81 protein-coding genes, 1 tRNA gene and 6 pseudogenes (1 of these 88 only partly in view) are annotated in these 115,343 nt (G+C 37.7%); 42 read left to right on the top strand and 46 right to left on the bottom strand.

Going from position 1 to position 115,343, the window contains the following annotated elements:
• The first annotated feature begins 824 nt into the window (after positions 1 to 824).
• Positions 825 to 1,385 carry an SH3 domain-containing protein gene (locus FNZ60_RS03120; RefSeq protein ID WP_142416257.1) on the top strand — a complete coding sequence of 187 codons (561 nt, stop codon included), beginning with the start codon at positions 825 to 827 and terminating at the stop codon, positions 1,383 to 1,385.
• A gap of 19 nt (positions 1,386 to 1,404) precedes the next feature.
• On the opposite strand, the gene irrA is transcribed toward FNZ60_RS03120, so the two are convergent.
• Positions 1,405 to 1,944, bottom strand: a complete 540-nt coding sequence (gene irrA / locus FNZ60_RS03115; protein ID WP_142416256.1) for an iron response transcriptional regulator IrrA — start codon at positions 1,942 to 1,944, stop codon at positions 1,405 to 1,407.
• A gap of 233 nt (positions 1,945 to 2,177) precedes the next feature.
• Here irrA and fabA point away from each other — a divergent pair, with 233 nt between their 5' ends.
• Genes fabA through fabI form a run of 3 tightly spaced genes read left to right on the top strand, consistent with a single transcriptional unit; the run spans position 2,178 to position 4,832 of the window.
• Positions 2,178 to 2,687: a 3-hydroxyacyl-[acyl-carrier-protein] dehydratase FabA gene (fabA, locus tag FNZ60_RS03110; RefSeq protein ID WP_142416255.1), complete on the top strand. Its 510-nt coding sequence runs from the start codon at positions 2,178 to 2,180 to the stop codon at positions 2,685 to 2,687.
• A gap of 57 nt (positions 2,688 to 2,744) precedes the next feature.
• Positions 2,745 to 3,965, top strand: a complete 1,221-nt coding sequence (gene fabB, locus FNZ60_RS03105) for a beta-ketoacyl-ACP synthase I (RefSeq protein ID WP_142416254.1) — start codon at positions 2,745 to 2,747, stop codon at positions 3,963 to 3,965.
• A gap of 48 nt (positions 3,966 to 4,013) precedes the next feature.
• Positions 4,014 to 4,832, top strand: coding sequence for an enoyl-ACP reductase FabI (gene fabI, locus FNZ60_RS03100; RefSeq protein WP_142416253.1), 819 nt, complete (start codon positions 4,014 to 4,016; stop codon positions 4,830 to 4,832).
• A gap of 472 nt (positions 4,833 to 5,304) precedes the next feature.
• Here the strand turns inward: fabI and FNZ60_RS10425 are convergent, their stop codons facing one another.
• From FNZ60_RS10425 to acnA, 12 genes are all read right to left on the bottom strand, one after another.
• Positions 5,305 to 5,430 carry a hypothetical protein gene (locus tag FNZ60_RS10425; protein WP_281280240.1) on the bottom strand — a complete coding sequence of 42 codons (126 nt, stop codon included), beginning with the start codon at positions 5,428 to 5,430 and terminating at the stop codon, positions 5,305 to 5,307.
• Positions 5,431 to 6,198: 768 nt separating this feature from the next.
• Positions 6,199 to 7,203: an NAD(P)H-dependent glycerol-3-phosphate dehydrogenase gene (gpsA, locus tag FNZ60_RS03090; RefSeq protein ID WP_142416252.1), complete on the bottom strand. Its 1,005-nt coding sequence runs from the start codon at positions 7,201 to 7,203 to the stop codon at positions 6,199 to 6,201.
• 399 nt (positions 7,204 to 7,602) lie between these two features.
• Positions 7,603 to 8,271, bottom strand: a complete 669-nt coding sequence (gene cyoD / locus FNZ60_RS03085; protein ID WP_142416251.1) for a cytochrome o ubiquinol oxidase subunit IV — start codon at positions 8,269 to 8,271, stop codon at positions 7,603 to 7,605.
• Positions 8,271 to 8,939, bottom strand: coding sequence for a cytochrome (ubi)quinol oxidase subunit III (locus FNZ60_RS03080; protein WP_142416250.1), 669 nt, complete (start codon positions 8,937 to 8,939; stop codon positions 8,271 to 8,273). Before FNZ60_RS03080 ends, cyoD begins: the two co-directional genes overlap by 1 nt.
• Positions 8,936 to 10,954, bottom strand: coding sequence for a cytochrome o ubiquinol oxidase subunit I (cyoB, locus tag FNZ60_RS03075; RefSeq protein WP_142416249.1), 2,019 nt, complete (start codon positions 10,952 to 10,954; stop codon positions 8,936 to 8,938). Before cyoB ends, FNZ60_RS03080 begins: the two co-directional genes overlap by 4 nt.
• 75 nt (positions 10,955 to 11,029) lie before the next feature.
• Positions 11,030 to 12,004 (bottom strand): ubiquinol oxidase subunit II, encoded by a 975-nt coding sequence (gene cyoA, locus FNZ60_RS03070; protein WP_142416248.1) that lies wholly within the window; start codon positions 12,002 to 12,004, stop codon positions 11,030 to 11,032.
• A 141-nt stretch (positions 12,005 to 12,145) separates the two neighbouring features.
• Entirely contained in the window at positions 12,146 to 12,586 is a 441-nt protein-coding gene (gene aroQ / locus FNZ60_RS03065; RefSeq protein WP_142416247.1) for a type II 3-dehydroquinate dehydratase, read from the bottom strand.
• Positions 12,587 to 12,639: 53 nt separating this feature from the next.
• Positions 12,640 to 13,773, bottom strand: coding sequence for a DNA replication/repair protein RecF (recF, locus tag FNZ60_RS03060; RefSeq protein WP_142416246.1), 1,134 nt, complete (start codon positions 13,771 to 13,773; stop codon positions 12,640 to 12,642).
• Between the two features lie 20 nt (positions 13,774 to 13,793).
• The gene (dnaN, locus tag FNZ60_RS03055) at positions 13,794 to 14,915 is read right to left on the bottom strand and encodes a DNA polymerase III subunit beta (protein ID WP_142416245.1); all 1,122 of its coding nucleotides are present in this window, start codon (positions 14,913 to 14,915) and stop codon (positions 13,794 to 13,796) included.
• Between the two features lie 188 nt (positions 14,916 to 15,103).
• Complete coding sequence (dnaA, locus tag FNZ60_RS03050) at positions 15,104 to 16,675, bottom strand: chromosomal replication initiator protein DnaA (protein ID WP_142416244.1); 1,572 nt, start codon at positions 16,673 to 16,675, stop codon at positions 15,104 to 15,106.
• A gap of 697 nt (positions 16,676 to 17,372) precedes the next feature.
• On the bottom strand, positions 17,373 to 17,639 hold the full coding sequence (rpsT, locus tag FNZ60_RS03045) for a 30S ribosomal protein S20 (protein ID WP_142416243.1): 267 nt from the start codon (positions 17,637 to 17,639) through the stop codon (positions 17,373 to 17,375).
• Positions 17,640 to 17,880: 241 nt separating this feature from the next.
• Complete coding sequence (gene acnA / locus FNZ60_RS03040; protein ID WP_142416242.1) at positions 17,881 to 20,565, bottom strand: aconitate hydratase AcnA; 2,685 nt, start codon at positions 20,563 to 20,565, stop codon at positions 17,881 to 17,883.
• Positions 20,566 to 20,863: 298 nt separating this feature from the next.
• On the opposite strand from acnA, the gene ccmA reads away from it, so the two are divergent.
• The 5 genes from ccmA to FNZ60_RS03015 are packed head-to-tail and all read left to right on the top strand — an operon-like array spanning position 20,864 to position 23,785.
• Positions 20,864 to 21,475, top strand: coding sequence for a heme ABC exporter ATP-binding protein CcmA (gene ccmA, locus FNZ60_RS03035; RefSeq protein WP_142416241.1), 612 nt, complete (start codon positions 20,864 to 20,866; stop codon positions 21,473 to 21,475).
• Between the two features lie 11 nt (positions 21,476 to 21,486).
• Positions 21,487 to 22,152 carry a heme exporter protein CcmB gene (gene ccmB / locus FNZ60_RS03030; RefSeq protein ID WP_142416240.1) on the top strand — a complete coding sequence of 222 codons (666 nt, stop codon included), beginning with the start codon at positions 21,487 to 21,489 and terminating at the stop codon, positions 22,150 to 22,152.
• 46 nt (positions 22,153 to 22,198) lie between these two features.
• The gene (locus FNZ60_RS03025) at positions 22,199 to 22,978 is read left to right on the top strand and encodes a heme ABC transporter permease (protein ID WP_142416239.1); all 780 of its coding nucleotides are present in this window, start codon (positions 22,199 to 22,201) and stop codon (positions 22,976 to 22,978) included.
• Positions 22,966 to 23,217, top strand: coding sequence for a hypothetical protein (locus FNZ60_RS10045; protein WP_142416238.1), 252 nt, complete (start codon positions 22,966 to 22,968; stop codon positions 23,215 to 23,217). The genes FNZ60_RS03025 and FNZ60_RS10045 overlap by 13 nt, the downstream gene beginning before the upstream one ends.
• Entirely contained in the window at positions 23,192 to 23,785 is a 594-nt protein-coding gene (locus FNZ60_RS03015) for a DsbE family thiol:disulfide interchange protein (protein WP_142416237.1), read from the top strand. The genes FNZ60_RS10045 and FNZ60_RS03015 overlap by 26 nt, the downstream gene beginning before the upstream one ends.
• Positions 23,786 to 24,092: 307 nt before the next feature.
• Here the strand turns inward: FNZ60_RS03015 and FNZ60_RS03010 are convergent, their stop codons facing one another.
• The 3 genes and pseudogenes from FNZ60_RS03010 to FNZ60_RS03000 form a co-directional block, all read right to left on the bottom strand.
• Positions 24,093 to 25,094: an Hsp33 family molecular chaperone gene (locus FNZ60_RS03010; RefSeq protein ID WP_142416236.1), complete on the bottom strand. Its 1,002-nt coding sequence runs from the start codon at positions 25,092 to 25,094 to the stop codon at positions 24,093 to 24,095.
• A gap of 35 nt (positions 25,095 to 25,129) precedes the next feature.
• Positions 25,130 to 26,064: pseudogene (gene argF / locus FNZ60_RS03005) on the bottom strand (ornithine carbamoyltransferase).
• Positions 26,061 to 27,272 carry an aspartate aminotransferase family protein gene (locus FNZ60_RS03000; protein ID WP_142416291.1) on the bottom strand — a complete coding sequence of 404 codons (1,212 nt, stop codon included), beginning with the start codon at positions 27,270 to 27,272 and terminating at the stop codon, positions 26,061 to 26,063. Before FNZ60_RS03000 ends, argF begins: the two are co-directional and overlap by 4 nt.
• Positions 27,273 to 27,756: 484 nt before the next feature.
• Between FNZ60_RS03000 and FNZ60_RS02995 the strand changes: the two genes are divergently transcribed.
• Entirely contained in the window at positions 27,757 to 28,290 is a 534-nt protein-coding gene (locus FNZ60_RS02995) for a GcrA family cell cycle regulator (protein WP_142416235.1), read from the top strand.
• 1,416 nt (positions 28,291 to 29,706) lie between these two features.
• Here FNZ60_RS02995 and FNZ60_RS02985 read toward each other — a convergent pair.
• Complete coding sequence (locus FNZ60_RS02985) at positions 29,707 to 30,309, bottom strand: Smr/MutS family protein (RefSeq protein ID WP_142416234.1); 603 nt, start codon at positions 30,307 to 30,309, stop codon at positions 29,707 to 29,709.
• 47 nt (positions 30,310 to 30,356) lie between these two features.
• A complete protein-coding gene (locus tag FNZ60_RS02980) occupies positions 30,357 to 31,049 on the bottom strand; it encodes a Tim44/TimA family putative adaptor protein (protein WP_142416233.1) in 693 nt (230 codons plus the stop codon).
• Between the two features lie 166 nt (positions 31,050 to 31,215).
• Between FNZ60_RS02980 and FNZ60_RS02975 the strand changes: the two genes are divergently transcribed.
• A complete protein-coding gene (locus FNZ60_RS02975) occupies positions 31,216 to 31,710 on the top strand; it encodes an FxsA family protein (RefSeq protein ID WP_142416232.1) in 495 nt (164 codons plus the stop codon).
• Positions 31,711 to 31,855: 145 nt separating this feature from the next.
• Positions 31,856 to 32,332, top strand: coding sequence for a protein-export chaperone SecB (secB, locus tag FNZ60_RS02970; protein WP_142416231.1), 477 nt, complete (start codon positions 31,856 to 31,858; stop codon positions 32,330 to 32,332).
• 57 nt (positions 32,333 to 32,389) lie between these two features.
• Here secB and FNZ60_RS02965 read toward each other — a convergent pair whose 3' ends face one another.
• Positions 32,390 to 34,690 (bottom strand): NADP-dependent malic enzyme, encoded by a 2,301-nt coding sequence (locus FNZ60_RS02965; RefSeq protein ID WP_142416230.1) that lies wholly within the window; start codon positions 34,688 to 34,690, stop codon positions 32,390 to 32,392.
• Between the two features lie 204 nt (positions 34,691 to 34,894).
• On the opposite strand from FNZ60_RS02965, the gene mutS reads away from it, so the two are divergent.
• A complete protein-coding gene (gene mutS / locus FNZ60_RS02960; RefSeq protein WP_142416229.1) occupies positions 34,895 to 37,639 on the top strand; it encodes a DNA mismatch repair protein MutS in 2,745 nt (914 codons plus the stop codon).
• A gap of 289 nt (positions 37,640 to 37,928) precedes the next feature.
• Positions 37,929 to 38,181 (top strand): annotated as a pseudogene (locus tag FNZ60_RS09660) (Arm DNA-binding domain-containing protein); the annotation flags it as partial.
• A gap of 1,149 nt (positions 38,182 to 39,330) precedes the next feature.
• Here the strand turns inward: FNZ60_RS09660 and ilvD are convergent.
• Complete coding sequence (ilvD, locus tag FNZ60_RS02950) at positions 39,331 to 41,169, bottom strand: dihydroxy-acid dehydratase (protein WP_142416227.1); 1,839 nt, start codon at positions 41,167 to 41,169, stop codon at positions 39,331 to 39,333.
• A gap of 524 nt (positions 41,170 to 41,693) precedes the next feature.
• Between ilvD and FNZ60_RS02945 the strand changes: the two are divergent.
• Positions 41,694 to 42,017: pseudogene (locus FNZ60_RS02945) on the top strand (integrase arm-type DNA-binding domain-containing protein); the annotation flags it as partial.
• Positions 42,018 to 42,588: 571 nt separating this feature from the next.
• On the opposite strand, the gene FNZ60_RS02940 reads toward FNZ60_RS02945, so the two are convergent.
• Both FNZ60_RS02940 and FNZ60_RS02935 read right to left on the bottom strand, forming a co-directional pair.
• Positions 42,589 to 42,840, bottom strand: coding sequence for a BQ00720 family protein (locus tag FNZ60_RS02940; protein ID WP_142416226.1), 252 nt, complete (start codon positions 42,838 to 42,840; stop codon positions 42,589 to 42,591).
• Between the two features lie 26 nt (positions 42,841 to 42,866).
• Complete coding sequence (locus FNZ60_RS02935) at positions 42,867 to 43,298, bottom strand: Hsp20 family protein (protein WP_142416225.1); 432 nt, start codon at positions 43,296 to 43,298, stop codon at positions 42,867 to 42,869.
• 121 nt (positions 43,299 to 43,419) lie between these two features.
• On the opposite strand from FNZ60_RS02935, the gene nth reads away from it, so the two are divergent.
• From nth to FNZ60_RS02885, 10 genes are all read left to right on the top strand, one after another.
• Entirely contained in the window at positions 43,420 to 44,160 is a 741-nt protein-coding gene (gene nth, locus FNZ60_RS02930) for an endonuclease III (RefSeq protein WP_142416224.1), read from the top strand.
• A gap of 156 nt (positions 44,161 to 44,316) precedes the next feature.
• Positions 44,317 to 44,520, top strand: a complete 204-nt coding sequence (gene rpmI / locus FNZ60_RS02925) for a 50S ribosomal protein L35 (RefSeq protein WP_142416223.1) — start codon at positions 44,317 to 44,319, stop codon at positions 44,518 to 44,520.
• Between the two features lie 33 nt (positions 44,521 to 44,553).
• Entirely contained in the window at positions 44,554 to 44,955 is a 402-nt protein-coding gene (gene rplT, locus FNZ60_RS02920; RefSeq protein WP_142416222.1) for a 50S ribosomal protein L20, read from the top strand.
• Positions 44,956 to 45,049: 94 nt separating this feature from the next.
• The gene (gene pheS / locus FNZ60_RS02915) at positions 45,050 to 46,132 is read left to right on the top strand and encodes a phenylalanine--tRNA ligase subunit alpha (protein WP_142416221.1); all 1,083 of its coding nucleotides are present in this window, start codon (positions 45,050 to 45,052) and stop codon (positions 46,130 to 46,132) included.
• 32 nt (positions 46,133 to 46,164) lie between these two features.
• Positions 46,165 to 48,579 carry a phenylalanine--tRNA ligase subunit beta gene (gene pheT, locus FNZ60_RS02910; RefSeq protein WP_142416220.1) on the top strand — a complete coding sequence of 805 codons (2,415 nt, stop codon included), beginning with the start codon at positions 46,165 to 46,167 and terminating at the stop codon, positions 48,577 to 48,579.
• Between the two features lie 1,579 nt (positions 48,580 to 50,158).
• The gene (locus FNZ60_RS02905) at positions 50,159 to 51,067 is read left to right on the top strand and encodes a metal ABC transporter substrate-binding protein (protein ID WP_142416219.1); all 909 of its coding nucleotides are present in this window, start codon (positions 50,159 to 50,161) and stop codon (positions 51,065 to 51,067) included.
• Positions 51,064 to 51,894, top strand: coding sequence for a manganese/iron ABC transporter ATP-binding protein (locus FNZ60_RS02900; RefSeq protein WP_142416218.1), 831 nt, complete (start codon positions 51,064 to 51,066; stop codon positions 51,892 to 51,894). Before FNZ60_RS02905 ends, FNZ60_RS02900 begins: the two co-directional genes overlap by 4 nt.
• Positions 51,891 to 52,757, top strand: a complete 867-nt coding sequence (locus tag FNZ60_RS02895) for a metal ABC transporter permease (protein WP_142416217.1) — start codon at positions 51,891 to 51,893, stop codon at positions 52,755 to 52,757. The genes FNZ60_RS02900 and FNZ60_RS02895 overlap by 4 nt, the downstream gene beginning before the upstream one ends.
• Entirely contained in the window at positions 52,754 to 53,659 is a 906-nt protein-coding gene (locus FNZ60_RS02890; RefSeq protein WP_142416216.1) for a metal ABC transporter permease, read from the top strand. Before FNZ60_RS02895 ends, FNZ60_RS02890 begins: the two co-directional genes overlap by 4 nt.
• A 389-nt stretch (positions 53,660 to 54,048) precedes the next feature.
• Positions 54,049 to 54,435: a YbaN family protein gene (locus FNZ60_RS02885; RefSeq protein ID WP_142416215.1), complete on the top strand. Its 387-nt coding sequence runs from the start codon at positions 54,049 to 54,051 to the stop codon at positions 54,433 to 54,435.
• 370 nt (positions 54,436 to 54,805) lie between these two features.
• Here the strand turns inward: FNZ60_RS02885 and FNZ60_RS02880 are convergent.
• The 6 genes and pseudogenes from FNZ60_RS02880 to aroA form a co-directional block, all read right to left on the bottom strand.
• Positions 54,806 to 55,084, bottom strand: a pseudogene (locus tag FNZ60_RS02880) (integrase arm-type DNA-binding domain-containing protein); the annotation flags it as partial.
• 1,586 nt (positions 55,085 to 56,670) lie between these two features.
• A complete protein-coding gene (pncB, locus tag FNZ60_RS02870; protein WP_142416214.1) occupies positions 56,671 to 57,975 on the bottom strand; it encodes a nicotinate phosphoribosyltransferase in 1,305 nt (434 codons plus the stop codon).
• 129 nt (positions 57,976 to 58,104) lie between these two features.
• On the bottom strand, positions 58,105 to 66,675 hold the full coding sequence (locus FNZ60_RS02865; protein ID WP_142416213.1) for a glycoside hydrolase family 94 protein: 8,571 nt from the start codon (positions 66,673 to 66,675) through the stop codon (positions 58,105 to 58,107).
• 227 nt (positions 66,676 to 66,902) lie between these two features.
• Positions 66,903 to 68,603 carry a 30S ribosomal protein S1 gene (gene rpsA / locus FNZ60_RS02860; RefSeq protein WP_142416212.1) on the bottom strand — a complete coding sequence of 567 codons (1,701 nt, stop codon included), beginning with the start codon at positions 68,601 to 68,603 and terminating at the stop codon, positions 66,903 to 66,905.
• Between the two features lie 135 nt (positions 68,604 to 68,738).
• Positions 68,739 to 69,386, bottom strand: a complete 648-nt coding sequence (gene cmk / locus FNZ60_RS02855) for a (d)CMP kinase (RefSeq protein WP_142416211.1) — start codon at positions 69,384 to 69,386, stop codon at positions 68,739 to 68,741.
• Positions 69,383 to 70,711: a 3-phosphoshikimate 1-carboxyvinyltransferase gene (gene aroA, locus FNZ60_RS02850; RefSeq protein ID WP_142416210.1), complete on the bottom strand. Its 1,329-nt coding sequence runs from the start codon at positions 70,709 to 70,711 to the stop codon at positions 69,383 to 69,385. Before aroA ends, cmk begins: the two co-directional genes overlap by 4 nt.
• Positions 70,712 to 70,897: 186 nt before the next feature.
• On the opposite strand from aroA, the gene FNZ60_RS02845 reads away from it, so the two are divergent.
• Complete coding sequence (locus FNZ60_RS02845) at positions 70,898 to 71,278, top strand: TIGR02300 family protein (RefSeq protein WP_142416209.1); 381 nt, start codon at positions 70,898 to 70,900, stop codon at positions 71,276 to 71,278.
• 114 nt (positions 71,279 to 71,392) lie between these two features.
• Positions 71,393 to 71,468, top strand: a tRNA-Ala gene (locus tag FNZ60_RS02840).
• Positions 71,469 to 71,529: 61 nt separating this feature from the next.
• Here the strand turns inward: FNZ60_RS02840 and FNZ60_RS02835 are convergent.
• The 3 genes and pseudogenes from FNZ60_RS02835 to FNZ60_RS02825 form a co-directional block, all read right to left on the bottom strand.
• A pseudogene (locus FNZ60_RS02835) lies at positions 71,530 to 72,123 on the bottom strand (phage integrase central domain-containing protein); the annotation flags it as partial.
• Between the two features lie 1,797 nt (positions 72,124 to 73,920).
• Complete coding sequence (locus tag FNZ60_RS02830; protein WP_142416208.1) at positions 73,921 to 74,508, bottom strand: transglycosylase SLT domain-containing protein; 588 nt, start codon at positions 74,506 to 74,508, stop codon at positions 73,921 to 73,923.
• 113 nt (positions 74,509 to 74,621) lie between these two features.
• Positions 74,622 to 75,812: a DNA recombination protein RmuC gene (locus tag FNZ60_RS02825; RefSeq protein WP_142416207.1), complete on the bottom strand. Its 1,191-nt coding sequence runs from the start codon at positions 75,810 to 75,812 to the stop codon at positions 74,622 to 74,624.
• Between the two features lie 91 nt (positions 75,813 to 75,903).
• Between FNZ60_RS02825 and def the strand changes: the two genes are divergently transcribed.
• Genes def through truA form a run of 3 tightly spaced genes read left to right on the top strand, consistent with a single transcriptional unit; the run spans position 75,904 to position 78,108 of the window.
• Positions 75,904 to 76,434: a peptide deformylase gene (gene def / locus FNZ60_RS02820; protein WP_142416290.1), complete on the top strand. Its 531-nt coding sequence runs from the start codon at positions 75,904 to 75,906 to the stop codon at positions 76,432 to 76,434.
• Entirely contained in the window at positions 76,434 to 77,363 is a 930-nt protein-coding gene (gene fmt / locus FNZ60_RS02815) for a methionyl-tRNA formyltransferase (RefSeq protein WP_142416206.1), read from the top strand. The genes def and fmt overlap by 1 nt, the downstream gene beginning before the upstream one ends.
• A 1-nt stretch (position 77,364) precedes the next feature.
• Positions 77,365 to 78,108, top strand: coding sequence for a tRNA pseudouridine(38-40) synthase TruA (gene truA / locus FNZ60_RS02810; protein WP_142416205.1), 744 nt, complete (start codon positions 77,365 to 77,367; stop codon positions 78,106 to 78,108).
• 34 nt (positions 78,109 to 78,142) lie between these two features.
• Here truA and FNZ60_RS02805 read toward each other — a convergent pair whose 3' ends face one another.
• Positions 78,143 to 79,006 carry an LOG family protein gene (locus FNZ60_RS02805; RefSeq protein ID WP_142416204.1) on the bottom strand — a complete coding sequence of 288 codons (864 nt, stop codon included), beginning with the start codon at positions 79,004 to 79,006 and terminating at the stop codon, positions 78,143 to 78,145.
• Positions 79,007 to 79,113: 107 nt separating this feature from the next.
• Here FNZ60_RS02805 and dapD point away from each other — a divergent pair, with 107 nt between their 5' ends.
• On the top strand, positions 79,114 to 79,962 hold the full coding sequence (gene dapD, locus FNZ60_RS02800; protein WP_142416203.1) for a 2,3,4,5-tetrahydropyridine-2,6-dicarboxylate N-succinyltransferase: 849 nt from the start codon (positions 79,114 to 79,116) through the stop codon (positions 79,960 to 79,962).
• A gap of 561 nt (positions 79,963 to 80,523) precedes the next feature.
• On the opposite strand, the gene lepA is transcribed toward dapD, so the two are convergent.
• The 5 genes from lepA to dnaK form a co-directional block, all read right to left on the bottom strand.
• The gene (gene lepA / locus FNZ60_RS02795; RefSeq protein ID WP_142416289.1) at positions 80,524 to 82,329 is read right to left on the bottom strand and encodes a translation elongation factor 4; all 1,806 of its coding nucleotides are present in this window, start codon (positions 82,327 to 82,329) and stop codon (positions 80,524 to 80,526) included.
• A gap of 1,446 nt (positions 82,330 to 83,775) precedes the next feature.
• Positions 83,776 to 84,690 (bottom strand): DMT family transporter, encoded by a 915-nt coding sequence (locus FNZ60_RS02790; RefSeq protein ID WP_142416202.1) that lies wholly within the window; start codon positions 84,688 to 84,690, stop codon positions 83,776 to 83,778.
• Positions 84,691 to 84,722: 32 nt separating this feature from the next.
• On the bottom strand, positions 84,723 to 85,628 hold the full coding sequence (gene argB / locus FNZ60_RS02785) for an acetylglutamate kinase (RefSeq protein ID WP_142416201.1): 906 nt from the start codon (positions 85,626 to 85,628) through the stop codon (positions 84,723 to 84,725).
• Positions 85,629 to 87,362: 1,734 nt separating this feature from the next.
• Entirely contained in the window at positions 87,363 to 88,505 is a 1,143-nt protein-coding gene (gene dnaJ, locus FNZ60_RS02780) for a molecular chaperone DnaJ (RefSeq protein ID WP_142416200.1), read from the bottom strand.
• 158 nt (positions 88,506 to 88,663) lie between these two features.
• Positions 88,664 to 90,556, bottom strand: coding sequence for a molecular chaperone DnaK (gene dnaK, locus FNZ60_RS02775; protein WP_142416199.1), 1,893 nt, complete (start codon positions 90,554 to 90,556; stop codon positions 88,664 to 88,666).
• A 1,018-nt stretch (positions 90,557 to 91,574) separates the two neighbouring features.
• Between dnaK and FNZ60_RS02770 the strand changes: the two genes are divergently transcribed.
• The gene (locus tag FNZ60_RS02770) at positions 91,575 to 92,126 is read left to right on the top strand and encodes a copper chaperone PCu(A)C (protein WP_142416198.1); all 552 of its coding nucleotides are present in this window, start codon (positions 91,575 to 91,577) and stop codon (positions 92,124 to 92,126) included.
• Between the two features lie 111 nt (positions 92,127 to 92,237).
• On the opposite strand, the gene lysM is transcribed toward FNZ60_RS02770, so the two are convergent.
• A complete protein-coding gene (lysM, locus tag FNZ60_RS02765; RefSeq protein WP_142416197.1) occupies positions 92,238 to 92,693 on the bottom strand; it encodes a peptidoglycan-binding protein LysM in 456 nt (151 codons plus the stop codon).
• 385 nt (positions 92,694 to 93,078) lie between these two features.
• Between lysM and FNZ60_RS02760 the strand changes: the two genes are divergently transcribed.
• The 6 genes from FNZ60_RS02760 to thpR all read left to right on the top strand — a co-directional run bounded on the left by FNZ60_RS02760 (position 93,079) and on the right by thpR (position 98,121).
• Positions 93,079 to 93,801 carry a response regulator transcription factor gene (locus FNZ60_RS02760; protein ID WP_142416196.1) on the top strand — a complete coding sequence of 241 codons (723 nt, stop codon included), beginning with the start codon at positions 93,079 to 93,081 and terminating at the stop codon, positions 93,799 to 93,801.
• Positions 93,802 to 93,840: 39 nt separating this feature from the next.
• On the top strand, positions 93,841 to 95,625 hold the full coding sequence (locus FNZ60_RS02755) for a sensor histidine kinase (protein ID WP_142416195.1): 1,785 nt from the start codon (positions 93,841 to 93,843) through the stop codon (positions 95,623 to 95,625).
• Positions 95,626 to 95,648: 23 nt separating this feature from the next.
• Positions 95,649 to 96,113 (top strand): HPr kinase/phosphatase C-terminal domain-containing protein, encoded by a 465-nt coding sequence (locus FNZ60_RS02750; protein WP_142416194.1) that lies wholly within the window; start codon positions 95,649 to 95,651, stop codon positions 96,111 to 96,113.
• A 135-nt stretch (positions 96,114 to 96,248) separates the two neighbouring features.
• On the top strand, positions 96,249 to 96,647 hold the full coding sequence (locus FNZ60_RS02745) for a PTS sugar transporter subunit IIA (protein ID WP_142416193.1): 399 nt from the start codon (positions 96,249 to 96,251) through the stop codon (positions 96,645 to 96,647).
• Positions 96,648 to 96,664: 17 nt separating this feature from the next.
• The gene (locus FNZ60_RS02740) at positions 96,665 to 96,958 is read left to right on the top strand and encodes an HPr family phosphocarrier protein (protein ID WP_142416192.1); all 294 of its coding nucleotides are present in this window, start codon (positions 96,665 to 96,667) and stop codon (positions 96,956 to 96,958) included.
• 623 nt (positions 96,959 to 97,581) lie between these two features.
• Positions 97,582 to 98,121, top strand: coding sequence for an RNA 2',3'-cyclic phosphodiesterase (gene thpR, locus FNZ60_RS02735; protein ID WP_142416191.1), 540 nt, complete (start codon positions 97,582 to 97,584; stop codon positions 98,119 to 98,121).
• 74 nt (positions 98,122 to 98,195) lie between these two features.
• Here thpR and grpE read toward each other — a convergent pair whose 3' ends face one another.
• Together grpE and hrcA are read right to left on the bottom strand one after the other, a co-directional pair.
• Complete coding sequence (grpE, locus tag FNZ60_RS02730; RefSeq protein WP_142416190.1) at positions 98,196 to 98,879, bottom strand: nucleotide exchange factor GrpE; 684 nt, start codon at positions 98,877 to 98,879, stop codon at positions 98,196 to 98,198.
• Between the two features lie 125 nt (positions 98,880 to 99,004).
• Entirely contained in the window at positions 99,005 to 100,075 is a 1,071-nt protein-coding gene (hrcA, locus tag FNZ60_RS02725; protein ID WP_142416189.1) for a heat-inducible transcriptional repressor HrcA, read from the bottom strand.
• Positions 100,076 to 100,555: 480 nt separating this feature from the next.
• On the opposite strand from hrcA, the gene rdgB reads away from it, so the two are divergent.
• Both rdgB and hemW read left to right on the top strand, forming a co-directional pair.
• Positions 100,556 to 101,203 (top strand): RdgB/HAM1 family non-canonical purine NTP pyrophosphatase, encoded by a 648-nt coding sequence (rdgB, locus tag FNZ60_RS02720; RefSeq protein WP_142416188.1) that lies wholly within the window; start codon positions 100,556 to 100,558, stop codon positions 101,201 to 101,203.
• Positions 101,200 to 102,399, top strand: a complete 1,200-nt coding sequence (gene hemW / locus FNZ60_RS02715; protein WP_142416187.1) for a radical SAM family heme chaperone HemW — start codon at positions 101,200 to 101,202, stop codon at positions 102,397 to 102,399. The genes rdgB and hemW overlap by 4 nt, the downstream gene beginning before the upstream one ends.
• Positions 102,400 to 102,545: 146 nt before the next feature.
• Here the strand turns inward: hemW and FNZ60_RS10040 are convergent.
• From FNZ60_RS10040 to FNZ60_RS02695, 4 genes and pseudogenes are all read right to left on the bottom strand, one after another.
• Positions 102,546 to 102,933 (bottom strand): annotated as a pseudogene (locus FNZ60_RS10040) (Arm DNA-binding domain-containing protein); the annotation flags it as partial.
• Between the two features lie 1,630 nt (positions 102,934 to 104,563).
• Positions 104,564 to 105,736 carry a succinyl-diaminopimelate desuccinylase gene (gene dapE, locus FNZ60_RS02705; RefSeq protein WP_142416186.1) on the bottom strand — a complete coding sequence of 391 codons (1,173 nt, stop codon included), beginning with the start codon at positions 105,734 to 105,736 and terminating at the stop codon, positions 104,564 to 104,566.
• A 223-nt stretch (positions 105,737 to 105,959) separates the two neighbouring features.
• Entirely contained in the window at positions 105,960 to 106,706 is a 747-nt protein-coding gene (locus tag FNZ60_RS02700) for a M48 family metallopeptidase (protein WP_142416185.1), read from the bottom strand.
• Positions 106,707 to 106,738: 32 nt separating this feature from the next.
• A complete protein-coding gene (locus FNZ60_RS02695; protein ID WP_142416184.1) occupies positions 106,739 to 107,518 on the bottom strand; it encodes an alpha/beta hydrolase in 780 nt (259 codons plus the stop codon).
• Between the two features lie 194 nt (positions 107,519 to 107,712).
• Between FNZ60_RS02695 and infC the strand changes: the two genes are divergently transcribed.
• Entirely contained in the window at positions 107,713 to 108,231 is a 519-nt protein-coding gene (infC, locus tag FNZ60_RS02690) for a translation initiation factor IF-3 (protein ID WP_142416183.1), read from the top strand.
• A 344-nt stretch (positions 108,232 to 108,575) separates the two neighbouring features.
• Here the strand turns inward: infC and FNZ60_RS02685 are convergent, their stop codons facing one another.
• Entirely contained in the window at positions 108,576 to 108,806 is a 231-nt protein-coding gene (locus FNZ60_RS02685) for a hypothetical protein (protein ID WP_142416182.1), read from the bottom strand.
• A 1,323-nt stretch (positions 108,807 to 110,129) separates the two neighbouring features.
• Here FNZ60_RS02685 and FNZ60_RS02680 point away from each other — a divergent pair.
• Positions 110,130 to 111,896: an ABC transporter ATP-binding protein gene (locus tag FNZ60_RS02680; RefSeq protein ID WP_142416181.1), complete on the top strand. Its 1,767-nt coding sequence runs from the start codon at positions 110,130 to 110,132 to the stop codon at positions 111,894 to 111,896.
• 2,523 nt (positions 111,897 to 114,419) lie between these two features.
• On the opposite strand, the gene FNZ60_RS02675 is transcribed toward FNZ60_RS02680, so the two are convergent.
• On the bottom strand, positions 114,420 to 115,343 hold the 3' end of the coding sequence (locus tag FNZ60_RS02675) for a translocation/assembly module TamB domain-containing protein (RefSeq protein ID WP_142416180.1). Its footprint extends 3,729 nt past the window's final position; only the last 924 of its 4,653 coding nucleotides appear in the window; the start codon falls outside the window, past its right edge — the gene reads right to left on this strand; it ends in the stop codon at positions 114,420 to 114,422.

Below are 115,343 nucleotides of genomic sequence, written 5' to 3'. Positions count from 1 at the left end.
GTTTCAAATACACCATTTATTTAATTCAACTTTTTATACTGAGTTCAAAAAAATAAAATGTAAAATAAACAGAGAAAACACTGTATTTCAATATGGGTGTAGGCGTTTTATATGACCATTTTTGATGAAAATGTTTTTCTTGTACATTATAAGCGGAGTTTGTATGCAAATAAAATAAAAATGCTTCTTATGAACGCTCTAAATAATAGGAATAGCATAACATAGAGAGCTGTGAAATAGAATGACTGTACTCGTTTATCTAACATACGGATAAGCATTATCATTGCATAAGATCATATGGGTAGCAAATTTTATGTAATAGAAACTATTCTGTTAAAATTATCCCTTCATACATCAATCTACTCTACAATGTTGTTCAATTTTTATGCTTGAATGCTTCATGCATTATATTATTTTGTCCCTTTAAAACTGTCTTCTCCAGCCACACACCATAATCTCTTTACCGAACAGTTTTCGTATGCATAATGGTGTTTTTATTTCGAGAATTACTCTTGGGAAAAAAGATACAATATTTTAGTTCTGATCCCCTATACAAAAACCACCTCAGCCGCAATATACTTTGCTATTTTAATATCTTTCTCACACATATAGCTTACTAAAAATTCAATATTTATTTATAACTATTCCCGCATAAACATTGAGAAATTCAAAATTTTGTTTTCTTTATTTTGCTCTTTTCGTAACAATTTTTTCATTGTTTAGATCTCTTTAACGAGAAATATGTCATAATTTTTTATTAGTCTCCAATCTTATCTTCCAGATTTTAAATGACCTAATATATGACGCAATATAAGGAGTTCAGTGTGCAAAATTCTCGTTGGTTTCGCGTTTTAATGCTCGCATCATGTATCTTAATCGTAAAAGTTATTGTATTGGGTTCACCGCGTTTGTTGCATGCACAAACATTTAATCAAAACATAGGCCCCAGTGGTTTACCACTTCCGCGATTTGCTTCGATTAAACCTAACCGTGTTAATGTACGTGTTGGGCCAGGAAGCAACTATTCTATCATTTTTACCTATAAAAAGAAGGGATTACCTATTGAAATCATCCAAGAATATGACCAATGGCGAAAAATTCGTGATGCAGAAGGCGATGAAGGGTGGGTGTATCAATCGCTTTTATCAGGAAAGCGAACTGCTATAACTATTCCATGGCAAAAAGATAAAACAAAAAGGCTGATACTACGAAAAAAACCCACTGACAATGCAGAACTTGTGGCAGAAGTAGAGCCTAATGTCATTGGCAATATCCACCAATGCGATGGACAATGGTGTAAAATCACTCTTAATAATGTTCATGGATGGCTTCATCAATCTCAATTATGGGGAATCTATCCTGATGAAAAAATAAAAGGTTGGTGAATGCTTAAGCGCATCAAGTTTAGCTTTTATTCCTCATTGAATATCCTTGCTCCCTATCACAAGATTGATTTTTCGGTTTTAATCGTACAATCAAATCAACATGTGAAATTTCCATACCTTCTGGTGGTTTAGGCAAATTCCCAATAATGGGAGATGCTTCCAAGTTGCAAGGAATATCAAGAATACGATTTTTACCTTCTATATAAAAATGATAGTGATCAGAGGTATTTGTATCAAACCAAGTCTTCGAACCTTCTACGGCAATAATCCGTAACAATCCCGCTTCCGTAAATTGGTGAAGTGTATTGTAAACCGTTGCTAAGGATACAGTTACATCCGCCCTCACCGCTTCCTCATAGAGCTCTTCCGCAGTAATATGACGATTTCCCTGAGAAAAAATCATATGCGCAAGCTTTAACCGCTGACGTGTTGGACGCAAACCATTTTCACGCAAACGTTTTTCTAACATAGAAGTGGAATAATATTGCACACCTTCTCCCCACTCTTTTGTGAACTGTTGCTCTTCCTTCATATCTAAATCATCTGAACTTCCTGACATGTTACAAACTAAAATATCTTCTTGCTTCAATAAGATAAAAATATAAAAAAATGGGAATAGTATGGTGCAATCTTGTATTCCATTTTTAAATAATTACCTATGTAGGATACATAAAAAAGAGCTTTTGTCATTAAAAATGATATAAAATCATTTCCCTCTCTTTAAAATTTGCTCTAAAAGTAGGTTGGAGAAAAGCGCAGAAATAAAGATATATGCAAATAAACGGAGTAACCATGGCTGAACAAAAGTCTTGCTACACTTATGAAGAGCTTCTGAGCTGCGCTCGCGGCGAAATGTTTGGTAAGGGTAATGCGCAATTGCCGGCACCACCAATGTTGATGATTCATCGAATCACTCAAATCAGTGAAACTGGTGGTAAATACGATAAAGGGATGGTTCGCGCCGAATTTGACATGACACCAGACATGTGGTTCTTTAATTGTCACTTTATAGGCGATCCCGTTATGCCAGGATGTCTTGGATTGGATGGTATGTGGCAATTAACAGGTTTTTTTCTTGGTTGGTTGGGCGAACCAGGGAAAGGTAGGGCTATATCAACAGGTGAAGTAAAATTGTCAGGTATGGTAACCCCACAAACCAAACTTCTTGAATATGAAATAGATTTTAAGCGTATTCGACGTGGAAATTTAGTCTTAGGAATAGCTGATGGATGGCTAAAAGCAGATGGAGAAACTATTTATAAGGCGAATGATTTACGCGTTGCTTTATTCAAAGAAGATTGAACATTATTTTCATCAGAAAAAATCTTTTACTATTCTGTATGGAACAAGGAGGTATGGATGCGTCGAGTTGTTGTAACTGGAATGGGAATTGTCTCCGCGATTGGGAATAATCCAGAGGCCGTTTTAACCAGTTTATATGAAGCAAAATCCGGGATTTCTTACGCACCTCAGTATGCCGAATTGGGCTTCCGTAGTAGAGTTTACGGTAAACCCGATATTAATATAGAAGAACTCGTAGATCGACGTGCTCTCCGTTTTCATGGACGTGGAACAGCATGGAATCATATTGCTATGGATCAAGCGATTGCTGATGCTGGCCTAGAGCCTCATGAAGTATCAAACGAACACACTGGTATTATTATGGGTTCTGGAGGTGCTTCAACGCAATCAATCGTAGAAGCAGCTGATATTACACGCCAAAAGGGTCCAAAACGTGTTGGGCCTTTTGTTGTGCCTAAAGCAATGAGTTCTACAGCATCCGCAACACTTGCAACTTTTTTTAAAATAAAAGGAGTTAATTATTCAATCTCTTCAGCTTGTGCTACCTCCAATCATTGTATTGGGAATGCTTATGAAATGATACAATATGGCAAGCAAGATCGTGTCTTTGCCGGTGGCTGCGAAGATTTGGATTGGACACTTTCTGTTTTATTTGATGCTATGGGTGCTATGTCTAGTAGATATAATGACATCCCTCACAAAGCTTCACGTGCCTATGATGTCAATCGTGATGGATTTGTTATTTCTGGAGGAGCTGGTGTTTTGGTTCTTGAAGAACTAGAATGTGCTAAAGCACGTGGTGCAAAAATCTACGGAGAAATCATTGGATATGGTGCAACATCCGATGGATATGATATGGTTGCTCCATCAGGAGAGGGAGCAGAACGATGCATGCGCATGGCCCTTGCAACAGTCAATAATAAAATTGATTATATCAATCCCCATGCAACAGCAACGCCTGTTGGTGATCCTCCTGAAATAGAGGCTATCCGCCGTATTTTTGGAGCGGGTGATCAATGTCCCCCCATTTCTGCCACCAAATCTCTAACAGGGCATTCCTTAGGAGCTGCAGGTGTTCACGAAGCAATCTATACATTGTTAATGATGAATCATAATTTTATTTGTGAAAGTGCCCATATTGAAGAACTTGATCCAGCTTTTGCTGATATGCCAATCGTCCGTGAACGGCGTGATCATCAACAACTGAATACCGTATTGTCAAACACTTTTGGCTTTGGCGGTACCAATGCAACGCTTGTTTTTCAACGCTATATATAAAAGAAAGTTCTTAGTAATTGAAAAAAGTACGGTCTTACGGAGAATAATATGAAAGGTTTGATGGAGGGCAAACGTGGCCTTATTATGGGAATTGCAAATGACCATTCAATTGCTTGGGGCATTGCCTGTCAACTCGCACAAGCAGGAGCTGAATTAGCATTAACTTATCAAGGAGATGCTTTTGGAAAACGTGTTCAGCCCCTAGCAGATAAGCTTGGCTGCAAATTAGTTCTAGAGTGTGATGTTGAAAAAATTGAAAATGTTGACGACGTTTTTGAGAAACTTGAAAAAGAATGGAAAACGATTGATTTTATTGTCCATGCCATTGGTTTTTCAGATAAAAATCAGCTAAAAGGGCGTTACGTTGATGTTACAACACGTGAAAACTTTCAACGTACAATGGTGATTTCAGCTTATTCCTTTACTGAAATTGCTCAGCGCGCAGGCAAGCTTATGCCTAATGGAGGAGCACTTTTAACCCTTACTTATGGTGCTTCACAACAAGTTGTACCTAATTATAATATCATGGGGGTTGCTAAGGCTGCTTTAGAAGCTATGGTCCGTTATTTAGCAGCGGACTTTGGCCCACAAAATATCCGCGTCAATGCGATTTCAGCGGGTCCCATTAGAACCTTAGCGGGTAATGGTATTGCAGCTGCACGTGCAATATTTTCACATCAACGCCGTAATGCTCCATTACGTCGTACCGTGAATATTCATGAAATTGGAAAGTCTGCCCTTTATTTACTCTCTGACTTATCATCAGGCGTTACAGGTGAAATCCATTATGTTGATTCAGGCTATAACATCATGTCTATGCCAATACTTGAAGAACTGAAAAAAACTGAAGATTCTCAAGAAGGATAAAAAACATCCGACTTAAAAAAGAAAATCAATCATCTGTAAAGTACTTTAATCGCGTATTGAGTTGCTGTCTCTACTAGACTGAATCTCATGGGAAAGTTTAAAATCCAATCTTTTGCGTATATGATGATATACAATTCTTACCAAGAGAATCACAATCTGTCGCAGAATACAGAAATCATTACGAGATAGCAAACGTGCTTGTTTCTAAAATTTTTAATCCCTCTGATGACAAGGAAAAATGAAATTCTGTGGTAGAATTACGCTTTCCTTTCAACTTTTCGATCCAAGGATAATCCATATATTTTCTCAATCTGATTTTTATAAATATAACGCAAAGGACGTGTAAGAATTCCTGTAGGGATAAGCAAACACAAAGCCAATTGTGTCATTGTTATTGTTTTGCGGAGTGTTTTATAAAAAGCTACCATACCTCTACAATCGATTTTTCTAAAAAGTTTTGTGTTTTATGGCGTTATTTTCCTAACAAGTTCCATGCCTTTTCTGCTACTTGTTGTAAATCAACATCTAATTCTAAAGCCGTAACATATTTAGAATAAAACATTAAGATGAGAAGCATAATAAATTTTGTGTATTTCACAGAGAGTTCAATTATACTATTTATAGTACCATTTTGGAATGGAGTTGCCTGTATTGAGAGATGCCTTGTTAAAAAGTACATAAATGAGCAACAGCGATAGTGTTTTTGTTTTGGACGCTCTATCTTATCTAATACATCAGGAGATGTGCTTTCATTAAAAAACGAGAAAAATAAATGTGAGGTAAGACAGTATATCCATTATTTAAAAGCTATTGCTTTAGATGCCTTTGCAAGTCGTAAGGCTAAATTAAAAATAATGGTAGAAATGAAAACTGTACCTTTAAAACTTTATATTCTTATCAAATTAGGTTGCCATTTTTTTCAGAGATCACACAAACAGAGATACGTAATACCCTCCCCTTATCTAGCTATTACACGCAGCAAATAATATTGGAAATTGGGTAATAGCAAATGATATTTTTAGCTTATACCTTACATAAATGAAATGTCGCTCCCCAATAAATCTTCTATTATTCTGTTTACAAATAGTATTGTGAGATGTGTTTTAAAAAAACAAAATATTCCTTCCATTGCAGTACAAAACATGTTTAAGTGGAAACGATAATTTATTTTAAAACAATAGCTTAACAAAAGACAAAGATTTTATATTTCAGCCATTTTTCATAAAAAAAAATCAAACGACATGAAACTGTAATTTTTTGAGTTATAACTATCTTATAAAATCATCAACAAAATCTATTTTATATTTTTTCATAGAATGTTTCTATTTTTTTTAAGATTGGAAATATTTAAAAACACAGGCTCGTATTATATTTCGTCCTTGAGCGTGCGGCTTAGTAATGTGTTAGCAGCTTCAGTTACGTTTTTACCACAATAGAGAATTTGATAAATTTGTTCTACAATAGGCATTTCTACCCTCATGCGTTGCGCTAATATATGTACTTCCTTGGTATTTAAGTATCCTTCCACAACCTGACCAATTTGTTTTTCTGCCTCTTTTATATCTATTCCTTTACCAAGAAGTATTCCAAAACGACGATTACGCGACTGATCGTCAGTACATGTCAAAACAAGGTCACCTAAGCCTGTCATTCCCATAAATGTGGAAAGCTCAGCCCCCATAGCGCTCCCTAAACGACTAATTTCAGCTAATCCTCGTGTGATGAGAGCTATTCGTGCATTTGCTCCAAATCCCATGCCATCTGATATTCCTGCACCAATAGCAATAACATTTTTAACGGCTCCCCCTAATTGCACACCAATCATATCTGAGCTTTTATAAACTCTAAAACTTTTGTCACAATGAAAAAGTCGCTGCAATTCTTTACCAAACTCAACATCAGAAGTTGCTATCGTCATCGCAGTAGGCCAACCAATAGCGAGTTCTTTAGCAAAAGTTGGTCCAGAAAAAACAGCTAAAGGGATTTTTTCACCTAAAATCTCACGAGCAACTTCTTGTAAGAAACGTCCAGTACCATGTTCTAAACCTTTCGCTGCCCAAATAACGCGTGAATGTTCATCCAAATAAGGCTGGATATTATACAACACTTGACGAAATACGTGGCTTGGAACAGCGATTAATATATTATCACTTGCTGTTATTGCAGTTTCAAGCGAAGCTTCAAGTAATAAATTTTCAGGAAATCGAATATCAGGTAAATATATTTGATTACAACGTTGTTCCTGTAATTTTTTGATATGTTGAGAATTATATCCCCAAAGTAAAACATTATGGCCATTACGAGCAAGAGCAATGGCTAATGCAGTACCAAAAGAACCCGCACCAATAACTGTCATTGCAATGTTTTTCATTAAGTTTTCTGATTATTCTCTAAATTTTCGATTTCAACTGCTCATTATGATTATAAATAACTTCAATGCTCTCTTTAATATAAATCCTATAAAACTAAAATGTTATTTCTTTGTAGCTTTATCGCACACAACATAAAAACTTGTTTTTTACGCTCTCTTTCTTTGTATTGAATTTTATAAAAACCATTCTTTGTATATTCTACAATAGCTATTTGTTTTAAAGCTTGACTAAACGCTCAATGAACCGTCTTGTTAAAAATAAAAGCACAGTCAAAATCATGATATGCATTCCACTGATATCTTATACTGAGCCCCCTCTTTCATATCCTACGAGTTCCAGCAGTAGCACCTTGTAAGAACTGATACAGTCCGCATCAGCTCTACAAGCATTTCTCACAGCTATTCTACAGGAGAGTGCATACTTGGCGTTTGCTCCATGGGAATTTCTGAACCAGGAATTTGATCCACAGGAGTTTGCAAACCTGGCGTTTGTTCCATAGGAGTTTCTGAACCAGGAACTTGATCTACAGGTGTTTGCACACCTGGCGTTTGATCCATAGGAGTTTCTGAACCAGGGACTTGATCCACAGGAGTTTGCACACCTGGCGTTTGATCCATAGGCATTTCTAACTCCAGCATCTTTTCTGGCTGTTTTCTTACGGATATATCTTTGTTTGATAACTGCTCAGATACTGAAGCACCCTCTACACCCGATATTTCCGGTTCAATAACACGTCCTGAACCGCCCATCATATTATAGTTCAAGTGGGAAATAGCCCACCACGTACCACCAATAATAAGAAAAACGCAAATGGCTGCAAACCATAAAGCGCTTAAATTCCACTTGGCATCTGGACCAGAGTTCAAGTGCAAAAAGAAAACAATTTGTACGATAATTTGAATAAGTGCCATCCCAATAAGATATGCAACCTTTGTACTAATCGCCCAACTTTCCATCATTCCATACATCACAGGAATAAAAGAACCCAAAGTGAAAAATACAGCCAGAATAAAACCGATTAAATAGGAACCAGTACTGGGACCATGTGCTTCATTTTGCATACTCATCACAACGCTCCTAATAAATAAACCATGGTGAAAACACCAACCCACACAATATCAAGTAAATGCCAGAAAATTGAAAGGCATGTTAGACGCGTTTTATTATCCTGATCTAAACCACTCCGACGTAGATGAAAAAACATCACCACCATCCAAAGAAGACCAACACTTACGTGAAGCCCGTGAGTGCCAACCAAAGCAAAAAATGCTGACCAATAAGCAGATAAAACCTCTTTTCCAAAAAGCTGTAAACCTGTTGCTGGATCAATACCCACATAAGCACGAGGCTCGTAATAAAAGACCTCACCCAATAGTTCATGGAATTCATAAAGCTCCATAGCAATGAAGCAACCTCCAAGTATAAAGGTAATGGCCATCCATAAACGCACACTACTGATACTGTTCTTATGTGCCTGTACCATCACAAACCCATAAGTAATTGATGACAACAATAAAAAAGCCGTCTCAACCAACACAAACTTTAAATCTATAAATTCATTGCCCGCTTTACCACCACCATAAGAAGCAGAAAAAACAGCAAAACTTGAAAAAAGTGTCGAAAACAGAATCAAGTCTGAAAGAATATAGACCCAAAATCCAAACGTCATTATCGAGCTATTGTCGTGATGATGCTCATCCACTGTCTTCGCATTATTCATTGTTACTGCGCTCATACTGTTACTCCTTGTTCTTTAAGAACAGCTGTAAAAGCATCTTCTGTCTTTTGCACTTCCTCAGCTGGAATATAATAACCATGGTGATCGCCTATTAATGAATGACATACAAGCGTTGCAACAAAACCAATCAGTCCAATCGCAACAAGCCACCAAATGTGCCAAACAAGCGCAAAACCAACCACTAATGAGAAGAATCCTGCAATAATTCCAGCTGAAGTATTTGATGGCATATGAATTTTTGTAAATCCACTTGTCGGACGTTGATAACCATTCTTCTTCATATTCCAATAAGCATCATCCGTCTCTACTTCTGGAAGTATTGCAAAATTATATGCAGGAGGCGGGGAAGAGGTTAACCATTCAAGAGTCCGCGCATCACCCCAAGAATCATTTATTGTTACCGGTAAATGACCTTTATGTTTAATACCATACCAAATTGCCAAAACAATCTGTAACACAAAACAGAGAATACCAAGTAAGATAATAAGAGCCCCTAGCGCAGCAATAATAAACATCGGTTGCCAACTAGGTTCCATGTAATGCTGAAGACGACGCGTCGCTCCCATTAAACCAAGAGCATAAACTGGGAAAAAGGCAAGATAAAAACCAATAAACCAACACCAGAACGATGCAATACCTAGCATGCGATTTGGTTTATACCCAAAAACTTTTGGAAACCAAAAAGCAAGTCCAGCCAAATAAGCAAAAACCACACCTCCAATAATTGTATGGTGAAAATGCGCTATCAAAAATAGCGAATTATGAAATTGCCAATCAGCAGGGACAATCGATAATAAAACACCCGTTAATCCACCACCAACGAACGTAAAGATCATTCCCATGCACCAAAGCATTGGAGGCTCAAAGCGTATCCTTCCTTTATACATCGTGAGCAACCAATTAAAGACTTTTACACCCGTTGGAACGGCGATGATCATCGTCGCAATACTAAAGAAGGTATTTACAGTTTCACCGCCACCCATTGTGAAGAAATGATGTCCCCAAACAAGAAGCGAAAGAATCAAAATTACCAACATGGCCCATATCATGGAAACATAACCAAAGAGGCGTTTTGAAGAAAAAGTTGATACAACCTCAGAAACAATCCCAAACGCCGGAACAACCAAAACATAAACTTCAGGATGACCAAAAACCCAAACATAGTTAATCCATACCATTGGATTGCCGCCACCAACATTGGTAAAGAAATTCATGCTCAGATAACGATCACAGGCCAAAAGTGCAAAGGCGATAGCTAAAACAGGATAAATAACCAAAATAAGGACATTACTGACAAAAGCGCTCCAACAAAAAATAGGCATTTTCATCATTGTCATTCCAGGAGCACGCATCTTAATCATTGTTGCAATGAAATTGATTGCTCCCATTGTTGTCGCGATACCAGAAAGCTGAAGCGACCATAAATAATAGTCCACCCCTGTATCTGGACTTGTTTGCAACTCTGTAAAAGGTGGATACATAAGCCAACCACCACGACCAAAATTACCAATACCTAGTGATATATTAATCAAGATTGCCCCTGCAGCCGTAATCCAAAAACCTAGATTATTTGCAAAGGGAAAAGCAACATCACGTGCACCAATTTGAAGTGGTATAAGATAGTTAAACAGACCAAATAAAATAGGCGTAGCCATGAAAAAAATCATGATCGTACCATGCGCCGAAAAAATTTGATCAAAATGCTCAGGGGGCAAATAGCCCGCTGTTTCACTCCCAAGAGCTAAAGCTTGATGCGTTCGCATCATAAGTGCATCCGCAAAACCGCGAACAAGCATAATAATTCCAAGAATTATATACATAATACCTATGCGTTTATGGTCAACAGTCGTAATCCAATTTCGCCACAAGACCCCCCACCACCCAAGCGCTGTTAAAGCAACAACAGCAATTAAACCAACCACAACAATCGCGATACATGTATATAAAACGATCGGTTCATGTGCAAGCGCATGAAAAGCACCTGCCGTAGGATCTGTAAGTCTTCCAAACATTTCTCAACCCATTTCAAATGAAATTCAAGTTTAAAAGAAACCTTATGTTAAAAGGGCTCTTTCTCTATTGATCCCTTAAATAACCTCGGGATCAAATACTGAACATAGTGCACCCCATAGCGTCTGAGCAGCAGCGCGTTTCATTAAATCTTCGTTACATACCGTATTTTCATCGACACAGCGATTAACAATGCGATAGTAAAGCCGCTTCTCAACAGGTGCAAAATAACGAACTTCAGCATCTTTTTCCTTCGCAGCAATATCACCCATACGAGGCGCAATAGAAAGTTGACGATAAGACTTACGATCAAGTTCTCGCCCATTGGCCCGAGCTTTTACAATCCAATCATCAAAATCCTGCGAAGACACAGAATGCCAATTAAACCGCATACCCGCAAAACCATCGCCGCTGTAATTTGCGGAGGTCCCTTTGAAGACGCCATGTTCTTCAGCGATCAAATGCAACTTAGCATTCATCTGCGGCATAGCGTAAAGAACTGTACCCAATTTAGGAACCCAAAAAGCATTGACAGAATTTTCTGACGTCAATTGCAACAAAACTTGACGTCCTTTAGGTGCGTAAATTTCATTGATCGATGCAATACCATACTGGGGATAAATAAAAACCCATTTCCAATCAAGAGCGACAGCATCAATCTGCAATGGCTCCCCTTCACCCACAACCTCCACCGGAAGAGGCTTTGCAGGCTCAAGTTTATAAGTATAATAAGCTGCGAATACACCCAAAACCATTACGATTAAAATTGGAATACCCCACATCACTGCTTCAATTTTATTTGAATGTGCCCAATCAGGAGAATATTCCGCTTTCACATTTGATGCCCGATATTTTATTGCTAAAAATACTACACTCACCATGACTGGAATGACGACGCAAAGCATAACAAACACACAAGCAGCGATCAAAATGAGCTGTTGACGTGCAACATAACCTGATGGCTGTAGAACATCAATCTTACAACCAAACAAAAGTAGTGCTATTCCCCCTAAAATCATCAGCATTTTTGTCCGTCTAACAAAACTTTCCATCTTTATTTGCCCCCATCATACGCACTAAAAATTGTCATAAATATCATACCTCATATTGTACAAATTTGAAAATAATTATCAAGTGAATTCAAAGCCTATATCACTCTTTCATCCAATGATCCAACACTTGCTTTTTAATGATTATAATTTAATTTTTTTTGCAATATACTCGAGTGCAAATCGATATCCATCACTTCCACATCCAGTTATAATAGCATCGACACCTAAAGAGGTATAAGAATGGTGACGGAAAGCTTCGCGTTGATAAATATGGGATAAATGAACTTCTACTTTCGGCCCTGAGAACATTTTTAGAGCATCAAGAAGAGCAACAGATGTATGACTGTAAGCCGCTGGATTGATGATCAATCCAGAACTTAGCCCTATTGCCTCTTGTATCCATTCTACGAGCTGCCCTTCATAGTTACTTTGATAAAAATTTATGATAAAATCGGCTTTCTTTGCCCATTCTCTGCAATTTTTTTCAATATCTTCTAGAGTTTCAGTTCCATAAATTTCTGGCTCGCGTTGACCCAGGAAGTTTAAATTAGGACCGTTTAAAATCGTTATCATTACGGACATAGCAAGCCTTTTCTTCTCGATCATCCCTTATTAAAAAATATTTAGAATGTTTTTTACAGCAATAAAGCACCATCCTTAATCTCAAAAAATTCTGCACGTCCTTTTAAGTCATCAAATAAAAGACGATCTGTTCCTGTCATAAATGTTTGTACAGATAAATCATCAAGAATATCAAATAAAGCAGCACGTCGATGCGAATCAAGATGAGCTGCCATTTCATCAAGAAGAAGAATAGGAGCCCTTTCCGACATCATACCTGTTAAACGTGCATGACACAAAACCAAACCTGTTAACAGCGCTTTTTGTTCACCTGTTGAACAAGATGTTGCTGCTCGATTCTTATCCGCATAAAAAACCTGCAAATCTGCGCGATGTGGTCCTTCTAATGTTCGCCCAGCAGCACGATCTATTGCACGATTGCGCTGCAACCGATCACAAAATTGTTCTTCAACTTCAGTCGCTGATAATCTACTTAGAGCAGTTTCCAAAAAACCATCAATTTGCAAAAAAGCCCGTGGAAAAGATATCTGAGATGGCATTTTTGTAAACATGTCGTTTAAAAGCCGAATAATATCAATACGCGCCGCAGAAATAGCGATCGCCAATTCTGCCATCTGTTTTTCTAAAGCGTCAAACCAAGCATAATCTTCATTTCCATCCAAAAACAAACGATTACGTGCGCGCATCGCTCTATCATAATCGGCTATGCGGTGACTATGTAAAGGATCGATCGCCAAAACCATACGGTCTAAAAAACGTCGGCGCTCAAGCGAAGAACCCGTAAAAAGACCATCCATAGAAGGCGTCAAGATACTTATATGACAGTAATCTGTTAAGCAATCACTTGGCTCATTCACACCATTAATATGAACCTTTCGACTGTTATCGCTCATCTCTAAAGCTGTACCAATCTTTACTTCACCATAAAGCGCACATTCAAGACGCGCAAAGACAACAAATCCTTCACCGCTACCATCTGAAAAACTAATATCAGAATAAGCCGCTCGCCTTAAACCACGCCCCGGAGAAAGAAAAGATAATGCCTCTAAAAGATTTGTCTTACCAGCACCATTGTGACCAGTAAAAACCACATGTTGACCCGAAAAATGAATCTCCAAAGAAGCATAATTACGATAACGCAAAAGCCTCAGCTGTCTCACTGCCACTTTGTGCACATGACCAGCCATGCATTGCAAAACAACGGCCCCTAAACGCGAATGGGCATCAGTACATAAAGCACATCTGCATCATTATTATCACGAATGAGAGCTGGTGCTACAGCATCTGATAGCATAAAAACCATCTCATCACTTGAAAGTTGCCCAGCAATATCTAAAAGATAACGTGAATTAAATCCTATCTCAAGCGGATCGGCTGTATAAGTTACAGCTAACTGATCTTCTGCACTGCCAGAATCAGGGCTATTAACCACAAGCTTCAGCTGCCCATGCTCAATCGTTAACTTAACCGCGCGCCCTCGATCACTTGAAATTGTTGAAACGCGATCAACTGCAGAAGAAAAGTCCTGCCTATTAACAATTAATTCTTTATCATTTCCAAGAGGAATAACACGTTGATAGTCTGGAAATGTTCCATCAATTAACTTCGAGGTAAAAATCACAGACCCCACAGAAAAACGAATCTTTGTCTCTGAAAGCTCTATACATACATCGCTATCATTTTCTTCTGAAAGAAGTTTCTGTAGCTCTCCTACAGCTTTACGGGGAACAATAACACCAGGCATTCCCTCAACGCCTGAAGGAGCTTCCATTTCAACTTGTGCCAAACGATGACCATCTGTTGCAACCAAACGCAATTTCAAGATATCATCATTAATAACATGGAAGTAAATACCATTAAGATAATAGCGGGTTTCTTCAGTAGAAATAGCAAATTGCGTACAATCAAGTAAATGCTTTAACCCTGATGCCGATAGAGAAAAGCTATAACTAAACTGTCCAGGAAGTGATTCTGGAAAATCCGCCTTCGGAAGACATTGAAGCTGAAAATGCGCACGACCCGAAACAATCGACATTGCACTTGCTTGATTCTCATCGACAGATAATACAACCTCATTGCCATCAGGAAGTTTTCGAATGATATCATAGAGCAAATATGCCGGAACAGTCGTTGCTCCAGCTTGTTCAACATTAACTGTAAAAGATTCTGTAACCTCTAAATCAAGATCTGTTGCTTTTAACTGCACACGGCCATTTTCGGCATCAATCAATACATTCGATAAAATAGGAACAGTATTACGGCGCTCTACCACACGATGAACACGACCTAGAGATTTGAGAAATTGACTGCGATCAACTGTAATACGCATAAAAGCCCTATATGATTTACTAAAAACGATAAAAATTCCTTAGAATTAAAATAATAGATCCTCTTTAAAGAATCGCCTGCTGGATTTTATTAAAGCTCTCTTAAAATGGCAAGTCACTCCTGCATAAGAAAAAATAAATCTTTCCATTAAATCCTTTAAAGTTTCTTCAAAGAAAGAAATGATAAACACTATACAGCCTGCTCTCCAATCAATCGTTTAAGCAACTCAAGTTCCTTGGCCAAGGTCTGATCACCACAAACCAAATCTTCAATTTTACGCACAGCGTGTAAAACTGTTGTATGATCACGCCCACCAAAACGACGTCCAATTTCTGGCAATGAGCGTGGTGTTAATACTTTCGCTAAATACATTGCAACTTGCCGTGGCTTTACAACTGTCCGTGTTCGACGATTAGACAACAAGTCCTGTTTAGAAACATTATAATGGCGCGCCACCGTGCGCTGAATTTCTTCAATCCGAATGCGTCTAGGTTCACCGGGACGTGTCAAGTGACCTAATAACTCATCAATCCGTTCTAAAGATAAATCAGACTCAAAAGATTGACGAAACAAGAGCTGATTAAATGCTCCTTCAATATCACGCCCCGACCCTAAAACCGTTTTTGCAATATATTCCAAGATATCATCAGAAATTGATACCATGCCATCATCTTGCTGTGCAACCTTCAACCGCTGACGTAACATTTGCAAACGCATTTCATAATCGGGTGCTTCAATTTCAAGGGCTACCCCTCCTTGAAGACGAGAACGAACGCGAAGATCAAGCGATTCTAATTCTGCTGGTGGACGATCTGCAGCAACAACAACCTGTTTTGCACTATCAAGCAACATATTAAGCAAATGGCAAAATTCATGTTGTATAGACTTACCCTGCAAAAACTGCATATCATCAATAATCAAAAGGTCAATATCGCGGAGCTGTTCTTTAAAAGAAAGAGCATCATTATCACGAATAGCTGTTGCAAAACGCCACATAAAATATTCAGCAGTTAAATAAATAACACGCGCAGACGTTAAACGCTTTAATGCAGAAGCCGCAATTGCTTGAAGTAAATGTGTTTTTCCTAAACCAACAGAGGCGTGAATAAAAAGAGGATTAAAACGCAAAGCACTTTTATGTCCCTCCGCAATTGAACGCGCAGCCGCTAAAGCAACGCGATTAGAAGCCCCCTCAACAAAAGTCTCAAAACTATAGCGAGAATCAAGTGGAGACCCCAAAACTCCCGTCTGAGAATTCTTGATTGCATGCTCTGAACAACTTTCAACAAAAGGTGAAGTCACCTGCTCCTCCAGAACAACAGAAGGCGAACTTGTTTTACAAACAACATCTCTTGAAACGCGTTCCATACCGCGAACAATAACTTCAACACGAAGAATAGATGAATTCTCCTGTTTCCATAAATTTGTTAAAAGAGAACCATAGTGATTATTAATCCATGAACGTAAAAAAGCAGTAGGAACAGAAAGCTTTACAAGCGTATGACTATACTCAGCAAGCTTCACACGACCAAACCAACTGGTATAAGCCTCAACACCAACTTGTGCCTTTAATTGTGCCATCACGCGTATAAAAGCCGCCGCACTTTCATCCTCTGAAACAATAGAATATCCTACAGAAGAACTTCTACAAACGGCCCCATCACTCTCTGTCATTCTATCCTTTATTATATTCTCTGTTGATAGGATATTTACCGAAACCCTTTTAAAGGAATTAGCTTTAGAGTTCAATTTATCCACCATCTTCCATCCTGATAAAAATAAAATTCTGTCCTGCCAAACAGCTAAATAAACCTACCGAAGGCAACACGCCCTATCCCAAATAAGATTACTCTCCCTCCCCTAGGATAGCCTCATCACAACCCCACTAACAAAGATGACCAATAAGATTTACTTGCACTCATGATATGACCCAACCTTCTAAAATGGTAAACATACCAATTAAGAAAACTAAAAAAACGTCAGAATACCTCTTCAACACAAAAGCTTAAAAAGTCTAAACCAAAGCATCTTGTATCCAACAAAATACAGAATAACGCGCTGATGTAACCCCTTCATGCTTTTCAATCTTCACAAGAAACATACAAAACAGCAGAGGTAAAATGCAAGAGGTCAAAATAAAATCAAAAGATCCCCCAAAAATGCTTATATCAATAAAGAACGAGAAAAATTATTGATTCAATTCATTTTTTTTCTCTAAATTTACCAATCATTAAAGAATCTCTTCAGATTTAAAAAAAAAATAAAATACTTGACAAAAAAGACTCTGTAAAAATCCACAAAGCTTGTGGATAACCATGCTCCCCTATAAACGTCCTCTCATTTTTCAAGAGAAGAATCATTGTCGATTCTTATTTTCAATAGAAACTTTTTAAAACAATAAATAAAAAGCCAGCATCCTGATGGATACTAGCTTTGTTCTCAATAAAAAAGAGAAAACTTAAACGCTGAGAGCTTTCAAACGCTTCGCTAAACGCGATACTTTTCTTGCTGCAGCATTTTTGTGAAAAACCCCTTTAGAAACCGCACGCATAATTTCAGGCTCAAAATTCTTAAATGCAATTTCCGCTGCCACCTTATCACCCCCAGCTAAAGCATCATCAAACTTACGTATAAAAGTACGAACGCGTGAACGGCGGGCCCTATTAACCTGTGTGCGTGCTGCAACCTTGCGCACCGCTTTTCGAGCAGAAGGTGTATTCGCCATAAATATAATCTCTCTTTCAACACTTTGGTAAAATGAGTCTACAGAACAACTCTACCAATATAAACAAACCTAACCTAAGCAAAACTATAAAGCTGCTTATAATTCATGTGACTTATAGCGCAATGTCAAAGCTAACGTCAATTGAATTTTCAAAGACAGACATAAAAAACGAAGTCAAACTCTTTGATCCGCAACTTTATAGCTTAATCGTTTAAAGACATTTCTCAACAAACAAAAGCATTTAAACAGCTAACTTACGTAAGACATATTGCAGAATTCCACCATGATGCAAATAATCTAGTTCATCTTCAGTATCAACACGGCATAATAATGGAACAGTCTTTACCCTACCATCAGAAAAAGTAATTGTTGCTACAGTCTTTTGACGAGGTTTCAAGTTATGAATCCCTTCAATTGTTACCTTTTCATCTCCCTTTAAGCCTAAAGATTTCCAACTTACACCTTCTTCAAAAACAAAAGGAACAATACCCATACCAACAAGATTAGAGCGATGAATCCTTTCAAAAGACTGCACAATCACCGCTTTTATACCAAGAAGATTGGTCCCCTTGGCTGCCCAATCGCGTGATGATCCATTGCCATATTCAATACCCGCAAAAACAACAAGTGGAATACCTTCTTGTTTATACGCCATTGCTGCATCATAAATGGCTTGTTCTACCGCTGAGGGATAATGAACCGTATAGCCCCCTTCTCGACCATTTTCTCCTAACATGAAATTACGAATGCGAATATTGGCAAAGGTCCCACGCACCATAACTTCATGATTCCCACGGCGCGTTCCATACTGATTAAAATCAGCGACTTTAACACCATGATCCATTAAATATTTGCCAGCAGGAGAAGCAGCCTTAATAGAACCAGCAGGCGAAATATGGTCTGTCGTGATTTTATCACCAAACAAACCTAAAATCCGTGCATCCTTGATGTCTGATAAGACATCCGGCGTTTTCTTCATATCATCAAAATAAGGGGGATTACGAACATAGGTAGATTGCTCATCCCAAGAATAAGTAGAGCCCGTAGGGATTTGAACTTTTTGCCAATTTTCATCTCCCTTAAAGACATCTGCATATTTTTCGGCAAAAACCTTACGTGTAACATTTTTTTCGATAAACGACTGTATTTCTTGAGAAGTTGGCCAAATATCTCTTAAGTAAACCGGTTGACCATCTGAATCTTCACCAAGAGGTTCCTTGGTTAAATCTTTACACACCGTCCCAACAAGCGCATGTGCGACAACTAATGGAGGAGAAGCTAAATAATTCGCTTGCACATCAGGAGAAACACGCCCTTCAAAATTACGATTTCCTGAAAGAACTGCAGCAGCAATAACCTCATTGTCATTAATGGTTTTGGAAATAGCTGGATGCAAAGGACCAGAATTTCCAATACATGTCGTGCACCCAAACCCTACTAAGTTAAATCCTAATGCATCTAAATCTTTTTGTAGACCCGAACTTTGAAGGTAAGCTTCAACGACCTTTGAACCAGGTGCAAGAGAGGTTTTTACCCACGGTTTGCTCTTGAGCCCTTTTGCCACAGCATTTCGTGCCAGAAGACCTGCAGCAATAAGAACGCTTGGATTTGATGTATTCGTACATGACGTAATCGCAGCGATCACCACATCTCCGTGACCAAGCGTATATTCTTCACCCTCAACCGGATAACGCTCATCTTGTCCAGTCTTCTTATAATCTTCGACCAATGCCTTCTCAAAGCCTTGCCCAACATTTTCCAATGCAATACGTCCTTCAGGACGTTTAGGACCAGCCATAGAAGGAACAACGGTTCCCATATCTAATTCAATTGTATCACTAAAAATGGGACTAGCCACCATTCCATCATGCCACATCCCCTGTGCTTTAGAATAAGCCTCTACTAAGGCAATCCGATTTTCATCACGCCCTGTCATATTGAGATAACGCACTGTCTCATTATCAATTGGGAAAAAGCCACACGTCGCTCCATATTCAGGTGCCATATTTCCAATCGTTGCCCGATCAGCAAGCGTCATATGTTCCAAACCAGGACCAAAAAACTCAACAAATTTACCGACAACACCTTTCTGGCGGAGCATTTGAGTCACCGTCAACACGAGATCGGTGGCTGTTACACCTTCTTTAAGTTTCCCTGTTAGATGAAAACCAATCACTTCAGGTAACAACATAGAAACGGGTTGGCCTAACATTGCCGCTTCAGCTTCAATACCCCCAACACCCCAACCTAAGACACCCAAACCATTAACCATCGTTGTATGCGAATCAGTTCCCACACAGGTGTCTGGATAAACCGTCTCACTCCCCTCTTCATTCTTCATCCATACGCATTGCGCTAAATATTCGAGGTTAACCTGATGACAAATCCCTGTTCCTGGAGGAACAACCCGAAAATTTTGAAAGGCTTGCTGCCCCCATTTAAGGAAACGATAGCGTTCACCATTGCGTTCATATTCATGCTCAACATTTTCCTTAAAAGCCATGGGAGTGCCAAAATCGTCAACAATAACTGAGTGATCAATGATAAGATCAACAGGAATGAGAGGATTAATTTGTTCAGCGTTACCGCCAAATTTAACCATAGCATCGCGCATTGCAGAAAGGTCAACAACAGCAGGAACACCGGTAAAATCTTGCATAAGAACACGTGCAGGACGGTAGGCGATTTCTGCCCCCGCACTTCCTTTGTCGTTTAACCACTTAGCAACATTAAGGATATCTTCTTTTTTAACCGTGCGACCATCTTCAAATCGCAATAAATTTTCAAGAACAACTTTCATCGAAAATGGCAAACGAGAAATACCTTCAAGTCCATTCTTCTCTGCTTCGATCAAGCTATAATAAGTATATTCTTTGCCACCAACATTTAATGTTCTGCGACAATTAAAACTATCAATGTGAGTCATGACTGTCCATCCTTATACTAAAAACCACCCAATTTCCAGGAATGAACAACACAAACTACGAGTCAAGGTCGCAGCTTGAGCGCAGACGCAACCACCTCCGCTATCCATTTCCCCCTCCACCTTTTATAGGTAAATGCGGAAATCAGCGCCAAAAACCATTTTACACCAGATATTGATGTAATACATCTCTTATAGAACTATTTCTAGAACTATTCTAGGGACAATTGCATAAAAAACGTGTTTTTTATGCTCTAATGCAATAAAGAATAGGAAAATTAAAGCAAAATAGGCTATCCACATGGTGTTATTAGGCAAAAATTTAGCAGCTTATAGAAACGAGGAGATTCTGTTCAAAAACCTTTCTTTTTGTTTATTTCCACAGCAACTGATGACAATCACCGGTCCTAATGGTATCGGAAAATCGACCTTACTGCGAATCATTGTTGGTCTTCTTGAAGCTGCTGAAGGTCAAATAATCTTTAAAGACCATGAACAAAGATACCCTGTTGCAACAGCGTGTCATTATCTCGGGTCTCAAAATGCCATGAAACCTTTCTTATCTGTCATAAACAATTTGCAATTTTGGGCAGAATTTTATGGTCAACATTTACGTTTTGTACATGAAACCCTTGCCGATATTGGTCTTTCTGATCTTGAACATTTACCCTTTAACGCTCTGTCCACTGGACAACAAAGACGTGTCGCTATTGCCCGGCTTTTGCTCTCTTATCGTCCTCTTTGGATTTTAGATGAACCAATATCGGGGCTTGATAGCCATGCTCAAAAACTTCTTTCTCGTATTTTCCAACGTCATCTCAATCAAGGTGGTATGATTATCGCCGCAACCCATTATTCCCTAGGTATTCCAGAAAACCATACAATTGCTCTGGAAAAATTTTTACCTCTCTAGGAGAAAATAAAATGAAAGCACTTCTCTGGCGTGATCTTAAACTATTATTAGTACCACAAACTTCTTCACTCACAGGACTACTATTTTTCATTGCTGTTGTTGTCATAACCCCCTTTGCCATTGGACCAGATCCCAAAACTCTTGCCCAAATAGGACCAGGGATATTGTGGTTTGGAGCCCTTCTCGCAGGACTTCTTAATCTAAACAAACTTTTTCAAATCGATTATGATGATGGCAATCTCGATCAATTTATCCTTTCAGGACAACGACAAAGCTTTACACTAATTGTCTTTACCAAATGCATTGCCCATTGGGTAGGAACAATGCTTCCTCTCATTTTTGTGACTCCTATTTTAGCCCTCATGCTCCACTTAGATGTCACGATAACTTTTACAACAATCCTCACCCTTTTATGCGGAACACCAGCTATTGTTTTTATTGGCGCTATAGGAGCAGCACTTGCAGCCTCATTGTTACACAGCACTCTTCTTATTTTCATCATTATCTTACCGTGGATCATTCCCATTATGATTTTTGGCGTTTCAACTGCGACTGCCCCAACAAATCCAAATGCCTCTTTTCTTACATCCTTGGCTCTTCTTAGCGCTTTTTCACTGCTTTTGAGTCTTTTTAGCTCTTTTGTTGCCGCTTTAACACTCAAGCTTTTATCAGAATAATAAAAGATGATTGCCGCATAGCAAAACTCTGCCTATTATGAGCTTCATGAATGAACTATCTCGCACCCATAAAATCAGGTCATCCCCTGCAAGTTTTGCCCGCTTCATGAAAATAAGCAGTATCGTTCTGCCTTGGTTCGCCGGTATAACGTTATGTCTTCTTATCTTAGGGCTTATTCTAGTGATGCACTCACCAGACGACTATCAACAGGGGATCACTGTTAGGATTATGTATCTTCATGTCCCCTTTGCATGGTTATCTACATTCTGTTATATATTGATAAGTGTCGCAGCATTAAGCAATTTGATTTGGAGATATCATCTTGCTGATGTGACTCTTAAATGTGGTGCAAACATTGGAGCAATTTTTACCGCCTTGGCCCTCATGACAGGAGCACTTTGGGGGCGCCCTACATGGGGAACATGGTGGGTCTGGGATGCACGGTTAACATCGGTTTTAATTCTACTTTTTATCTATCTTTCCATTATCCTGCTGGGGCGTGCTTTTGATAACCAAGCAAAAGCTGCTCGTGCTACTGCAATTCTTACCCTTGTTGGATTTGTTAATATCCCTATTATTAAATTTTCCGTTAATTGGTGGAATACATTGCATCAACCAGCCTCCCTATTACGTGCAGGAGGGCCAACAATCGACAATGCTATGTTATGGCCCCTTATAACCATGTTATTTTGTTTCATCTTTATGTTTGTTACGCTCTATTTAATGGCGATGCGAAATGAAATTAATAATCGTTATATCCAAACACTTCAGATTAAAAAATCCCGCCGTATACAACAACAGGACTCTTCATCATGCTCGACCTAAATGGCATTCACAGCGGACTTTTAGGAAACCTATCTCAAAAAATTGACGTTTTCCTTGGAACCCTAGAACACGAGCAAATTGTTATTTTAAGCTATGGGCTTTCTGCAATATCCCTCTTATCTCTCCTTGGCTATATTCTTTGCAAAGCTCTATACCAAAAAAAAATCCTCCAACAGCTAAACAAAAAAAAGCTGTCACAAAAAGAAAAATACAATGAAGAACACCTCTCCAAAACTTAAAAAAAATATATCTTTAACTGTTTTGTTTGTTCTTTTTGGACCATTCGTGCTTTTTCTTCTTCTCATGGTGTTTTTTTTCAACTTTATGGATAAAAAATACCCTCAAGACCCTTCTCTTCTTCCAAATGCATTGGCTGGAAAAGCTGCCCCCAATACACACCTTCCTCTTCTTGATAAGGAAAGTTATCTCAATTCAAAACAGTTTAAAGGACGTGTCACATTGGTCAACTTTTGGGGGGCTTGGTGTTTACCCTGTCGCCAAGAGCATCCTCTTCTTATGAAGATTGCACAAGATAAACGTTTTGATCTGATCGGTATTAATTATAAGGATAACAAAGCAAACGCCCTGCGCTTTTTAAATAATTTTGGTAATCCTTTTAAATTGATTGGCTTTGATGTTTCAGGCTATACAGCCATTGATTGGGGGGTATATGGACCACCAGAAACTTTTCTCTTGAATAAAGAAAGTATCATTATTGCCAAACATGTTGGTCCTTTAACATGGCAAATTTATCAAAAAAAAATTCTCCCCAAAATTGAACAAGCGATTATGACAGAAGAAAAGTAAAATATCACCATATTGATTTATAAATATATTAATGAATTTAAAAGGATTCATTGTAAGAAATAAACTTTTGAGATGTAAAAAGTAAATAAAGAATCCCTTTCGAGAGAAGAAAGTATCTTTTACAGGGCACTCTTTTTTAAAAAACATGTCGAGTGAATAGTGATTTCAATAGAAAAATCATGAGCATACATCTAAAAAAGCTAAGGAAAGAAATATTCTAGAGTTTCATATAAGCTTGTGCTTTAAATTTTTATAACGCAAACTAAAATGAGCTTTTATTGCAATCATCATTTTTCTATGAAATTGATTATATTTTTTCTTCCAAAAATTCTTGCGGTGTAAAACGATAGATTTTCGAGCAAAATTCACATGTGACTGAAATATATTTATCTTTAACCATTTTATTGCGTTCATCAATCGGGAAACCTTCTAGGATTCCTTTAATTTTTTCGCGTGAACAAGAACACTGATCAACAAGAGAAAAAGGATTAAAAACTCTCACACCTTGTTCATGAAAAAGACGGAACAAGAGCTGTTTACTCCCAACTTGAGGATCTGTTAATTCTGAACTTTCAATCGTTGCCATGAGTATTTTAGCTTCTTGCCATTGGTTATCCAATTGGGTTTTGGTTTTCGTTTCTTCTCGCTTTTGATGAGGAGCATCTATTTTATGATGGGACGATGCTTGGGGCAAAAGTTGCGTTAAAATACCTCCAGCTCGCCAACTTTTCTGCGGTTTTCCTTGTTGATCACGGTTGATTAATATCGCAACAGCCAAACGAATATCGGTGGGAATTTGCTCTGATTGATCAAAATAAGTACGTGCAGCTTCTTGTAAATTTGATCCATCTAATGCCACTATCCCTTGATAGGGTTGCATGTAGGGCCCTTGGTCAATCGTGAAAGCTAAAGTGCCTTTTCCTAAAAGTGTTTCTGAAGACGTTTGATCATTGTCTATAGCTTGGTTAAGCTGTTCTTTATCAAAACGGGCGTATCCACGTAAACGAGAAGGAGGAGAAAAATCACACACTAACATATTAACCGGCCCATCGGAATGGGTTTGTAAAATAAATTTTCCCGTAAGCTTGAGAGAGGTTCCAAGCAAAACAGTTATAAGTAAAGCCTCTGCCAGAAGATATGAAACTGGTTCAGGATATTGATGTCTGTTAAGAATAGAATTCAAAGTCTCCCCAAGTTGTACGGCACGTCCACGGATATCAAGTTCTTCGACTTGAAAAGGAATCACACTATCATCTTCATGCAAAGAGATATGGTTGAAAGAGGCTTCATCTTTAGCTTGCTCACTCATGGCTTTGCCTTTTATTATAATCTATTATAGGGAAACTATTGTGGAGAGAAAAACGCATCTTGTAAACACCAAGAAAGAATTGCTTTTTGAGCATGAAGACGATTTTCAGCCTCATCAAAAACAACGGAGTGCGGCCCATCAATCACAGTATCGACAACTTCTTCCCCACGATGAGCAGGAAGACAATGCATAAAAAGAGCATCAGGTTTTGCTAATTTCATGAGCGCTTCATTGACTTGATAAGGCTGAAAAATAGAACGGCTGCGAGCACGAAATTCTTGTCCCATGGAAACCCATGTATCGGTCATAATACAATCAGCACCTTGAGCCGCTTTTTGGGGATTATGAGTTAGCGTAAGATGTGCTCCCCGTTCACGTGCCCAATCTATAAATTTTTCTTGTGGTTCACTACCCTTTGGAGTGGCAATACGCAAATGAAAATCAAAAAGAGCCGCCGCCTCAATCAAAGAATGAAGCACATTATTCCCATCCCCCATCCAAGTAAATATTTTGCCCGTAATTGACCCTCGATGTTCTTCATAGGTTAAAATATCTGCTAGAACTTGGCAAGGATGTGTATCATCTGTAAGGGCATTAATGACAGGAATTTGTGCATATTGCGCTAATTCAAGCATGCGTTGATGTTTTGTTGTTCGCAATATTACGATATCCACAAAACGCGATAAAACGCGTGCCGTGTCAGCTATGGTTTCGCTATGACCAAGTTGCATTTCTGAACCCATAAGCATAATTGTATCTCCCCCAAGCTGGCGCATACTAATATCGAATGAAATACGGGTTCGTGTAGATGGTTTTTCAAAAATCATCGCAAGTGTTTTGCCCTTAAAAGGTTTTGAACCTTCCCCTCCTTTAAAAGATGCTTTAAGTTTTTTGCATACTCGATCAGTGCGCGTGCTATTTCTGGCGTTAAAACAGATAAGTCCGTGAAATGACGAAGAACATTTGTCATGTGTGTGATATTAGTCTTTCTTTGTTTACAGAAAGATGAGCAACTGCTTTTTCAATACGATGCAAACTTTCATCTATTTCTTCTTCCCTAATGATAAGAGGAGGCAATAAGCGCACAACGTTGTTGTTGGCTGCAACACTTAAGAGATATTCTTTTTCCAAAGCATTAACGACAAGATTTGAAGGAACAACACATTGAATACCCACCATAAGCCCCATCCCCCGAACTGCGCAGATAATATCAGGATAGATATTGAGAATATGCAAAAGTCCACTTTTTAGTTTATTCCCCATGTTTTGCACATGACTAAGAAAACTTGGCTCTAACAGAATATCAAGAATACTATTTCCTATAGCCATTCCAAGAAGATTTCCTCCAAAGGTTGAACCATGGGTTCCGGGTGTCATACTTTTTGCAACTTTATCCGTTGCAAGGCAAGCACCTAATGGAAATCCACCTCCTAGTCCTTTTGCGAGGGTAAGAATATCAGGTGTGACATCACTCCATTCATAAGCAAAAAGCTTTCCGGTTCGTCCCATGCCCGTTTGAACTTCATCAAAAATCAACAATAGACCATTATCATCGCATATTTTGCGCAAAAATCTTAAATATTCATGAGAAACCGTTCGTATCCCTCCTTCTCCTTGAATGGGTTCAATAAGAATAGCGGCGGTATTTTTATGAACAGCGTTACGCAAAGCGATTTCATCACAAAAAGGAACTTGAATAAATCCACCAGCTTTAGGCCCAAAGCCTTCCAGATATTTTTCATGCCCCGTCGCAGCAAGTGCTGCAAGTGTTCGTCCATGAAATGCCCCTTCAAAAGTAATGATTTCAATGCGTTCTGGATGACCCGCAGCATAGTAATAATGACGTGCCGTTTTGAAAGCGCATTCCAATGCTTCAGTACCTGAATTGCAGAAAAAAACCTTATCAGAAAAACTATTGGCACAAAGCCGCGTGGCAAGAGCTGTTTGTTCAGGAGACTGAAAAAGATTAGAAATATGCCAAAGTTTTTCAGCTTGCCTTTTGAGCGTATCAACCAATTTAGGATGGGCATACCCTAATGCATTAACAGCAATGCCAGATGTGAAATCAAGATAATGCTCTCCTTTATCGGAAATAAGCCAGACACCATGTCCCTGTTTAAAATGCAAGTTGCGTCGTGCAAAACATTCGTAAAGTGGTTGGATAGAGAGGACATCCATCATAATTTCCTTTATATTTTAACCTTTTTAATATATACAAAGCAACACTACAAATAAGACAACATGATACATTTCGTTAACAGTGTTTTCAACGTTTCATGACGATGAATAATTATACTTACGGAATAGATCATTACACCAATTGAAAAAAGTCAACGAAAGTTCTACGAATAAGCATTTTGGGGAAAAGCCTTAAATAAAAGTGAACGTTTAACCTATGATTGGTTTGCAAGTTGGGGAAAACATTCTAAATAAATTCTTCAAGAGGCAAAGACTCTTGTCATAGAGTGAGTGCATATTGTAATTTACACTATCGTTAAGCAAGATGATGTGTTTTGATTTGTAAGTTCCACAAGTTGGATGATTTTCTTATGTTCGTTTAGAGCGTAAAATTCTTTCATTCAGCGCATTGGAGATATTATTGAAACATTTGAAGATGTGAAGGGGGAGCATCTCAGTGATGTGATCGGAATGGAGTGCTGGTATGGGTTGGACATGTGAACGCGTTGAGCTTCTTAAGAAGCTTTGGAGTGAAGGGTTAAGTGCGAGTCAAATTGCTGCTCAATTAGGTGGGGTCAGCAGAAATGCAGTCATCGGTAAAGTGCATCGATTAAAACTGCCAGGACGTGGCAAAACAGCACCAGGAAGCGCCCGTGCGCAAAAATCTCCTGCAGGAAGCAGCCCATCATCTCCACGTGTGCGTCGCAGCACATCCACCGCATCACCAATAAACACACCACCTGCCGATGTTGAAGAAAAAACTTTGAAGCCAGAGTTTGTAGCAGAAGCTGTAAAAGAAATTGATATGTCTGCAAAATCCAATGTCGTTGTACCTATATCACGTCAACTTAACCTGCTACAATTGAGTGAAAATACATGTAGATGGCCGATTGGGGATCCATTATCAGCCGATTTTCATTTTTGTGGTGCTGATTCTGATGAAAATAGTCCCTATTGTGCTTTTCATGCTAAGCTAGCATTTCAACCAATATCTGAAAGACGGCGAATAAGAGTATAATCCCCGTGATATAATCTCATATTCTGTGCTTTCTATGCTTCATTATTAGATTTCAATGATAGAGTTATTATGAGATAAAAAATTTTATGAAACTTTTAGTCAATGAGAACATCTTTTCATGAAAGTATTTAATGAAATTATATTTTTTGGTGCTGTTGCATAGTTAGATATAACAACTTATTGGTTTATAAAGATCGTTTAGCGTCATTCATATTATATTAGAATTCCGAATATCGTAAGATTCTCTCATTTCAAATCTGTTTATTTTGAATCAATCAAAACTATTTGCTTGCACACCACAAGCGGGTGGACCATGTGGATAAAAACTGTATAAGCAAAGACTAAAAATGCCTCTTATCCCCCTTTTTAAGTGCCAAGAACTTCAAGGATTGTCGCAACATTTCGAGTAAGTAGATAGTACCCATCCTGCTCTTTAAACTTAAAGAACGAGGTTCTTAAAGATTTATCGTTAGCCCCTTCATGAAAGCCGTCACAAAACAGGTGTGACGAATATTGAGAGATATTAAAAAATAAGCCCGTGAATTAGTAAACCAATGGCATTTTATTTTAGATGAAGGTCGTGGTCCCCAAAAAAAACACGCGATAAATAAAAGCGTGAAGCAATGCGTAATCTCTATTATTTAAAAGATAGTGCTGTAGATACTTTTGAAAACCGTAAAGTCAAATTGAAAGGAAATGACCAAACTGGAGAACACCTTTAAAACTTTATATTCTTCTCCAATGAGGCTGTTTTCCTATTTCAGAGATTACCCAAAAAAATACGCTTACCCTATTTTGCATACAAAAGATGATACAGATTGTAGAGCAATGAACCACCTTAATATTTGTTTCAAACATGCGGCTGCATTAGGTTTAAATGTTGATTTATAAGAACCGACAAAAGCAAAAACTCTCTTAAGAAAACAACGTCATAAAGTATAAAATTTACCAACGATAAATCGGAAAAAAGGGATCGCTTTTTATAAAAAACTTTGCGACATACCAACATGACATATCGGACTTTACATTTACTTATTCTGACAAGCGTTCGTAAAAATCCTATACGTCATATTCCTAAAAATCAGATTGATGGAAATATATAAACAATCCCCAACTCTAGAATATGAAAGAGCGCCATGATACTACAAAAAAATTTTGCATGCCTTTCTCATCAAAAGCAATGAATGTAATTGAACACCCCACCCTCTTTCAAAAGTATTCGACTTGAAACTTTCTATTTTTCATGGGCGGTGCAACGTCTTTAAACCGTAAAAAATAAAAAAATAAGGAAATATTTATTTAAGGCTTTTACGCAAGAGATAAGAATAAATTATAATTACAAATCAATAGGTTAGCGTATCTCTTCTATCGTCTATAATAGACAAAATCTTTTGAAATCAATATTAAACTTGATAATTACAATAACGTCACATTCCTTTTCCCGCCATGAAAACGGCGCAACCAAACATAAAGCGCGCCTTCACCGCCATGATGACGTGCAGCTTGCTCAAATGCATGAACATAATATCGAAAAGCTGGTGTTGATAACCAATATGGAACAAATCTATACAAAGCTCCTTCACTCCCAACGGAACGGCCCTTTCCTGTAATCACAAGGACATAGCGCAATCCATTCTGCTGAGAGGATTGTAAAAAATTTTTTAAGAAAAAATAAGCTTCTTCCTGCATATAACCGTGAAGATCAAGATGCGCTTCAAGAGGATAACGACCTTGAGAAATTTTACGATGTGCAACATGATCAAAAAAATGAATCTTATGCGCTTGTGTAACGGCTCTCTTTTGTTTTTTAATAATTGTTGAACCTTGTTGATTTTCCTGAAAAGTTAAAGGGTTTTGAATTGTGCAATGTTTTTTATCATTAGTCTTTACAATATCTTCTGAAATAGAAGGAGATATCTTACCATGAAGAGGTTTTGTCGTACGACAAACCATCTCCCATAAAAGGCGATCTTGTGAAGTCAATAAATCCCTTTTTTGTCTCCATTCACTTGAGGACATTTCAATTTCTCATAAATCATTGCGTACTTATGGAAGAAAAAAGTACTTTAATTTTCATCTTCTGTGGCAAAAAGCTTCCAGTTTGGATCCAGCGACTGGCTATCGCGGACAAACGTCCAAATATCCCTAATTTCTACAATAGCATCGGGATCACCGTCTATACGCTCACCCTGTTCATTATAAGTAACAGAAATCATCTCACTAACAATACGTATCGTTAAAAGTTCGTTCTTTTCTTGCATTGCCGCCGCAACAAACTCGATTTTATTAACCCCAACAAAAGTAAACTCTATTGTTTCTTTATTTTTTTCTCGTTGCTCAATAGCAGTACAAAAGCTCTCAAAAACATCTTGACAAAGTAAGCTTTTAAGTTGATTGCGATCACCTTTAGCAAAAGCTGTTACAATCATTTCATAAGCAATTTGTGCACCTTTTATAAAAGATTGAGGAGAAAAATGAGGATCAATTTTACATAGCGCCCGCAAATCTCCATTCAAAACACTTCCCTCCGGTGCAATTTTATCAATTTCACTAAAATCACCTTTTTGTGAATTTTTCTGATGAGGGAACGAAACAATATTATCAGCCGTTTCTGCCGCAGCTTGTTTTTTAGAACGACGTGAATAAGGATCAAAGGGAGGCTTTTCAAACCCAATTCGTTTCCCTAATACACTACGGAGTTGCACAAAAATAACAACCATAACAACAAGAGCGATGACAAGTATAACGTCAAATTCCATGGGCGCTGTCAATCTCCAAGCTTTAAGTCTGTAATAAACATTGCAGTCAATACCATTTATCAATAAATATGTAAAATAAGGAATCCTACCATTCAAATATTTTTATAGATTTTAAAGGAGTTCTTTTAAGAGTTTCTTCCCACCTCATCCAGAAGGAAATTTTCATGTGATAAAACTTTATTCTATAAAACCTCGTTTTTTTGTCGTTGTTTTTCTCTGTAGCCTTTTAATTGAGATCGCTGGTTTTATCCTTGTTGGTCAAGAAATTGGTGTTTTGGCAACTTTGAGTTTGGTTATTCTCACAACCATAGTTGGGGTTGTTTTATTGCGAATTCAAGGGATTAGCCTTTTAAAAAACATACAAAATGAAATTATCCAAGGCCGGACATTAGAAAATAATATTATTCATGATGCTTTCATCATGTTTAGTGCGATTTTGCTTATACTTCCTGGATTTGTAAGTGATCTCTTGGGAATATTACTTCTTATTAAACCAATTCGATCAATTGCTTGGCATTTCTTTTCATCACTAAAAAACAAAATGAATCCCAACATGAAAAGAACAAATGACTCTGAAAAAATAATTGATCTTAACGCAGAAGATTACAAAATTCATGATACAACAGAATCCCCATGGCGCAAAAATGATGATAATCATTAAAATGCTTAAAAAGCTGTCATGGACTAAAAAAATATTCAAGATAAAAAGAGGGCATTCCTTGCAACCTTTTGTAAGGCGTGGTAACCAATCCGATCTTTAGAGCTAAAATAAAAACATATATACTATAATGAGAGAGGTTCGTCGTATGGCTGAAGGTGAAATGAACAACAATAGTGTAGAGCCGGTTTTTGCTGTATTAACTCAATATTTAAAAGATTTCTCATTCGAGAACCCAGGTGCTCCTCATTCATTGCGTGCACGTGAAAAATCCCCACAAATTGATATCAATATTAATGTCAATGCTAACCCCATTGGTGATGATAATTATGATGTTGTTTTGTCTCTCTCCGTCAAAGCCAATGATGACGCTGAAACCTTATTTCATGTAGAGCTGATTTACGGTGGTGTTTTCCACCTTAAAAACATTCCACAAGAACATGTTATGCCACTGGTCTTTATTGAATGTCCCCGTCTTTTATTCCCATTTGCTCGCCAAATTATATCGAATGCTACTCAAAATGGTGGTTTTCCACCTTTATGGATTGATCCTATTGATTTTGCAGCCCTCTTTCAAAAGCGTCTTGCTGAAGAACAAAAAGACAGTCAAATACAGCCCTCTTAAAAATTTATTCTTTTTCTATCATAAAGCCCCTTAATATATTGTTTTATGGGGCTTTTTTTATATGACTTTTGCCGCATGATAAGCTGCAAGCATTGCAATATTGACAACATCGGTATCGTTTCCACTAAACGGTACAATTTGGACAGATTTTTCCAATCCAATTAAAATAGGACCAATGATGGTTGCGTCACCAAGTTCTTGTAACATTTTGCTTGCAATAGAAGATGCGTGATATCCAGGCATGACCAAAATATTAGCGGGCTCTGTTAATCCCATAAATGGATATTGCTGCATCAATTTGGAATTAAGTGCCACATCAGCACTTATTTCTCCATCAAACTCAAAATCAACTTTACGTTTATGCAAAATATTAATCGCATCCTGAATTTGCTGTGTAACTTTCCCTTTCAGATAACCAAAGGTAGAAAATGCTAGAAATGCAACCCTTGGCTGATATCCAAATCCACGCACAAACGAAGCGGTTTGTTCCGCTATATCCGCAAGTTCTTCCGAATTAGGATTTTCATAAACAGCAGTATCTGCAATAAACACAGTTCGGCCACGGCAAATAGCCATTGAAATACCAATCAATCGTTCTTTTGGTTTTTCATCAATTGCCCGACGTATATCAACTAGTGCTGTTTCATAATTGCGTGTCACCCCTGTAACCATTGCATCCGCATCTCCTAGTGCAACCATACACGCAGCAAAATAATTTCGATCATTATTGATACGACGATGACAATCACGCAACAACCAGCCTTGACGCTGCATCTTTTTATAAAGATAATTCGCATAAGCATCTGTACGACAAGAAAGCTTAGCATTCATGATAGAAATACCTTCACGCTCCAGATCAATACCAGCAACAGCAGCCGTTTCTCTTACTTGCTCTTCACGACCAACCAAAATCACTTGTCCCAATTTTTGATGAACATAGGAAACAGCAGCCCGCATGACTTGCTCTTCTTCACCTTCTGCAAAGACAATTTGTTTTGGCGCTTGACGAACATGGTTATAAACCCCTCGCATCATCGAAGAAATAGGATCACGTCTCGCATTCAAATCGCGCTCATAAGCCTCTAAATCATCTATGTTCTTTTGCGCGACACCACTTTCCATTGCAGCTTTTGCTACCGCTATTGAAACAACCGTAAATAAACGCGGATCAAAAGGAACAGGGATAATATAATTAGGACCAAATTTTAATCGCTTTCCGCGATAAGCTTCTGCAACGCTGTCAGGAACTTCCTCATGCGCTAAATTGGCAATGGCCCTTGCCGCAGCAATTTTCATGTCTTCATTAATAACCGTTGCACGCGCATCAAGCGCACCACGAAATATATAAGGAAAACAGAGAACATTATTAATCTGATTTGGATAATCGGAACGACCTGTTGCGACAATGGCATCCTGACGCACTTGCATAACCTCTTCCGGCGTAATTTCTGGATCGGGGTTGGCCATAGCAAAAATAATTGGCTGCGGAGCCATGGATTTTACCATTTCAGGAGTTAATGCCCCTTTAGCAGAAACCCCGAAAAATATATCTGCCCCTTCCATTGCTTCCAGAAGCGTACGTTTATCCGTTCGAACAGCATGCGCAGACTTCCACTGATTCATTCCCTCTTTGCGACCTTCATAGACCACACCTTTTGTGTCACATAATATGATATTTTCAGAACGAAAGCCCATCGCTTTAATCAGTTCAATACAAGCAATCCCTGCAGAACCAGCACCATTACAGACTAACCGCGTATTTTGCATATCGCGTCCTGTTAACGTCAAAGCATTGAGAACACCAGCTGCCACAATGATAGCTGTACCGTGTTGATCATCGTGAAAAACAGGAATATTCATCACCTCCCGCAGGCGACTTTCAATCATAAAACATTCAGGCGCCTTAATGTCTTCAAGATTGATTCCACCAAAAGAAGGTTCTAAATGACGCACCAAATTGATAAAACTCTCTGTATCTTTTATATCAATTTCTAAATCAATCGAATCAATATCCGCAAAACGCTTAAACAGCACTGCTTTGCCTTCCATAACTGGCTTAGAGGCAAGTGCACCTAAATTTCCTAACCCTAAGATAGCTGTACCATTTGAAATGACAGCAACAAGATTGCCTTTTGCTGTATAATCATAAGCCAGCGCTGGATTTTGAGCAATTGCCTTCACTGGAACCGCGACACCTGGTGAGTAAGCCAAGGCTAAATCATGCTGTGTTGCCATAGACTTTGTTGCAACAATTTCAAGCTTTCCTGGTCGACCACGACTATGAAAATCAAGAGCCTCTCGTTCGCTCGCACTGTAAACGGTTTGAGACATTTTATGATCCTGCTCGCTCTTTTTCATCTCACTTTATTTTCTCCAAAAACAGTGTAAATTTTGCTTGATAATGCGTATAATCACTCAATTTTTAAATTTGATTCATATATTAGAAATCGTTATTCTTTGCCTTAGCAAATCTAATGATGCGTTTCAATTTAGAGATAAATAAATATTGAAGTAAACAAAAAATAGTAAAAGCTTCACTGCAAGGAAACAGGCCACGTAAAAATGGATAAAAAAAACAACCATAAAAATAATTTAATTCCACAGCCTGCTTCCCTCTCTACTTCCTCTCAAGAACGTCTTACACCTATGATGGAGCAATACATAGAAATCAAAGCCGTCCATCATGATTCTCTTCTTTTTTACCGAATGGGGGATTTTTACGAATTATTTTTTAATGATGCCATTGAAGCTGCTCAGGCCTTGGGAATCACACTCACAGCACGCGGAAAACATTTAGGACAAGATATTCCCATGTGCGGTGTTCCCGTTCACGCTGCTGATGATTATTTACAAAAACTGATTTCTTGTGGTTATCGCGTTGCTGTTTGTGAACAAACAGAAGATCCTGCGGAAGCAAAAAAACGGGGCTCAAAATCTGTTGTTCGGCGTGATGTTGTCCGCCTAGTAACCCCTGGAACAATAACAGAAGAAAAACTCCTTGATCCAACACGCGCAAATTATTTGATGACACTTTCCCGTATAAAAACCAGCGATGGAGAAGAGTTCGCTCTTTCTTGGATTGATATCTCAACAGGCATATTTCGTGTAACAGAAAGTCGCCAAGAGAAACTTTTAGCAGATATTATGCGTGTGGATCCACAGGAAATTATTGTTGCTGATTCCTTTTTTCATGATAAATCGCACAAACCGCTTTTTAATGTTCTTGATCGTATCGTTTCGCCTCAACCGGCTTGTCTTTTTGATACCCTCACCGCTGAGCGCGATATTTGCTCTTATTTTAAACTTTCAACGCTTGAAGGTGTTGCCGATTATTCACGCTGTGAACTCTCTGCAATTGTAGCAGCTATTCGTTATATCGAAAAAACACAAATCACACATCGTCCTCCCCTCATGCAACCGGAGCGCCAAAATGAAAGTGCTACCCTTTTTATTGATGCGGCAACCAGACTAAGCCTTGAGCTTATTCGAACGACATCAGGACAACGGGATGGAAGTTTACTAAAAGCTATTGATCGCACTGTAACAGGAGGAGGATCACGCCTTCTCATCGATCGCCTTATTGCCCCTCTTACCACCCCTTCAGCAATTGATACGCGTTTGGATTCTATCGATTTTTTTCTCCGTAACCCTTCTCTTTCAGAAGCGATAAAGCTCACTTTAAAAGGGGGACCAGATATGCCCCGCGCCGTTTCACGTTTGGCTCTTGGACGAGGAGGTCCCCGTGATATGGCAACAATCCAGCGCGGCTTTGACATCATTCGTGAAATTCATCAGCTCCTTAATAATGAGCTCCTGCCTCAAGAAATAAGTGATGTACAACAAGTGTTTTCAAATCTACCCGTTGCTTTACATCACCATTTAGAACAAGCACTAGCCGATGATCTTCCACTGCTTAAACGTGATGGTGGCTTTATTCGCTCTCAATATCATCAAGAGCTTGATGAAATGCGTGCTTTACGAGATGAATCACGCCGTGTCATTGCTGAACTTCAAGCGCAATATGCCCAAGAAACAGATATTAAAACGCTTAAAATAAAGCATAATAATATTCTAGGCTATTTCATTGAAGTCACCAGTACACAAGCATCTGCCCTTACAAATGATCCACAAGTGAAAGCACGCTTTATTCATCGGCAAACAATGGCAAACGCTATGCGTTTTACGACAACAGAGCTTGCTGACCTTGAAAGTCGTATTGCCCATGCTGCCAACCATGCATTGACGCTTGAACTGGAGATCTTTGATACGCTTGTTCAAGAAATTATCGAACAAGTTGATTTTATTCGTAAAGCCGCTGAAGCACTTGCTATTTTAGATGTTTCTGTCGCTTTAGCATATCTTGCTGAAGAACAAGGATATTGCCGCCCTAAAATTGATCATTCCTTGACCTTTCATATCACCGCAGGACGCCATCCTGTTGTTGAACAAGCGCTCCACAAACAAGCAGCAGAACCCTTTGTTGCCAATAATTGCGATCTCTCTGTGCAAGAAAATCAGCAATATGCCGCAATCTGGCTTTTGACAGGACCTAATATGGGAGGAAAATCAACTTTTTTGCGGCAAAATGCGCTCATTGCTATTATGGCGCAAATGGGATCCTTTGTTCCAGCAACTTCAGCACATATTGGCGTTGTTGATCGGCTGTTTAGTCGTGTCGGGGCTTCTGATGACCTAGCACGGGGGCGCTCAACCTTTATGATGGAAATGGTTGAAACAGCAACGATTCTCAATCATGCAAGTAAACATTCTCTCGTTATTCTCGATGAAATAGGGCGTGGAACATCAACCTTTGATGGACTTTCTATTGCTTGGGCTGCCGTTGAATATCTCCATGAAGTTAACCATTGTCGTGCTATTCTCGCTACCCATTTTCATGAAATGACAGCACTGACTGAAAAACTTGACAGACTGCATAATGTAACCATGAAAGTTAAAAACTGGGATGGCGATGTGGTTTTTCTTCATGAAGTCACACCCGGAGCCGCAGACCGGTCCTATGGTGTACAAGTTGCAAAGCTTGCTGGACTTCCTCCAGCTGTTATTACACGAGCAACAGATGTTCTTCATCAATTAGAACAAGGTGAAATGGCTGGAAAAGGGCATAAACTCATTGATGATTTACCGCTCTTTTCGCTTAAAGCAACCTCTCCTCTCAACGAAGAAAAAAACAAACATGATATCCTTTACGAAGCTTTAAAAAATATTCATCCCGATGAACTCTCCCCTAAGCAAGCTTTAGAAGCAATTTATCATCTCAAACAGCTTGAAAAGAACACCCCCCTATAAAAAAGAGATGTTCTTTTTTATTAAAAAGCTTTCTTCATAAGAACTCATATACTCTTTTTTTTGGTAGATCTCGAAAATTGGTATCATCATTCTATTTGTCAACCCCTAATATTACGGCAAAGCATTGATTTATAATGATAAATCATGATTTTAACTTGAATCATAACTCCGAATATAGTAAGATTTTCTCATCACAAACCATCTCATATTGAATCAATTAATGTCACTTGCTTGCACGTCAAAAGCAGGGCTAGTGTGTGGGTAAAAATGAGGAAAGAAAGGAGTAAAAATGCCTCTTATGAATCGTCTTAATGCAAGGTCTGTCGCAACATTGCGGGCTGGCAAATAGTGCGATGGTACCGGCTTGTTACTCCACAAACGTAAAGATGGTGGTGCTCAATGGATTTTATATTATTCCAAGGAAGCTTTACCGTTATACCATTCATGGGCGCCATCGTGAAATGGACTTGGCTGCTTTAAGAGATGTCTCTTTAAAACAAACCCGTGAATTAGCAAATCAATGGCGTTCTGTTTTACGACAACCCTTAGTGCTTGAGACGAATCATAAGAGGTGTTTTTATTCCTTTCTTATACAAATTTATCCACACGCTAATCCCGCTTGTGACGTGCAAACGAGTGGTTTTGATTGATTCAAGATCAACAGCTTTAAAATGAGAAAATCCTACGGTATTCAGGTCTTTAATTCGATATGAATAATGCTAGATCATCATTATAAATAAAAATTTTATATAATTCAGGTCTCTTACCGTATTTTATGACTTTTCTATAAAATTTTCGATTAAGCTAAAGTTCATGTAAAAACTCCACACCATATTTATTTGTGATAACTTATTGTTTTTTATGTAAAAATTTATCAATATCTTCCGTTTTACAAAACAACTGCCTTTTGCAAACTTTTCATGTCCCCTTCATCCTACCAATAAATATGTTTAGTGGAGTATATTTCTTTACGATCAAGACTATCTATAGCAACAGATTTAGCTCAAAGCTATCTTGTATTGAAATCTTGTCGGTTTCTGCAAAATAAACTCGCGACATATTGATTCATACATTTAGTTTATCTCAACGATAAAAAGCTCTTTTACTGTTTTCACATAAAACATAGAGGCAAGCATAATACTACAGTTGCATTCTATTTTCCTAAACAGCCTTTAAAATCCTTCTCGCCCTCACCGAACAAAGATTTCCGCTTGTAAAGCGTCCAGATTCGAGTGGCTTCTGTCTTAACTTTCCACTCTTGGTATTCACTTAACACAAAGCTTGAAAAACAAGTCTAAGAATATTCACCACACACATTAAAAACACTTAAATATTTGAAGGCTATTTTATATCATAACCCTCAATAATGGTGTTTTATGGCACAATAAAATAATATCACCGGTACCATAAATATCTTTCACAAATACGCGTAATAAGAGATCACAATCTCGTATAAAATTAGAATATGATGTGAAAAGTGATCAACGCCATATCCATCGTATCTGTCTTTCATAGCTACTCAAAAATTCGCAACAGCTTTTAAATTGTATTTATAGCTTTTTAATCATACTCACGATGGCTTGAAATATTCTGACAAACTTACAAATGCATAGAATAATTTGCGTAGGATATCATGCAAAAGATATAAAAAAACAGAGTACTCTCTCTTATAAGATGCGTCCTTTATCTCATTAAATATTGCGAATCGCACCCTTTGCGGCAGATGTCGTCATTGCAGCATAGGCTTTGAGAGCCTTTGAAACTTTGCGCTGACGTTTCTCAACCGGTTGCCAAGCCTCTTTTCCTTTTGCTTCCATCCTAAGACGACGCTGCTTCATCTCACCGTCATCAACCAACATATGAATACTACGGTTTGGAATATCAATTTCTATGATATCCCCTTCTTCCACCAACGCAATTTCTCCTCCTTCAGCAGCTTCTGGCGAAATATGTCCTATCGAGAGCCCTGAGCTTCCCCCTGAAAAACGTCCATCTGTCACAAGTGCACAAACTTTACCTAATCCTTTAGATTTGAGATAACTTGTTGGATAAAGCATTTCTTGCATTCCAGGTCCTCCACGTGGACCTTCATAACGGATTAAAACGATTTCACCTGTTTTAATCTTATCTGTTAATATAGCCGAAACCGCTGAATCTTGGCTTTCAAAAATTCTTGCCGGACCTTTAAAGGTCAAAATTGATTGATCAACACCTGCTGTTTTTACAATACAGCCATCTTTGGCAAGATTTCCATAAAGAACTGCCAATCCTCCATCTTGTGAGTAGGCATGCTCCCTGTTGCGAATCACACCTTTTTCACGATCAAGATCAAGAGTCTCATAGCGACAAGATTGACTAAAAGCTATCTGTGTTGGAATACCACCTGGAGCAGCACGATAAAATGCATGGACTGCTGGTTCATTGGTTTGTTTTACATCCCAATGATCAAGAGCTTCTTTCATTGTTTTTGCATGGACCGTATAGGTTGATGTATCGATAAGTTCCGCCGCAGCCAATTCGCCTAAAAGCCCCATAATCCCACCAGCGCGATGAACATCTTCCATATGGATATTCGCAACAGCAGGAGCAACCTTGCATAAAACAGGAACACGACGTGAAAGATGATCAATATCTGTCATGGTAAAATCCACCTCACCTTCTTGCGCCGCTGCTAAAAGGTGCAGTACTGTATTGGTTGATCCTCCCATGGCAATATCAACGGTCATGGCATTTTCAAAAGCCTTGCGTGAAGCAATAGAGCGTGGCAAAACTGTTTCATCATCTTTTTCATAATAACGCTTGACCAATGCAACAATCTGCTTTCCAGCTTCTTCAAAAAGCATCCGTCGATCTGCATGTGTTGCTAGCACTGATCCATTTCCCGGAAGCGAAAGCCCCAAGGCTTCTGTTAAGCAATTCATGGAATTAGCCGTAAACATCCCTGAACAAGAACCACATGTAGGACAAGCAGTGCGCTCCATTTCAGCAACTTCTTCTTCAGAATTCTGTTCTGAAGCAGCTGCAACCATGGCATCAACCAAATCAACCCTTAAATCTTGGTCTTTCCATTTAATCTTACCGGCTTCCATAGGACCGCCTGAAACAAAGATTGTTGGAATATTCAATCGTAAAGCCGCCATTAACATTCCTGGTGTAATTTTGTCACAATTAGAAATACAGACAAGGGCATCCGCACAATGGGCATTGACCATATACTCCACAGAATCAGCAATAATTTCACGTGAAGGCAAAGAATAAAGCATTCCATCGTGCCCCATCGCAATACCATCATCGACAGCAATGGTGTTAAACTCTTTTGCAACACCACCAGCAATGGCTATCTGTTGTGCAACCAATTGTCCAAGATCTTTTAAATGGACATGCCCTGGTACAAATTGTGTAAAAGAATTTGCAATCGCAATAATGGGTTTACCAAAATCTGTATCTTTCATCCCAGTTGCACGCCAAAGACCGCGAGCTCCTGCCATATTACGACCGTGTGTCGATATTCTTGAACGGTAAGAAGGCATTATTTTTTCCCCTCAAATAATTCCATTTTGCTTGTTGTGCTGTAACTTGACTATAAAAACAAGAGCTTTAATCTTCAAAAGAGAAAAATACCTTGTACTGAAGCATTTGAAGCACGAAATTAAAAGTTTTGCATAAGTTTCATCATAAAGTCATAAAGCTTTTATTTTTCTATTACTTGTTAATCAACATCTCATCCCAGCGCAACTAAACGCTTGAGATAAATATCAAAACGATTCAGTGCAACACGAACTGTTCCAGATTTTCATATGAAAGATACAACTTATTGATTTATAATGATAATATAGCGTTATTCAACTTGAATTAAAGACTCGAATAACGTAAAATTTTCCCATTTTAAATCTTTTCTTATGTTGAATCAATCAAAATCACTTGCTTGCACGTCAAAAGCGTGGCTGGCGTATGGATAAAAACTGTTAAAGAAAGGACTAAAAATAGCTTTTCATGAACCGTCTTACAAGCTCAAGGGTTGGTCCGCAACACTTAAAGGTTGGCACAAGTGTGTAATGGTGCTGGCTTGCTCCTGATCACGCGTAAAGATGGAAAGCTCATTGGATTTTATATTATTCTAGGGGACTTTACCGTTATACTATTCATGAGCGCCGCCCGCGAAATGAAGGTGGTATGCGCTTTGAGAGATGTCTCTTTAAAACAAGCCCATGAATGTGCAAATCAATGGCGTTCTGTTCTTCGTGAAGGGCGTAACTTCATTGAAGAATATGAAAAAAAGCATGCGGCAATGCGCAATCTTCATTATTTAAAAGACATTGCTCTAAACACTTTTGAAAGTCGTAAAGCTGAATTAAAGAATGATGCTAAGGCTTGTAATTGATTTTTACATTTACGCCTTCATATTCTTCCCCAATTAGACTGGAACCCATTTCATCACCAAGCCTGTAAGGGATATGATCCTATAAATAAAAAAACTTATAGAGCACCACCAACTTTATACTTATGTAAAAAAATTGGCAAAATCATACACTTTACTCATCCCCAATGTTGCGAAAGCCCTCGGCACCTAAGACAAATTATAAAAGGTATTTTTATTCCTTGTCTTCTCTTCAAGTACTTTTTACCTGCACGTTATAACGAACAAATCATTTTAATTAATCCATACGAGAGCACCTTAAATGAAAGAATCTCACGATTTTTGAGACTCTTAATTTCAGTTGCAAAAAATTAATTATGAATAGTCATCAATATGTTATTTGAGCGATAACGCCACATTACAACAGAATGCCAATCCTTTTAAGCCCCCTACACAATACCAAGACACCGCATGTGTCCTCACCAACAAAAGGAAGCAAAAATCCAAGAATACCGCTAAACGGCTCAATACCCTTTAATTGAGAAAAAACGGATAGAATTGACAAAAGCCCCGTTTTTTCTCGTCAAGTAATCTAGTGCAGAGTTACAATTTGGAGTTCATGCTCATTGGCTCCAGCAAGAGCAATAGAGCGCTCATCAGATAAAATGATAGGATAACCTGTTTCACCGAAAAGAGCCCATATGGTAATGCCTGGGGTCATGGGTGGAAGATCTGGAAAGTTCTTAGCCAGATCATCTGTACAGACCTTTTTTAAATAAGCAATCTGTCCCGCATCAGAGTAGGACGTGTTCTGAAACGATAAGCCTTGTTTATGTTCTCCCATTTCTCTGTTCCTTTACGCCTTAACTTTTATGACTCACCACGACTGACTTTAATTGGAATCTGTTTTATTTCTTTTTTTAACTTTGGTTGATATAGATTAATTGATAAAAGACCATTTTTCAACTCGGCATTTGTAACATTCATTCCTTCCGCGAGAACAAAGGTCCGCTGGAATTGTCGCGCAGCTATACCGCGATATAAATATTGATGATTTTGATTGTCAGTTTGTTTACCATGAATAACCAATTGATTATCATCGAGTAAAATATTAAGGTGATTAGCCTTAAATCCAGCAACAGCCAAAGTTACCCGGATATGATTTGCATCATCGTTCTTGTGTAAACGTTCAATATTATAGGCTGGGTAAGCCTCATCAGCTTTACCGATGCGTTGCAATGTTTTTTCTACGGTTTCAAATCCTAAAAGAAAAGGATTGGAGAAAGATGTCACATGTATCATTCATGAGTATCCTCTTTAAAGCGGCTGTACTTAACCAAACTCTATATTAAAGTGTTCGCTGCATTCTTATCATATGGCGAGCGTGAATGATAACTTCAAGAGAGAAGATTAAGAGAGTTCAATGCCTCAAAGTAACATAAATTCGTCAAAAGTGCGAAATATATCTGGTTGTTTATATAACAAGGATGAAATTGCAGAAATATTTCGTCGTTTTTCTGTACAACGCCCGACACCTAAGAGTGATCTTATCTATACAAATGTTTTTACGCTTTTGGTTGCTGTTGTTCTTTCAGCTCAAGCGACAGATGTAAGCGTTAATAAAGCAACAAAAGAACTCTTTTATCTTGCTGATCAACCGGAAAAAATGGTTGCATTGGGAGAAGAAGAAATAGCATACCATATCCGCTCAATTGGTCTTTGGCGTGCAAAAGCACGCAATATTTACGCGCTTTGCAGCTGTTTAATTGACCAACATAGCGGTCAAGTCCCTAATACGCGTGAAGCACTTATGGCCCTTCCAGGCGTGGGGCGCAAAACCGCTAATGTTGTTTTGAATGTTGCTTTTGGTCAGCCTACATTAGCCGTCGATACGCATATTTTTCGCTTAAGCAATCGTCTTGGTTTAGCGCCTGGCAAAACACCAGAAATTGTCGAGAAAAAATTATTAAAGATTATACCGCCCCATTATCTTCGTCATGCGCATCATTGGCTGATTTTACATGGACGTTATATTTGTCAAGCACGTAAAGCACAATGTAGGCAATGCATTATTGCCGATTTATGTAAAGCCACAAGCAAAACAAATGCTATTCCGGCCCCTTTGTTTGAAGTTCAAGACAATGGAGCACCCATTTTTTTGTAATACGGTCTTGCTATTTTGTGTATACTAGCTTATGAAAGCATCCTTGAAGAACCGCCCGGCAGGGCATGCCGTGGCTGTTTAAATGCTTATTCAAGCGTTGGTCCGCTTGAATAAATAAAATATTTGATTAGATCAATTGATGTATGGAGTAGCAAAATGCCCAAGATGAAGACCAAATCATCCGCTAAAAAGCGGTTTAAAATCACTGCGTCAGGCAAAGTTAAAGTAGCAGCTGCCGGTAAGCGCCACGGTATGATTAAGCGTTCGAATAAATTTATTCGCGATGCACGTGGAACAATGGTTTTGTGTGAACAAGATGCTAAAAAAGTCATTCAGCATTATTTGCCGAATGGTATGTAAACCTTACGCTTTTGATTTTGAGGAGATTATAATATGGCACGTGTGAAAAGAGGTGTGACAGCACACGCTAAGCACAAAAAAGTTTTAAAACAAGCTGAAGGTTTTTACGGTCGTCGTAAAAATACCATTCGTGCAGCTAAGGCAGCAGTTGATCGTTCAAAGCAGTATGCTTATCGTGATCGCAAAAATAGAAAACGGACTTTTCGTGCTTTGTGGATTCAAAGAATTAATGCAGCTGTTCGTGCAGAAGGTCTCACTTATGGACGCTTTATTGATGGCTTATCAAAAGCCGGTATTGAGGTTGATCGTAAGGTTCTTTCAGATATAGCCATTCACGAAGCAGAAGCATTTTCTGCTTTAATTGCTTCAGCAAAAAAAGCTTTAGAATATTTAAAAGATACAACACCTAATGCTTTTGAAGGCGCTGTCAAGTAAGCCAGTCGTGTTCTCTTAAAGCATTTATTTATTCGAGGTCCCGTGCTGGCTATTGCGAGTGCGGGTTTTCTTTTATTAAAAAATAGGCAAAAATATGAACGATATTGAGCGTCTGGAACAAGAAATTTGTTTAGCTTTAGAAGCAGCGGAGAATGAACAGGCACTTGAAACAGTGCGTATTGCGGCATTAGGTAAAAAAGGTAGCATCTCTGAAAAGTTAAAATCATTAGGAAAGATGGAGGCTGATGAACGCCAAAAAGTTGGCCCCATTCTTAATGGATTAAAAAATCGCATTTTAGAATTATGGGCACAAAAGCGTGATCTTCTAAAAAAACAAGAAATAGATGCCCGTCTTTCTCGTGAAATGGTTGATATTACCTTGCCTGTTCGCTCTTCTCCTATGGAACGGGGACGTATTCATCCTATTTCACAAGTGATTGAGGAAATTATCGCCATTTATACGAAGTTGGGTTTTTCTCTCGCAGAAGGACCTGATATTGAAACAGATTATTATAATTTTACGGCCTTAAATTTTCCTGCAGGGCATCCAGCACGTGAAATGCATGATACCTTCTTTTTTGATGTTGATAAAATAGGAGAACGCAAATTATTGCGCACCCATACATCACCTGTACAAATTCGTACACTGGAAAAACAAAAAGCACCAATACGGATTATTATTCCTGGAAAAACTTACCGCATGGATTCGGATGCAACGCATTCCCCCATGTTTCATCAAGTCGAAGGTCTTGTCATTGATAAAACCTCCACCATTGCGCATATGATGTGGCTGCATGAAACCTTTTGTAAAGAATTTTTTGAAGTCGCTTCTGTAAACATGCGTTTTCGCCCCTCTTTTTTCCCTTTTACCGAACCATCTATGGAAGTGGATATTCAATGTGATCGTTCTGGTTCAGAAGTAAAGTTTGGAGAAGGAAAGGATTGGTTGGAAATTTTAGGATGCGGAATGGTACATCCTAATGTATTAAAAAATGTTGGGTTAGATCCCGATGAATATCAAGGTTTTGCATGGGGAATGGGCATTGATCGTATTGCTATGTTAAAATACGGTATGCCTGATTTACGAGCTTTTTTTGATGCTGATCTGCGTTGGTTAAACCATTATGGCTTTCGTTGCTTTGATATGCCTGCTTTTTTCTCTAATAAAAATGTGTGATTTTAGTCATCGCTTTCATGTGAGGTTTTAAAATGAAATTTACATTGTCGTGGTTAAAAGATCACCTAGAGACAAATGCATCCTTGGATGAAATTTGTGAGAAACTAACAGCTATCGGTCTTGAGGTTGAGCACGTTGATGATCGCTCTTCTTTAAAAGGTTTTGTGATTGCAAAAGTTTTAACAGCAATAAAACATCCTGATGCAGATAAACTCCAAATTTTATCAGTCGATATAGGAACTGCTAAACCTCTACAAATTGTCTGTGGAGCACCAAATGCGCGTGCAGGTCTTGTGGGTGTTCTTGCATTACCAGGGACCTATGTTCCAGGACTCGATGTGACATTATCTATAGGAAAAATCCGCGGCGTTGAAAGTTTTGGGATGATGTGCTCGCAAGCAGAGCTTGAATTATCAAATGAACACGATGGGATTATTGAACTTCCAGAAGATACACCTATTGGGGATTCATTTGCCGCTTACGCTGGTCTAGATGATCCGATCATTGATATTGGTTTGACCCCCAATCGTGCTGATTGCACAGGCGTTCGTGGTATTGCACGGGATCTTGCTGCCACGGGAATCGGACAATTAAAAGAATTGTCTTTACCAAAATTTGAAACTTCCTTTGATACCCCCCTCGATGTTTCATTCGATTTTTCGCAAGATTCATCGTTATGTTTAGGCTTTGCTTGGCGTGAGGTATGCAATGTTCAAAATGGCCCATCACCACAGTGGATGCAACAACGTTTGAATGCAATTGGTTTAAGACCGATTAATGCGTTGGTTGATATGACAAATTATATAAGTTTTGACCTTGGTCGTCCGCTTCATGTTTTTGATGCCGATAAAATTAAAGGCAATTTCTCTGTTCGTTGTGCGCGTGAAGGGGAACAACTTCAAGCATTGAACGGAAAAATTTATCGTTTGAACATTCAAGATTGTGTCATTGCCGACGAAGAGGGTGTGGTTTCGATTGCCGGTATCATGGGCGGTGAAAGGACAAGCTGTGATGAAACAACACGGCGCGTTATCATTGAATCGGCGCTTTGGGATGCAAAAAGCATTGCACAAACAGGGAGAGCATTAGGGCTTATCAGTGATGCACGTTATCGGTTTGAACGGGGTGTTGATCCGGCTTTTATGGAACCAGGGCTTGAGATTGCAACAGAATTGGTCTTACGTCTTTGTGGCGGTGAAGTATCCAAGGCAAAAATTGTTGGCTATCAACAAAAAGAAACTAAACAGATCGCTTTTCCTTTTTCTGAAATTAAACGTTTGACACATTTGCAAATAGAGCGCGAACAAGTCATTGCTATTTTAGAAAAGCTTGGCTTTTGTGTTGAAGGAAAGGGAGAGATCGTTACAGTCAAAGTACCATCATGGCGTCCTGATATTATGGGTAAAGCCGATCTGGTGGAAGAGGTCATAAGGATTTATGGGTTAGATAAAATTAAACCTATTCCTTTGGAAAGCTTCGTCGAAAGAAAAGAGCAAGTTTTAACATGCGCGCAAATTCGTTCACGCGCTGCGCGTTTGGCTTTAGCACATCGCGGTATGAAAGAAGCGATAACGTGGTCTTTTATTTCTGAAAATCAAGCTCTTTCTTTTGGGGGAGGTCAAGCAGAGCTTAAATTGGTCAATCCTATTGCCGCTGATATGTCCGTGATGCGTCCTTCTCTTTTACCTGGATTGCTTATGGCAGCGCAGAGAAATGCTGATCGTGGTTTTGCTGATCTTGCTTTATTTGAAGTGTCCAGCATTTATGAAGGTAATACCCCTGATAAACAACGACGTGTTGTGAGTGGGATTCGTCGTGGTACAGAGAAATTTGAAGGGGCTGGGCGTTTTTGGAATGGAAATGCAACCACCGTTGATGTTTTTGATGCCAAAGCAGATGCTTTAGCCGTTTTAGAATCGTGTGATATAAATGTTGGGAAAATGCAGATTGAAGTTGGAGCGCCCGATTGGTATCATCCAGGTCGTTCAGGAGTCATAAAACTTGGATCAAAAATTATTCTTGGTTTTTTTGGTGTTCTGCACCCAGCGACCTTGGAAAAATTAGATATCAGTGGTCCTTTATGCGGCTTTGAAATTTTTATAGATCAAATTCCAGAGCCAAAGAAAAAAACAACGAAAAGCCGTCCTCCTTTGAAAGTATCGCCTTTTCAAATGGTACGGCGTGATTTTGCATTTATCGTTGATAAGACAATTGCTTCTTCTCTTATTGTTCGTGCCGCTCAGGGGGCCGATAAAAAACTTATTCATTCCGTACAGATTTTTGATCTTTTTGAAGATCAAAGCCTTGGTGAAAATAAAAAATCTATTGCCATTGAAATTGCTATTCAACCAATTGAACGCACTTTGACAGATAAAGATCTAGAAGAAATTGCTGCAAAAGTGATAGAAAATGTCACTAAAATGACAGGCGCTTATCTTCGTCGTTAATGTTAAGTCTTTTCGAATGACGTTTTATAAAGACAGGAGCACTTTTGAGTGCTCCTTTATTTTTTAAAGGCTTGAAGTCTATGGAATTCTTTTAAAAGAAAGTTTTACGACAATCCATTCATTTATAACGATAATTTTTTATCTTAAATAAGAATCCCCAATATTATGAGACTTATTTTTCAAATCCTCTTTAAATGAATCACAATCATTTATTTTTGTACCTTAAAGTGGCGCAGTTGTTTAAAAACCATAAAAAAGGAGACAAAATGCTTCTTATAAAGGCTTTCAAATGCCAAAGCCTATCGCAATATGAGGAATTGATCATGCAACATTGGGATTAAAAAAGTAAAACAACGGTACCGCATTTTGTAAAGTCAATGATAATGCCCAATAAATATCATCTCCTTTGAAGTATGTGCCTTATAGATCACACTCATGAAATGAATATAAGATGTTGTGTTAAAAAAGTTGCGTGCATGACATGATAAATCTCTATCTTTGAGTATTCTGTTTTTTGTGAAGAATGTGATTTCATTGGAAAATGAAAGTAAAAATATGGAGAAATATGCATTCCATGAATTAAAAATACAGCTCGAGATACTATAGAAAATCGCACAAATCGCATAATAACTGTAAATCACTTAACTGATCAATTAGTTTCACTAGTCCACCCTAAAACCCTTTGGGCTTTCAAAATTCGTTTTACGTAAAGCTAAATTAAAAAGGACGGATAATCAGAAGATAGCTTTTACTGTGCATACTTATTTTTTCTCCCAAAAACTGTGTTTGCAGTTCAAAGTACAACCCCAAACAAGACTGTAATATTTTTGCTTCACTCTAGAAAATAAAAGCGAGAATTGCTTATAAGGCTTTTAAATATAATATTTTTCCAAATGTGCGCTTGTTTTAAGAAACATATTTTAATGCTTCTAAGTTTATTTCACCACAGCATCCCATGAAATAGTATGATTAAAGTTTATTGTGCATCATCTTCTTTATGCTGAATAAAAGAGCAAGTTGACTCCACTATATTCTCTCTTCTCTGTCTTTCATGTAGCTACAAGCCCTTGTATTTGCGAGAAGCCATAAGAAGGATTTTTATTCTCTTTTATCGTTTTTGTGTACAGGCTCACTCTGCTTGTAATAGACCAGTAAAAGAGAATCATTGCATAACTAAGAGGATAAAAATGAGAAAACTCTATGATATTCAGGTCCTTAAGTTAATAAAACGACACGTTTCCTTATAAATTTATATGTTATCATCGGGCTTAGATGTTGATTAATCAGCAAAAAAAAGACACAGGCTTTATGAGACAAAAAGTGCCATAAAACATAAGCTTACCAGCAACAAATGAAAAAGATATCTCTGTTTTTATAAAATGTTTTGCGAAATAACAAAGCAATTTTTCTTTAAAATTATACACTTTTTTTCAAGGTGAATTTTCAAGGCGAGAAAGAATTGTTTTTAAAAAACTTGAAAAGTTAATTTTTGTAAAAATCCTTCATTGCAAATGCAAAAGATAACTGTTATTGCTACATGATAATGCAAATCATTCGCAATAAAATAAAGAGAAAATTAATGAATATGAAAAAGATTTTTACTCTAATTCTGGGCAGTTTTATTTTTTTTACTCCCAATTTAGCAGTATGTGCTGGTAAATTTAAGGCTGTTACAACATTCACCATCATTGCTGATATGGCGCGAAATGTAGCCGGTGATGCTGCTGATGTTGAATCGATCACAAAACCAGGTGCTGAGATTCATGAATATCAACCTACCCCTCGCGATCTTATGCGTGCGCAAGGAGCTAACCTTGTGTTGTGGAATGGATTAGAGTTAGAGCTTTGGTTTGAAAAGTTTTTTCAAAACATCAAGGATGTTCCAAGTGTTGTTGTTTCAAAAGGCATTGTACCCATTACAATTGGTGAAGGCCCATTTAGCGGTAAGCCAAATCCTCATGCTTGGATGTCACCAACTGCCGCTTTAATTTATGTTGATAATATACGCGATGCTTTTGTAAAATATGATCCTGAGCATGCTGCTATTTATAAAGAAAATGCTGAAATTTATAAAAAGAAGATTCGTGCAACGATTGATCCAATTAGGTCGGAATTGGCAGCAGTACCTCAAGATAAGCGTTGGCTTGTGACCAGTGAAGGTGCCTTCAGCTATTTAGCACATGATTTTGATCTGAAAGAACTCTATTTATGGCCCATTAATGCTGACCAGCAAGGAACACCACAGCAGGTTAAGCATGTTATTGATATGATTCGCAAACATAATATTCAAGTTATTTTTTCTGAAAGCACAATTTCTCCCGCACCTGCAAAACAAGTCGCAAGAGAAACAGGAGCCAAATACGGTGGTGTTCTCTATGTTGATTCTCTCAGTGAGAAAAATGGTGAGGTTCCCACTTATATTGATTTATTACGTGTCACAAGTGGACGTATTAGCAAAGCCTTATTAGAGGGAGTAAAAAGCCAATGACGAAATCTGGAATATTTGCCGAAGGAGTAACAGTAACTTATCGTAATGGACATACAGCTTTACGCGAAGTAAATTTTGAAAGCCCAAAAGGTTCTATTACGGCATTGGTTGGTGTGAATGGATCTGGTAAATCAACATTGTTTAAAACGATTATGGGGTTTGTACGCCCCTCAAAAGGAAAAATTCGCATATTTGATTTGCCTGTTGATATGGCTTTGAAAAAAAACCTTATTGCTTATGTTCCTCAAAGTGAAGATGTGGATTGGAATTTTCCTGTTCTGGTTGAAGATGTTGTCTTGATGGGACGGTACGGTCATATGAATTTCTTTCGCTATGCCCGTACACAAGATTATGAAGCTGTCCGTATTGCCTTAGAGCGTGTTGATATGTTGCCTTTTGCAAAGCGCCAGATTGGAGAACTTTCTGGTGGACAAAAAAAACGTGTTTTTCTAGCGCGTGCTCTAGCACAAAAAGCAAAAGCTATTTTATTAGATGAGCCGTTTACAGGGGTTGATGTTACCACAGAAGATAAAATCATTGCTTTGTTACAAGATCTTCGTAAAGAAGGAGCAGTAATCTTGGTCTCTACTCACAATTTAGGCTCTGTTCCAGAATTTTGTGACCACACGGTTTTAATAAAAGGAACCGTTTTAGCTTCTGGGTTAACAGAAAAAATCTTTACAAAGGAAAATCTGGAGAAAACTTTTGGAGGATCTTTGCATCACCATCTTTTTAATCTTCAAAGCACAAAAAAAAGTGATGCTTTCATGGGAAGAAAACAATCTACAGTTTGTGATAATGTTGAAAGAGTGGAGCATGTTGCATGATTTCTTGGTTGCTTGAACCACTGAGCTATCAATATATGGTGAATGCAATGTGGGTTTCTGGATTAGTTGGGTGTGTTTGTGCCTTTCTTTCGGCTTTTTTAATGTTAAAAGGTTGGTCATTGATTGGTGATGCGCTGTCTCATTCGATTGTTCCTGGTGTGGCAGGAGCTTACCTTTTAGGGTTACCTTTTTCACTTGGCGCTTTTTTTTCTGGCGGTCTCGCAGCAGCAGCAATGCTGTTTTTTAATCAGCGGACAAAACTGAAAGAAGATACCATTATTGGTCTCATTTTTTCTTCCTTTTTTGCTTTTGGATTATTTCTTAAATCATTAAAACCGATGGCTGTTAATATTGATACGATTGTTTTAGGAAATATTTTAGCGGTTAGTTCATCAGATATTATACAATTAGCTTTCATTGGTTTTTTGTCTTTATTTATACTGCTTTTGAAATGGAAAGATCTCCTCGTTTCTTTATTTGATGAAACACATGCCCATGCCATTGGATTGAACGTAAACTTTTTAAAGATTCTCTTTTTCACATTGCTTGCTGCTTGTACTGTTGCTGCAATGCAAACGGTTGGAGCATTTTTGGTCATTTGTTTGGTTGTGACACCTGGTGCAACAGCTTATCTTTTAAGTGATCGTTTTGTAAATGTTTTGGTTATTGCGGTTATAATTGGAACGTTCACAAGCGTATTAGGTGTTTATGTGAGTTATTTTTTAAATGCGCAAACAGGTGGTGTTGTCGTGCTTTTTCAAGCATTTCTATTTATATTAGCTTTTATTTTTGCTCCTAAACACGGATATATTGCTGCGCGTTTACGTATAAATGCAGCCAAAAAAGGTGTGATGTTATCATGATTGATCAATTACTACTTCCTTTTCAGTTTTCTTTTATGCTGAAAGGCATGCTTATTGTTACAATCCTTTCTATTCCAATGGCAATGCTTTCCTGTTTTCTTATTTTAAAAGGATGGGCGCTGTTAGGCGATGCCATTTCCCATGCTGTTTTTCCAGGTGTTGTTGTTGGTTATATGACAACACCGTGGGTGATAGCATTTTTAACTTCTTTGCCATTTGCTTGGTTCCAGCATATGCGTCCAGAGAATATTACAATGACTTTAATTACTTGCGGCGCTTTTGTTGCCGGTATGGTTTGTGCACTAACAACAGGTTTTTTGGGAAGCAATAGTCGTATCAAACAAGATACAGTAATGGGTGTTGTTTTTTCATCGATGTTTGGTTTGGGACTTGTTTTGGCAACATCTATCTATAGTAGCCTAGATTTAAATCATATTCTATTCGGTAATCTATTGGGCGTTAATTGGCTTGATATTACGCAGACAGCGATCATTTCTGTCATTGTTACTTTTATTCTAGGAGCAAAATGGCGTGATTTTATGCTGTATATTTTTGATTCAGTTCAAGGCCGTGCCATGGGACTGCGAATATCACTGCTCCACTATACTCTTTTAACCATGATTTCTCTCACGATTGTTGCAGCTTTAAAAGCGGTTGGTATTGTTCTCGTTATTTCTTTATTAATAGCACCAGGAGCAATTGCCTATCTTGTCACAAAACGGTTTTCTTTCATGTTGATGATCGCTATATTTGTTGCAGCTTTTTCTGGTTTTTTAGGGATTTATCTCAGCTTATTTATCGGTTCTGATTCTGCTTCCACAATTGTGTTGATCTTGACGTTAATTTTTATCGCTATCTTCATGGCAATTTTCTTTCGTCGAAACACAGTTCAAGAAACTTGAAGGTTTAAAATTCATGCATATCAGCCATGCATTTTTATATATTGTTTCTCATACTTATTTTAATTAGATTCGTGAGTGCTAGGTTATTTTTCCTCCTAATGTCTAGCAAATGAATGCAGTGCATATTCTCCCCCCCTAATGCTGCATTCTTAATTAAGAGGCTGCATCGATTTATTCTGCAGCCTTTTTATTTTTTTAATTTTCCAGAATCTTTTTTTATTTCTTGAAGTCATAAAATAATTATCATATTGCGAAGCTATTTAATATCTTTAAGGAACTTATAACAGCAAAGACGCTTACACATGAAGACGTAGAGAATGTTTGTGCGCCAAACACATCAACAAAAAATAGATGTAACATTTTTGTGTGGAAGAAAATAATACAAGAGAATGAAGAAATATTCCAAAATATCACATCCTTTGCGCATCTGCTACTCTATAGCAGGTTGGATCATGGTTATATTAGGTATTATCGGCGTCGTATTACCTATTATGCCAACTGTGCCTTTTTTATTGGTTGCCTCATGGTGTTTTACGCGTTCTTCCCCACGTTTTCATCAGTGGTTGAATAATCATCATATTTTTGGTCCCCCTCTTAAACGATGGGAAGAAAAAAGAGCTATCTCCCCATTTATTAAAGTTTTTGCAGTAATGAGTATGACGGGGGGATTTTTATCCTTTTTTGTGATGGTGACCCCTCCTTTGTGGATTTCTTTACTCGTTGCTGTTATATTACTGTTAATTGCTATTTACATGGTAACACGTCCATCTTCATAATGACAAAAAAACTTTATAAGATGCTCTTTTTAGCTTTGACTTATTTGTGAGAACTATTTTTCAAGTTTTAGATATAACCTCTCGAGATCTAAGACGCATATGAAATAACAAGCTTTTTAAGAGTAATTGATTAATTGTATGTTTGTGCAATAACTCTTATGAGCCAAGAAAATTATGCACTCCCTCCCTTAAAACTCATAAAAAGTTGCTTTGTAAAAAATGATAAATTACATTTACGAAAAGACTTCATTTTTTTGTAAAGCATATTCATACAAATCTCTATAAACATTTCTATTGAAAACGCATTGATATCGTATTTTGTAACAAGGCATTCCGTTTATTTTCATATCTCTTGATGAGAACATCATACAAAAGCATCTACAGCAATATCTTTTAAATAATAGAGATTGCTTATTGCTTCGCGCTTTTGTTTCTCACGTTCCTTAATGGGATCACGACCCTCACGTAAAATAGAACGACATTGATTTGCACACTCACGGACTTGTTTTAAAGAAACATCTCTCAAAGCGCACCACACCCATTTCATGGCGGCACTCGTGAATGGTATAACGGTAAAGCCCTCTGGAATAATATAAAATCCATTGAGCCCCCCATCTTTACGCGTGATTAGGAGCAAGCCGGCATCATCACACTTGTGCCAGCCTTTAAGTATTGCGGAGCAACCTTTGGGTTTGTAAGACGGTTCATGAAAAGCCATTTTTATTGTACAGTTTCACTCCACACATTCATCCCGCTTTTAACGTGCAAGCGAGTGGTTTTGATTGATCCAACATGAGAGAGATTTGAAATGAGAGAATCTTACAATATTCGGGACTCTCATTCAACATACAAAACAATGAATTATCATTATAAATCAATTCATTTCCTAGATTAAGAAATCCGTCTATTATAGCAATCTTTAATGTTCCCCCTAATTTCTAGCTTAAGGATAAACCATAAAAAACAATAGAGTTTTATTCACATGACTTTATACATCTACATATTCTTATGATGATATACACGTAAATAAATTTTTTAACTTTGCATAAAACTTATTAAAAATAAAATAGGTTGTATTCTCTGTTTTTATGAAACACGTCTTTCATATAAAATAAAAAAAACCTCATGCCTATCGTGTTATTTACGCGCTTATTTTACACAAAACATTTCTCAATGCTTTATACTCATTTCATGAGAGTCCCATACAAAGCGTAGCAGTAGATATCCTGTAGAGTGAAATCTATTTGGTCACCACCATCCTTCCTTTGTAAGATGTGAACCGATTGTCACTATGCTATTTGTCATCCTCAAAGGTTGCCTTGCCAACTGCGAATATTGCAATAGCCTTTTACATTCATAAGAGCTGTTTTATAGTTTTTATCCACACGAAACCATTCCACTTATCGTAACATGCAAAGAGATGATTGTGCTTAATCCAAAAATAGATTAAAAATGAGAAAACTTATAGTTTTTGGCCATCATCACTCAACATGCAAAATAATAGTATCCTGTCCATGCCGTAACAACGTTACTTATAACAATGATATAAAGTATGTAAGTTTCTTTCGCTAAACTTCCTTGACACGGTAAGTTTTTTTTAAGTGCATCATGCATATTTTTAAGTTTTTCTTATCGAACTTTATTTTAAGGATAATATATTGATTTATAATGCTAATTTGGCGTTGTTCATATTGAGTTATAACCCCGAATATCGTAAGATTCTCTCATTTCAAATCTGTTTATCTTTAATCAATCAAAACCATTCGTTTGCACATCATAAACGGGGTGAGTGTATGGAGTGAAACTGTTAAAAAAAGGATTAAAAATGGCTTTTCATGAACCGTCTTACAAGCCCAAGGGTTGCTCCGCAACACTCAAAGGCTGACACAAGTATGTGATGATGCCGGCTTGCTCTTAATCACGTGTAAAGATGGGGGCTCAATGGATTTTATATTATTCCAGGGGGCTTTACCGTTATACTATTCACGAGTGCCGCCATGAAATGGGTGTGGTGCGCTTTGAGAGATACCTCTTTAAAACAAGCCCGTGAGTGTGCAAATCAATGGCGTTCTGTTTTACGCGAAGAAAATCGCATGTGTGGCAAGCCAAAAAAATCCACTCAATAAGAAGCCAAACTATTTACGAAAGCTGCAAGGGTTAAAGAATCCTCGTCCTCAGGAAAATAAACCTTATAAAAAATATGATAAGGCGATAACCCGTTTTAAAGGTCCGCAACTACATTTTTATAGGTCTAGCAACGCGCTTTTTATTACCAAAAAAATTCAAATAACGTTGTACTTCTTTTGAATCGCCGATCGTCTTTTCAGGATTATCTGAAAGTTTTACGGCTGGTCGTCCATTGGCATGGGTCACCTTACAAACAAGAGAAAGAGCATCAATGGTTGCAATTTCTTGAGGAGCACAGCCTGTAAAGTCATTGGTAAGATCCGTGCCCCATCCAAAACCCATGCGCACTTTCCCATGGAAATGATGATAGGTTTTTTCAATTGTATCAACATCAAGTGCGTCAGAAAAAATTAAGAGTTTTTCGCGTGGATCTTTCCCTTTTTCTTTCCACCACTGAATAAGTCGTTCACCACCTTCAATAGGAGGTGCACTATCCGGTCTAAAGCCCGTCCAATCTGCGACCCAATCTGGAGCATCACATAAAAATGCTTCTGTACCAAAGGTATCAGGTAAAACAATCAGAAGATTTCCACCATAATAACGATTCCAATCTTGCAAAACTTGATACGGAGCTCTGCGTAATTCATCATCGTTGTTGCTAAGAGCAGCAATAACCATAGGTAATTCGTGTGCATTGGTTCCAAGAGCTTCTAAATCTGTATCCATGGCAAGAAGGACATTCGACGTTCCCGTAAAAAAAGGACCAATACCTTCTTTTAATGCTTCCACACACCAGCGCTGCCATAAAAAAGAATGGCGGCGTCGTGTACCAAAGTCGGATATTTTAATATCAGACAATTTTCTAAGACGTTCAACTTTACTCCACATTTTTGCTTTAGCCCGCGCATAAAGTACATCAAGAGCAAAACGATCTAATTTTTTCATAGCAGCACGTGAACGTAACTCACTGATAATAGCAAGAGCTGGAATTTCCCACATAGAGCTATAAGCCCACGGACCATGAAAATGAAGAATATATTGGCCATCTTTACGGATTAGTTCATATTCTGGAAGTTGAAAATTCTCAAGCCACTGAAGAAAATCCGGTTCAAAAATTTGTTTGCGTCCATAAAATGTATTACCAGCGAGCCAGATCATTTCTTTTTTTGTAAAGCGCAAACTAAGGGCGTGGTCAAGTTGGGCACGTAATTCACTCTCATCAATATCATCAGCAAGACGTATTGTTTTAGAGCGATTTATAAGAGAAAAAGTAACGTTGACAGTGGGATAAAGCCCCCAAATCATCTGTACCATAAGAAGCTTATAAAAATCCGTATCAAGAAGTGAACGAATAATGGGATCAAGTTTCCAAGTATGATCGTAAACACGTCTAGCAATATCCGGATGATTCATAATCTTTTTCTTTCAATCTCATAAAATCTAAAACATTATGCACCAACACGATCAATATATGCGGTGCAAGGACTATAACAACTCTGCAATTTTTGGCAAGAATAAAAAAACGACACTCTTTTTTCGTCTTTAAGATTTAACAATACGTATAATGTCATGCTGACCTGTTTTTTGTAACTTTATCCCTGTATGAACTTCGGTATATTTTTTGCCATTAACGTGAAGCATATTTTCAGATCCCCATTTGACTTTAATGGAATAAACGGCATCATAAAACTTCATTTCTGCTTCATATTTTGGCCAAACAGAGGGTAAATGTGGCTGTAAAAACAACAGATCTCCCTGACGCTGCATGCCAAGAATGGCTTGTGTTGCCGCACGATAAAACCACCCAGCTGAGCCTGTATACCATGTCCAGCCGCCTTGACCACGGTGTGGTTCAACGGCATAAATATCTGCAACCATCACATAAGGTTCAACACGATAGGTTTCAGGATTTTGTCCGTGGATAATTGGATTAATCATAGAAAATAAAGCATAAGCTTTATCGCTTTCACCCATTTGTGCAAGTGCTAAAATACTCCAAATAGCACCATGGGTATATTGACCACCATTTTCTCGAATACCTGGAGGATAACCTTTTATATAACCAGGTTCGAGCGTTGTTTTATCGAAAGGAGGCCAGAAAAGACGTAGCAGTTTCCCTTTTTCATCATAAAGACGTTCAAACATTGAGGCCATAGCCTGTTTTTGACGCTCCAGTGGTGCCATTTGAGAAATAACAGCCCAAGATTGAGCAATGGTATCAATTTGGCATTCATCATTGATTTGAGAGCCTAGGGGCGTCCCATCATCAAAATAACCACGTCGATACCAAGCACCATCCCAAGCATTTTTTTCTAGGGATTTTTTTAAACGTTCAAAATAGGCACTCCATATTTCAACACGGGTGTTATCACTCCGTTTTTGAGCTAAAGGAATGAATGCTTGTAGTGTGCTCCCAAGAAACCATCCCAACCACGTGCTTTCGCCTTTTCCTTGGCTCCCGATCAAATTCATGCCATCATTCCAATCACCACCTAAAATGAGCGGAAGTCCATGGGGTCCGCAGCGTTTAATGGCAAGATCTAAAGCTAAAGCACAATGTTCATAAACTGTTGCAACCTTTGAAGATTGGGTGGGTTGAAAATAAGCATCCTGTTGTCCACTTTTGAGCATATCTCCTTCAATAAAAGGAATAAGCGTATCAAGAAAGGCATCATCGCCCGTGGTATTGACATAAAGAGCTGTTGCATATGCTAGCCAAACGATATCATCAGAAATGTGCGTGCGGATGCCAGCCTGTGTATCAGGCAACCACCAATGTTGTACATCGCCTTCAAGAAATTGATGTGCAGTGGCATTTAACAACTGTTCACGTGTTAGTTGTGGTTCCAGTAATAATAAAGATAAACTATCTTGTAACTGATCACGGAAGCCAAACGCACCACTGGCTTGGTAAAATCCTGCACGTGCCATGATGCGGCATGCATAAACCTGATAAGGAAGCCAATGATTGACCATAATATCAAAAGAGGGATCAGGTGTTTTTACTTGGAATGGGGAAACAAAATTACGCCAATATTGTTCTTGTTGTGTAAGCAAAGTTTCAAAATCACTTACACGTACTTGATTGAGTAGTTTTTCAGCTTCTTGCCTATTTTCAGCGCTACCAAGATAGAAGATAATTTCTTTTGTTTGCCCTGGTTGAAGATCAATATCATAGGCGAATGCGGAACAAGGATCACATCCTGCTTCAACTGTATTTGAAAGAGCACCAGCTTTACGAATCGCATTTGGGTGCATTACAGTTCCCGTTGCACCAATAAATTCAGCGCGATTGGTTGTGGTGCTTGTAGGCATTTCGGACGCTGATAAGAATGTGACTTGTTGAGACTTTTCAATGTGATAGGGATTTTGAATAAAATGCGCCCCCCATCTGGCTTCATAAGAGGAAACAATAAAGGGGGCATATTTTGTTTGGGTCTTACCCAAAACCCATTCAACATAATTATAAAGGCGTAAACTGCGTGGTTTTTCCCCTTCATTTTTAAGGATAAGACGTGAAAAACGAACAGGTTTCTCTAGGTCAAGTGTATGAGTGAATTCTAATGCAAGTTCTGAATGTGTCGATTTAAAAGTTGAAAATCCAAAACCATGACAAACCTCATAGATCACATTTTCATCACATTCTACAGCAGAAACGGGTGAGAAACGTTTTAAAGACTGACGGTCAACCAGATAAAGAGCTTCACCTGGCCGGTTAGATGTTGGATCATTAGACCAAGGCGTTAATTGATAATCGCGGCTATTGTGAGCCCAAGTAAAGAGTGCACCTTCAGCAGCAACATGAAAACCAAAGTTTTTGTTAGCAATGACGTTAATCCACGGATGCGGTGTGGTGGTGCGTCCATGAAGACGTATGACATAATGATTATGCTGATTAAAACCACCGTAACCATTCCAATATTTTAGATCTTCCCCATTTGTGTGGAAAGAGGATGGTTTTTGGTAGCTAACAAGACCAATGGAAGCAAAAAGATTTTGTTCAGTTTGTGTTGTAACCTGTCTTTCTTCGTTATATTTTGGCGAAGCTAATTGATCATAAGATTCTTGATAATTTTTACGGATTGTGAGATCAAAATCACTCTCATTAAGTCGTTTAAGCTGTTCAGACAAAGAGCCATTTTGTGCATCAAGAACGATGCGCGCTGATGCAAGAAGCGTTTTAAAACTCTGTTCACTTATTTGATCACGTCGAAGCGTAAAAATATGTTGGCGTTCATCTGTTTCTTGCATATGATGTCGATAAGATTCACAGACCCATTCAAGAGCGCGTTGTGTATTTTGTATGTAAGAAAATGTTTGTTCATTGAGAATGACCAAATCAACGATGAGTCCCCGCATACGCCAATATTCGTGTGCTTTAAGAAGCTCACGCAGTACAGTTATATTTCCTTCGTTATTTAACCTAAGAAGACAGATTGGATTGTCTCCTGAAATGGACATAGGCCAAAGATCAGACTGTTTTCCAAGCGTTTTGGCTAATATTTCAGAAGGAAGACGCCATGTTCGATCAAGATAGATAAGTGGTGTTGCATATTTTTGATAGACAATAGCTTCTTTAAGCTGCGTTCCGCTCTGATACAATGCGACTTGTGAACGTGTCCATGCCATTGAAAGTTCTTTTTGAAACATTTCAGATTGCCGATAATGTTTCATATGATTATGCAGCGCTTCTTGTGTATGCGCAGCAAAAGTCCAAAAAACAAGTTCAGCTTTTCCATGGGCTGGAACTTTTATACGGCATCGCAATGACATGATAGGATCAAGAACACAACCTTGACTGTTACTGAAACGAGCGTTTTTATCAAATGCAGCAGGCCGATGAATGGAGCGCCCCCGGCCAATAAATAACGAGCGATCCGTTTCAGCTTCTGTTTCTTGGAGGGTACCTGTTGTACTGGAGACAAAATGAGCAATATAAATTTCGGGATCGTTCGGTGAGCGTTTGCGCCTTTTGGCAAAAATTGTTTTGCCTTCCTCAGCAATTTCCGTCTCTATAAACATCCGTGAAAAAACAGGATGAGCACTATCCATATCCATTGTTGCAAGTGCTAGTTCACCATACGAGGTCACTTCAATGAGACAGTCTTTGTTTGTTGTATTCATCAGTTGAATACGTCTACCTTCACCGCACCCTTCAGATGTAATAAGACATTCAAGTGTTGATTTTATGCCATCAACCATTTTCGTATATTCAGCCTTTTCATCCGTAAAAATGCTGACAGCTTCTTCTTCAATAACGCGTGTTGGTTCACTGGTCACAGACCACCACCGTCCACTATGCGTATCGCGTAGGAAGAATAAAGTGCCTTGTTGATCTTCTGTTACATCAGGAATAAAGCGCGTAATCGCATAATCATGCCAACGGCTATAGCCAGAACCATTCGCTGTTAACATGATAGAATAAAAGCCATGAGATAAAAGCAACGTTGCCCGTGGTTTTAGCAGTGGGTTTGTAATAATGCGTAAAGGGGCAGCATCTAATGCTTGAGACTTATTACGCATGCGATTAATCGCTTTGGTGTGAATCATAGGAATGAGATGAGGTGCTTTTTCCTGTAAAAGCAATTGCGTTGCTTCAACAACAGGATCACGGTGAAAACGATCACGCATTCGCCCTTGAAAAATAACATTGTTAAGGGCAAGGATAGACATACCATGATGGTGCGCATAATAATTGCGTACAACAGCGTATTTTTCCTCTGTCTTCAAGCGTGAAGGGGTAAAGTCGACAGAGTCATAATAGCCATAGGTTCCTAAAGCCCCAAGATTACGGAGGCGTTTTAAATTGATTACAGCGCAAGCAGGTGCATATTGTGCTGCTAGAAGACTGGCATAAGGAGCAATAACAGCATTGCGTGAGAGACCACGTTGAAGTCCGAGGCTTGGAACACCAAAATGAGCGTATTGGTAATTCATTAAATGATCACGCGTGTTAAATGCAGCCTCTGAAATGCCCCATGGCAATTCCCGTGTATGGGCATATTGCATTTGACAACGAATAATCAATCGATTTGTTTGATCTAAAAGAGATCCTAAAGGTTCATGCATCACAAGAGATGGCATAAGATACTCAAACATAGAGCCAGACCATGATAGGAGTGCACCTTTCCAACCTATGGGGACAAGAAGCCGACCAAGATGAAACCAATGTTTAAGTTTTATATCTCCTTTTGCGATGGCAAAAAAGCTTGCAAGCCGTGCTTCTGAAGCGAGTAGATCATAACAATTTTCATCGAGTTTGTTTTCTTGCACACGATATCCAATAGATAAAAGGTGCCGTTTAGGCTGTTCTAAGAAATCAAATTTCATATCAAAGGCTATTTTTCGTGCTGCTATAGCCAATTCATTTAATTTTTTGCATAATTTTTCAGTATCACAATGAGCAGTCATATCGCGATAATGAGCGTTGCAGGTCTCGATAAGGCATTTGGCCCAAGAAAGCGCACGAGCAGATTCTCTTGTTTGAATTTTTTGATTAAGTTCATCGACTAAGTGTTCAATATCATGGGCTGCACGTAAAAGATCCGCGATATAGGAAGAGGAAATATTTTCTTGTTCTATAAAATTACGAACAGAATGATGAAAGTGAGTGATATTTTCTTCGATTCTTTGGCGTAAAGGGTGTAAATTGGGTTGATCATTTGCAATCTCTTGAAAAGTTTCTTCAAGAATAGTATGAACATCCGCTAGACCTTCTCGATCGCTTTTTAAAAAAATATGAGACTTTTCAGCCCATTCACTTAAAGCAGAAGACAGTGTTGCCAAATGACCGGCAAGATTTCCTGAATCAACGGTTGAAACATAAGTGGGCAAAAGAGGTCTAAGTGTATCCGTTTCATACCAATTATAGAGATGACCACGGAACTTTTCCATTTTTGCAAGAGAGCGTAATGTACATTCAATACGGGTGATGGTCTCTTCAAAACCAATCCAGCCAAAATCACGCGCAGCAATAACGGAAAGAAGATAAACACCAATATTGGTAGGAGATGTACGTTGAGCAACAAGAGGTTCAGGATCTTCTTGAAAATTATCGGGAGGTAAATAGTTGTTTTGTTCATTGACAAAGGTTGCATAATAAAGCCATGTCCGCCGTGCAATAGAGCGAAGGTTTTTTTCATCTTTTGCAGAAAGATCAAGGCTATCTTGAAATGTTAAAGGGTGACTCACGGCCCAAGCGATGAAGGGTGAAAAAAACCATGCTATCCCAAAAGGTAAAGCAATAAAGCTTGCAAAACTATCAGAAAAAAGAGGGAGCGCTATGGCAAGGGCACCAACAAGCGATGCTGGTGCCATTATAAAGATATAAAAACTTAAACGATTAGGAGCCGATTTTGTTGCGGCAGAAGTCTTCCATTCAAGAAGGTGCTGTTTTGAAATCATCATACGGTAGAGCGTACGAATAATCGCATCGGTCATAAAATATGCCGAATGAGCCAGAAACGTTGTTTTAAGAAATATATCAGCGCTTGTAAGAGCAGTTTTGTTCCAAATTAATTGAAAATGTCCGCGGAAAGAATAATCTATATTGGACGAGATAAACATTTTTAATACACATAAAATGGGTGCAATGAAGGCGCTAAGCAACAAGAATAGTTGCCAGACGATAGCACTCTTTAATGGCAAAAAAGCCCATCCTGCAAATGCTGCGATTAACCACATCAATGGCGTAAGAGAACGACGCAAATTATCCTGCATTTTCCAACGCGTCACAGAGCTTATTTTACGAGGGAAAAAAAGATAAGGCAAAAGTTGCCAATCACCACGAATCCAGCGATGATAACGCATAACATCAACGTTATAAGCTGTTGGATAATCTTCAATGACTTCTACGCTACTTACAAGAGCCGTACGGGCATAACCTCCTTCTAAGAGATCATGACTGAGAACAGTATTTTCTTTAATTTTACCATCAAGTGCTTGTTCAAATGCATCAATATTATAAAGACCTTTACCAATAAAGGTGCCTTCTCCTAAAAGATCTTGATAGGTATCAGAAACAGCAAAAACATAAGGATCAATACCACGGTTGGTAGAAAAAACCCGTTGGAAAATTGATGTTTTTTTTCCTGTTGTCAGAGAGGGAATAATACGCGGCTGCAAAACGCTATAACCTTTTACAACCGTTCCACTTTGCGGATCGAAAATGGGATAATTGAGTGGATGATTAAGCTTTCCAACAAGTTTTGTGACACTCTGAGGCGTAAGACGTGTATCACAATCCAGTGTCATAATAAAACGGCAATCCATAGGAAGATTTGGATCAGGAGGATAAAAACTCGTCTTTTTATCGCCTCTTAACAGCCGATTGAGTTCATGAAGTTTTCCCCGCTTTCGTTCCCATCCCATCCAACATTTTTCGCTTTTATTATAAAGGCGTCGACGATGTAAAAGGAAAAAAACAGGCAATTCATCACGCTGATAACGACTATTGAGTTTATCAATGCTTCTTTGCGCATAGTGCAACAAATCAAGATCATCTTGTGTTTCTCTCAAGGAAGAGTCCACCCAATCTGTAATGAGTGCAAAATGAATGGCACCTTTAGAATTGCAAAGATAGTGCACTTCAAGATTGCGCACTTGCTCATCAATATCATCGCGTGATGTTATCAAAGTAGGGACAACAACCATTGTACGTGCGTGTCTTGGAATACCTTCTTTATATTCATAACCAATAAGTTGTCTTGAGGGAACAAACCATGAAACAACCATGTTAAAGAAGGAAAAAGCCGCATCCATAGCAGGAAAAAGCGCCAATACAGTAAAGCAAAAGGACATCCATCGTGTCATGCCAGATATTTGTAAAAGGGTGTAAATTGCAAGCAAAAGCGCAAGTGTCAGAAAAAAAACAGGAACGGCAATGACTCTCAGTTTTAAGCAATAAGAAGCACGTGCCCATTTTATGAGAAAAGGCGGATTATACCCACAAGCCTTTTCAAAGACATCCCGACCATCATCAACAAGATACCACCCTATACAGGAAAAATGAGATGTATCTTCAGAAGTGGCATTTGCCATTTCTACGACTTTATGAGCAATTTCCAGCTCGCTAAGAAGCGAAAATCGTGCAATTTTTTCAATGACTTGTCGATAGATACTGCGTGAATGAAAGTCAATTTCAGAAAAATCACTATTTTTACGCAAAATAGAATCCACACAACTCACTGTTTCAAACCATACTGTCCAATCAACATCATCTATCGCTTTAAGAGCACGGATAATATTGCCCATGGTCACACCATCTGCTGCTTGTCGGGTATGTTCATCGGCTGTTGCATTTTCTAAGCTGCTGCCTTGACTTTCTAATTGTTTTTCAAGCCACGTTAATGCTACAGTTGAATCGACAGATGCACTACGCAAGCGATAGAATAAATGCGCTGAAAAAGTTGGATCAGCAATGAAAGGTTTATAGCGCATAAAAAGAGAGTTTAGACTTGTTTTATTTTCTACAAGAGAAATTTTATCAGCCACTTGGCTAGCAAGATGGCGCATATGCCGCGCTTTTTCGATACGCACGGAAAGACGACGCACATTTTCAATGAGCAACATTTTTATGACAGAAGGAAGTGCCCATAATTCACCAATTGTAAGCGAAGAAACTTCTTGAAATCCATTAATCATAGCCGTGAGTGTTTCTTGTGAAAAACGACTATCGGTATGTGCAATATAAAGCCAAGTTAAAGCAAAAATGCGTGGTATTCCTGCTTTTTGAGTAGAAAAAGGAAGTTGCTTTATGAAGGATTTAGGAAGATTACGGCGTAACTGTTGTATTGTTTTATCAATGGTGTAATGATTATCAATAAGCCATTGAGCAGAGGGGGCTATAGTTTCATCGTTTCGAGCAGCAAAATCACTGGTATGAAAGGCATGAAGAATAAGTTTAGAATTTTCATTCAATCTCTTGCGAAAATCTTCTACTCCTTCATATTCAGGGAGTAAAATTTCTTTACCAGAAGCGATATCATGCCCTAGAGTATAAAGATCTTCCTGTACTTTATAAATTGCACGAAGAGGAAAAGCTGTCTTAATAAAATGGTCTTTTTCTTTTTTTTGAGAAAAAAAGCACTTTATGAAAGGTATTGTGCACGCCATAATGTCCCATTGTTATTCAATTATATTGTTTTTTTATTTTAATTGTAAGCATTTTATCTAAATAGTGAACCGTTGATAAACAAAAAAAATTTTTTGTTTTTATTTGCAAGCATTTATAATTTTTTATGCAATAATTTAAAAATTAAATAGATAATTTTTTAGAAAATAAAAAGGCCACTCCTTTTAGGAGTGACCTTAATAACACCAACAATTTTAATAATTGATGATTAATCTTGTTCTTGTTTTTTCAAAGCTGCACCGAGAATATCGCCAAGAGAAGCACCGGAATCTGTAGAACCATATTGTGCAACAGCTTCTTTCTCCTCTGCAATCTCTAACGCTTTGATTGATACCGAAATTTTACGTGTTTTTTTATCAAATGCAGTGATGCGCGCATCAACCTTTTGTCCAATTGCAAAACGTTCAGGACGTTGTTCATCACGATCACGCGCGAGATCAGCACGCCGAATAGTTGTCTCAAGGTTATGGTCAATCAATTTCACATCAATGTCATTGTCGTTAACAGCAGTCACTTCACAAGTTACAACAGCACCTTTTCGCAATTCGCCAGAAGCGGCTGCCTCTCCAACTTTATCGCTGGAAAGCTGCTTAATTCCAAGAGAGATACGCTCTTTTTCAATGTCAACATCAAGAACCACCGCTTTAACGATATCACCTTTGTTGTAAGTATCAATGACTTGTTCACCAGGACGGTTCCAATCCAGATCAGAGAGATGAACCATACCATCAACATCACCTTCAAGACCAATAAACAGACCAAATTCTGTTTTATTTTTAACCTCTCCTTCAATTTGCGAATTGACAGGAAATTTGTTGGCAAAAGCTTCCCATGGATTTTCAAATGTTTGTTTTAAGCCAAGAGAAATACGCCGTTTAGAAGGATCAATCTCAAGAACAACCACTTCTACTTCTTGTGATGTGGACAGAATTTTTCCAGGGTGAACATTTTTCTTTGTCCAGCTCATTTCAGAAACATGGATCAATCCTTCGATTCCTGGTTCAATTTCAACAAAACCACCGTAATCAGTGATGTTGGTAACAGCTCCCGTGATTTTTTTACCAATCGGATACCGAACACTGATACTTTCCCAAGGATCACTTTCAAGCTGTTTCATTCCAAGCGAAATACGGTGCGTATCTTGATTAATGCGAATAATCTGCACTTTAATCGTTTGACCAATTGTAAGCACTTCAGATGGGTGATTAACACGCCGCCATGCCATATCTGTGACGTGTAAGAGACCATCAATCCCACCAAGGTCAACAAAAGCACCATAATCTGTAATATTTTTTACCACACCTTCAACGATTTGGTTTTCTTCAAGATTTTGTACGATTTCTGAACGTTGCTCAGCGCGACTTTCTTCTAAAACAGTACGACGTGAGACAACAATATTGCCACGACGACGATCCATCTTCAAAATTTCAAAGGACTGTGAATTATGCATAAGAGGTGAAACATCACGAATGGGACGAATATCAACTTGGCTGCGCGGCAAGAAAGCAACAGCTCCATCAAGATCAACCGTAAAACCACCTTTTACTTGGCTAAAGATAACGCCATCAACGCGTGCACCAGCATTGAATTTTTCCTCTAAACGGACCCAACTTTCTTCGCGTCGTGCTTTTTCACGCGATAAAACAGCTTCACCCATCGCATTTTCAATGCGTTCAATGTAAACCTCAACTTCATCGCCAACTTGCAAAGAACCATCTTTTGCTTTTGCCCCAAATTCTTTGAGAGGAATACGTCCTTCGACTTTAAGTCCAGCATCAATAATGGCCATGTCTTTTTCGATTGCAATAACACGACCTTTAACAACAGACCCTTCATTGAGATCATTGGTTTGAAAAGATTCTGTTAAAAGGGCTTCAAAATCCGCTGTTGTGGGATTGTATTGTGACATAAGAACTCCTAATATATACCTTATATTATGAAGGTATGAGCGCTAGGTTAGTGTTAACATGAGCAGCTTCTCAGCCTTTTTCCTTGAATACAAGGAAGAAAAGTTAGCGCTAAGCTGGAAGTTACCTTAACGAATTTATCCAATTATATGCACTTTTATGATTGGATCAATAAAACTACATGCAATTGCAAATGTTGCTTCTATACTCAATTCTGACGTATCAAGCAAGTGGGCGTTTTTTGCTGGTTTTAGCGGGCTTTGTTTGCGCATTATATCCCGGCTGTCTCGTTGTTCAAGCTGAGAGAGGATTTCATGATAATTTGCTTGCCCGCCTTTTTGTAAAATCTCTTGGTAGCGACGTTTGGCGCGTGTTTGAACATTAGCTAGAACATAAAACTTGATATCGGCATCAGGGCAAACAACCGTACCAATATCCCGCCCATCAAGCACACTTCCAGGTAAAGTTTTGGCAAAATAGCGTTGCTTTTCAATAAGGATTTCGCGCACAGCAGGGTTAATCGCTATTTTTGAAGCTGCTTCACCAAGTTCATGAGAAGAAAGAAGAGCAGAATTTAAAGTATTCAAATCAAGTTCTTTAGCGCAAATGATCGCATTTTTTTCATCATTAAGCACTAAATTTTGTTGTAAAAGCGCATGCGCAACCCCACGATATGTCAGACCCGTATCGAGATGATGAAGATGATAATGTGCAGCAATTTTGCGTGCTAAGGTCCCTTTACCTGAGGCAGCAGGTCCATCAATGGCAATAACAAAAGGCTTCAAGCAATCTTTCCCCCAAGTTGTTTTATAAAAGGAATAAATTCTGGAAAACTCGTCGCAATCATTCGTTTATCATCAATGGTCACTGGCTTTTCTGATGCAAGCCCGAAGATAAGAAAGCACATAGCAATTCGATGATCAAGATGTGTAGAAACCCGTCCCCCCCCCAAACCTTTGTCAGAACCTTTCCCATAAACAACAAGAAAATCTTGACCTTCTTCACAGTCTACGCCATTAATTTTTAATCCTTGGGCGACAGCAGACAGTCGATCTGATTCTTTAACACGCAATTCTGCAATTCCTAGCATCACTGTTTTGCCTTCTGCAAAAGCAGCTGCTACTGCCAAAGCAGGATACTCATCAATCATCGATGGAGCACGCTCTTTAGGCACAGTAACACCTTTAAGGATCGATGATTTTATCCGTAGATCGGCTACATCTTCTCCACCTGTTTGGCGTTGATTCAAAAATTCAATTTGAGCGCCCATTTCCCACAATGTTTCGATAAGCCCTATTCGAGAATCGTTTATCAGAACATTTTCAATAGTGATATCAGAATCTTCTATAAGAAGGGCTGCAATAATTGGAAAAGCAGCAGAAGAAGGATCCCCCGGAATATGAATCGTTTGTCCAGTAAGATGGGGCTGACCATGAAGATGAATCAAACGCGCTCCTTCTTTATCACTTTCTATTTCAAGTTGAGCACCAAATGCTTTTAACATTTTTTCCGTATGATCGCGTGTGAGAATCGGTTCAATAACCGTTGTAATACCGGCAGTATTGAGGCCAGCAAGTAAAACTGCCGATTTAACTTGAGAGGAAGCTATTGGCACACGGTAGCGAATCGGATTAGCCATTTTCGGGCCATAAAGCGTTAAAGGAAGATGATCGCCATCTGTTGCTTCAATTTCCACCCCCATAAGACGCAGTGGGCCGAGGATACGTCCCATAGGACGCTTAGAAAGAGAAGAATCACCAATAAAAGTTGTTTTCATATGATAGGATCCAACCATTCCCATAACCAGGCGAGCACCTGTTCCAGCGTTTCCAAAGTCTAAAGATTTTTGTGCGGCTAAGAGGCAACCATTCCCTGTTCCTCGTATAATCCAAACATCATCTTTCTTAACAATACAGGCGCCCATAGCTTGCATGGCAGCAGCTGTATTGCGTACATCAGCGCTTTCAAGTAACCCGTGGATATATGTTTCACCACTTGCTAATCCTCCCAGTATAAGAGAGCGATGAGAGATTGATTTATCTCCTGGTATTTGAATTTTTCCAGAGAGGTTACTCGATTTATAGGCGGTTATAGGGATTGCTTTTTGCATGGAAATTCTATTTAATTCTATCTAACTTTTATGAAATTATGCATCCTTTAGCACATGCTTTAAAGGGCGTCATGAGAAAATCACTGTGGAACAGTATATTTATCTTTGACAAAGGCATTATTTTTCGATTAAGCACCATAGAATTTATCTTTTAATGGAATAAAGTTAATCAAAGAGGCACGGTTTATGGCAAAACAAGAACTTGGAACGAAACGTGTTGATCCAGAAACAGGAAAAAAATTTTACGATCTAAATCGCGACCCTATTGTGTCACCTTATACAGGAATTTCTTATCCGCGCTCTTATTTTGAGGTTGCAGCAGCTGAAGCAAACAATGAAGAAGAAGTGGATACTGAAGAGCTTGATACAGCACTTGAAAAGTCCGCTTTTATGCTGCTTGAAGAGGAGGATGACGATTCTAAAGATGATGATCTTCCTGATTTAGAAGATAGTGATGTTGATCTTGGTGATGATGATGATACATTTTTATCTCACGATGATGACGATGAGGGTGATGACGTTACCGATATTCTCGGAGGCGGTGTTTCTAATGATGACGATACTTAAAAGAAATAAAAGAAGACATCTTTTCTCTGGAATAAAAATTCTTCTTGATCTTCAATTTTTCTCGTTTTACAAGAGCCGAGATTGTGTACTGTCCTTGTGGGGAAAATTTTTATAGGGGCTATAGCTCAGCTGGGAGAGCGCTTGCATGGCATGCAAGAGGTCAGCGGTTCGATCCCGCTTAGCTCCACCAAAAGGACCAGCTCTCCTATCAAAACAAGTTAATTTATAGTAGAGAATATGTGCATCAATTTAAAAGTGTATGTGTTCTGTAAATTCATTCCAGGTAAATTTTGAGCTTTATGGCGTTGTTTCCTAAGAGCGCGCGTGCTTTTTCTATTGCTGATAAGCCAACATCTAACCCTCATGCAACTGCATATTTGAGACACATATTGAGACGAATAAGAGCTCTCTTAACTGTTGCAGCTTTTGTATGCCAAATGAGAGAAAGTATATTGCGTATCTTTAGTTTGTGTAATCTCTAAAACGGGCATACAATCTAATTTTGGTAAAATATGAAGTTTTAAAGGTAGAAACCAACGCTCCTCTCCACCATTATTCTTGAGTTCGGCTTTACGACTTTCAAAAGCATCTAGAGCAATGTATTTTAAATTAATGGAGATTCCGCATTGCCTTTTATTTCTCACGTATCTTTTTTGGGGGCACACCCCTCGTATAAACTAGCTCGTATAAAATAGAATGCCATTGGTTTGCACATTCACGTTTTTTTAAGAAACATTTCTCAACACTCCCAAGCCCATTTCACGACGACGCTCACGAATGGTACAATGATAAATCCGTTGAACACCCTGATCTTTATGCTTATGGAGTAATAAACCGGCACCATCACACACTTGTGCCAGCCTTTGAGTGTTGCGGATCAACCCTTGGGCTTGTAAGACGGTTCATGAAAAGCCATTTTTATTCCTTTCTTAACACAGTTTCACTCCACACACTCATCTCGCCTGTGATATACAAGCAAGTGATGTTGTTTGATTCAAAATAAACAGATTTGAAATGAGAGAATCTTATGCTATTCGGGACTCTCATGCAATATAAAAAACAGTAATTAATTATTATAAATCAATGTATTATCAATAAATTAGTGCGCACTTCTTATCAGCCTTATAATATATTCTTATCGTTTGTTGGGTTGTAAAATTTTATTTTCATAGTAACGAGCAGTTAAGTGAAGCTTTTATACTTTGCGCAGAAATAAAAAGTGAACTATTTAGCCTTGTTTTAAAAAATAAAATTTGAGCTCTCCCTCCACTATAACATTTCTGCAAAATCATAATATATTGATTATGGATATCTTTTTAAAAAGTGCGAGCTGCCTAAATAAACAATCGGGAATCGGACTATTTTTCTGGATCATTGCAAATCAGAATTTTTTTCGAATATTTTTAGCCATATCAAATGTCCTACCAATTAAAAAAATACCCCCTTTGAAGAGCGTCCACCTGCTCATTCATGAGATATGTTAACAACACGTAACATATTGATTTTCATGATAAATTATTTATTTATTCAATAAAAACTCCGAACAGAGTGAGTTTCTCTGATCATAAGCCCTTACATATTGAATCCATTTAATTTGTTTTCTTGGCTCATCACAAGCAAAATTGAGACCTAGAACGGCTCCACCATTATATTGGCCGCCATTCATGTGATAGATCTTAACATTTGAGATAATTCATAAGAGACATTGTGAATCCTTTCGTGCACAATTTTTCTTACATGCTAATTGCGTTTGTTATGTGCAAGCGAATGGTTTTTATTGATTTAATATCAAGAGATATGAAATGACAAAACCTTACGGTATTCGAGACTCTTGAATGTAATCCAAACAAAATAATATTATTATATATAAATCAATAAGTTGTCATAAAAACTATTTAAGAAAAAATAAAAATGATTTTCGCAAATATGCTCAAAGACAGGCGTTATCACAACATGGAAGGCTAGCTCATTACTTCATAAGCGCTACAGATAAATCATGCTTTAAATATTTATTACGTGCAAAGTGATACGTACTTTCATCCCCTTTAAAAATAGTATTTTTACAACACAAATAAGATGACTTTTTCCAATTAAAATAGACTAGATGAATGGATACCCTTCATTTCATATAATACTGAATAACTATTAGTCTTTTTGAGGTCAGTAGCCCCCCTTTATGCAAAGCAACGGTTTTATGAATCGGTGAACTTTCGTTTAGTGCATTTTTCATTTTTTAGAATGTGTTACCCTTTTTATGATACTTGAATTACATTTATTTTGATTGCTATTTGATAGGCGTAAAAAATAAATATTTATGTCAGAATCAACCATTAATGTGCATAATAAAAATATGATCTTTAAAATTTTTTCTTCAACAATCTCTGGTATTTACCCCAGTACTAAATGATAATACTCAATAGAATAGCGTTTCTATTGTGAATTTTTTGAACAAAGAAGGATACAAATATCGAGTGTATCTTCAAATATATTTTGTCTTGCAAAAGCTTTCTGCCGCTTGAGTTTATTTTAATATTTCATTCGACAATCGGAAAAACAACACTGTCTTATTATGCCATAAGAAATTTTTCTCTCAAATAATTTTATCCCATTAATTTCCTAATTAAGATTTTCAAAAATCCTCTCTAACGCCAGCCACATCTCTTTAATTGCTGTTCATAGAGCCTTGATATCTTTGCCATGCGTTGCGCTGCCTGTGAAAGTGCAGCATTAACATGTCCACCACTCCGCGCATAAGCACCATGCCCCATATGATAATTTAAATAAAGGCTATAAGCATCATCAAACCTCACCCCATTGCGTTGAACACTTCGGCGATGATACCAAGCAACAAAATCAGCAGCATCTGCAAAATTCGTACGCCGTGCAAAAGACTTTCCTGTGGAGCGAAGATACATGGCCCATGTACTGTCAAGCGCTTGAGAATAGCCATAAGCTGTCGACCGACGTTTCCATGGAATAAAACCAAGTAGTTTTTTGCGTGGAGGACGTGCATTATGACGAAAACCCGATTCCATATTAATGGTTGCAAGAATAATCGACATAGGAATGCCATAGCGCATTGCTGCTCTTTGAGATGCCTTACCCCAATTATCAAAAAAATCATTTTTTTGTGCTAAAATAGCACAAGCATTGTTTGTGTGGAGCGGAGTGGTTGTTGCACAGCCCCCTAGCAAAAACACCAATGCCCCTAAAAACAAAAGGTGTCGCATATTCCCTATTCCTCTCGTTTAAGAAATAAAACAGACTAGAAATAGTAAAAAATTATTACTAATCAATAAAGAATATGATCTTAACTTGTGACCTTTAAGAGGCTTGCTTTACTTTATTCCTCGTCAACAAAAGGCAATGTTTGCGACTGTGTCGATTGAGCCGATCTTGTCATTTTTGTTGGCTCAGAGTAATTTTCTTTTAATTCGAAAGTTTCAATACGATTTGCCCGTTTCATAATTTTGGAGGATGATATTAAAATTCCCTCTATATCTTCCCCTGCTTTGTGAAAATGCTTCTGTAGTGCACGAACACGCGTATCTATTCGTCCAAAATCTTCCATTAATTTTGCTACTTCTGACTGAATTAAGTGCGCTTGTTCACGCATCCGCGCATCTTTCATAATGGTTTGTACAACTTGGACAGAGAGCATCAACAAAGACGGCGAAACAATAATCACATGGGCTCTATTGGCTTTTTGTACCAATGGCTCAAAATCCTCATAAATTGTTGCAAAAACCGATTCCGACGGTACAAAAAGAAAAGCGGTATCATGGGTTTCTCCAGGAATGAGATATTTTTGCGCAATATCACGGATATGAACTTCCATATCGGTACGAAATTGGCGTTCTGCCTCTTGACGTTCTTGCTCTGATGCCGCTTTACGCAGTGCATTCCAAGCCTCTAGAGGGAATTTAGCATCAATAACAAGAGAAGGGGATTTATTGGGCATATGAATGAGACAATCTGGGCGCTTTCCATTGGAAAGAACAGCTTGAAAAGCATAAGCATTTGCTGGTAAAGCATCAGCAATAATGGCTTCCATCCGCCCTTGACCAAAAGTACCACGGGTCTGCTTATTGCTTAAAATGGATTGCAGCTGCACAACCTGTCCAGTAAGAGACTGAATATTATTTTGCGCTGCATCAATGACGGCTAGACGCTCTTGCAAACGATTCAAATTTTCATAAGTAGACTTTGTCTGTACCTGAAGTGTCTGCCCCAAGCTTGTTGTCATGCCATTGAGTTGCTCACTGAGTGATTTATTCAATTCAGCCTGTCTTTGACCAAAAATTTCTGCCATCGTTTGCATTCGCCCTTGCATTTCAGCTTGTGTTTTCAGAAAAGTAGCCATCTGCATTTGTGCCTCACGTGCACGTTCAGCAATTTCATTTTCCAAAAGCGCTTTTTTTCGATGTGAATATATCAGCATAAAAAATGCTAAACAGACGAGTATAAATAAAAGCAAAAGCATTAGTTTAGAAAAAGACTCATCTGCAAATATGGAAAAAAACGAATCAAACATAAATAGTAATATAACGCGCTTATCGCAAAAAAGCGCCAGAATCCGTTATTCAATATTGACCTATACACACGCATTGATTAATCTATCCCCCATGCCAATGAGATCTTTAGTTACTTTACCAGATCCGATTTTACGGGAAGTGTCAAAACCTGTTGAGCAGGTTGATGCAGCCCTGCAACAGCTTGTAGATGACATGCTGGAAACTATGTATCATTCCCACGGTGTTGGTCTTGCTGCTATCCAGATTGGCATACCCCTGCGCATGCTGGTTATGGATGTCTCTCCAAATGATGCACCGAAAAATCCGCTTGTTATAATCAACCCCGAAATTCTATGGCTTTCAGATGAGCGCAATGTTTACAAAGAGGGTTGTCTTTCTATTCCTGACTATTTTGCAGAAGTTGAACGCCCTAAACGCCTGCGTGTTCGCTATCAGAACCGTGAAGGAAAACAAACAGAAATTGAAGCAGATGATCTCTTAGCCACTTGCTTGCAACATGAAATTGATCATTTAGATGGGCGCCTTTTTATTGATTATATTTCAAAAATCAAACGTGATATGGTCATCCGAAAATTTAAAAAGCGCGCAAAAGAAAAAACTACGCAGGAAGCAATTTTGTAATGGCATTACGTTTAAGTTTTATGGGAACACCGGATTTTTCTGTTCCCATTTTACATGCTTTGTTAGATGCTGGGCATGACGTTGTCGCCGTTTATAGTCAACCCCCTCGTCCAGCAGGACGTCGCGGTCTTAAACGCATCCCCTCACCGGTTCAAAATGCAGCAGAAGAAAGATCTATTCCCGTATTCACGCCTCAAACACTCAAAACAGCCGAACAGCAAGCCCAATTTGCAGCACTTTGTGTTGATGTTGCTGTTGTCGTGGCTTATGGCCTCCTGTTGCCCAAAGCTATTCTGGAAACGCCCCGTTTTGGTTGTTTTAATGCCCATGCTTCGCTTTTACCGCGATGGCGTGGTGCTGCGCCTATTCAGCGTGCAATTATGGCTGGAGATAAAGAAACAGGGATGATGATTATGAAAATGGATAAAGGGCTTGATACAGGGCCTATTGCCCTCTCACGCTCACTCCCCATTACGGATACTACCACCACTGCTGAGCTTTCAAAACAACTTTCACATATTGGTGCAGAACTTATGATAGAAACTCTATCAACTCTGGAAAAAGGACACCTTAAACTTACCCCCCAACCAGAAGAAGGTATCACCTATGCTGCCAAGATCAAAAAGGAAGAAACCCGCATTGATTGGACAAAATCTGCTGAATTTATTCATCAATATATCCGTGCGCTCTCTCCCTTTCCTGGCTGCTGGTGTCACATGAATATCACTGGACAAGAAGAACGGGTAAAAATTCTTGGAAGTCGTCTAATCACAGGTCCTTCTCTTGAAATTGGTCGAATAGAACCAGGTTCTTTGGTTGTCCATTGTGGACAAGGGCGTCTTGAAATAACCCATCTACAAAGATCTGGTGGTAAAGTCCTTGAAAGCGCAACCTTTTTGAGAGGCGCTCATATTTCTGCTGTTTTTTGATATGCCACGTTTTAAACTCACTCTTGAATATGATGGATCAAATTACGCTGGCTGGCAGCGTCAAGCAAGCCTCCCAACCATACAAGGAACTCTTGAACAGGCTATCTTTCGCTTTAGTGGACAACAATTAACCATAACAACAGCAGGTCGAACAGATGCTGGGGTGCATGCTACAGGACAAGTAGCCCATGTTGATTTCATAAAAAACTGGCCTCCCCATACTGTACGAGATGCACTCAATGCTCTTTTGCGTCAACAGGGAGAAGCGATTTCAATCTTAAATGTAGAAAATGTCCCTGATGATTTTGATGCACGATTTTCCGCTATCAAACGCCATTATCTTTTTAAAATTCTCAATCGTCGCTCTCCACCAGCCTTAAATGCCAAACGTGTCTGGTGGTTGCCAAAACCCCTTAATACTGAAATCATGCATGAAGCAGCTCAAAAACTTGTCGGACAACATGATTTTACAACTTTTCGTTCAGCACATTGCCAAGCCAAAAGCCCTATTCGGACCCTTGAACGTCTTGATGTGCAAAGAGAAGGAGAAGAAATCTTCCTTTATGCGCAAGCCCGCTCTTTTCTTCATCATCAAATTCGTTCCTTTGCAGGAAGCCTCATGGAAGTGGGGATTGGACGTTGGACAGCTCAAGATCTTGAAGCAGCGCTTCATGCTAAAGACCGTAAACGTTGTGGTGTTGTTGCCCCCCCTTTTGGACTTTATTTGACTAAGGTAGACTATTAACTGTCTTACCAAAAAATGACTTTTTAAAAAGCAATTAAGGTAGTTTATAAAAAGAACAAATTTCTTTAAAAGCTTCTGCTGCTGTATCGACAAATTTCACCAAATTAACATCCGTAGGAGAAATTGTACCTTGCGAAGCTAAATATTCAAAATTAATAACATTGCTCCAAAATTCTTTGCCAAATAATAAAATGGGTACCTGTTTCATACGTCCTGTTTGTATTAAAGTTAACGTCTCAAACAACTCATCCAGAGTCCCAAATCCTCCAGGAAAAATTGCTAATGCTTTTGCCCGTACTAAAAAATGCATTTTGCGCATCCCCAAATAGTGAAAATTAAAACACAAATGCGGAGACACATAGGCGTTAGGCGCTTGCTCATGTGGTAAAATAATATTCAAACCAATCGTTGGAGCCCCAACATCACAGGCACCACGATTTCCTGCCTCCATGATCCCTGGTCCGCCCCCCGTAACAACGACAAATTCACGATATTCTGTTTTCTCCGAATAGAGGGAACATAAACGCGCAAATTCTCTTGCTTCATCGTAATAATGCGACATAGCATGCAAGTTTTTCTTTTGTGTTTCATTTTTTGCAGCCCATGCTGCTTGCCCGGGTTCAGGAATACGTGCACCACCAAATAAAACAACGGTTGATTGAATGTTATATTCTTTAAGGATTATTTCCGGTTTTAAAAATTCAAGACCAATACGTTGTGAACGCAGCTCTGGACGCATCATAAAGTCTTGATCGATATAAGCTAAACGATAAGTAGACGAACGCATTTGTGCTGAATTAGAGCCTTTATGGATCTGTTGTAGAGCTTCCTTCGTATGAAGAAGTGGTATCCAATTTTCTTGTTCTTCTTTTCTTTTTTCTTTACAGCCTTTTTTCATGCACATGTTCTACTTTCTTATCGTTTTATTGACTGAAAACATTTCTTCGCGTAACTCATAGAGAATAAATCTTGAAGCTTTCAACTTGTTTAACGGAACTCTTATTCATGCCCCATCTCACACAACTTGAAATCATTATCGAAAAAGCCTTTGATGAGCGCGATTCTATCAATACTACCACAAAAGGTGAAATCCGTGAGAGTGTCGAACACACATTGAACCTTCTTGATAAAGGGGAAATTCGTGTTGCAGAACGGCAAAAAAATGGACAATGGCATGTGCATCAATGGTTGAAAAAAGCTGTTTTGCTTTCTTTTCGGCTAAAGCCAATGCAAATTATTGCTGGTGGAATCAATGGAACACATTGGTGGGATAAAGTTCCTTCAAAATTTTCTGGTTGGCAAGAGGCAGATTTTAAAAACGCTGCTTTCCGTTCTGTTCCAGGAGCTATTGTACGCCATTCTGCCTATATTGCACCCAACGTTATATTGATGCCCTCCTTTGTCAATCTTGGTGCTTTTGTCGATGAGGGCACAATGGTTGATACATGGACCACCGTTGGCTCTTGTGCACAAATTGGTAAACATGTTCATCTTTCTGGCGGTGTTGGTATTGGAGGTGTTTTGGAACCTCTGCAAGCAAATCCAACTATCATTGAAGATCATTGCTTTATCGGTGCTCGCTCTGAAATTGTTGAAGGCTGTATTATTCGTGAAGGTGCTGTTTTAGGAATGGGCGTTTTTATTGGAAAATCTACAAAGATCATTGATCGTACAACAGGGGAAATTTTTATCGGTGAAGTACCAGCTTATTCGGTTGTTGTAGCGGGATCTCTCCCTGGAAAACCACTGCCAAACGGTGAAGCGGGCCCCAATCTTTATTGTGCTGTTATCGTAAAACGCGTTGATCAAAAAACAAGAGAGAAAACATCCATTAACGATCTTTTACGTGATTAGACAAATATTGACTTATAAAGATAATTTTAAAACTTGAATAACGCCCTCAAATACAAGGATTTTATCATTTAGAATCCTTTCATATTGAATCAATCGCTTTCATCGCCTTGCATCTTACAAAAGTTAAGGAGTGTATGGGTAACACACACTTTAAGAAAAAAGTAAAATATCTTCAACGCACTCTCTCAAACATTAAGAATATTCATAACATTTTGAACGTGCAAAAAGTATGATGACAGAACTATGAACTTTATGACAGATAAAAATGGTCATGCTACAAGTGGTTTTAGGTCGTTCACAAAGAGCTTTACCGTTATACTTTTTACGAACACTATTGTAAAATGAAGCCAGGTGCATTGAGAGATATTTCTTTTAAAAAAGTGCGCTAATATACAACCCAAATGTATTTTTAAAATATTCTGTTTTACGTGTACAACCTGATACAATAAAAAAATATTCTACCTAAAAATAAGTACTGCGCAATCTCCATTAAAAAACGCTCTTTAAAAACCTAAGCCAAAAGATAAATGCAAAAGCGCAATCAGTAGACGCATTTCTTTATCACTTATTCATTTTGAGCGCTTGAATAAACGCTGACTGAGGAATTTCTACCTTTCCAAATTGGCGCATTCGCTTTTTGCCTTCTTTTTGCTTTTCCAAAAGTTTGCGCTTACGTGTTACATCACCCCCGTAACATTTTGCTGTTACATCTTTACGCAAAGCACGAATTGTTTCACGCGCGATAACTTTACCACCAATAGCTGCTTGAATTGGAATCTGAAACATATGCTGAGGAATAAGATCTTTTAATTTTTCGCACATTGAACGCCCACGCTTTTCCGCAATCGTGCGGTGCACAAGCATTGACAATGCGTCAATAGGCTCTCCATTCACCAAAATAGACATTTTAACTAAATCCCCCTCTGCATAATCTTTCATCTGATAATCAAAAGAAGCATACCCCTTTGAGATCGATTTTAAGCGATCATAAAAATCAAAAACAACTTCATTGAGTGGTAAATCATACGTCACCATAGCACGTGTTCCAACATAAGATAGACCAACCTGTATCCCACGCCGCTCTTGGCACAGCTCTAAAATTGACCCAAGATAATTATCAGGAGTCATGATTGTCGCTTGGATCCACGGTTCTTCTATAGAAGAAATTTTAACCACATCAGGCATATCTGCTGGATTGTGCAACTCTTTAACAGAGCCATCATTCATATTCATGCGATAAACAACCGAAGGTGCTGTCGCGATTAAATCCAAATTAAACTCACGCTCTAACCGCTCTTGAATAATTTCAAGATGCAGAAGCCCTAAAAAGCCACACCGAAAACCAAACCCCAAAGCCGCTGATGTTTCCATTTCAAAAGAAAAACTCGCATCATTTAAGCGTAATTTGCCCATGGCTGCACGCAAATCATCAAAATCAGCAGCATCAATTGGGAAAAGTCCACAAAAGACAACCGGTTGCGCAGGCTTAAAACCAGGCAAAGCATTTTTACAAGGACGACGCTCTTCCGTAATCGTATCCCCAACACGTGTATCGGCAACCTCTTTGATAGAAGCAGTGATAAAACCAATTTCGCCTGGTCCTAATGCATCAACTTGTACCATTTTAGGTGTAAACACCCCAACACGCTCAACGGGATATTTTGCCCCTGTACCCATCATACGAATGATTTGACCTTTTTTTAATACACCATCAATCACCCGTACCAAAACAATGACGCCAAGATAGGCATCATACCAGCTATCAACCAACATTGCCTTTAAGGGATTTGCAATATCGCCTGTACGCGGAGGTGGTAATTGTGTTACAATTGCCTCCAAAACATCAGGAACACCCAAACCTGTTTTTGCTGATATTTCCACGGCCTCAGATGTATCAATGCCTATCACATCTTCAATTTGCTCTTTTACACGCTCAGGTTCTGCTGCTGGAAGATCTACTTTATTGAGAACAACAACTAATTCATGAGAATTATCAATGGCTTGATAAACATTTGCCAATGTCTGTGCCTCTACACCTTGGCTTGCATCCACCACCAATAGAGAACCTTCACAAGCTGCCAATGAACGCGAAACCTCATAAGCAAAATCCACATGACCAGGTGTATCCATAAGATTTAAAATATAGGTTTCTCCATCCTTTGCTTTATAGTGTAAACGCACCGTTTGTGCTTTAATAGTAATCCCACGTTCACGCTCAATATCCATGGAATCAAGCACTTGTTCCTTCATCTCACGTGTATCAAGCCCTCCTGTCATTTGAATCAAACGATCAGCTAAAGTGGATTTGCCGTGATCAATATGCGCCACGATGGAAAAATTACGAATATAATTACGATCTATTGTCATATAAGGCGATTTAGCAAAGAATAATACAAAACGCAAAGACCAATTATGTCCTCTCGAGAACCTTTCAAAAGAATATCAACCAAAAAAGCTTCTCAAAATAAAACTTCTTATAGCCTAAAAATAAGGCTTTTGTTTACTAAATTAAATACCAAAGAGAACTAAAATGATCTTTTAATATTTTGTTTGATGACTCATACCCGCACCATCAAACATTTGAGCTTGCCCCCAAAGTTGCGATGATCCTTGAAACTTGAAAGAATTTATAGGAGGCATGCCTTCTTTATACAGTTTTTGCTCACATGGCCCATCTCACATGATGACGTGTAAGAAAGTGATTTGGATTGATTGAACATGAGAGAGATTTTTAATTAAGAGCATCTTATGGTATTCAGAGTTCTAATTCAATGTAAATAATACTATATTATCATTATAAATTAATATGTTGCATGAATATAGGGTGAACGTATATATCGCTTAAAATTTCGATAAAATTTGCAAGAAATATTTTTTTAACAATCTTATAGTAAAACAAACGCCTGTCGGAAAGGATCGTTTTCTTCTCAACCTTTAAAACTTTAGAAATAAGCTCTATGGAGTCATGGTTTTACTTTTTATACAATCCCTTTCTCTTCCATTAAAGATAAAAAACATTGCCCCTCTTCAATTCATTGGATAATACATTAATTTATAACAAGTATTTATTGTTTTGTAATTTAAATGAAAAACTCTGAATATCATGAGCTTCTTTCATTTTAAACCTTCCTATAATCAATCAAATTTTTTACTTCTCCATGAACAAGCAAAGCTGATGGGCAGATAAAATCATTTAAGAAATGAATAAAAATTCCTCACTCTCTTTCAAGTGCCAAAGGCTTTTGTAATGTTGGAAACTGATAAAGAAAATGATGCTACCTTTTATTTAAGATGCTCTGTGATTTTATATACTTCACAAAAACTTTTACATTATATAATTCGATATAATTTGTGGAGATCGTCAATGAATATGACACAGATTGAGAAATGTGTCTTTTATAAAAAAGCGCAGCAATACATAGCATTATAAGAGGTTGTTTTGAAACGTTTACGTAAAAAGCATAATCCCATTAAAGAATAAACAGAGTAGCATCCAATAGTGTGTAAGTTTCATTATTCAAAAATATTACAGTGGATATTTTTGAACGTTGTAAAGATAAACTTAAAAATAATAGTAAAGATGAGAGCTGTTTTTTTGTCTTTACCTCTTCATGCTTTGGCTCAATGAAGGTTAACTTCCCATTTTAGAGATTAGGCAAACAAATAAATATTTTTGCTCCCATTTGGGATACCAAAAGAAAAAACAGCTTATAGAACTTTGTAATCATCTCCGTATTTTAAAAAAGACTCAAAAATGAAAGTTCTATAAGCAAAAATTTCATACAATAAAATGATAATAGAAAAGAGGTATAACTAATCAATTTTTTCAATTGCTTTATTTTTTTTACGCCATTGTGAAGGTTGTAACTCTGCCACAATGATCCCAATCAGAATAAGTAAACCACCCAATAAAGCTAGGGGAGATAAACGCTCTCCAGCCAAACGCCCAACGATACCAGCCCATACCGGTTCACCTGCATAAATGAGTGTTGCACGCGTAGGAGAAATAGACTTTTGTGCCCAGTTCATAGCCAATTGAATGATAGCACTCATTAATGCCAATCCGATACCAATACTAAACCATATCCAAGAAAATTCAGGAATACTTTCATCCATCAAAGGCATGCAAGCAAATGAAAAAAAACCACTAAAAAATAACTGAATAATCGTTACACGCCGACTATCAACCTTGTTGGCAAAAATGCCGATGAGTATGACTTCTCCAGCAATCGCTAAAGCACCTAATAAAGTCAAAATTTCCCCTTTTGAAAAATCAAAACTTCCCGGCTTTTGGCCTGAAACAAGTACAAGCCCAATAAAAGAAAAAACAATACCAACCCAACAAGCAAAACGGGGAGGTTTTTTAAAAACAATCCATTGCAAGATTGGAACCATCGGAACATAAAGTGCTGTAATAAAAGCTGATTGACTACTAATAATTGTTTGAAGACCGGCCGCTTGAAGAGCATAACCAAAAAACATGGCTAAACCAATCGCCATCCCAGCAAAAACTTCATAAACAGTTATACCTTTTATAGAGCGCCAAAAAATTGCCCCACATATAAGGGATGCGACAATAAAACGAAATCCAACAAAAAATAGAGGACCGCTATAGCGTACCGCAATGTGGATGACTAAAAATGTAATGCCCCATAATATTGTCGCAGCAAATATGGCCAATTCTGGCTTGCTTAATAAAGGATATTTAAACTGTTTTATATTTGTCATGAAAGACCTTCTCCTCCAATTTTCCGCACAATTTATGAAACAATAAGCGTTCCAACTCCCTGCTCAGTAAATAATTCTAGTAAAACAGAATGAGGCGTTTTTCCATTTAAAATAACAACACCTTTCACACCATTTTGGAGAGCTTTTACACAAGTCTCGACTTTTGGAATCATGCCTCCTGAAATTGTTCCATTTTTGATAAGTTTCTCAGCTTCAGAAACTGTTAATTCTTTTAAAAGTTTACCCTGTTTGTCCAAAACGCCAGGAACATCCGTGAGAAATAAAAGACGTTTGGCCTCTAATGCACCAGCAATAGCTCCAGCAAAAATATCAGCATTAATATTATAGGTTTTACCATCGCGTCCTGGAGCCACAGGAGCAAGAACTGGTATCATTTCAGAACTGGCTAAAAGATCCAACAATGTACGATCAACTTCAACTGGTTCACCAACAAATCCTAAATCTAAAACACGTTCAATATGCGAATCAGGATCCATGACAGTTCTATAAGCCTTTTCAGCAAAAACCATATTGCCATCTTTGCCACACAATCCGATTGCCCATTCACCTTCAGCATTGATGAGAGCAACAATTTCTTTATTGATGGAACCTGCTAAAACCATTTCAACCACTTCAACGATCCGCTCATCGGTTACCCGTAAACCGTTTTCAAATCGTGATTCAATCCCCATTTTCATTAAAATTTCAGCAATTTGCGGCCCACCACCATGAACAACAACAGGATTAATCCCCGATTGCTTTAATAGAGCAATATCACGTGCAAAGGCTCGCCCCAAAGCAAGATCACCCATAGCATGACCGCCATATTTTACCACGACCGTTTCATTTTCATATTTTTGCATATAAGGTAAAGCAGACGATAAAAATGCTGCTTGTTTTTCTAAAACATCTACAGCATCGTTTTTAGTATCATCCATTAACAGAGTCTCCTCATCACTTTTTACTTTACTATCTCTTAGTAAAATTTAGGAAAAGTGAAAACAATAAAACAAAGCTTTACTCTATCCACCCCCCTGAAGATCGTCAATTTTCTTTTAAATTATGAAAAAGAATTAACAGAGAAAAATTAAAAAAATAGGCACAAAAAATGCTCTTATTTTATGATCTTATATATAAAATTGAACAGCAAAACTTTAAAACTAAGCTGTAAATTCAACTTATTAATTTAACCTCAAAGATACTTAACAATGAATAAGAATATATACAAACATTGTTTTTGTAAGATAAAAATAAATAACATATCACCACAATAAAAAGGAGAAAAACTTAGCACTGTAACCTTATCAGAGCAATCTTCTAGACAAGATCCATAAAGTTATACAATGATTATGTTAACTGTCCTCATAATCATTAAAATTATGCGGAAATTCGAATGAAAAAAGTTTCTCTAGCTTATCGATACAAGCTTATCCTTAAAAAGATTCTAAAGCATTTTACTAAAACTTTACGATACAAGTAAAATCTGCTCCTTATATTTCATTAATTACTGTCTTAATCCGACAACATTAATCCATACAAGAGACAAAACGCCTCTATAACATCTTGTTATAGAATATTATAATATTTTGTAAATTTATTGCGAATTATTTCGATTCACATCTTCGTAAGATTTTATACCATTTCTCATTTCTATGATCGAACTCTTGAAGTTTTTTCTGCACAGCAATACATGCTTAACTTGTTGAGTGCCTTTTAGAATTTGCAATATTTTTAATATGTATTTTAATTATATTATTTTATGTAAAAGCCTCACTTCATCTGCTTTCTTTCCATATCACTAATCAATGTCAACGATATAGTGTACTATTTTTTTCAGCATATCATGCTATTTTTTATTATATTTATTTTTTCTTTTAAAAGATAATTCCCCCTATCTTCTCAGCAAATTTTTATTGTGCTGATAAATTCAACGAGGTGCATTACACGAAATCTGTTTCTCCCGAGAGAGAGGTATCAAGTACCTCAAAATATATTTTATTCTTGTTTTCTTTAGCGTTCAACACGCATTATCTCATTTCATAATTTCTTTGAAAGAGAATAAATCTTTGATTATGTTGTTTTTTATCTAGATAAAATATTTTATGACATCAAAAACATAAAACTAAATCTGCAATCTAAAAAGCAATGATAACCATCAAGAACGAAGATGAAGAATGTAAAGAGGATTCCAGTAAAATACCTCGTATTTTAAGGAAAGCAGTGATTCAAACTATACAAAATATCAGCTATAAAATTGATCATAAGAGGTTATATTATTTGAAAAAATAGATTTCCAACAGCTGCGTTGCTTGGTAAGAAGCTGCCTTTTTTACAGTTTTTATAAGGCTTTTAAAAAAGAGTTTTGAGTAAAAAACTCTGCATGCATAAGGCAGTCGTTATAACATTAGAAATATTATTAATCACTCAATTGCATTCTTATATGAATAAGTCCTTTTTCAAATGTCATGGACACTCAAAAATAAGACTTATCCATAAAACTCGTAAAATGTAAAAAACTATCAGCGGCAAAAACTTACCCTAAATTAATCGTTTCTCTCTTTTCGTTTCAAGCCAAAAGAATGCTTTTCAAAGATGATGAGACAACGGAAAGTTTAATAAAAATAATCTTCCAAATGCGCTTTATAGTTTGTTCTGAGAACAACTCACATATTTTAACTAGAAATATTTTCAAAAAATTCTTTCATACGAGAAAAAAAACCATGGGACTGCGGTGAATTCTCATGATTTGAGAGCTTTTCAAATTTTTGCAACAGTTCACGTTGCTCTTGCGTAAGTTTCTGCGGTGTCTCAATTGTGATATGAATGTAAAGGTCACCTCTTGCTTGCTGGCGACGCAACATGGGCATACCTTTGCCCTTAAGGCGGAATTGACGTCCATTTTGTGTCCCTTCTGGGATCTTAACACGTGCTTTAACACCATCAAGGTCGGAAACTTCAAATTCTCCTCCTAAAGCCGCTGTTACCATTGAAATAGGAACGCGACAGTGCAGATCTGCTCCTTCTCGCTGAAAAAATTCATGCGGTTTAACAGAAAGAAAAATATAAAGATCACCACTGGGACCACCACGAACACCAGCATCCCCCTCACCAGAAAGACGAATACGCGTTCCATCTTCAATCCCAGCAGGAATATTTACGCTCAATGAACGTTTTTTCTCTATGCGTCGTGTCCCCTGACATTTGGGGCATGGATCCGTAATCGTTTCCCCACGTCCATGACACGAAGGACATGTTCGCTCAATAGAAAAGAAACCTTGTGCAGCACGCACACGACCAGATCCATGACATGTTCCACAAACTTTTGGACTAGAGCCTTTTCTCGCTCCAGAACCTTCACAAACATCGCACGTGACAGAACTGGGAATATTAATTTCTGCAGCTTTTCCTGAAAATGCCTCTTCTAAGGTTATTTCCATATTATAACTCAGATCTGCACCACGTTCGCGACCATCACCACGCTTACGGTGCGTACCTCCCATAATATCACCAAAAAAGTCTTCAAAAATATCAGCAAATCCACCACCAGCGGCAAAACCACTAAAGGGATTGGATCCCCCTTGACCACCGCTATTTTCAAAGGCCGCATGACCAAACCGGTCATAAGCAGCACGCTTTTGAGGATCTTTAAGAACTTCATAGGCTTCACCAATTTCTTTGAATTTTCGCTCTGCCTCTTTATCCCCGGCGTTGCGATCAGGATGATATTGCATTGCCAACTTACGAAAAGCAGACTTTAATTTTTTATCATCACATTCACGAGTTACGCCAAGAATTTCATAATAGTCAACCTTCATCATGTATTCCTGATAATTTTTCTGTCATCCATCTTTATGGATCACATTGCTTTTAATTTATAGTTTTAGCAACAAAGTTGCAACTTTTCTCAAATAATAAAGCCCAGCCTTATATTTCAAAGACTGGGTTTATCAATTAATCAATACATACGCTGATACTATTTCTTCTTATCATTAACTTCTTCAAAATCAGCATCGACAACATCATCATTCTTTGTCTCTGTTTCAGTTTCAGCGCTTGCTGCTTGTGAAGCTTCATACATTGCCTGTCCAAGCTTCATACTGACTTCAGCTAATTTTTGCATTTTTGTCGTTACTTCTTCCGTATCACTGCCTTCAAGCGCAGATTTCAAATCAGATATTGCTGTTTCAATCTGCCCCTTTTCTTCAGCTGATACCTTATCGCCATATTCATTGAGTGACTTTTCAGTTGAATGAATAAGAGCTTCCGCTTGATTTCTAGCTTCAACACCTTCACGGCGTTTTTTATCTTCAGCGGCATGCTCTTCTGCATCCTGTACCATTTTTTCAATGTCAGCATCACTTAAACCACCTGATGCCTGAATACGAATTTGATGCTCTTTACCCGTCCCCTTATCTTTAGCGGAAACATTAACAATACCGTTCGCATCAATATCAAAAGTAACTTCAATTTGAGGTATCCCACGCGGTGCTGGGGGAATCCCAACAAGATCAAATTGAGCCAATAACTTATTATCGCTCGCCATTTCCCGCTCACCTTGGAAAACACGGATCGTTACAGCACTCTGGTTATCATCAGCTGTTGAAAAAACTTGCGATTTTTTCGTTGGGATAGTGGTATTGCGCTCAATGAGACGTGTGAAAACACCTCCCAACGTTTCAATTCCTAAGGATAAAGGTGTTACATCTAACAGCAACACGTCTTTGACATCACCTTGTAAGACACCACCTTGAATGGCAGCACCCATTGCAACTACTTCATCAGGATTAACGCCTTTGTGTGGATCCTTGCCAAAGAAGCTCTGCACAACTTGCTGAATCTTGGGCATCCGTGTCATACCACCCACTAAAACAACTTCGTCAATCTCACCAGCCTTTAATCCAGCATCTTTCAACGCAGCTTTACAAGGCTCGATGGTACGTTGCACTAAATCATCAACGAGAGATTCAAATTTTGCCCGAGTCAATTTCATTGTTAAGTGCTTGGGACCTGATTGATCAGCCGTGATAAATGGTAAATTGATTTCTGTTTGCTGTGATGAAGAAAGCTCAATCTTTGCTTTTTCTGCCGCTTCTTTTAAGCGCTGTAAAGCGAGTTTATCATTCCTCAGATCAATTCCTTGCTCTTTTTTGAATTCATCGGTAAAATATCCAACCAAGCGCATGTCAAAGTCTTCACCCCCTAAGAATGTATCTCCATTGGTTGATTTAACTTCAAAAACGCCATCTCCAATTTCAAGAACTGAAATATCAAATGTACCACCACCAAGGTCGTAAACAGCAATTGTTTTTCCGTCTTTTTTATCCAAACCATACGCTAAAGCAGCCGCTGTCGGCTCATTAATAATCCGTAAAACTTCAAGACCAGCAATTTTACCCGCATCTTTAGTCGCTTGACGTTGCGCATCATTAAAATAAGCAGGAACCGTAATAACGGCTTGCTCAACTTTTTCACCAAGATAAGATTCAGCTGTTTCCTTCATTTTTTGCAAAATCATCGCTGAAATTTGTGATGGAGAATATTTCTTACCCGCTTCTTCGACCCATGCATCGCCATTGTCACCTTTAACAATTTTATAAGGCACAAGTGCTTTATCTTTTTCAACCATAGGGTCATCAAAACGGCGCCCTATCAAGCGTTTAACTGCAAAAACTGTTCCTTCAGGATTTGTTACTGCCTGACGTTTAGCAGGCTGTCCAACAAGCCGCTCTCCCCCATCTGTAAAGGCAACAACGGAAGGTGTTGTCCGCGCTCCTTCTGAATTTTCGATAACCTTTGCGTTTTTGCCATCCATAACAGCTATACAAGAGTTCGTTGTCCCCAAATCAATACCAATTACTTTTGCCATATTATAATCTCCATTCAGCAAGCTACCTCAACCTTCATAAAGCATCTTTTTAAGATAGCTCCTCATAACACTTAAAGCCCGTATCTTGCTTCAAGCAACATAAAAAAATAATCATAAACCACAAGTCGCAACAAGCCTTGTTGCCTCGTATATAAGAACAGACTTTTATTGCTACAAGAGAACAATGAGAGAAACATCTCTAAAATAAAAAAAATTCTTTTAAAATAGGTACTCTAATGACCACGTTTATGAAAGACTTAAGCTTATAATATATTTTTCTCGTAATTTTCAACAACCATATCTATCTATAAAAATAAAAAGAGTCATTGCAAACACGTTTTTGATCTCTCATCATTAATTAAGGAATATTCACGTAAAACATTTTTTAAAATATCGCTTGAAGGTGTATAATTGATATCATAAATATTTTAAAATTTCCTGAGACTAAACAGCCGCCATATCTTATGAACCATTTTTTTAGACTCGTTTATCGTGTTAAACGGTGCTTTTCTTAATGTTCATATTCATAAAGGTACTATCTATCGATCTTCTTTCAAAAAAAATTCTCTAATAGCCTCATTGTTCATTGCTATTTGAAGGTTGTGCTTTAAACTCACCGAAAGAGCTTTTTTCTCAACCGTATAATTCTGAAATTTGCAAATATATAAAAATACCTTTGTATAAACATTTTAAAAGTGTCAAAAGATGCCATAATAACTAAGCGTTGATCAAGTGTATGATTGTGCTGTCTTATATTTTTATTAAGTAAAATAGTGATGCACCATAGATTTTATATCGTTGACAAATATAATTGGAAATGAAAACAGAAATATTGAGAAACTTTTTGGTGTTATAAAGCTTACTTTCTTCCTTTAAAATCCAATAACTGTATGATTTCTATTCTTAGATCAAAATCAATTTTATTTTTATAATTCTTTCTTTTATTTTAAATAAAAACTCTGCTAAAACAAAAAAAAGACATTCAAAGTATGAATCTTATGAAGGAGGGTGAACAACGATGACATCTATTATTAAAAAAATAAAAAATCTCATTTTCAAAAATACAATACATACACAATATCCGTGCAAAAAGGTTATCATAAATATCTTATGTGCTCTTCTTTTTGCCGTTATAACTCTGCCAGCGGAAGCTCAACAATATAAACTTGGCGATATAGAAATTCTCAATCCTTGGACACGGGAAACACCTAGAGGTGCAAAAGTTGGTAGCGGTTACCTCTACATTATTAATCACAGTGATACCCCAGACCGTTTGGTTTCTATTTCCACAAATGGTGTAAAAACAACAGAGATTCACTCTATGGCTGTTGTTAATGATATTATGAAAATGGAAAAGATGCACAATGGCATTGAAATTCCTGGAAATGGCGAAATCACGCTTAAGCCTGGTGGTAATCATATTATGTTTATGGGACTTTCAAAACCATTTAAGATAGGCGATAAAATTAGTGCAAAATTGACATTTGAAAACGCAGGAACCATTAATGTTGATTTCTCTGTAAACGCTATGAAAACAACCTCACCTTCTAAATCCACTCATGCTCACTAAGCTCTTTTTATTATAAACACATATTTTATAAATGAAGAAGCGTGAATTTTTTACGCTTTTTTATTTTGTTTAATGCTAGAACATAAGCAAAAAATTATCCTCTTTAATGCTTTAAATATGGTCAATTGTAGGAATACGTAAAACTTGTCCAGGATAAATTTTATCAGGAGATTGTAGCATTGGTTTATTGGCTTCAAAAATAAATGTGTTTTTATCACCTTGCCCTTTTCCGTAAACCTCTTCAGCAATTTTCCAAAGATTATCACCAGATTTAACTTCATAAAGGCGAGAAGTTTTTCCAACTGTCGTATCGATAACCTTTAATTGCTCAACATCTACAGAAGAAATACCTCGTGAATTGCCAACAACCAGAAGTGCTTTTTCAAGTGTTTCGCTATCTGGAACCTCACCGCTTAAAATAGCTTTACCGTCTTCAACTTGAATATTGACTTTTTCTGTATCGAGTTGAAAATGATCAAATGCAGCCTTAAAGTCTTTTTCTTTTGGCTCATGGTCCCCCATACCTAGCTTTTCGCCTACAGTTTTAATAAAATTAAAAAATCCCATTATGGCCTCCTTTTGTGTAGCAGAAACAAATTTTTGTGCATATATTGCCACATTATTTTCTTGCTCTTAAAACACATAGGCGGATTTTCTAAACTTCAATAATCAAAACCAAACCTGTTCAATTATGAGACAAAGACAATAATAAACTTTGTAATAAACCTTGACAAAAAGAGCCTTTATGAAAATTTTCTCTCAAACGAAGGGATCTTAATAGACGCAGAAACATTATAAATTATGAAAGCAAAATAAGATTTTACAGGAATGACAAAAGATTTTTTACTTTACTACAGTTTGTATCATATTTGTTTTGCAAAAAAAATGTGAACTCCCATATAAATAAGTGTGGATAATTTGCTACCATAGCAATAGAAAGGTCTAAGAAACCATGAAGGATACACCAACAATCACACAAACGATTGTACTTGTTGATGATGATCGCAATATTTTGACATCTTTATCTTTTGCGCTTGAGACAGAAGGATATCGGGTTGAAAGCTATACAGATGGAGCATCTGCACTTAAAGGTCTCACACTTCACCCCCCACATTTAGCTATTTTTGATATTAAAATGCCCCGAATGGATGGGATGGAACTTTTACGTCGTTTGCGTCAAAAATCTGATCTTCCAGTTATTTTTCTTACCTCTAAAGATGATGAAATTGATGAATTATTTGGTCTTAAAATGGGAGCTGATGATTTTATTACGAAACCTTTTTCTCAACGTCTTCTCATTGAGCGCGTGAAAGCTATTTTGCGCCGTTCCAATGCACGTAACCAACCGCCTTCTGCAGGAACTACTTCCACCTCTTCTCTCAAACGTGGAGATCTTGTGATGGATCAAGAACGTCATACCTGTACATGGAAAGATAAACCTGTTATCTTAACCGTTACAGAATTTTTGATTCTGCAAACTTTAGCACAAAGACCAGGCGTTGTAAAAAGTCGTGATGCTTTAATGGATGCGGCCTATAGTGATCAAGTCTACGTAGATGATCGTACCATTGATAGTCACATTAAACGTTTGCGTAAAAAATTTAAACAAGTGGATGATGATTTTGCAATGATTGAAACACTTTATGGTGTAGGTTATCGTTTTCACGAGGTATAACACTGCTTTGTCGCAAAAATTTGAACGGCAATCAAATCAATGACAGACAATTCTCAACTGAAAACTCTACAAAAAAAAGCCCCTAATGGTATATCCTCAGCACCATTTCTTATGTTTTCTCATTTGCATCTTCGAACACAACGACTCTTTAGGCAATTGCTTTTTTCCAGTCTCACACGCCGCATTGTTATATTAAACATTGCAGCCCTTGCCATTTTGGTTACAGGCATTTTATACCTTAACCAATTTCGCGATGGTTTAATTGAAGCAAAAATTAAAAGTTTATGTACCCAAGGCAAAATTATCGCGGGAGCTATTGCAGCCTCTGCAACAGTAGATACAAATTCTATCCTTATTGACCCCCAAAAGCTCTTAGAGTTACAGACTGGTGAAAGCGTCACACCCGCCCCCCAATCAACCGACTCTTGGGATTTCCCTATTAACCCTGAGCAAGTTGCCCCTCTTTTACGACGTCTTATCACACCTAAAACGACAAGAGCACGTATCTATGATCGTGATGCTACTTTACTTCTTGATTCGCGCGTTCTTTATTCTAGTGGAGAAGTTTTTAGCTATGATTTACCCCCACTTAAAACAGAACAAAACATGTGGGATCGCTTCATTTCATGGTATTCAAACATATTTTATGATAAAGGGATTTCTCTTGACAGAGAACAAACAAAAATCAGTGGTATTGCTCATCCAGAAGTATACCGAGCATTAAATGGATCTCTTGCTACGGCGAAAAGACGCAACAGACAAGGCCAACTCATTGTGTCTGTCGCTGTTCCTGTTCAACGCTATCGTGCAGTGGTTGGTGCCCTTCTGCTTTCAACCACTGGTTCCGATATTGATAACATTGTAAAGGGCGAAAGATTGGTTATATTTAAAGTCTTTGCCGTTGTAGGCAGCGTACTTTTAGTTCTTTCGCTCTTTTTAGCCCATACGATTGCCCATCCATTAAGCAAATTATCTGCCTCTGCAAACCGAGTGCGTAATGGCAACAATCAGCGTGTAGAAATTCCTGATTTTTCAATGCGTGAAGATGAAATTGGTCATCTCTCGACCTCTATTCGTGATATGACAAATGCCCTTTATATGCGTATTGAAGCCATTGAACGCTTTGCTGCTGATGTAAGCCACGAATTAAAAAATCCTCTCACCTCTCTTCGTAGTGCTGTTGAAACCCTCCCTCTGGCTAAAAGTGAAGAAGCACAAGAAAAATTGCTCGAAATTATTCAACATGATGTGCGCCGTCTTGATCGGTTGATTACGGATATTTCTGATGCATCGCGGCTCGATGCAGAGCTGGCACGAGAAACTGCAGAGATCGTTGATATGACACCGCTTTTGGAAAGTCTTGTTCATGCCGTCCAGGAAGTATACCGTAATACACAGACCATTGATGTAAGCCTTAATATTGTGCCACGTCCTCATGGAAAAGCCTATCTTGTGTTGGGACATGAGCTCCGTTTAGGACAAGTGATTTCAAATCTTCTTGAAAATGCACGTTCCTTTATTCCCCGTAATCGTGGCAAAATTTACATTACTATGAAAAGTCATGCTTCAACTCTTATTTTAACCATTGAAGACAATGGACCCGGTATTCGTTCAGAGAATATCGAACGTATTTTTGAGCGTTTTTATACAGATAGACCAAATGAAGATGCTTTTGGACAAAACTCTGGACTTGGCCTTTCTATTAGTCGACAAATCATCGAAGCCCATAATGGAACAATTACAGCCGAAAATATTATTGATCCGGCACTTGGAAAATGTAAAACCGGCGCACGTTTTATTATTACGCTTCCCCTTGTGAAATAAATCTTTTATACAAAGTAAAAGATATGAAAACAAAATGTGAAATACTCCACGCAAATTGCCTTAAACTGGGGGGAAAGGGACTCTTAATTATAGGTCCATCGGGATCAGGAAAATCAACTCTTACCCTCTCTCTGCTCGACCGCGCTGAATGGTCAAAACGTGAAGCGAAGCTTATCAGTGATGATTATACAATGCTGCGTGCAGAAAATGGAAAACTTCACGGATACACCCCTGATAACTTAGAGGGCGGAATTGAGATTCGTGGCGTTGGTCTTTATATGATAGAATTTCAAAAGCACACAACTATCGATTGTGCTGTTTTTCTTGGTCCTGAATATGAGCGGTTTTCCACAAATAAAACTTTTCAATTTGAAGATTTGCACATTCCTCTTTTAAAACTTCCCTCACTTCGTGAAGCTGATTGTACAGCCATTTGTCAAGCCATTGAAGCATTTTTATTTAGAAAAATATGGCGCAAAACTGTCTAAATTTTTTACAAAGATAAAAAAATCACATTTTTTGCCTTTTTTTTGCAAATTTTTCTTGGCAGCAAGATAAAGCCTTGTACAATATCTTTCCCACCAATATGGTCGGATCTTATGAGTTAACAGGAGTTTGTGTAAATGATTGGACTCGTGCTTGTAACGCACGGTGAGCTGGCTGTCGAATTTTTACATGCCGTGGAACATGTTGTTGGAACACAAGAAAAGTTCGCAACAATATGCATTTATCCCGATGACGATATAGACCAGCGCCGAGGTGATATTATAGCCGCAGTAACCGATACAAATACAGATCATGGTGTCATTATATTAACAGATGTGTTCGGTGGAACACCATCAAATATAGCTATTCCTGCTATTGAAAAAGGACGCGTTGAAATGATTGCGGGGGTTAATTTGCCCATGCTTATTAAATTGATTTCGATTCGCAAATGTCCTGATATCTCATTATCAGATGCGTTAAGAATAGCACAAGAGGCAGGGCGTAAATATATTAATGTACCAAGTATGACTTTATAGCGGATGATAAAATACTAATGCTTTCCAAAGATGCCCTCCCATGTATAAGCCGTCATTTCAATATCTGTAATAAACGTGGATTGCATGCAAGGGCTTCTGCAAAATTTGTACAAACTGTTGACAATTTTAACGCCACTGTTGAAGTTGAAAAGGATGGAAAAATCGTTGGCGGTTCATCCATTATGGGGCTTATGATGCTCGCAGCTTCGTCCGGTTGCAACCTCACCGTTCGTGTTTCAGGACCAGAGGCAACAGATGCTCTTAATGCTCTTGAAAAACTCATCAAGAACAACTTTGGAGAGGAAAACTAGTGCCTCGCACCATAAAAAAGATAATAATCCTTAGAGAATAAGAACCTTCCATCTTTATCTTGAATTTTAATTGCTTTTCCCGCTTTTATACCAACATTCATATTCACTGTAGGTTGGCATAATTATTATAAATGTAACAGCTTATCATAATTAAATTATGCAGAATTTTTTTTCTTTCTTGCCTAACATTATTTGGTCAATTTAGATCGTTTTTGCGTATTATGGCTGTTACCCAACTTAATCGTATGATTTACACCTTTGCAAAAAAGAGAATTCTTACTTGTATTGACTATTTTTGCTTTTAAATGAAAGAAATATCAAGATAACTTCACAAATTAGAAATCAATCAACTATCCTTATGTTATGGTAGCTTTGTAGCTTTTCATGATACATAAATAATTTTCAACTGCCCATCATTGTGATGCATATCATGAAAATGCAATTCTTATTGATATTACAACGATCTTTTTAAAAAATAAGCTTTGTACGTTCATAATTATGGTAAGCATTTTTTAGACATTCTTTTTCTCAATTATTGCCTTATCTTCTGTGGCACTCTTCATTTTCAGTTTATCTGTCATTGTACTTGGGATAGCATCTTGTTATTATAAAGAGGTAATATTATGGGTCGTCTATTTAGTGCTCTTCAAATTCCTCAACAAACAACACAACAACTGATATCGTTGCAAAATGGCTTACCAAATACACGGTGGATTAACCCGCAAAATTTTCATGTCACTTTGTCTTTTTTCGGTGAAGTTAAAAATGTGACAGAAAATGCACTTATGCATGCCTTTGATACAATAAAACTCCCTCCTTTTATACTGCAAATAGAAGGTTTTGACATTTTTGGTTCAGAAAATGCTTCCCCCTCTCTTGTTATTCGCATTGAACCTTGTGAAGCTCTCCATCTTTTACATGAAAAGATGCAATGTATTCGCAGTCATTTAGGTCTAACGCCTGATGAAAGGCAATTTACTCCGCATATTACTGTTGCGCGACTGCGCAATATTAAACCTGAAGACCTTGTTTCTTATCTGCTCTTTCGAAGAAATTTTTCATTTTATCCTTTTGAGGTCGATCATTTTGTTTTATTTTCATCGTCATCTCCCTCAAGCGATACTGTGTATCTTGTCAAAGGAAGTTGGGCGCTCCAAAGATAAAAGGGCGCTTGTAACACCCTTTAAAGCTTTTTGAAAAAAGACCCCATACATGCAAAACTGCAGAGAATTCTGCATTACGTTGGAGATTTATTATTGTGTGCAGACGAATCAGTTTCCACAACAGCTTCTTTTGTTCCTCCTTTGGCCACACCTACTATAGCTGGACGTAAAACCCTTTCCCCGATAATATAACCGGCCTGAACCACTTGTTGAACAGTGTTATCGGGAACATCAGCATTAGGAATTTCAAACATCGCTTGATGAAAGTGAGGATCAAATTTTTGCCCATCTGGATGAATTTTCTGTACCCCATGACGTTCTAATGCTGCCATCATGGCACGTTCAGTCATTTCAACACCTTCTGCCAATGATTTCAAACCAGCATCGCTTTCCCGTGCACCTTCTGGAATTGCTTCCAAAGCACGATTGAGATTGTCAGAGACAGATAACATATCCCGTGCAAAATTAGCAATGGAATAAGCCCTCGCATCGGCTACATCACGTGCAGTACGGCGTCGAAGATTTTCCATGTCTGCAGCAAGACGTAAAAGCTGATCTTTCAGCTCTTTATTCTCATCCTGCAAAGATGCTAAAGGATCAACCGCATTACTTTCTTCTTCAACGTCTCCGTGTGCTTCTGTTTTATGTGTTTTTAAAAATTCATCCGCTGCTTGTTTAAGTGTATTACGATCAGCTGGATTTTTTAAATCGCAATTTTCAAATGAAGCGTCAGTAAATTTGTTTTTTTCATCAGACATAAAAATTCTATTCCTTCATAAGATTTGTTATTCTCGATATTGAAATTTTACAGACAAAAATCAAGGGGTACTGATGTATATTAATACAATGAGCTTTTATAGTACAAATACTTAACTGCATCATTTTAACGTAATAACTGTGATACAAGTTGAGCTGTATAATCAACCATGGGAACAATCCTTGCATAATTAAGCCGTGTAGGACCAATAACGCCTAAAGCACCAATGACTCTTTGTTGTGTATCACGATAAGGCGCTACGACTAAAGAAGAACCAGAAAGTGAAAATAACTTATTTTCTGAACCAATGAAAATTCGCACCCCCGAACCCGCATCCGTTAAATCGAGAAGCTGTGCCATACTCTCACGTGTTTCAAGATCATCAAATAAATGGCGTAATCGTTCTAAATCTTCTTCTGCTTTCATATCTTCAAGCAAATTGCTACGCCCGCGAACAATGAGATGTATTTTATGATCCGCCCCTTCTCCTCCCCAAAGAGCTAATCCTGTTTCAACAAGATGATGCGATAAATCATCAAGTGCAGCCCGTGTTTCTGCGCATAAGCGAGCAATTTCCCCTTTAGCTTCATTCAATGTACGTCCTTGAATATGCGCATTGAGAAAGTTCGTTGCTTCTGTCAATTGCGCATGCGTTACCCCTTCTGGCAAATGAACAATACGATTTTCAACTTCACCTTGTTGAGTGACTAAAACAGCAAGAGCATGCTCCCTATCAAGGCGCACAAATTCAATATGTTTTAATGTTCCTTCCTGTTTTGTTGCAAGAACAAGTCCTGCCCCACGTGAAAGATCTGAAAGAACTCGGCTTGCTTGAACAAGAAAATGTTCAACCGATTGCGCATGCCCCGCCTCTTTGACTTGCATCTCAATATTTTCCCGCTCCTCGTTTGGCAAATCACCCGTTTCCATAAATGCATCAACAAAAAAGCGTAAACCCGATTGTGTCGGCATCCGCCCCGCAGAAACATGCGGAGCATAAATCAAACCAAGATGTTCAAGATCACTCATCACATTGCGAATCGTCGCAGGGGATAATGTTTGTTGCAAAAGTCGCGAAAGATTGCGTGACCCTACAGGTTCACCATCATTAAGATAGGCTTCAACAATATGGCGAAAAATATCACGCGAACGCTCATCAAGATATTTAAATTCATTATCAATAGGTTTGTGCTTCATCACAATTGTTTCACTACTTTTAAAAACACTCTTCTCTTATATAATTTTTGCCAAGCTTTGGTCAAATAGTCTAAAAGTAGTATAAAAATATATTATCTTATTAAGCCATAAAATACCATCTTTTATAATGATAATTAAGGCATATAAATCATGCGTGGAGTGTTTTTAGAGTGTGTGATTGAATATTTAAGATAGGAATTGGCCTTTTTTAGGGACTTGCCAGGAGAATCTGAATTGTTTACAAACTACTGGGAGTAGAAAATTTTATTTCTCTCATAATAAAGGCTCTCATAGATAAAGACCGTCTCTCGTGTCTTTTCAATCGTTGTCTTCACAAAGTACGAAGAATTTTATTTGAATAAAGTATCATAAAGCATATAAAAATCTTATCATGTAAAATCAAGCAGAGTGTGTAGCGTGAGTATTTAAGCTGGTTTTTAGTATAACAGTAGTTCCCTTTTCACTTTTGGAGAATTCGATATGAGAAGCATAGAAGATAAAAAACTTGTCATTGCTACACATAACGCCGGAAAATTACATGAAATCACTACTTTGGTTGCGCCTTTCGGTTTAATAATACAATCGGCAAAAGAGCTTGGCTTGCCAGAACCAAAAGAAACAGGAAAAACATTTGAAGAAAATGCTTATATTAAAGCTTTTGCAGCGGCAAAAAAGACAGGACTGCCTGCTCTTTCTGATGATTCAGGCTTAGAGGTGGATGCATTGGATGGTGCACCAGGTGTTTATACAGCTGATTGGGCGATTCAAGCCGATGGTACACGTGATTTTCCAAAAGCGATGCAAAAAATAGAAGATGAACTCCAAAAAGTCGGAGCGCAAGAAAAAAGTCAACGAAAATGCCGTTTTATATCTGTCATTTGCATTGCATGGCCTGATAACCACGCAGATTATTTCCGTGGATGCATTGAAGGAACGTTCATTTGGCCTCCTCGAGGAGACAAAGGCTTTGGTTTTGATCCTATTTTTTTACCAGATGGATATGACAATACCTTTGGAGAAATGTCAACAGAGCAAAAACACGGCTGGCAACACAATGACGTTTTCCCTCTTTCACATCGCGCACGGGCTTTTAAACTTTTGGCAGAAAACCTTCTGGCATTCTCATGAACGAACCTTTTGGCATTTACATTCATTGGCCCTTTTGTACAGCTAAATGTCCCTATTGTGACTTTAATTCACATGTTCGCCTCCATGGTGTTGATCAACCACGTTTTATCACCGCTTTTGAGCGCGAAATAGAAACGCAATACCATAAAATAGGTCCACGCCATATTACGAGTATTTTTATTGGTGGGGGGACCCCCTCTCTTATGGAGCCGCAGACTGTTGACGCCCTCTTGCAGGCACTTGCAAAAAAGTGGATACTTGATGATAAAGTTGAAATTACATTAGAAGCTAATCCATCCAGTGTGGAAGCAGAGCGCTTTCGTGGATACCGTGCTGCAGGTGTTAATCGCTTATCTTTAGGGATACAAGCACTCAATGATAAAGCATTACGCAAACTTGGCCGACTCCATAATGTGGAACAAGCTCTTTGTGCCATTGCTTTAGCACGGAAAATTTTTCCACGTTTATCCTTTGATCTCATTTATGCTCGCCCCGAACAAACCCTTGAACAATGGAAATCCGAACTTGTACAAGCCATTGATTTGGCAGCAGACCATCTTTCTCTCTATCAATTGACAATCGAAGAAGGAACCGCCTTTAAACGACTTCATGATGCAGGAAGGCTTATCCTTCCTCCATCGGAACTCGCAGCAGATCTGTATCACCTTACCCAAGAAATAACAGCTCTGTATGGACTTCCTGCCTATGAAATCTCAAATCATGCCATGCCTGGTGCTGAATCAGCACACAACCTTCTTTATTGGCGCTATCACCAATATGCAGGCTTTGGTCCAGGAGCACACGGACGTTTCATTGAAAACATACCAAATCATTCTTCCACTTTTTCAAAAACACCTTTATCACACCTTAAAAACAATGAACGTTATGTCACAATCAATGAAAAACACCCCGAACAGTGGCTTGAATTGGTCGAAAAAACAGGACATGGCTGTATTGAAACAGAACGATTAACTCTTAAGCAACAGGCAAATGAAATGCTCCTTATGGGGTTACGCCTTTGTGAAGGCTTAGAACTTACACGCTATGAAACCTTAAGCCCAAAACGCATTCCAATAGAAAAACTTATCGATTTACAACACCAAGAATTGGTAGAAATGGTGGACAACCAACGCTTAAAAGCAACAACCAAAGGACGTATTGTTCTTGATCACATTATTAGCCAGCTTGCAAACTAAAGCTTTTATAACAGCATATTGATTTTATTATTGTTCATAGCAAAGATTAAACAACAATATCGTAAGGCTTTTTTGTTTCAAAGCTGTTTATAGTATATTAATTACAATCATTCACTTACCTCTTAAAAGTAAGGAAATGTCTGGTGAAACCAATCACAAGCCTTACCATCTCTTTTTAATTCAGCTCCACCACTTTCAAAAGCCTCTAGAGCAATGTCTTTTAAATTATGGAGATTACGCATTGCCTCACGCTTTTGTTTATTACGTTCTTTAATAGGGTCACATCCTTCACGTAAAATAGAACGCCCATTGGTTTGCACATGCACGGGCTTGTTTTAAAGAAACGTTTCTTAAAGAAGCTAAGCCCATTTCCGATGGCGCCCGTGCATGGTATAACGATAAAGTCCCCTAGAATAATATAAAATCTATTGAGCCCCCCATCTTATGCTTATGGAGTAACAAGCCGACACCATTCACACACTTTGCCAACCTTAGAATGTTGCGGACCAACCCTTGGCACTTAAGATGGTTCATGAAAAGCCATTTTTAATCTTTTCTTTAACAATTTTTACCCCCACGCCAACCCCGCTTTTGACGTGCAAGTAAGTGATTTTGATTGATTCAAGATAAACAGATTCGAAATGAGAAAATCTTATGATATTCGGGGTTCTAACTCAAATTGGATAACGATAAATTATCCTTATAAATCAATATCTTGCCTTGATACAAACTATAGAAGGTGTAAAAATACTTTTTAACAACTTCAAATGCCAAGAGCTATCGTGATATTTTGAACTCGACAGCATATATGGTGGTCTAACTTTTTTTCACAAGCGTAAAGAGAGTGATGCCCTTTAGATTTTATATATTTCATGGAGAATCTTATATTATACTATTCATAAGTGCCATTGCATGTAACAAACATTGAGAGAATTTCTTAAAAAAAGCACATGAATGCGTAACACAATAATGTATTGTTTTTTATGAAAACCGTGGCTCCATTAAAGAACAAGAGAAATAAATACGCATCAATCTCCATGATTTAAAAGATATTTTTGAAAACTAATAAAACCGAATGAAAAGATGGAGGGGAAAATAGGCATTGTTTTTCTGCCTCTATGCCTTTTTATGCTCTCTCAAGGAGGTGCCAAAGATTATAGCAAACAGATATACATACAATATTTATCCCGTTCTGGAATATCAAAGCTGTTTTAGCAAAGAAAATACTTAAATGAATATTTCAGCATACTGCTTTACGCTTGGTATTGCTTTATAGGTAACAGAAAAATTTTATTAAACAAACAATGCACTAAAATCAAAAATACACTAGAATATGGATCGGTATTGTTTTGGTACTTAGCGAAAATGACATCCGTTGCATATCATCTCACTTGTCTGTGTACATTCTTATGCGTACTTATACATGTCCTCTAAGTTGGTTGATAAAGAAAATTGAGAATAACATAATTCTTGATTAAAAAAGCCAACGAGATGCTACAGAAGATTTTCTCATGTATTTTTATCATCAGAAATATTAAAGCTGATTGTATAAAACTACTTTCTACCTTGTTATGACTTTTTCTGCAACGCAGGTTCTTTTTAGTAAAAAGAGCATGACAAAATATATGAGATAAAATAAACTTGGAGCGTATTTCTGTGTTTTTTACTCTAAGAAAGACTCATTTAAACAAAGAAGGCTTTTTATAAGAGTGCGAAAACATATCTAAGACATATAGTGAAAATGAGCGCATCTACGTTTTAGAAACTTTTAAAAAAGCGGCATATTTTTTATGTGTCTTCATGGCTTCAACCTATCATCACATCAATTATGATGTAGCGCTCCTTGTTTTCCATATATGAATTGCGCGTTGGCTTCTTCCCTACAGTTTAAAAGAATGTGGGTATCCTTAACTCAATCTTGTTTGTAAACGGCTCTATTTTTTAAAAAAGGCTTCACTTGGTTTTCCACTTATATGACATACTGAACTAAAGACTTTACGAGCAAAAATTCCGGCTTCAGAATGCTCGCCACATACTCTAAAACTAGTTAATACATTAAGTCTCACCTTATGTCACCACATCTCAAATGAAAATATTTTATTGCAACAAAAGGGTCTTATAGCAAAACAAGATAAAGATATTATTAAACCAAACAATTATTTCTTTATGCAAAAAAATCAACAATAAAACGCTCATAAATAACCGTGAGCGCTTCCACTGCATCAAGGGCGACACATTCATCTATCATATGCATCGTTTGTCCTGGTAAGCCAAATTCAACCACGGGACAATAATCCTTAATAAATCGTGCATCTGAAGTTCCACCAGACGTGGAACATTCTGGTATACGCCCTGTTACACTTTTAATAGCATTGGATAAAATTTGAATAAGTTTATCATTTTTTGTCAGAAAAACATCCCCTAAACTTGGAATCCATTCAAGTTGATAAGAGGGATATTGATCACTGTTATTTTTTGATTGTACCAGAGCAAGACGCTTTTCAATTTCTTCCATCAGTGTTTCTTTTGTCCAAAGATCATTGTAGCGTATATTAAAACGAACCGTTGTCTGCGCTGGAATAACATTAACCGCCCTATTACCAGTATCGATAGTTGTTAGCTCTAAATTACTGGGTTGAAAATTTTTTGTTCCTTGATCTAAAGCCGTTTGTGTCAATGCTTGAATAAGCTTACTTGCCAAAGGCAAGGGATTGGCAGCCCGTTCTGGAAAAGCAACATGACCTTGGCGACCTCTCACAGTAATGATACCAGAAAGCGATCCGCGGCGTCCAATTTTGATAACATCACCAACAGTCTTTACGCTTGTTGGTTCTCCCACAAGAGCCGCAGTCCACTTTTCGCCTTTTTTTTCTGCCCATTGGAGAAGTTTTACCGTACCGTTAAGTGCAGGGCCCTCTTCATCACCAGTGATCAAAAGGCTTATCGTTCCTTTAATGGATTGTTTCTGAAGAACGCGCGCGACAGCCGCAATAAAACAAGCAATACCGCCTTTCATATCAACAGCACCCCGCCCATATAATTTCCCTTGATCTATAACAGCTTCAAAAGGTGGATAAGTCCAATCTTCCAATGCTCCTGGCGGTACAACATCCGTATGACCGGCAAACATAAGATGGGGTCCTTTGCTTCCCATTTTTGCATAAAGATTTTCAACATTATCTGTATTTTTATCTGTAAAAATAGGGCGTTCAACATGAAATCCCATTTTTTTCAAAAATTGTTCCAAAGTTGATAAAGCCCCTGCTTCATGAGGTGTAACAGAAGGGCAACGAATAAGCGCCTGTAATAGCTGAAGTGGATCTGTAAGAACAGACATAAAAACCCCTTCCCATTTGTCATAAATCATCTAAACTTAAGGTTATTACGCTGAATGACAAAAAAGATAAAGAAAAAACATTGAAGACACTCAGCAAACCAAGCAGGGGAGAACAATCGTGCTGAGAGCTTCAATGGCTTCCGCATTATGCATGACAAAGCACACACAAAACGAGACACTCAACAAAAAGTTCCGTTCAATATTGCTTTCATTTGAAAATTTTTTACGCCTCTAATTTATATGAATCAAAATTAATGGCGTGTAGTCTCTGCGCATTTTCTTTCAACCAAGTACGATACGTTTTACTATCAGGACATAGTTTTTCACAAAGAGCCCAAAATCTTGGTCCATGATTCATTTCAACAAGATGCGCAACTTCATGGGCGACAACATATTCAACAACTTCTTTTGGAGCCATAATAAGGCGCCAAGAAAAAGAAAGACGCTTATCGATGGAACAAGACCCCCAACGACTTCTCGTATCCTTATAACAAATGGACTTTACTTTACGCTCTACCTGATGAGCATAATGTGCCACCAAAGGTGTTATAACAAGCGCTGCTTGTTTTTTTAAAACGTCAGCAATGCGTCTTGGGAGATATTCTAATTGACCATAAACAATAATTTTAGGTCCTTGCTCCGCATCCGCTGTAACAATTTCTGTGACCCCACGTCCTTGTTCATGCTTGATGGTATGGGCAACCCCCAATAAAGGAATGGTTGCCCCTGCTTTGAGATAAGCCTCTTCATGAGCGATTTGTATACGAGCAAGACGTGCCTCAATCCAAGCCCGATGTTTTTCAATAAAATCTTGAACTGTACAGAGATTTACCGCTAGGGGTGTTGTTACACAAATCTCTTGACTGCTGGCATCAACACGTAATGTAAGACGACGCGCATGCTTATTTTCCCGCACACGTATAGGGATAGCGCGATCAGAAAAAATTAAATGCTTTTCAGAAATGCTCATGTATTTATCTTCATCATCAATAAATATCCCCCTCATTTTGCATTAATCTGATTAATTAAAGATCTCAAGGCTGTTTCTAGACAATCTAAATCCTGTGGACGAGAAAAACGGTGATCTGCATCACGCACAAGTGTCAATGTTACGTCATGAAGAGGTAAATGATCAAGTAAAGTCAATGTATGCTGATAGGGTATCTCCACATCTTCCATTCCTTGTAGAATATGGATTGGGCACCCAACATCAATGCATCCCTCCATGACACAGTTATTTCTGCCATCTTCAATAAACGCTTTTGTAAAAGGAACAGGCTCTGTATAACTAATTTCAGATCGTTCAATACGCTCTGCTTCTTCCAAAATTTTCCATTTCTTCACACCTGCCCCTGATTCTATCAATGTTTTTGTAAAATCAGGCGCTGGAGCAATCAATATCATGCCAGCAAGCTTCTTATTTTTCTGCGCTAAAAACTTAGCAAGCCTTAAAGCAATCCATCCCCCCATAGAGGTACCAACCAAAATTTGCGGCCCCTCACAATAGGTTTCAAAAACCGCTAAACTTTCGCTCACCCAACGCGAAATCGTTCCTTTAAAAAAATCACCTCCTGATTCTCCATGCCCAGAGTAATCAAAACGTAAGCAGGACAAATCATTCTTCTGAGCAAAATTATCAACAAACACCGCCTTATCCGCTAACATATCCGATAGATAGCCATGAAGCCAAACCAAACCTGGAAAGTGCTGCCCTTTGCGATGGCGTACTGCAAGAGCAGTGTCTTCAAACGAAAAAAACTGGCAAGGAATATTTTGATTCATGATTCTTTTCCTCTATAAAACAATTTTTTTAAATTTAAGGAAAAACTTTTATAACCTAAATCACTTAAAAAAGTAACAGGTTAAATAATAAAACAGACGCGAATTATAGTTGTTTTTATGTGCATAATTGTATATTAAATTAACTGTAGTTGAATCAAAATTAAGGAGCGTAAATCATTCGTAGACCGTTTAAAATGACATCTACCCCAAAAGATGGACCGCGTTCAAATCAGGATATTCGGGTACCTCATGTTCAGCTTATCAATGATGAAGGACAACATCAAGGAGTTGTTGCTATACAAGAAGCTCTTGCTATGGCTGCAAATGCAGGGCTTGATTTGGTTGAAATTGTACCAAATGCGGAACCACCCGTGTGTAAAATTGTTGATTTGGGCAAATTAAAATATCAAACCCAAAAAAAAGCTGCTGAAACACGTAAAAAGCAAAAAGTCATTGAAATCAAAGAGATTAAGATGCGCCCAAATGTTGATATCCATGATTATGGAGTCAAACTTAAGGCTGTTCATCGCTTTATTGATCATGGTGACAAAGTAAAGATTACTTTGCGTTTTCGTGGTCGTGAGATGGCTCACCAAGATCTTGGGTTAAAGCTTCTTCAGCGTGTGAAAGAAGACACAAGTGAAATTGCCAAAATCGAATTGGAGCCAAAGCTTGAAGGCCGGCAAATGATGATGGTGATAGCACCTAAATAATTTCTATTGGAATAATATTTGTGTGCAAATCATCAAAATGAGCGGATGGCGATCATTTAGAAGCACTACATAGAATTTTCTGTGGTGCTTCTAGGATTTTTTATAAAGTATAGATCATTTTTGAAAATTCAATAATATTTTCTCGGTTTATAAGAAAAATTTGTTATTTTGCATTATTGATTGTAAATCAATATCCAATTCTCATACAGCCATATGTTTGAGATAAAATTAGGTCGTATCAGTGCTGTACGAGCCGTCCAAGCTTTTGTATGCCAGATGTAAGCAAAAGAGGGTCGCATCTCTGTTTGTGTAACTTCTGAAACAGGTAGAAAACCTAGTTCTGGTCAAATATGAAGTTTTAAGGGTAGAAAACTGTTCCCCTCTTTACCATCATTTTTTACTTCAGATTTACGGCTTTCAACAGTATTTAAAGTAATACCCTTTAACCTATAGAGATTACACATCGCTTCGTGTTTTTTTCTCTCACGTTCTTTAATGAAATCACAACCCTCAGGTAAAATAAAATGCCATGGCATGGCATATTTACGGACTTGTTTTAAAGAAAAATTTCTCAACGCTCATCACATCTATTTCGCAATGTTTCACGTGAATCTATAATGATAAATTTCATTGAACCCCTAATCTTTACGCTTATGAAGGAGCACACATGAGCATAAACCACTTCAAATGCCAAAGGCTGTAAAAATATGGCAACTGGTAAAAGATGATAGTGTTGACTTGCACTTTCATAAACGTAAAGGCAATAGCATAAGTGTCAAAATAATGATGCCCATTAACACGACCATTCTCATCTGTTACTTACAATATCAATATATTGATTTACAATGATAATCTAGCATTATTCAACTTGAATTAGAACCTCGAATACTGCAAGATTCTTTTATTTCAAACTTGTTTATCTTAAAATCAATAAAAACCATACGCTTGCACATTAAAAGCGGGCTGAGTGTGTGGATAAAATTTGTATAAAAAAATGGCTTTTCATGAACCATCTTAAGTGCCAAAGTTTGGTCCGCAACACTCAAAGGCTGACAAAGTGTGTGTGATGGTACCGGCTTATTTCTTCACAAGCGTAAAGATGGGGATGTTTAATAACAACACTTGACCAAACAACATGCAATAAGCCAGTGGACAACTCGTGTTTATTTTTCCAAATAAGATATCATTTCCTCATTAAAAACTTCCCCTTATTATCAACTCCATTGTCAGTATTCTCAGCAATTTTAGCTACGATCTCTTTTAAAGATGGATCATTTTATTGGTTCACTACCAAAGCCTTTAAAAATTTTTTATTCCATTGAATTCAATTTAACCTTCTGAAAGTAACAAAATAAAACCAAGACACAACGTTATAAGATGAAAATGATGTATTTATAAATGCTCACAGCATGAAAAATTCCTTGCGCAATGTTTTACATGGAGTAGAATACGGTGACATATTAATGAATAAGGATAATTTATGCTCCTTGAATAAGAGAAGTAAATATCGCGGGTCTCTCTCATTTCAAATCATTTTCGATATGGAATTAAACAAAAATATTTGTTTGCGCCCCACCCGTGATGGTATCATGTGCATAAAAAGAAATCATAATCCTCTTATAAAACTTTTCAAGCAACCAGAAGACAGGGTGCAATAGGGGAATACCAATAGAGTGATGATATCAGTTTATATCTTATAAATGGTATCTATTTGTATATAAATGAAATGGTGGTGCACAGACCACTTATGAAAGATTTTGCGTTATACGAGGTTCCGTGGCATGAAGGCGTGTAATGCACATTGAAATAAAGAAGGCTCTTTTTGTAAAAAGTTAAGAGGTTTTCATTAAGAGCGCTTCAATCTTGCATAAAGCAACGAGAGAATATAGAAGCACTTCATGGCAAAAAAACAAATTTCTTCTTTTGATAAACATCTTATTATCCGTCTTTTGCGAGAAAATTTTCATAAACATGCGCGTTGGTACAGTGCAGCTATTTTTGCAATGATCATTATTTCCTGCACAACTGCAATCAGTGCATGGATTATGCGTGATGTTGTTAATCAGATTATTGATGCGCAAAATTTTTCTATGATCGTTTTGATTTCTAGCTTCATTGCTTTTATCTTTATTCTTAAAGGAATTGCAACTTTTGCCCAAACTTACTTTTTAAGCAAAGCAGGCAACAGTATCATTGCTGAACAACAACGCAAAATTTATGCGCGCCTGATGGAACAAGGTGTCTCTTTTTATCATAATAACACATCATCTGATCTTCTTGTTCGCGTAACCCATAATGCGACAGCCGTACGTAATATCATTGATACGATTATTACAACTTTTGTACGGGACTTGCTTTCCGTTTGTGGTCTGTTGCTTGTTATGTTTATTCAAAACTTTGTGTTAATCTCCATTACTTTAATCGTAGGACCCTTGGCTTTTTTAGGCGTTCGAATGGCTTTAAAACGCGTTCGCCGCCTGATGGAAAAAGAGCTCCTTTCACTTGGTGAAATTATCAAAATCGTACAAGAAACAGCTGTTGGCATTCGAGTCATCAAGGCTTTTTCGTTAGAAGAAGTCATGAAAAAACGAATGGACAAAGCCATTTGTAATGTTGAAAAACAAACAAATAATATTGCAACACTTGAAGCGATTACCAATCCGATTATGGAAACACTCACGGGTGTCGCCATTGCAGGTATTATCTGTTTTTCCGGTTACCTTGCAACCCAACGCGCAGGTGTTCAGGGTGAATTTATGTCCTTTATTGTTGCTTTACTCTTAGCTTATGAACCCGCAAAAAGATTAGCAAATGTTCGTGTCAAAATTGAATCTGGCTTGGTCAATATTCGTACGATGTTTGAAATACTCGATCGTCCCCTTACAGTTATAGAACATAAAAAAGCTAAAGATCTGAATAAAATGCCAGGAGCTATTCGCTTCGAGCATGTTTCTTTTGCCTATACCGATAACAAAATGGTATTGAAAGACATAAATTTAGAAATAGAAGCCGGAAAAATGACAGCATTGGTGGGGCCATCCGGTTCAGGAAAGTCAACCCTTATTAATCTTATTATGCGCCTCTATGACCCCACAAAAGGACGTATATTGATTAATGATCAAGACATCCGCTACACAACATTTCGCTCCTTAAGAAACCTGATGGCCTATGTAGGACAGGATACTTTTCTCTTTCAAGGAACTGTTAAATATAATATTGGGCTTGGAAAAGAAGGAGCGCGTGATGACGAAATTATTGAAGCAGCAAAAGCTGCCAATGCTCATGACTTTATTGTGGATTTGCCAAATGGTTATGATACACAGATAGGTGATAATGGCTGTAATCTTTCAGGGGGACAAAAACAAAGACTCGCTATTGCTAGAGCAATGATTCACGATAGTGAAATTCTGATTCTTGATGAAGCAACAAGCGCGCTCGATTCACACACCGAGGCACAAATTAATGAAGCCATTCATCAGCTTACCAAAGGGCGCACAACGATCATTATTGCTCATCGCCTTTCAACAATTGCTTGTGCTCATAAAATTGTGGTCATACAAAATGGACAACTGATTGAACAAGGGACTCAGAAAGAATTACTCGCAAAAGAACATGGGTTTTATAAAAAACTTCATAATATTCAGTTCAAAAAAAATACGTCTTAATTTATAGGTCTTTAAATACGATTGAAAATGGATAGAAGCTAACACCCCATTTGTAAAAATAGAATGACCAAAGAAAAGTATTATTTTAATTAAGAATTGACAAAGAATTTATAGTTTATTGAGAATAAACTTCTTGGATTTAAATAAAAGCCTTTTCTTTTGTTAAATGCCACTGATTTTTAATCATGCAACTTGAAAACAAAAAAAACGTTTTCTCTTTTTAAGAGAGTAATGAAACATTCGTAAATTTTATGAACCCTAAAAGTGGGAATACCATCAAGTCTTGAAAAAATTCATGAAAAAGGAGGAATCTAGATTGATACTACCTTTATCCATATTATCTCTACCTTGATAATGTTTTCTTCTTCATACTTTAAAAGGATAAAGATTCCTACTCAATCTAATTTATAAATAATCCAGATTCTTATTGAATACATTCCACCCGACACTGACTTATGTAATCCACTTATACAAAGCTCAACGACAAGACCGCCTCTAAATATTCATTACAGGCCTTCAAAACACTCGGTCAAAGAAGCTACACGCCTTACTATAAATCTCAAATGACAGTCTTGCATGGCACATAGGATAAACTCGATTACAAAAAAATGTGCTGCAAATTATAGAAATACTCAGTGTAAAAAAAGATTGAAAAAATAAGAAAGGATTTATTCTAAATTTTTTACTGTTGTAGATTGCTTGAAAACAAGGTTTGCTGTTTTATCCTCACCTCTAGAACCTAAAATGATATTCCTAAAATATCTTAACTTCTTGAAGCATTTATACCTATACAACGTTATCGCTAATATAAAACTATGATATGCTAAAAAAACAGATGAAAAGCAAAAACAACATCCTAATGAAGCAAAGCTGCTTCAATAGAAAAATACGATATAACTCTGATCAATATTTTTACAAAAATATTTTTTAATATATATTAACATATTGATTTATAATCATAGTTTTTTATTCATCTCAAATAAAAGATACAATGTCGTTTGCTTATTCCTTCTTTATATTTAGGATAAAATAAGCAAAAGCACTTGTCTTAGATGATAAAAAACATTTACATGTCCATAAAAACGCTTAAGATAAGCAATAAAATACCTCAACGCTTTCAAGTGCAAAGGTTGCCGCAACATGAGAAGCTGAAAATAACATGATGATGCCAACTGACATCTTTATTAAATAGTTATACCTTTATTCATAACAATCATACGGATTTATTACCATTCATACGGAATACTTTATACCCTTCCACAAACAGTATTATGAAATAGGCACAAGCGCGCACTGAGATTTTTTTAACACGCTCGTCAATATGCAGCACGAGTGTATTCTATTTTAGAGCGTTCTTGTTTTGGGGAGATGTTTGGTGGCGTTGTCAAAAAAGTGATCTCGTTAAAAAACATAATAAACGAGAATTTAAAATAATAAGTCATTTTTATTATAAAAAATATTGCTTTAAATGGTTTTAAAAATAAAATCTGTACCCTATAAACTTTATGCTTACCGCACCCTTTGATTTATCACATTCTTTAATGAAATCACTTTCTTCCCGTGAGATAGAACACCATTGTGTTGAAAATTACGGACTTGTTTTAAAGAGACATCTTTCAATGCTCGTCACACTCATTTCGCGACAACGTTCGTGAATTGTACAATGATGAATCCCTTGAACATCCTCTATTTTTAGGCTTATGGCGTAACACACTGGAACCATCACATATTTTTTGCCACCCAGTGTTGCGGACACCCCTTAGCTATCGAGATGGTTCATAAGAGGCATTTTTAGTCATTTCTTAATCGTTTTTTATCCATGCAGGATTTCCCACTTGTAACAAGTAAGCGAATAATTTTGATTGATTCAACATGAGTGTCGTTTGTCAGCAGATTTTGGATATTTTGACTTAAAGTTTTGTACCAATTCATTTGATGTTCAAGTGATTTTTAAGAGGCTCTCAAAGAAGCTTAAAAGACCTTTCAAAGCCTTTTCTCATTTTTACCATTAAATTCCAATTTTTGCAATTTTAGGTGTCACAATCCATTTTTAAAAAACGCGCATTTAATGGTAAAAACACTTATAAAAACAATAAATTATCACGTATTCTCATCTAATCCTACTTACTACAAAACCTACTATCAAACTATAAGGAGAGAGGTTTGCAATGAATGAGAAAAAATTACGGCATTCAACGTTCTGGTTCCAGTTGAATAACGATAAATTATATTTATAACTCAATAGGTTGTATATATTATAACTCTTTAGACAACAGTATAAAATAGGCTTGAGAAAAAGATAAGAGTTTCTCTCAAATAAATGCAGATAAGCAAAATAACATACTTTTTTTCGTAAAGATTCGGTCTCTTTAGAAAATAGCATCAATAAAAAATAAAATATTTTAGATCGTTCTTTTCCACACCACCATAACACACTCCCCCTTTGAGTGTATTCCTCGTTGTGGCTTTCTTTCTCAGCCTTAGAAATGAGAGATAAAAAATAAAGAAATTGTTTTTTTAATTTTAATAATCTCTTTCATAAAAGAGACCAATACTCGAATTTTGTTCATTTCCTATAGCACCTTTAGCTTTGAGATGACGCGAAATATCTAAATTAATTGTCCCTTTTGTCGTTCCATCAGATCCTGCTTCAAAGCCTAAATAAATGTTATTGTGTATGTAACGTCCAATACGTAAACCTGTATTGCCCTTTTCATTAACGATAACATCAAGATCATCAAGCCCAATTTTAGTTCGTAAAGTGTTCAACAAAGATGTATTAGAAGCACCCGCAAGATCAGCTGCTGCTGCCGCAAGTTGAGCAATCTGAAATGGTGATAGTTCACTTAGAGAACGATTAAAAATCAAACGCGCTAAAACCTCATCCTGTGGCAAGTTCGGTTGTGAAGAAAAATTAATATCAAGATTATCAATCGTTCCACTTACAGTTACAGTGACGTGAATGTCACCACTATTATTATTGGTTACAAAATAAACCGTAGGATTAAGATTACCGCTAAAGCTTGCTTGTCCTTGATCAAAATTAAGACGTTGTGAAAGAATATCAAAACGTCCACGAATCATTCTAAATTCACCTACTGGATGTACATCATTCAATGGACCTGTTAGATTAATGCGTCCTCCTAGTTCAGCATCTAGCCCTTTTCCCCGTACAAAAAATTGATTACGTGCTGTCACACGCATATTTGATAGGACAACAGATGAAGATTCTTCTGTAATATTATGGCTTTTGTTCGTGCTTTTAATATCAGCACGTTCAAGGGTTGTCTGAATTGGTTTGGTTAAATTCTTATTTTTGACATCAAGAAACTTGGTACCTTGAAAATGATCCGGAACCAAAATTTCAGCTTTTTCGACGATGATGTCACCACCAATAGCAAGATCATGCAAAAAATGACCTGTCATGGTCATCTTACCTGACAATGT

Source organism: Bartonella massiliensis (assembly GCF_902150025.1).
GTDB lineage: Bacteria > Pseudomonadota > Alphaproteobacteria > Rhizobiales > Rhizobiaceae > Bartonella > Bartonella massiliensis.
This window is presented reverse-complemented; position numbering and strand designations above follow the sequence as displayed.

Coding starts and splice junctions, on each gene's coding strand:
- irrA (WP_142416256.1), bottom strand. CDS start 1,944: ATGTCAGGAAGTTCAGATGATTTAGATATGAAGGAAGAGCAACAGTTC.
- fabA (WP_142416255.1), top strand. CDS start 2,178: ATGGCTGAACAAAAGTCTTGCTACACTTATGAAGAGCTTCTGAGCTGC.
- fabB (WP_142416254.1), top strand. CDS start 2,745: ATGCGTCGAGTTGTTGTAACTGGAATGGGAATTGTCTCCGCGATTGGG.
- fabI (WP_142416253.1), top strand. CDS start 4,014: ATGAAAGGTTTGATGGAGGGCAAACGTGGCCTTATTATGGGAATTGCA.
- gpsA (WP_142416252.1), bottom strand. CDS start 7,203: ATGAAAAACATTGCAATGACAGTTATTGGTGCGGGTTCTTTTGGTACT.
- cyoD (WP_142416251.1), bottom strand. CDS start 8,271: ATGAGTATGCAAAATGAAGCACATGGTCCCAGTACTGGTTCCTATTTA.
- FNZ60_RS03080 (WP_142416250.1), bottom strand. CDS start 8,939: ATGAGCGCAGTAACAATGAATAATGCGAAGACAGTGGATGAGCATCAT.
- cyoB (WP_142416249.1), bottom strand. CDS start 10,954: ATGTTTGGAAGACTTACAGATCCTACGGCAGGTGCTTTTCATGCGCTT.
- cyoA (WP_142416248.1), bottom strand. CDS start 12,004: ATGGAAAGTTTTGTTAGACGGACAAAAATGCTGATGATTTTAGGGGGA.
- aroQ (WP_142416247.1), bottom strand. CDS start 12,586: ATGTCCGTAATGATAACGATTTTAAACGGTCCTAATTTAAACTTCCTG.
- recF (WP_142416246.1), bottom strand. CDS start 13,773: ATGGCTGGTCATGTGCACAAAGTGGCAGTGAGACAGCTGAGGCTTTTG.
- dnaN (WP_142416245.1), bottom strand. CDS start 14,915: ATGCGTATTACAGTTGATCGCAGTCAATTTCTCAAATCTCTAGGTCGT.
- dnaA (WP_142416244.1), bottom strand. CDS start 16,675: ATGGTGGATAAATTGAACTCTAAAGCTAATTCCTTTAAAAGGGTTTCG.
- rpsT (WP_142416243.1), bottom strand. CDS start 17,639: ATGGCGAATACACCTTCTGCTCGAAAAGCGGTGCGCAAGGTTGCAGCA.
- acnA (WP_142416242.1), bottom strand. CDS start 20,565: ATGACTCACATTGATAGTTTTAATTGTCGCAGAACATTAAATGTTGGT.
- ccmA (WP_142416241.1), top strand. CDS start 20,864: ATGGTGTTATTAGGCAAAAATTTAGCAGCTTATAGAAACGAGGAGATT.
- ccmB (WP_142416240.1), top strand. CDS start 21,487: ATGAAAGCACTTCTCTGGCGTGATCTTAAACTATTATTAGTACCACAA.
- FNZ60_RS03025 (WP_142416239.1), top strand. CDS start 22,199: ATGAATGAACTATCTCGCACCCATAAAATCAGGTCATCCCCTGCAAGT.
- FNZ60_RS10045 (WP_142416238.1), top strand. CDS start 22,966: ATGCTCGACCTAAATGGCATTCACAGCGGACTTTTAGGAAACCTATCT.
- FNZ60_RS03015 (WP_142416237.1), top strand. CDS start 23,192: ATGAAGAACACCTCTCCAAAACTTAAAAAAAATATATCTTTAACTGTT.
- FNZ60_RS03010 (WP_142416236.1), bottom strand. CDS start 25,094: ATGAGTGAGCAAGCTAAAGATGAAGCCTCTTTCAACCATATCTCTTTG.
- FNZ60_RS03000 (WP_142416291.1), bottom strand. CDS start 27,272: ATGGATGTCCTCTCTATCCAACCACTTTACGAATGTTTTGCACGACGC.
- FNZ60_RS02995 (WP_142416235.1), top strand. CDS start 27,757: ATGGGTTGGACATGTGAACGCGTTGAGCTTCTTAAGAAGCTTTGGAGT.
- FNZ60_RS02985 (WP_142416234.1), bottom strand. CDS start 30,309: ATGTCCTCAAGTGAATGGAGACAAAAAAGGGATTTATTGACTTCACAA.
- FNZ60_RS02980 (WP_142416233.1), bottom strand. CDS start 31,049: ATGGAATTTGACGTTATACTTGTCATCGCTCTTGTTGTTATGGTTGTT.
- secB (WP_142416231.1), top strand. CDS start 31,856: ATGGCTGAAGGTGAAATGAACAACAATAGTGTAGAGCCGGTTTTTGCT.
- FNZ60_RS02965 (WP_142416230.1), bottom strand. CDS start 34,690: ATGAAAAAGAGCGAGCAGGATCATAAAATGTCTCAAACCGTTTACAGT.
- mutS (WP_142416229.1), top strand. CDS start 34,895: ATGGATAAAAAAAACAACCATAAAAATAATTTAATTCCACAGCCTGCT.
- ilvD (WP_142416227.1), bottom strand. CDS start 41,169: ATGCCTTCTTACCGTTCAAGAATATCGACACACGGTCGTAATATGGCA.
- FNZ60_RS02940 (WP_142416226.1), bottom strand. CDS start 42,840: ATGGGAGAACATAAACAAGGCTTATCGTTTCAGAACACGTCCTACTCT.
- FNZ60_RS02935 (WP_142416225.1), bottom strand. CDS start 43,298: ATGATACATGTGACATCTTTCTCCAATCCTTTTCTTTTAGGATTTGAA.
- nth (WP_142416224.1), top strand. CDS start 43,420: ATGCCTCAAAGTAACATAAATTCGTCAAAAGTGCGAAATATATCTGGT.
- rpmI (WP_142416223.1), top strand. CDS start 44,317: ATGCCCAAGATGAAGACCAAATCATCCGCTAAAAAGCGGTTTAAAATC.
- rplT (WP_142416222.1), top strand. CDS start 44,554: ATGGCACGTGTGAAAAGAGGTGTGACAGCACACGCTAAGCACAAAAAA.
- pheS (WP_142416221.1), top strand. CDS start 45,050: ATGAACGATATTGAGCGTCTGGAACAAGAAATTTGTTTAGCTTTAGAA.
- pheT (WP_142416220.1), top strand. CDS start 46,165: ATGAAATTTACATTGTCGTGGTTAAAAGATCACCTAGAGACAAATGCA.
- FNZ60_RS02905 (WP_142416219.1), top strand. CDS start 50,159: ATGAATATGAAAAAGATTTTTACTCTAATTCTGGGCAGTTTTATTTTT.
- FNZ60_RS02900 (WP_142416218.1), top strand. CDS start 51,064: ATGACGAAATCTGGAATATTTGCCGAAGGAGTAACAGTAACTTATCGT.
- FNZ60_RS02895 (WP_142416217.1), top strand. CDS start 51,891: ATGATTTCTTGGTTGCTTGAACCACTGAGCTATCAATATATGGTGAAT.
- FNZ60_RS02890 (WP_142416216.1), top strand. CDS start 52,754: ATGATTGATCAATTACTACTTCCTTTTCAGTTTTCTTTTATGCTGAAA.
- FNZ60_RS02885 (WP_142416215.1), top strand. CDS start 54,049: ATGAAGAAATATTCCAAAATATCACATCCTTTGCGCATCTGCTACTCT.
- pncB (WP_142416214.1), bottom strand. CDS start 57,975: ATGAATCATCCGGATATTGCTAGACGTGTTTACGATCATACTTGGAAA.
- FNZ60_RS02865 (WP_142416213.1), bottom strand. CDS start 66,675: ATGGCGTGCACAATACCTTTCATAAAGTGCTTTTTTTCTCAAAAAAAA.
- rpsA (WP_142416212.1), bottom strand. CDS start 68,603: ATGTCACAATACAATCCCACAACAGCGGATTTTGAAGCCCTTTTAACA.
- aroA (WP_142416210.1), bottom strand. CDS start 70,711: ATGCAAAAAGCAATCCCTATAACCGCCTATAAATCGAGTAACCTCTCT.
- FNZ60_RS02845 (WP_142416209.1), top strand. CDS start 70,898: ATGGCAAAACAAGAACTTGGAACGAAACGTGTTGATCCAGAAACAGGA.
- FNZ60_RS02830 (WP_142416208.1), bottom strand. CDS start 74,508: ATGCGACACCTTTTGTTTTTAGGGGCATTGGTGTTTTTGCTAGGGGGC.
- FNZ60_RS02825 (WP_142416207.1), bottom strand. CDS start 75,812: ATGTTTGATTCGTTTTTTTCCATATTTGCAGATGAGTCTTTTTCTAAA.
- def (WP_142416290.1), top strand. CDS start 75,904: ATGCCAATGAGATCTTTAGTTACTTTACCAGATCCGATTTTACGGGAA.
- fmt (WP_142416206.1), top strand. CDS start 76,434: ATGGCATTACGTTTAAGTTTTATGGGAACACCGGATTTTTCTGTTCCC.
- truA (WP_142416205.1), top strand. CDS start 77,365: ATGCCACGTTTTAAACTCACTCTTGAATATGATGGATCAAATTACGCT.
- FNZ60_RS02805 (WP_142416204.1), bottom strand. CDS start 79,006: ATGAAAAAAGGCTGTAAAGAAAAAAGAAAAGAAGAACAAGAAAATTGG.
- dapD (WP_142416203.1), top strand. CDS start 79,114: ATGCCCCATCTCACACAACTTGAAATCATTATCGAAAAAGCCTTTGAT.
- lepA (WP_142416289.1), bottom strand. CDS start 82,329: ATGACAATAGATCGTAATTATATTCGTAATTTTTCCATCGTGGCGCAT.
- FNZ60_RS02790 (WP_142416202.1), bottom strand. CDS start 84,690: ATGACAAATATAAAACAGTTTAAATATCCTTTATTAAGCAAGCCAGAA.
- argB (WP_142416201.1), bottom strand. CDS start 85,628: ATGGATGATACTAAAAACGATGCTGTAGATGTTTTAGAAAAACAAGCA.
- dnaJ (WP_142416200.1), bottom strand. CDS start 88,505: ATGAAGGTTGACTATTATGAAATTCTTGGCGTAACTCGTGAATGTGAT.
- dnaK (WP_142416199.1), bottom strand. CDS start 90,556: ATGGCAAAAGTAATTGGTATTGATTTGGGGACAACGAACTCTTGTATA.
- FNZ60_RS02770 (WP_142416198.1), top strand. CDS start 91,575: ATGACATCTATTATTAAAAAAATAAAAAATCTCATTTTCAAAAATACA.
- lysM (WP_142416197.1), bottom strand. CDS start 92,693: ATGGGATTTTTTAATTTTATTAAAACTGTAGGCGAAAAGCTAGGTATG.
- FNZ60_RS02760 (WP_142416196.1), top strand. CDS start 93,079: ATGAAGGATACACCAACAATCACACAAACGATTGTACTTGTTGATGAT.
- FNZ60_RS02755 (WP_142416195.1), top strand. CDS start 93,841: ATGACAGACAATTCTCAACTGAAAACTCTACAAAAAAAAGCCCCTAAT.
- FNZ60_RS02750 (WP_142416194.1), top strand. CDS start 95,649: ATGAAAACAAAATGTGAAATACTCCACGCAAATTGCCTTAAACTGGGG.
- FNZ60_RS02745 (WP_142416193.1), top strand. CDS start 96,249: ATGATTGGACTCGTGCTTGTAACGCACGGTGAGCTGGCTGTCGAATTT.
- FNZ60_RS02740 (WP_142416192.1), top strand. CDS start 96,665: ATGCTTTCCAAAGATGCCCTCCCATGTATAAGCCGTCATTTCAATATC.
- thpR (WP_142416191.1), top strand. CDS start 97,582: ATGGGTCGTCTATTTAGTGCTCTTCAAATTCCTCAACAAACAACACAA.
- grpE (WP_142416190.1), bottom strand. CDS start 98,879: ATGTCTGATGAAAAAAACAAATTTACTGACGCTTCATTTGAAAATTGC.
- hrcA (WP_142416189.1), bottom strand. CDS start 100,075: ATGAAGCACAAACCTATTGATAATGAATTTAAATATCTTGATGAGCGT.
- rdgB (WP_142416188.1), top strand. CDS start 100,556: ATGAGAAGCATAGAAGATAAAAAACTTGTCATTGCTACACATAACGCC.
- hemW (WP_142416187.1), top strand. CDS start 101,200: ATGAACGAACCTTTTGGCATTTACATTCATTGGCCCTTTTGTACAGCT.
- dapE (WP_142416186.1), bottom strand. CDS start 105,736: ATGTCTGTTCTTACAGATCCACTTCAGCTATTACAGGCGCTTATTCGT.
- FNZ60_RS02700 (WP_142416185.1), bottom strand. CDS start 106,706: ATGAGCATTTCTGAAAAGCATTTAATTTTTTCTGATCGCGCTATCCCT.
- FNZ60_RS02695 (WP_142416184.1), bottom strand. CDS start 107,518: ATGAATCAAAATATTCCTTGCCAGTTTTTTTCGTTTGAAGACACTGCT.
- infC (WP_142416183.1), top strand. CDS start 107,713: ATGACATCTACCCCAAAAGATGGACCGCGTTCAAATCAGGATATTCGG.
- FNZ60_RS02680 (WP_142416181.1), top strand. CDS start 110,130: ATGGCAAAAAAACAAATTTCTTCTTTTGATAAACATCTTATTATCCGT.